The organism is Pseudomonas sp. PD9R (genome assembly GCF_019200975.1).
In the GTDB taxonomy this organism is placed as follows: Bacteria; Pseudomonadota; Gammaproteobacteria; order Pseudomonadales; family Pseudomonadaceae; genus Aquipseudomonas.
The window spans coordinates 343,695-457,236 of record NZ_JAHTMR010000002.1 but is presented as its reverse complement, the minus strand read 5'-3'; the positions used below and the strand labels follow the sequence as shown (position 1 = coordinate 457,236).

Sequence of the window (113,542 nt, the reverse complement as noted above, 5' to 3'; positions counted from 1 at the left end):
GGCGGCAGCACCTTTTACGTCGGCCTGCAAAAGCTCACCGGCGACAGCCCGTGGATGCGCGTCAATGGCACCAGCGGCGGCACCTTGGCCAATGACAGTTACAACTCCAGCTATGACAACGCCCGGGAAAAATCCTGGCAAGTGCGTCACGACTACAACTTCGTCGCCCTCGGCGTGCCCGGCCTGACCCTGATGAACCGCTACATCAGCGGCGACAATGTGCACACCGGCAGCATCACCGACGGCAAGGAATGGGGACGCGAAAGTGAGTTGGGTTACACCGTTCAAAGCGGTGCGCTAAAGGATCTGAACCTGAAATGGCGCAACTCGACCATGCGCCGCGATTACAGCAACAATGAGTTCGACGAAAACCGCTTGATCGTCAGTTATCCGATCAGCCTGCTGTAAACACAAAATAAAAGATCGCAGCCTGCGGCAGTTCCTACACCGATCTATGTAGGAGCTACCGCAGGCTGCGATCTTTTCAAAGCCGTTACCCTATTATTCCCGCGACTCAACCCCCAACTCATCCCACACCGACTCGGCCAGGTGGAACGTTGCGTTAGCCGCCGGGATGCCGCAGTAAATCGCGCTTTGCATGATCACTTCCTTGATCTCGCCACGGCTCACGCCGTTGTTGGCGGCGGCGCGCAGGTGCAGTTTGAGTTCTTCGCTGCGGTTCATGCCGATCAGCATTGAAATGGTGATCAGGCTACGGGTGTGACGTGGCAGGCCCGGGCGGGTCCAGATGTCACCCCAGGCATGGCGGGTGATCATTTCCTGAAACTCCGAGTTGAACTCGGTCAAGGCGGTCAGGCTGCGGTCGACGTGAGCGTCGCCCAGTACTGCGCGACGGACCTTCATGCCCTCGTCGTAACGTTGTTTCTCGTCCACGAAAATCTCCTCACTGAGCCTGCAAAAACGCCAGTACCCGCTCGCTGAATGCATTGCCGGCCTGAACGTTGGACAAGTGCGCCGCGTAGAACTCGGCGTACTCGGCGCCCGGCACGTGCTCCTGAATGAAATGCCCACCGGACGGCGGCGTGACCGCGTCTTCAGCACCGGCAACCACCAGCAGCGGCACTTTGATGGAGGACAACTGATCGCGGAAATCGGCATCGCGCACTGCCGCGCAATTGGCCGCGTAGCCTTCGGGCGATGTGGCCGCGAGCATGTCGGTGATCGTCTTCGCCACTGCCGGGTTGGCCGCCGAGAAGTCCGGGGTGAACCAGCGTGCAATCGATGCATCGCGCAGCGCAACCATGGCTGCCTGACCATCGCGCAAAACAGTTTCGATGCGCGGGTTCCAGATCGATGGATCGCCGATTTTCGCCGCGGTGTTGCATACCACCAGTTTGTTCAGGCGATCACCGGCATTAATCCCCAGCCATTGCCCGATCAAGCCGCCCATGGACAGACCGCAAAAATGCGCCCGCTCGATGTGCAAGGCATCGAGCAGCGCCAGCACGTCGTGGCCCAACTGCTCGATGCTGTACGGCCCTGGCGTCACCAGCGATTTGCCGTGGCCACGGGTGTCGAAACGCAGCACGCGAAAATGCTCGGTGAACGCGGCAATCTGTGCATCCCACATGTGCAGGTCGGTGCCCAATGAGTTGGACAGCACCAGCACCGGCGCATCGGCCGGTCCGTCGAGTTGGTAATTCAGTTCGCCCTCGGCGAGTTGTACGAAAGCCACAGCAATCTCCTTCAGGCAGTCAACGCAGAATGTTCAGCCACCGCCCGCTCGACCCAGGTTCGAGCCTGACCGAGGTAATGGGCGGGGTCCAGCAGATGATCGAGTTCAGCCAACGACAGCTCGGCGGTCACTTGCGGCTCGTCGCCGAGTACTGCACGCAGATGACGCTGTTCGGCCACGGCACGTTTGCAGCATTGCTCCAACAGGTGATGCGCGGTGTCACGGCCGACCCGTTGGGCGAGGACGATGCTTACCGCTTCGGCGAGCACCAGGCCTTGGGTCAAATCGAGGTTGCGCGCCATGCGCTCGGCGTCCACTTCCAGCCCTTGGGCAACCAGCAGCGCTTGCTTCAAACTGCCGGACACCAGGCAGCAAATCTCCGGCAGGGTTTCCCACTCGGCATGCCACAAGCCCAGGCTGCGCTCGTGTTCCTGCGGCATGGCGCTGAACAAGGTCGAGAGCAGACCGGGTATGCGAGTCGCCGCGCCGATCAGCACCGCCGCGCCCACCGGGTTACGTTTGTGCGGCATGGTCGAGGAACCGCCCTTGCCCGGCGCCGACGGTTCGAACACTTCGCCGGCTTCGGTTTGCATCAACAGGCTGATGTCGCGGCCCAGTTTGCCGAGGCTGCCGGCGATCAGTCCAAGTACCGATCCGAACTCCACCAGACGATCACGCTGGGTATGCCAAGGCTGGTCGGGCAAGGTAAGTTGCAGTTCCTCGGCCAGCGCTTGCGCAATCGGCATCGCCTGTTCGCCGAGGGCTGCGAGGGTGCCGGAAGCACCGCCGAATTGCAGCACCAGCAGACGCGGTTTGAGTTCGAGCAGACGCTGGCGGTTGCGGGTCACCGCGCCCAGCCAACCGGCGATTTTCATGCCGAGGGTGACCGGCGTCGCATGTTGCAACCACGTACGCCCAGCCAGCGGTGTAGCGACATAACGCTGGGCCTGGATTGCCAGGATTTGCCCCAGTTGCGCCAGATCACTGTCGATCAACGCCAGCGCGCGGCGCAGTTGCAACACCAGGCCGCTGTCCATCACGTCCTGACTGGTCGCGCCCAAATGCACATAGCGCTCGGCTTCGGCATTGTTCGCAGCGATCTGCTTGCCCAGCGCCTTGACCAACGGAATCGCCGAATTACCCGCCGTGGCAATCGCCTCGCCGAGGGCAGCAAAGTCGTAGTGCCCGGCCTGACACGCCGCTTCGATGGGTGCCACCGCCGTGTGCGGGATCAAACCGATCCGCGCCTCGGCCCGCGCCAGTGCCGCTTCGAAATCGAGCATGGCCTGAACCCGGCCCTGATCGCAGAACACTTCACGCATATCGCGGGCAGTGAAATAGGCATCGAACAATTGATTGCCCGGTCGCTGGTTCATAAACAATCCCTGGAGGTGCGGGCCACTGGGGCCCGCGGGAGAAGATCAAAGGTCGTGGTGCAAATACTTTGCTTGCTTGGGCAGACGCAGGCTGAACAGGAATGCTATTGCCATCATCACGGTCACGTACCAGTAGAAGGAGTTTTCCATGCCCACGGCTTTGAGGCTCAGGGCGACGTATTCCGCCGAGCCGCCAAAGATCGCATTCGCCACCGCATACGCCAGGCCGACGCCCAATGCGCGCACTTCCGGCGGGAACATTTCGGCTTTTACCAGGCCGCTGATCGAGGTGTAGAAACTCACGATCGCCAGCGCCAGGGTAATCAGCACAAAGGCCATGAATGGGCTGCCGACACTTTTCAGGCTCAGTAGAATCGGCACGGTGCACAGCGTGCCCAAGGCACCAAACCACAACATCGAGTTACGTCGACCGATCTTGTCGGCGAGCATGCCGAAAACCGGCTGCATGCACATATAAAGGAACAGCGCGCCGGTCATGATGTAACTGGCGGTCTTGGCAGGCATGCCGGCCGTGTTGACCAGGTATTTCTGCATGTACGTGGTGAAGGTATAGAAAATCAGCGAGCCACCGGCGGTGTAACCCAGCACAGTAATGAACGCCGCTTTGTGATCGCGGAACAGCGCGCGGATGCTGCCGGCGTCCTTGTTTTCGCGCATTTCCTTGCTGCTGGTTTCTTTCAGCGACCGACGCAGGAACAGCGAAATCAACGCCGCCAACGCACCGACCACAAACGGGATCCGCCAGCCATAAGCGCGCAGCTCATCCTCGTTGAGGAATTGTTGCAGGATCACTACCACCAACACCGCCAACAATTGACCGCCAATCAGCGTCACGTACTGAAATGAGGCAAAGAAACCGCGCTGGCCCTTGAGGGCGACTTCACTCATGTAGGTCGCGGTGGTGCCGTACTCGCCACCCACCGACAGCCCTTGAAGCAAGCGAGCGAACAGCAGCAGCACCGGCGCCCAGACACCGATGTCCTTGTAGGTCGGCAGGCAGGCGATGAGCAACGAGCCGAAGCACATCATCAGAATCGAAATCATCATCGAGTTCTTGCGCCCGTGCTTGTCCGCCACACGGCCAAAAATCCAGCCGCCGATGGGCCGCATCAGGAACCCGGCGGCAAACACCCCGGCAGTGTTGACCAATTGCACGGTGGGGTTGTCGGACGGAAAAAAAGCCGCCGCGAAGTAGATTGCACTGAAGGCGTAGACGTAGAAGTCGAACCATTCGACCAGGTTGCCGGACGAGGCGCCGACAATGGCAAAGATCCGCTTGCTGCGTTCTTCACCCGTGTAATGAGCTGTATTAGCTGAAGGGATTGTCATTGTTTTTCACTCAATGGGGACAGTGAGAGTCTAGACACACTTTGCAACAGCCCCGTTCCACATGTACTTGAACATCAAAAGATCGTCCGAACGCGGCCCGATCCTGCGGCAGCTCCTACAGGGACATGCATTCCAATGCAGGAGCTGCCGCAGGCTGCGATATTTTGATCTTAATAATCGAAGAACACCGTCTCGGCATCAGTGCCCTGCAGAATCACATTCCACTGGTAAACACCGGTCGCATCCTGCTTCGCCAGCAAGGTGCTGCGACGCTCAGCCGGCACGCACTCCAGCAGCGGATCCGACACGTTGGCCGCTTCGCCATCGAAGTAAATCCGCGTCAGCAAGTGTTTGACCAACCCGCGAGCAAACACCAGCACCACCAGATGCGGTGCCTGAGTCGAGCCCTTCAGACCTTCGACCGTGCCCGGCTTGATCGTGGTGAAACGGAAACGCCCCTCGGCATCCACCGGCACCCGGCCAAACCCTTCGAAATTCGGGTCCAGAGGTTTGTCCTGGTCGTCTTCCGGATGGTCGTACTTGCCGGCGGCGTTGGCCTGCCAGACTTCCAGCATTGCATCGTTAACAACGTCGCCGTTGCCATCCACCACTTGTCCGGTGATCGCTACGCGCTCGCCCAGGGTTTGTTCGACGGTCAGGTCTTCGCGGTTCAGCCAGGTCAGGCCGATGTGGTAATACGGTCCGACGGTGTGGGACGTGGTCGCAGTCAGCGTCATCTTATTTCTCCATCGGCGTGGCATCGCGGCCGCGCAAAACGATGTCCCAGCGATAACCGAGGGCATAGGAAGGGATGGTTTTTTCCAGGTCGAAACTGGCGATCAAGCGCTCTTTGGCGCTGGTATCGGGCACGCAATTGTAGATCGGGTCGTACGCCAGCAGCGGGTCGCCCGGGAAATACATCTGAGTGACCAGACGCGTCAGAATGCTTGGCCCGAACAGCGAGAAATGGATGTGTGCCGGGCGCCAGGCGTTGTGGTGGTTACCCCACGGATACGCGCCAGGCTTGATGGTCTGGAACTGATACCAGCCATCGGCGTCGGTGACGGCGCGGCCGGTGCCGGTGAAGTTCGGGTCCAGCGGCGCGTCGTGCAGATCACGGGCATGGTTGTAGCGACCGGCGGCGTTGGCCTGCCAGATCTCCACCAGAATCCCCGGGACCGGCAGACCGTTTTCATCCAGTACGCGGCCGTGAACAATGATTCGTTCGCCCTGAGGTTGACCCTCGTGCTGAGCGGTCAAGTCATTGTCCTTCTCATCGATGCGCTCGGCACCGATGGTCGGGCCGGTAATTTCCGACAGCGAATGAGGCAAGAACACCAACGGCTTGGACGGCGAGCGCAGGTTGGTGGATTGGTAGGTCGGATGCAGGTACGCAGGTTGAGTGCCTTCCTGCGGGCGACGGTAACCAGGCTTGTCAGTCATGTTGCTTTCCTCTGTTCTTATTCGTCGACATGGCGTGTCAGACGCGTTCGATCGCCAGTGCCAGACCCTGGCCAACGCCGACGCACATGGTCGCCAGACCTTTCTTGCCACCGGTTTTTTCCAGCTGATGCAACGCGGTCAGCACCAACCGCGCACCGCTCATGCCCAGGGGATGACCCAAGGCAATGGCGCCACCATTCGGGTTGACCTGAGGGGCGTCATCCGCCAACCCCAGCTCACGCAGCACCGCCAGGCCTTGGCTGGCGAACGCTTCGTTGAGTTCGATCACGTCGAAATCGCTGACCGCCAGACCGAGGCGTTCAGTCAGTTTGCGCACTGCAGGCACCGGGCCGATGCCCATTACCCGAGGCGCAACACCGGCGCTGGACATGCCCAGCACTTTGGCGCGAGCCGTCAGACCGTGCTTTTTCACCGCTTCGGCCGAAGCCAGTATCAGTACCGCTGCCCCGTCATTCACACCCGAGGCATTGCCCGCGGTGACCGTTTTGTCCGGACCGTTGACGGGCTTGAGTTTGGCCAGGGTTTCCAGAGTGGTGTCAGCGCGAGGATGTTCGTCCTGGCTGACAACGGTTTCACCTTTCTTGTGGGCAATCCGCACTTCGATGATTTCTTCAGCGAAAAATCCCACAGCTTGCGCGGCAGCAGTACGTTGCTGGCTGCGCAGTGCGAAAGCGTCCTGATCTTCGCGGGAAACTTCGTAATCATCAGCGACGTTGTCCGCGGTCTGCGGCATCGCATCCACACCGTACTGGGCTTTCATCAACGGGTTTATGAAGCGCCAGCCAATGGTGGTGTCTTCCAGCTTCATGTTGCGCGAAAACGCAGCGTCAGCCTTGCCCATCACGAACGGCGCACGGGACATCGACTCGACGCCACCGGCAATCGCCAGCTCCATCTCGCCGCTGGCAATGGCGCGGAACGCCGTGCCGATCGCATCCATGCCCGAAGCGCAGAGCCGATTGAGGGTCACGCCCGGAATCGTTTCCGGCAAACCCGCCAGCAGCAGCGCCATGCGCGCCACGTTGCGGTTGTCTTCGCCGGCCTGGTTGGCGCAGCCGAGAAACACCTCGTCCACCGCCGTCCAGTCCACCGACGGGTTGCGTTCCATCAGCGCCTTGATGGGCACGGCAGCCAGGTCATCGGCACGAACCGCTGACAGGCCGCCGCCGAAACGGCCGATGGGGGTACGAATTGCGTCGCAGATATAAACGTCACGCATCACGCTTCTCCAGGTGCTTGGCCGTGGGCCGCTGCGGTGCGGGCTTCCAGGTCACGCAGTGCGGTCAGTTCGACATCGGTCGGCTCGGCGTTGACTTCAACGTTGTCGGCAAAACGGATGGCCCAACCGGTGGCCGCGACCACTTGCTCGCGAGTCACGCCCGGATGCAGCGAGGTGACCACGAATTCATGGGTGCCTTCTTCCGGTTCCATGGTGCACAGGTCGGTAATGATGCCGACCGGGCCGGCGCCCGGCAGACCGAGACGTTTGCGCGAATCACCGCCCTCGCCATGGCCGACTGAGGTGATGAAATCGAGTTTGTCGACGAAGGAACGCGACGATTGCTTGAGGATGATCAGCACGCTCTTGGCCGAACCGGCAATTTCCGGCGCGCCACCGGCACCCGGCAGACGGACCTTCGGCGAGAAGTAATCGCCAACCACGGTGGTGTTGATGTTACCGAAACGGTCGACCTGCGCAGCGCCGAGGAAACCGACGTCGATACGACCGCCCTGCAACCAGTAGCGAAAAATCTCACCGGTCGGGACTACGGTGTCAGCGGTTTCCGCCAGTTCACCGTCACCAATCGACAGCGGCAGTACGCTCGGCTTGGCACCGATCGGACCCGATTCGTAGATCAGGACTACGTCTGGCGAGGAAGTCAGGCGCGCCAGGTTGGCTGCTTTCGACGGCAGGCCGATGCCGACGAAACACACCGAACCGTTTTTCAGGCGGCGAGCAGCGGCGACGGTCATCATTTCATTAGTGGTGTAAGTCATTTACTTCGCCTCCGAAGCGGCGGCCAGTTTGGCCTGGAACTCGCTGAAGTCAGCGCTGCCGTGGATGTACTCGTTGATCCACGCGGTGAAGGTTTCACGGTCGCGGGCAATCGGGTCCCAGGCCTGGTAGAAGCGGTTATCACGTTCGTTGTAACCGTGAGCGTAGGAAGGATGCGCGCCGCCAGGGACGTGGCAGACCGCGCTCAAGGCCCAGGTCGGCAGTACACAGGAGTTCATCGGTGCATTGAGGTCGTCGACGATTTCTTCCACGGTGACGATGCAACGCTTGGCGGCCAGTGCGGCTTCTTTCTGCACGCCGAGAATGCCCCACAGCAGCACGTTGCCTTTGCGGTCAGCCTTCTGCGCATGAATCACGGTGATGTCCGGACGCACCGATGGCACGGCGGCGAGTACTTCGCCGGTAAACGGGCAGGTTACGGACTTGATCAGCGGGTTGACCTTCGGCAAGTCGGAACCGGCGTAGGCACGCAGTACCGCAAACGGTAGGCCCGAAGCACCGGCGACGTAGGCATTGGCGAGGTCGGCGTGGCTGTGTTCTTCGATTTCCAGCGCATGCGGCCACTGCTTTTCAACGGCATCGCGCAGACGGTGAAGCGAACCGACACCCGGGTTGCCGCCCCAGGAGAAAATCAGCTTGCGAGCACAACCGGCACCGATCAACTGGTCGTAGATCAAGTCAGGGGTCATTCGCACCAAGGTCAGGTCTTTCTTGCCCTGGCGAATGATTTCGTGACCCGCCGCTGTCGGGATCAGGTGAGTAAAGCCTTCGAGCGCGACCGTATCGCCGTCGTTTACGAATTGCTTCACCGCGTCGTGCAGCGAAAGGATTTCAGCCATTGGGGCAGGCTCCCATTTGTTATTAACCGACAGTGGTCGAAAAAGGCGCCGATGCGCAGCGCCGGAATGACTGAAGATTAAGCCTCTGAAAAACACCAAACAATCCGATAATCGACTATGTGTTCGTTTATCGAACACATTGTTGTCTGGCTATCGTTCTGTGTTGCCTGCAAAAGATCGCAGCCTGCGGCAGCTCCTACATTGAAATACACGCTCTGTAGCTGCCGCAGGCTGCGATCTTTCCGACTACACCACTCTCTCAAGCCAGGATCAGGTCGCATCCGCATGACTGACCATGCCCTTGATCAACACCGCCGTGGTCGCCAGGGCTGCCGGTATCACCAGCGCCGTCAGCACTTGTTCGAAGTTCCAGCCCAAGCCCAGCAACGTCGCACCCATCCACGCACCGAGTATCGCGCCGAAGCGGCCTATCCCGAGCATCCATGACACACCGGTAGCACGCCCTTGAGTCGGATAAAACCGTGCGGCCAAAGAAGGCATCGCCGATTGCGCACCGTTGACACACATCCCGGCCACCAGAACCAGAGTCGCCAATATCGTGATGTTGCCCAGGCTCTGCCCTACCGCGTAGGCAAACACCCCGGCCAACAGGTAGAAAGTACCAATGACCTTGTGCGGATTGAACCGGTCCATCGCCCAACCCACGCCAACTGCGCTCAACACCCCGCCAAACTGGAACAGCGCCCCGATGAACGCCGCTTGCTCCATGCTCGCGCCACTGTCACGCATCAGGGTCGGCAGCCAACTGGTCAGCAGATACACGATGACCAGACCCATGAAATAGGTCAGCCACAGCAGCAACGTGCCGACGCTGTAAGTGCCGGAGAAAATCACCGCAAACACGTTGCGTGCCTTCACGGTTTTTTGTTCAGGCACACTGAAGCTGGAGGCCTGGGCAACCACTGTCGGGTCGATCGGTGCCAGCGCCTTGCGTACTTTGTCGGTGCCACGGTTGCGGACTACAAGGTAACGCGCCGATTCCGGCAGCCAGAGCAGCAACACCACGGCAAGGATCAACGGCAGAATCCCACCGATCAGCAGCAAGCTGTGCCAGCCGAAGACCGGAATGAGTTTGGCTGAAATGAATCCGCCACCGGCCATGCCAAGGTTGAAACCACAGAACATGCTGGTCACCAGCAGGGATTTCTTGCGCTCCGGGGTGTATTCCGAGAGCAGCGTCGTGGCGTTCGGCATGCCGGCGCCAAGACCCAGGCCGGTCAGGAAACGCAACACCAGCAATTGATCAACGTTGTTGCTGTAAGCCGACGCCAGACTGAAGGCACCGAACAAAAACACGGCACCCACCAGTACGATTTTTCGTCCAAAGCGGTCAGCCAACGGGCCGGAGCCGAGTGCGCCGAAGACCATACCGATCAGCGCCGCACTCATTACCGGGCCGAGGCTGGCGCGATCGATGCCCCAATCCTGGGACAGTGCTGGCGCAATAAACCCCATGGCCGCGGTGTCGAGGCCATCGAGGAAGACAATCAGGAAACACAGAATCACGACTCGCCATTGGTAGCGCGAAATGGGCTGAGCGTTGATAAAGGACTGCACGTCGAGGCAGTTCCCTACAGCAGACTGAGGCTGGTTCATTATTTTTATTCCGTGGAACGCAGTCGAACGGTTGCCAGCCAACGCTGGCGCAGCCGCGACAGTAATGATCCACAGGAAACAGCGTCAATTCACCAAACACGACTCTGTGCGTTTATCGAACAGCTTAGGTAAACAGCTGGGTGCTGAGGTCGCGGCTGGCACTCAGCAGGCCCGGCAAAAAACGCTGCTCCAGTTCGTTGCGGCTGACTCGTCCGGCGTGGGTACTGACGTTGAGCGCCGCGACCACTTGACCGGAAGCGTCGTACACCGGGACGGCAATCGAGCGTAGTCCCTGCTCCAGTTCCTGATCGACGATGCACCAACCTTGCTGCCGCACCTCTTGCAAGCATTCAAGCAATGCTTCGGGGGTATGGATCGTGCGGCTGGTCTTGGCCTGCAGATCGGCGTGGTCGAGGTATTCACCCAGAGAGGTGTCATCCAGGGCCGCGAGCAGGATCCTGCCCATCGACGTGCAATAGGCCGGCAATCGCCCACCTACCGAGAGATCCACTGAAATCAGTCGCTGGGTGGTTGCCGAGCGGGCGATATACAAGATGTCATCGCCCTCCAGAGTGGCCATGTTGCAAGCTTCATGCAGTTGCTCACTCATGCGGTCCAGATATGGCTGGGCAGAGACCGCCAGCGGTGTCGAGGACACATAGGCATGGCCGAGGGTCAGCACTTTGGGCAGCAACGAATACGTGCGACCGTCGGTGGTGGCGTAGCCGAGTTTGATCAAGGTATGTAGGCAACGTCGCACAGCGGCGCGGGGAATTTCTGTACGGTGGCTGATCTGGGCGATGGTCAGGTGCCGCTTGCGCTCCTGGAACGCTTGCACGACAGCCAGCCCACGCGCCAGCGAAGTCATGAAATCCGGGTCGCCGGTCAGTGCCTGAATCCGTTTGGCTGGCGAAGCGACAATCGGCGGAGCTACTGAAGCGAAGGAGTTGCGCAATTGATCGTTCATTTAAGGTCCTTTTCCCACACGGATCAGCGACTATTACAAGCGGCTATCGGCCTGCGATACAAGCTCGACCAACCAAGATCGGGCGATTATCGAACCATCGACCGATAATCGCAATCAAAGCCCTCTGCGTCCCGTCCTGGGGGAGGCACCTTGGTTCTTAAATGTTTTTGGGTACCTCAAATGCAGACTTAGCGGGTCGATGTAGTTGCCCAAGTTGCTCGACTTAATGGCGCCAGAAAGACATCAAAGAAAAAGCGACATCTTCCAATGCCCTAGTTAGCGATAACAGTTGCCGGCAACAAAACAATCACACATCGAGACCCACTTTTAACTTTTTGGAGATAGTGTTCTGCGAATCGGCCGCTATAATACAAATCGGTAGCCAATCGATGTTTTACTTACCGATCAGGCTACCCGGTGGCGCGATGTTCCATCGCTGCTGCCCCGGCAAGCGCCTTGCGCTGACTGCATTTGCATCGCCAACGCGCTCGCTGAAAAAGGAAACTGATGCTACGTCAGCTGTTTATCTCTGGTGCCGTGGCCGCCTGCAACATGGAAGTATCGATCGCACAGCCGTAAAACGATGCCTTCACGGGCCTCGTCCTTTCAGCGAGCGTGGTCAATACATCGGACGCAGCGCGTTTCACCAGAATTTATCTCAACTCAATCAGGTAGCACTGTGACGAAAGACGAACTGCGCGCGGAACTTGAGCGCCAGGAACAACGTTACAAGGAAGTTTACGGCGGGGAAGTCACCACCTACGCCGCCCAGCCCGAACCGGAACGCAAACCCTGGCGTAAGCGCGCCACCGTTCAGGATCAGGCATTTGTTCAAGAATTGCAGAAGATGGAAAAGGAACTCAAAGCCGAAGAGCCGTGACGGCTTCGGCCTGAATCCTTTCAAGGGTCTGCGTTTGCACCCGTTAAAAGCGGGATGTATTGATGTTGCCTTTTGCGCCCGCTACAAGCGGGCAGCGGCCACCTTGCCCATCGGACGAGGTGAAAGGCTCATATCTGACCTTCTTCTCAGAAATTTCACACAAGCGTTCAAATCTCTCCGCTCAGCGAGAGAAACCCTTGTGCCAGAAGCCTTTTCAAAGAAATTCAATGACTTGCACGCCCCAAAAAAACCTTGGGGTTTTGGGTACCGCTTCAAAATAATTCGTTGAAGAATGTTACCGATGAGCAGCTAGTGCATCGATTGACAGTCTTTTCTGGCATAATCGCGCCCCCTTATGACCGGGTCAGAAAACCTTCATGATCGATTTATTCAGCGGACTGGATGCTTGGGTGCTTGTGAGCCTCTTGCTCGCCCTGGCTTTTGTCCTCGCCTTCGAGTTCATCAATGGATTTCATGACACCGCTAACGCGGTCGCCACTGTTATCTACACCAAAGCGATGCCGCCTCATCTGGCGGTGTTCTTTTCCGGTGTGTTCAATTTCCTCGGCGTCTTGCTGGGCGGTGTTGGCGTGGCGTATGCCATCGTTCACCTGCTGCCGGTGGAACTGCTGATCAATGTGAATACCGGCCACGGCCTGGCGATGGTGTTCTCGTTGCTCGCCGCAGCCATCACCTGGAACCTGGGCACCTGGTATTTCGGTATCCCTGCTTCCAGCTCGCATACGTTGATCGGTTCGATCCTCGGCGTGGGCCTGGCCAACGCCCTGATCAACGATATTCCGTTGGCTGACGGCGTGAACTGGCAGAAAGCGATCGATATCGGCGCATCGCTGGTGTTTTCACCAATGGCCGGTTTCCTGATCGCCGCGTTGATATTGATCGGCCTTAAATGGTGGCGCCCGCTGTCGAAGATGCACAAGACGCCGGAACAGCGTCGCAAGATCGACGACAAGAAGCACCCGCCGTTCTGGAATCGCCTGGTGCTGGTGATCTCGGCCATGGCCGTGAGCTTCGTGCACGGTTCCAACGACGGTCAGAAAGGTATTGGCCTGATCATGCTGGTGCTGATTGGTATCGTGCCGGCGCAGTTCGTTCTTGACCTGAGCAGCACCACCTACCAGATCGAACGCACCCGCGATGCGACCCTGCACCTGAGTCAGTTCTACCAGCGCAACTCCGACACGCTCGGCGAGTTCCTGGCCCTGGGCAAAAGCGTGGAAGGCGATCTGCCGGAAAAATTCCGTTGCAACCCGCAACAGACTGAACCGACCATCACCGCTCTGCTCGGCACCCTCAAGGGTGTAGCCGATTACCACTCGCTGCCGTCGGAGAGCCGCATCGAGGTGCGTCGCTACCTGCTCTGCCTGGACGACACAGCGAAGAAAGTCAGCAAGTTGCCAACCTTGGGAGCTCGCGAAAAGGCTGACCTGGACAAGCTGCGCAAAGACCTCACCACGACCACCGAATACGCGCCGTTCTGGGTGATTCTGGCGGTTGCACTGGCCTTGGGCCTGGGCACCATGGTTGGCTGGAAGCGCGTGGTCCTGACCATCGGCGAGAAGATCGGCAAGCAAGGCATGACGTACTCCCAAGGCATGTCGGCGCAGATCACCACCGCCAGCCTGATCGGCCTGGCCAACATCTTCAGCCTGCCGGTGTCGACCACCCACGTACTGTCCTCGGGCGTGGCCGGCACCATGGTCGCAAACAAAAGCGGCCTGCAAGGCGGCACCGTCAAAACCATCCTGCTGGCCTGGGTTCTGACCCTGCCTGCTACGGTGGCGCTGTCGGCCGGCCTGTTCTGGCTGGCTTCGAAGGCACTCGGCAGCTGATCGGCAGCCGAACGAAAAAGGCGCGCTCCGCAAGGAGCGCGCCTTTTTTATTGCTGCCAGAACAGGCAAAACACCACAAGACCTGTAGGAGCCGAGCTTGCTCGCGATGAGGCCATAACATTCAACATCTATGTTGGCTGCTAGACCGCCATCGCGAGCAAGCTCGGCTCCTACAGTTTTCAGGGTTGATGATAGAAATTGCGCGCAAAAAAAAGGGCAACCGAAGTTGCCCAAAATGCCTTGCGTGCTCATTACATCCAGAAAGACCTACGGTTTTTTCCGCTTGTGCGAATCCTTCCAGATAAAAAGTCCGAACCCGGCAAAAAACACAAACATGAGGCTGACAGTCAGCACTCCGGCGATCACCACGTTATCGAAAAACATGACGCGTCTCCTGCACTTGCCTTGTTGCGATGAGGCTAAGTTAACTAAACGGGCAGGAGAAAATATTGACCGGGATCAATGTCGCCCGAGAAAGGGCGTAAAGGGGGGAGAAAAACTGACCTGCATCAAGCGATGCAGGTGGATTCAACGCTTTTTCGGTTTGTTTTTCGGCTTTTTCTTGGCTTTGCCTAGCGGCATCGCCTGCTCGAATGCCTGGCGCACTTCGTTCAGGCGCTTGTCATTCAGGTCATGGACACGCTTGGCGCGTTCGGCGTTGAGGTCGATCAGCTTGTCGTCTTGGCTCATGGCGTTCAGTGCATCGCTTGAAATGAAATTTCGCTGCCGCATCGTTCGGCAGGATTGCGCCAATAATGCGGTCTGACGACGGCGCTGACCAGCCACCACTTCAAATCTGGATATCGACCCACAAGCCCTGACGCGGCTGGTCGTCTATCAACGGTGCCACCGGCACGGTGTTGTCGGCGTTGAGTTCGTCGCCGGGAATCGCCAGGTGCGCCTCGGGATCATCATCGGCTTCCCGACGCCGCCGCTCGCGCTCCTGCTTGCGCCGTCGCTCCTCGCGCAACAGCAAGGTGGCCTCTTCAGGGTCGCGATTTTTCAGGTCGATGGTGCTGTCGCTGGCACTCTCCTGCGCAGGAACCACGGGCGCGATGTCCGGGCGTGGGCGGATCGGATCATGTTGTGAAGTGATCGGCACGGCACTCAAAGGGAGCATCGGTGGCAGCATATTTATTAGTCTCCTGTCAGCAGGCTGTCGGCTGCGGGGATGGCGACTTGAGCCATCGGTCGCAAACTGTGACCACCCGCACACTGCAGGAGTTGCCGAAGGCTGCAATCTTTTGATCTTCTATACTCTGCAGATCGTCAAAATCAAGATCAAAAGATCGCAGCCTTCGGCAGCTCCTACATGAGTAATCTTTGGCCCTGGGGGCGTGATTCCGTTAAGATAGCCCGCTTTTTCAAGGTGGGAGTCAGGCAGCATGGCGCAGCAGTATCAACCGGGGCAACGCTGGATTAGTGACAGCGAAGCCGAGCTGGGTTTGGGCACCGTTCTGGCACAGGACGGCCGCTTGTTGACCGTGCTCTACCCGGCCACTGGCGACACCCGCCAGTACGCGCTACGGAATGCGCCGCTCACGCGTGTGCGGTTTTCTCCGGGTGACTCCATCACTCATTTCGAAGGCTGGAAACTGACCGTTCGTGAAGTCGACGACGTCGATGGCCTGCTGGTCTATCACGGCCTCAACGCGCAGAACGAAGTGGTCACCCTGCCAGAAACCCAACTGTCGAACTTCATCCAGTTCCGTTTGGCCAGTGACCGTCTGTTCGCCGGGCAGATCGACCCGTTGCCGTGGTTCTCCCTGCGCTACCACACCCTGGAACATACCAGCCGCCAATTGCAGTCTTCCCTCTGGGGCTTGGGTGGCGTGCGTGCGCAACCGATCGCACACCAGCTGCACATTGCCCGCGAAGTCGCCGACCGCATCGCGCCACGGGTTCTGCTGGCGGACGAAGTAGGCCTGGGTAAAACCATTGAAGCCGGCCTGGTGATCCATCGCCAACTGCTGTCGGGCCGCGCCAATCGCGTGCTGATCCTGGTGCCGGAAAACCTTCAGCACCAGTGGCTGGTGGAGATGCGCCGCCGTTTCAACCTTCAGGTCGCGCTGTTCGACGAAGAACGCTTTATCGAAAGCGATGCTTCCAATCCATTCGAAGATACCCAGCTTGCGCTGGTAGCACTGGAATGGCTGGTGGACGACGAGAAAGCCCAGGACGCGCTGTTCGCAGCCGGTTGGGACTTGCTGGTGGTCGACGAAGCTCACCACCTGGTGTGGCACGAAGAACAGGCCAGCCCTGAATACTCGCTGGTCGAACAACTCGCCGAAACCATTCCTGGCGTGCTGTTGCTGACGGCGACACCGGAACAACTGGGCCAGGACAGCCACTTCGCCCGTCTGCGCCTGCTCGACCCGAACCGCTTTCATGACCTGCACGCCTTCCGCGCCGAGAGCGAAAACTATCGCCCGGTGGCCGAGGCCGTTCAGGAACTGCTGGAAAAAGGTCGCCTGTCGCCAGAAGCGCACAAGACCATTCACGGCTTCCTCGGCAACGAAGGCGAAGCCCTGCTGACTGCGGTCAACGATGGCGACACCGAAGCCAGCGCTCGCCTCGTGCGTGAATTGCTGGACCGTCATGGCACTGGCCGCGTGCTGTTCCGTAACACCCGCGCCGCCGTGCAGGGTTTCCCGGAGCGCAAACTGCATCCGTATCCGCTCCCGTGCCCGGACGAATACCTCGAACTGCCGTTGGGCGATCACGCCGAGCTGTACCCGGAAGTCAGCTTCCAGGCCCAGCCGGACGCCAATGAAGAAGAGCGTTGGTGGAAATTCGACCCGCGCGTGGAGTGGCTGATTGATCAGCTGAAAATGCTCAAGCGCACCAAAGTGCTGGTGATCTGCGCCCACGCCGAAACCGCCATGGACCTGGAAGACGCCCTGCGCGTGCGCTCCGGCATTCCGGCCACGGTGTTCCACGAGGGCATGAACATTCTCGAACGTGACCGCGCTGCCGCCTACTTCGCCGACGAAGAGTTTGGCGCGCAAGTGCTGATCTGTTCCGAAATCGGCAGTGAAGGTCGCAACTTCCAGTTCTCCCATCACCTGGTGCTGTTCGATCTGCCGTCCCACCCAGACTTGCTGGAGCAGCGTATCGGTCGTCTGGACCGGATCGGCCAGAAGCACATCATCGAACTGCACGTGCCGTACCTGGAAACCAGCCCGCAAGAGCGCCTGTTCCAGTGGTACCACGAAGCGCTGAACGCGTTCCTCAACACCTGCCCGACCGGCAACGCCTTGCAGCATCAGTTCGGCCCACGCCTGCTGCCGCTGCTGGAAGAAGCCGATGATGGCGAGTGGCAAGCGCTGATCGACGAGGCCCGCACCGAACGCGAGCGTCTGGAAGCCGAGCTGCACACTGGCCGTGACCGCTTGCTGGAACTCAATTCGGGCGGTGCCGGCGAAGGCGATGCGCTGGTCGAGGACATCCTTGAGCAAGACGATCAGTTCGCCCTGCCGATCTACATGGAAACCCTGTTCGACGCCTTCGGCATCGACAGCGAAGACCATTCCGAAAACGCCCTGATCCTCAAACCGAGCGAAAAAATGCTCGACGCCAGCTTCCCGCTGGGTGACGACGAAGGCGTAACCATTACCTACGACCGCAACCAGGCGCTGTCTCGCGAAGACATGCAATTCATCACCTGGGAACACCCGATGGTTCAGGGCGGTATGGACCTGGTGCTGTCCGGCTCCATGGGCAACACCGCCGTGGCACTGATCAAGAACAAAGCCCTGAAACCTGGCACTGTGTTGCTGGAACTGCTCTATGTCAGCGAAGTGGTTGCCCCGCGCTCGCTGCAACTGGGCCGCTACCTGCCGCCAGCCGCCCTGCGTTGCCTGCTTGATACCAACGGCAACGATCTGTCGGCCCGGGTGTCGTTCGAGACCCTGAACGATCAACTGGAAAGCGTGCCCCGCGCCAGCGCCAACAAGTTCATCCAGGCCCAGCGCGATCAGCTGACGCCGCGGATCAACGCCGGCGAAGACAAGATTTACCCGCGGCACGCCGAACGCGTAGCAGAAGCGCAACGTCGACTGGCGGCCGATACCGACGAAGAACTGGCCCGCCTGACTGCGTTGCAAGCGGTCAACCCGACTGTACGCGACAGCGAACTGGTTGCCCTGCGCAAACAGCGCGAGCAAGGTTTGGCCATGCTCGACAAGGCAGCGTTGCGACTGGAAGCGATTCGGGTGTTAGTGGCGGGTTAAGTCCCCTGCCCTACCCTGCTTAAAGAGAAGGCCCGCAGTGATGCGGGCCTTTTTTTAGATCAAAAGATCGCGGCCTGCGGCAGCCCCTACATCGACCGCATGTTATGTAGGAGTTGCCGCAGGCTGCGATCTTTTGAAATTAAGCCGTCGCCACAGAACCCCCCGGCTCAACCACCGCCACCAACCCGTCTTTCATCCGCTGGGCGTCACGGACAAAACACCGCGAAGCCAACACCAAAAACACCATGGTGAAAAACAACGCCACCGGGATCAGGTACATCGCGTCATGCAGACCGACCGCCTTGAACGCCTCGGTCATCTGCTCCGCACCGGCCGACAGCATCGCCGTGTGCGCGAAGTGATCCGACAGCGCACCGACCACTACCGGCCCCAAACCACCACCCAACAAATACAACCCGGCAAAGAACAACGCCATCGCCGTGGCCCGCAAGCGCGGTTCGACCACGTCCTGAATCGCCGTGTAAACGCAGGTGTAGAAGTTATAGGCAAACAACCAGCCCAGACTGAACACCGCCACAAACATACCAATCTCAATTCGTCCTGAATGCAGCGCCCAGGCGGTGCATACGGTCGAGATGATCAGGCTGAACGCGGCAAACAGCAGGCGACCATTGGCCACTCGCTGATGGATTTTGTCCGCGACCCATCCGCCCAGCGTCAGGCCCACTAACCCGGTCACGCCGACAATAACGCCGGTGGCAACCGCCGCCTCCTGCAACGGCATCAGAAAGTAACGCTGCAGCATTGGCACCAGAAACGAGTTGCAGGCATAGGTCGCGAAGTTGAAGCACAGCCCGGCCATCACCAGCCAAAGGAAAGTCGGCACCGCCAGCACCCGACGGATCGGCCGGTCCACGCGCTCTTGCGAGACTTGCACGCTCTCCGCAGCACCGCGCTTTGGCTCTTTGATGAAAAACATGAAGATCGCCAGGATCAGCCCCGGCACAGCGGCGATAAAGAACGGTGCCCGCCAGCTATCAAACGCTTTGACCATCGCACCGATGGTGAAAAATGCCAGTAACAACCCTAATGGCAGCCCGAGCATGAAAATACCCATGGCCCGCGCCCGGCGATGAGCCGGAAACAAATCACCGATCAGCGAGTTGGCCGCCGGCGCGTAACTGGCTTCACCGATGCCGATACCCATGCGCACGATCAGGAAGCTCCAGAAACTGCCCACCATTCCGTTGACCGCTGTAAGCCCGCTCCAGACGGCCAGACCCCAGCCCATCAATTTGCTGCGCGAACCCGTATCGGCCATCCGCCCCAGAGGCAGGCCGGCAATGGCATAGACGATTGTGAAGGCGGTGCCGATGATCCCCAACTGGAAGTCGCTGAGATGCCATTCCATGCGAATCGGCTCAATGATGATGGCCGGAATGGTGCGGTCGAAAAAGTTGAACAGGTTGGCCAGGAACAGCAGGAACAGAATGCGCCAGGCATTCGCCGCTTGGGTCGAGTTCTGCATGGGTCCATCTCTTTTATTGTTATGGGGCTTCACTGCCAGAGCATCCGAGCCCGGAACCTGCAATCTAGTCAGGCCCGCCGGAGCTGTCTGTAATTATTCGTTAAGCTGATACCGCCCCATGGCGGCGGGCGCAGCCTGTGCAACAATTTATTTCCAATCGCTCTAATGTCCATTCCAAAACAGTAGGGATCAATTAGCCACTACCGCTTGCGCTTCATGCACGGCCTCTATACTCCAAGACATTCGCCAGCGTTCATTACGCCGGCCAAGGTGATCACGACGGGGCATGCTATGGAGTGGCTTGGTCTGCATTTTCTTACCGGGCTACCAGAGAGCGGGCAGGTTTTACTCAATTGCATACACGACCCTTTCCTGGTGCTGTTGGCGTATCTGGTCGCCTGTGCTGGCAGCTTTGCCACGCTGGACATGGCCGAACGGGTTGCCCATGCGGAAAACCCTTCCTCCCAACGTCTGTGGCGCTGGGTGGGTGCCGGGTGCCTGGCCGGCGGCATCTGGGCCATGCATTTCATCGGCATGCTGGCGTTCCAGGTGCCGGTCGATGTTCATTTCCAACTGCCCATCACCCTGCTTTCATTGCTGATCGCCCTGCTCACCTCGTGGCTGGCGATGTACACCCTCAGCCGCCCCACCTTGAGTTTTTGGCAATGCTTAAAGGCTTCGGTCTGGATCGGAATGGGCATCGCGACCATGCATTACGTGGGCATGGGGGCCATGCATTCACAGGCGATGGTCTATTACCAACCGACGCTGTTCACGCTCTCAGTGGTCATCGCGATTGGCGCTAGCCTGGCGGCACTGCTATTGGCGAGCTACTTGCGTAACGGCACCGGCATGTTTCATCAGTTGCTCAAGTACGGCGCCAGCCTAGTACTCGGCGCAGGCATCATCAGCATGCATTTCACCGGTATGGCCGCCTTCAATCTGGTGCTACCCAGCGGCACCCTCCTGGCTCAACCGGGCGAACACAACCATCTGCAACTGGGGCTGACGGTCGCAATCATGACCCTGCTGATCATCGGCAGCAGCATCAGCGCCGCACTGGCGGACAAGAAACTGCAAAAAAAGGAGCACGACCTGCAGCGGGTCAACTCGCTGCTCAGCCAACTGGACCAGGCGCGCATGTCCTTGCAGCAGGTGGCGCACTACGACGCGCTGACCAACCTGATCAACCGCCGAGGTTTCAACCAGATCTTCGCCGAAAAGCTCATCGAGAAAAGCCACGGAGGCGGCATGCTCGCCGTCCTGTTTCTCGACATCGACCATTTCAAACGGATCAATGACAGCCTCGGCCACGACGCCGGCGATGAACTGCTCAAAGTGCTCGCCAGCCACATCAAAGGTTCGATACGCAGCCACGAAGATGTGGTGGCGCGCTTCGGTGGCGACGAATTCTGTATCCTCATCGACCTGCACGATCGCGAAGAAGCGCGGCAGATGGCTCAGCGCATCATGCTGAAAATGAAGGAGCCCATCGAGTTGGCCGGGCGACGCATGGTCATGACGACCAGCATCGGCATCAGCCTGTTTCCGCAAGACGGAAAAACGTGTGAAGAGCTGCTGAAAAATGCTGATCTGGCGCTGTATCAATCCAAGGGCAGCGGCCGTAACAGCCTGAACTTCTTCAGTGCCAACCTCAAAGCGCGCGCCATGCTGGAGCTGCAACTGGAAGAAGAACTGCGTCATGCCCTGCGCGAAAACACCGGTCTCATGCTCTATTACCAACCCATCTACGATCTGAAAACCGGCCAGGTCAGTAAGCTTGAAGCACTGATTCGCTGGCAACACCCGACACACGGCCTCCTTGCCCCGGACCGTTTCATTCCCCTCGCCGAAGCCAATGGCCTGATCACCGAACTGGACCACTGGGTACTGCGCAAGGCATGCCAGGACCTGGCCGAGTTGTCGCGCTTGGGCTGCGAAGAACTGAAGATCGCTGTGAATTGCTCGCCCCTGAGCCTGGCGCGCGACGAACTGGCTGGTGAAATCGAGCAGGCATTACTCAGCAACGGGGTTGCCCCGCAAAGGCTTGAGCTGGAGGTCACGGAGAACGCGTTGATGGGTAATATCGCCGACACCCTGGGGTTGCTCTTGCAGATTCGCAGCCTCGGCGTGTCGCTGTCGATCGATGACTTCGGCACCGGTTACTCATCCCTGGCCTACCTCAAACGCTTGCCACTCAATACATTGAAGATTGATCGCTCATTCATTATCGACATCCCCAAGTCGACCCAAGACATGGAGATCGTCCAGGCCATTATCGTAATGGCCCACACCCTGCACCTGGAAGTGGTCACCGAAGGCGTCGAAACCTTCGAGCAGTATCAGTTCCTTGAATGCCATGGTTGCGACTACGTTCAGGGTTACCTGCTCAGTCGCCCGGTGCCGCTGGCTGAATTACGTCCGGTGCTGAACGAAATCAACCAGCGCAAGGATGTGTACACCGTTACGCCGTGGAGTCTGGTTCACGGTACAACTGCACTAATGTAGAAGGGTCCTTTTCCAGGAAACCCTGGCTGCCATGCAGTCGCATCAACTGTGCGGCCAGGCCGCTGATCGGCGTTGCCGAGCCCTGCTCGCGAGAAAACTTCACTGCCGTATCCAGATCCTTGAGCAATGTGCGCACGTGCCATTTGACCGGTTCGAAACGGCTGCCGGCCATTTGCGGGCCGAGGATTTGCAAGGGTTTCGAATCGGCAAAGCCTCCGGCCAGCGCTTCGGCGATCAGGCTGGCATCGACCCCGGATCGCTCCGCCAACGCCACGACTTCGGCAATCACCAACGCATTGCAGGCCACGATCATCTGATTGCATGCCTTGGTCACCTGTCCGGCCCCTACTGCCCCCATGTGTGTCACGCGCTGGCCAAGGCTCAACAGGACGGGTTTGACCCGCTCAAGATCTTGAGCTTCGCCGCCGACCATGATCGCCAGGCTACCAGCCTCGGCGCCGACCACGCCGCCGGACACCGGCGCGTCCAGCCAACCCATGCCGGTTTTACTGGCTAACTCCATCGCCATTTCCCGTGTCGCGGTGGGCTCCAGGCTGGAAAAATCCACCAGCAGCTGGCCACTTTTCGCGCCCTCGACAACCCCAGCAGCGCCAAAAACCACCTCGCGCACCACCGAAGTGTCGGCCAGGCACAACATAACCACTTCGGCGTGTTGGCACAGCTCGGCAGGTGTGGCGACCTGACGGGCACCGGCTTCGACCAGTGGTGCACACTTGGCCGGATTACGGTTCCACACCGTCAGCGGATAGCCCGCTGCGAGCAGGCGCCGGCACATCGGCAACCCCATCAAACCAATCCCGGCGAACCCCAACGAAGGTAGCGTTGACATCATTTGGCCTCTTTTTGATTAAAGATCGCTGAATATTGGCCGATTCATCATGACTAAGGAAAGGATTCCCCCGAGCGACGTTCAGGCCCCGGCTCTGACGCTTGGGCCAAATACGCGCTGATAAATGACGCGAGTTCTCATTCCGTGACGGTTCGACGACAGCGAGTCGCCGAACAACCAGCCCAGGTACATGGCGAACAATGACTTCTAAAAACAACCCGGCCACCGCGCTAACCGACCTGACCTTGAGCCCTGCGGCGAACAGCCCGGCCCCCATGAAGCCATTGCTCCCGTCACGTCCGCTGGCGACCCAGCAATACCTGTACTTCACCGAAACCAATACCGACCGTATCCTCGACAATCTCGACGGCTTGCGCGACATGGTGTTCCCGCGCCCACCGCACCTGGATGGCGACAGCGAACAGCACAGCGATCAGGAGTTCCCGTCGGTGTGCCTGATTGGCCTCGGTCGTTGCGGTTCGAACATCGCACTGGACGTCGCGGAACTGGTGTACAACGCGCGCAAGTTCTACCTCAACGAATTCAACAACGAAGATCGCCTGTCGCCGGACAAACGCTTCGCTGAAAAGGGTTACAGCCCGGCACAGTGGATTCGCAATAACCTGCGCCTGGGGCCGAACAAGGCCACCAAGCCGGTGTTCCTGGTTGAACCGCTGGTGATGCTCGGCGACCTGGACAAAGACATCGCCGGTCGCATCCGCTTCTCACGCAAAGGCGAGAAAAGTGGCTTCCTGCGCGATTACAGCAAAATGAAAATCATGGACTTGTCGGAAGTCCACGCCGGTGGCGCCGGTAACGCGCCGATCCTCGGTCAGTACCTGGCCAAGATCATCCTGAACAAGGACACCCAGCGTTTCTCCAGCCCTGACTGGAAAATGATTCACTCGTACCTGATCGACAGCTGCGGCATCAAGGCCAACCAGTCGCGCCTGTATTTCTCGATTTTCAGTGCCGGCGGCGGTACCGGTTCGGGCATGGCCTCGGAATTCGGCCTGGCCCAGCAGCACTCGTACATGAACAAGACGTTCGACACCAAGCCGATGGATGAGCACGACGGCAAGAGCGGCCACTCGTTCGTTTTCGAGCCGATCTTCACCAGCGGCATCTGCGTGCTGCCGAACATTTCCGATCACCGCAGCGAAATGTCCGAAGCGTTGCACATCAACGCCGGTCGCCTGCTGTGCAAATACCTGTCGGAAGAGTGGGACTTCTCCTACAACTTCGCCAATGAAGACAGCAGCGAAGCCAGCGTCATGGGCCGTATCCGCCCATGGAACGCGATGATGCTGATCTCCAACGACATCATGCGTTACGCCGAAGAGAGCGACGACGGCAACATCCAGAACATTGATGTCAATGCTATGGAAAAGCATGCCAACCAGTACATCTCGCAGCAGATCTTCAACATTCTGACGGCGCAAGCGGTAACCACCGACTACGACCAGAACTATTTCCGTCGCGCCGGCATCGACATCGGCGAAACCATTCGCCTGGACGCCAACGACCTGTTCATGAGTCTGGCCGGCCCGGTGGCGATTGCCTACGCAGAGTCCGTGGTCCCGGAAACCCCGGCGCCGACCAGCGACAAGTTCAAGGTGTTCGAGAAAGAGCCACAGCGCCTGAACATCGATGACCTGTTCTTCCGCTCGATCGACCTGCCGCATTTCAACAAAGTCACCCAGGCCATCGAAGGCATCAGCCTGCTGCCGATCGAATCCAAGCGCTATCGTGCGTCGCTGGAGCAATACAAGAATTCGGGGTATGACGCGGCCGCACTGCACGACCTGCACTTCTTCAAGAACTGCTCGTCGGTGGTGTCGATCGTTTCCTTGCCGAAGGACTACAAACTGTCCTACATGGACCTGAACCGGTTGAAGACCCACCTCAACAGCCTGTTCCCCAACACCACACTCAAGCGCTATGCGCTGGTGATCGGTGCCTCGGCCAACCTGTCGCTGACCACCCTCATCGCCAAGAGCCCGTGCCTGTCGGACGACTTCCTGACGCTGATCGTGGCCTTCATCAAGCGTTGCTTTGCGAAAAACCCGTACCGCTTCGACGAGACGCTGGACAACTCGATCCTCGACTTCATCATCCACGAGGAGTTCGACGAAGACCTGATCGACGACCTGCTCAACGAATTCGAGAACCCGGCGAAAATCCTCGATACCAACTGGTACGCGATCAAGCCGATGTACGAGAAGAAGTACCGCGAGCTGATCAACGACAAGGACAAGTTCGTGTCGATCAACGACATCCGCCTGTCGCGCGATTGCGTGAAGAAAGCGATCAAGTACCTGCGTGAGATTTACCGTCATCGCATTGGCAAGACCAAGGTTATTTCGCTGAATAACCACACCGGCAAGACGGCCTATTAAGGTAGGCCCCAAAAGATCGCAGCCTGCGGCAGCGCCTACATAGATCCCATGTAGGCGCTGCCGCAGGCTGCGATCTTTTGATCTTTCGATCCATATCTCAACATCCAGAAACAATTAAGCAGCCCTCAAGCTGCTCTCTCAACTGTTCCCGTTACGTTTACGTCACCGTGAGGCTGTGGCCTTTCTCTACGGCAACGTGCCATCACGCTACTCGGCTACACACTTTTAGCCGACAAGGGTTCGCACCAAGCAGGTGCGCACACTCAGACCTTTGCTCTTTCCTGGATCATAATCCACGGCGAAACAACCACTGCCCACAGCTCCGGATCGCGTTCAAAAAGATCCAGCGCCCGCGTTTCAGAGAGCTTGGCGACCTTATCGGCAGCCAGCCAGGCAGCCACTTTCTCACCCTCATCAGTGGCCATGGCCTCGGCGGCGGCGATCAAATCCAGATCGGGGTCGACCCACAATAGGGCACCCTTGGCGAAGAACGGCTCCAACTCCTTCCAGGTAATAGATGCAGTTTCACCAAGCAGCTTGGCATAGAGGGTGCTAGGTTCTTGAGTCATGGGTCCTGTCCGGAAAAGAAATCGACGCAATAATAACGTCGGTGGTCCGGCAGAAAAACCCAGATGCAAATTAAGTGACCGAATGAAAAGAGCAGGAATGCCAAGGAATGCACGGAATCTGGCTATAAGCCCTCCAACGCCCCGCCGCAATTCTGTCTTTTTCTTTCAAAAAAGCGACACCTCCAAGTTTTGCCCCCCGCCGCCAGCTTCCCAGGCTGACAATCGGCGCTCTACACTGTACCGGTACAGTTGCCGGGGGGCTTTTCCGGGGCGATGTCGCAGATATCTGACCCGGTTCTATCGCCAACGGCGCCAGGACTATAAAAACTACAACAGTAAGAGTGGAGCACTATGACTAAGGCTACTAAGCAGATTTCCAAACTGTTTGCCGCTATGGTTCTGGCCGGGGTTGCCAGCCATTCGTTCGCAGCTGACACCATCAAGATCGGCATCGCCGGCCCTAAGACCGGTCCTGTAGCCCAATACGGCGACATGCAGTTCAGTGGCGCCAAAATGGCCATCGAACAAATCAACGCCAAGGGCGGCGTAGACGGCAAGAAACTCGAAGCCGTTGAATACGATGACGCCTGTGATCCAAAACAAGCCGTTGCTGTAGCGAACAAAGTCGTCAACGACGGCGTCAAGTTCGTAGTCGGCCACCTGTGCTCCAGCTCCACTCAACCGGCTTCGGACATCTACGAAGACGAAGGCGTGATCATGATCACCCCGGCTGCCACCAGCCCGGACATCACCAACCGTGGTTACAAAATGGTGTTCCGCACCATCGGTCTGGACAGCGCCCAGGGCCCTGCCGCCGGTAACTACATTGCCGATCACGTAAAACCGAAAATCGTTGCTGTTCTGCACGACAAACAGCAATACGGTGAAGGCATCGCCACCGCCGTTAAAACTACTCTTGAGAAGAAAGGCGTGAAAGTCGCCGTATTCGAAGGCATCAACGCCGGCGACAAAGACTTCTCTTCGATCATCTCCAAGCTCAAGCAAGCCAACGTTGACTTCGTCTACTACGGCGGCTACCACCCAGAGCTGGGTCTGATCCTGCGTCAATCCCAGGAAAAAGGCCTGAAAGCCAAGTTCATGGGTCCGGAAGGCGTGGGTAACGACTCCATTTCGCAGATCGCCAAGGACGCTTCCGAAGGCCTGCTGGTAACCCTGCCGAAATCCTTCGACCAGGATCCAGCCAACATCGCCCTGGCTGATGCGTTCAAAGCCAAGAAAGAAGATCCAAGCGGTCCGTTCGTGTTCCCGGCTTACTCGGCTGTTGAAGTGATCGCCGAAGGTATCAAGGCTGCCAAGTCTGAAGACACCGCCAAAGTGGCTGCTGCCATCCACGCAGGTACTTTCAAGACTCCAACTGGCGACCTGAGCTTCGACGCCAAAGGCGACCTGAAAGACTTCAAATTTGTGGTTTACGAGTGGCACTTCGGCAAACCTAAAACTGAAGCTTCGCCTCAGTAAGGCATTGCCTGACTGACTGCCAATAAAGCCCACGGCGTGCCGTGGGCTTTGTTTTACGAACGAATTGGGCCGCGCTGGCGTGATCCGCTAGTCTCCCCACCTGAAAATCTCAAAACCGTCATCAGCGGTTCGCTGGCAAACCTCGAATTCGAAGTGGATGCAGATCCACGGGATCGAGCGGGAAAATGACTCCACCAGTGAAATGCGTATCAGGTTTTTAGGAGCGCTGTAATGCCTGACATCTATCACTTCTTCCAACAGCTGGTTAATGGTCTGACCATTGGCAGTACGTATGCCCTGATCGCCATCGGCTATACGATGGTTTACGGCATCATTGGAATGATCAACTTCGCCCACGGCGAGGTGTACATGATCGGTTCCTACGTGGCGTTCATCGCCATTGCGGGCCTTTCAATGATGGGACTCGACAGCGTTCCGCTGTTGATGACCGCCGCTTTCCTCGCCACCATCGTTGTCACCAGTGCCTACGGCTACAGCATCGAACGGATCGCCTACCGCCCCTTGCGCGGCAGCAACCGTCTGATCCCGCTGATTTCCGCCATTGGCATGTCGATCTTCCTGCAGAACACGGTTCTGCTGGCGCAAGACTCCAAGGACAAATCCATTCCCAACCTGATTCCGGGCAACTTTGCCTTTGGGCCAGGTGGCGCACATGAAGTGCTGATTTCCTACATGCAAATCGTGGTGTTCGTGGTGACCCTGGTTGCCATGCTCGGCCTGACGCTGTTCATCTCCCGCTCTCGCCTGGGTCGCGCCTGCCGCGCCTGTGCCGAAGACATCAAGATGGCCAACCTGCTGGGTATCAACACCAACAACATTATCGCCCTGACCTTCGTCATCGGTGCCGCGCTGGCGGCCATCGCGGCCGTGCTGCTGAGCATGCAATATGGCGTGATCAACCCGAACGCCGGTTTCCTCGTCGGCCTCAAGGCTTTCACCGCTGCTGTCCTGGGCGGTATAGGCAGCATTCCGGGTGCCATGCTCGGCGGGCTGGTATTGGGCGTGGCGGAAGCCTTCGGTGCCGATATTTTTGGCGACCAGTACAAGGACGTCGTGGCGTTCGGCCTATTGGTTCTGGTGTTGTTGTTCCGGCCAACCGGCCTGCTGGGTCGTCCGGAGGTTGAGAAAGTATGACTAGGAATCTTAAACAGGCGCTGTTCAGTGCCTTGCTGGTGTGGGCCGTGGCCTACCCGGTACTCGGTCTGAAACTGACCATTGTCGGCATCAACCTCGAAGTTCACGGCACCAGCAACACCACGTTGATCACCATCGCCGTATGTTCGGTGCTGATGTTCCTGCGCGTGTTGTTTGACCAGCAGATCAGCTCGGCCTGGCGCTCCTCGCCGAGCATGCCGCTGATTCCGGCCAAGGCCAGCAACTTCCTGACCCTGCCGACGACCCAGCGCTGGATCATCATCGCGCTGATCGCCGGTGCACTGATCTGGCCGTTCTTCGGTTCTCGCGGCGCGGTGGATATCGCGACGCTGGTGCTGATCTACGTGATGTTGGGCCTGGGTCTGAACATCGTGGTCGGTCTGGCTGGCCTGCTCGACCTCGGTTACGTTGGTTTCTACGCCGTCGGCGCCTACAGCTACGCGCTGTTGTCGCACTACTACGGTTTGAGCTTCTGGATCTGCCTGCCGATTGCCGGCCTGATGGCTGCCACTTTCGGCTTCCTGCTGGGTTTCCCGGTGCTGCGCCTGCGCGGCGACTACCTGGCGATCGTGACCCTGGGCTTCGGTGAGATCATCCGTCTGTTCCTGCGCAACCTGACCGGTCTCACGGGCGGTCCGAACGGCATCAGCAACATCGAGAAACCGACATTCTTCGGCCTGACCTTCGAACGTAAAGCCGCCGAAGGGATGCAGACATTCCACGAGTACTTCGGCCTGGAATACAACTCGATCAACAAGGTGATCTTCCTTTACCTGGTTGCGTTGTTACTGGCACTGGCGGCGCTGTTCGTCATCAACCGCTTGCTGCGCATGCCCCTGGGCCGTGCCTGGGAAGCGTTACGTGAAGACGAAATCGCCTGCCGTGCATTGGGTCTGAATCCGACCATCATCAAGCTGTCGGCCTTCACCCTGGGTGCGAGCTTCGCCGGTTTCGCCGGTAGCTTCTTCGCGGCCCGTCAGGGGCTGGTGACGCCGGAGTCCTTCACCTTCATCGAGTCGGCGATCATCCTCGCCATTGTGGTACTGGGTGGCATGGGCTCGCAACTGGGCGTGATCCTGGCTGCCGTGGTGATGATCCTGCTACCGGAAATGATGCGTGAGTTCAGTGAGTACCGCATGTTGATGTTCGGTGCCTTGATGGTACTGATGATGATCTGGCGCCCTCAGGGTCTGCTGCCCATGCAACGTCCTCACATGGAGCTGCGCAAATGAGCCGCGAGATCCTCAAAGTAGAAAATCTGAGCATGCGCTTCGGCGGCTTGCTGGCGGTCAACGGCGTAGCCTTGAGCGTGAAAGAGAAACAAGTGGTGGCGCTGATCGGCCCCAACGGCGCTGGCAAGACCACCGTGTTCAACTGCCTGACTGGCTTCTACAAGCCGAGCGGCGGCAGCATCCTGCTCGATGGCGAGCCGATCGAAGGCCTGCCGGGCCACAAGATCGCCCTCAAAGGTGTGGTGCGTACGTTCCAGAACGTGCGGTTGTTCAAGGACATGACTGCGGTCGAGAACCTCTTGATCGCCCAGCACCGTCACCTGAACACCAACTTCCTGGCCGGCCTGTTCAAGACCCCGTCGTTCCGCCGCAGCGAACGCGAGGCCATGGATTTCGCCGAGTACTGGCTGGAAAAGGTCAACCTCAAGGCGTTCGCCAACCGTCCGGCCGGCACGCTGGCCTATGGTCAGCAACGTCGCCTGGAAATCGCTCGCTGCATGATGACCCGCCCGCGGATCCTCATGCTCGACGAACCGGCTGCCGGCCTGAACCCGAAGGAAACCGAAGACCTCAAGGCGTTGATCAGCGTGCTGCGTGAAGAGCACAACGTCACCGTGCTGCTGATCGAACACGACATGAAACTGGTCATGAGCATTTCCGACCACATCGTCGTGATCAACCAGGGCACGCCGCTGGCCGACGGTACGCCGGAACAGATCCGCGACAATCCTGAAGTGATCAAAGCCTACCTGGGGGAAGCGTAAATGCTGCAGTTCGAAAACGTTTCCACCTTCTACGGCAAGATCCAGGCGCTGCACAGCGTCAACGTCGAAGTCCGCCAGGGGGAGATCGTGACCCTGATCGGTGCCAACGGCGCCGGCAAGTCCACGCTACTGATGACCCTGTGCGGTTCGCCCCGGGCTCACAGCGGCAGCATCCGCTACATGGGTGAGGAACTGGTCGGCCAGGATTCTTCGCAGATCATGCGCAAGAGCATCGCCGTGGTTCCTGAAGGTCGCCGGGTGTTTTCCCGCCTGACCGTGGAAGAAAACCTGTCCATGGGCGGCTTCTTCACTGCCAAAGGCGACTATCAGGAACAAATGGACAAGGTCCTCGGACTTTTCCCACGCCTGAAAGAGCGCTTTAACCAACGCGGCGGCACCATGTCCGGCGGCGAACAGCAAATGCTTGCCATCGGCCGCGCGCTGATGAGCAAACCCAAGCTGCTGCTGCTCGACGAGCCATCGCTGGGTCTGGCACCGATCATCATCCAGCAGATCTTCGACATCATCGAACAACTGCGCAAGGACGGTGTGACGGTGTTCCTGGTGGAGCAGAACGCCAACCAGGCGCTGAAAATCGCCGACCGCGCCTACGTGCTGGAAAACGGCCGTGTGGTCATGCAAGGCACTGGTGAATCGCTGCTGACCGACCCGAAAGTGCGCGAAGCGTACCTCGGGGGCTAAACCTTTGCGGTCAACCTAAAACGGCCTTCGGGCCGTTTTTTTATGCCTGCAATCCCCTGTAGGAGCTGCCGAAGGCTGCGATCTTTTGATCTTAAAAAACAAAATCAAAAGATCGCAGCCTTCGGCAGCTCCTTGGGTTGTGTGATTCGCTACAGCCGGTCTAGCGCCTCTCCACTGCGCTTGAACCAGCCAATCAAATAATCCGCCAGCACCTGCGTTCGCTTGGGCAATCCACCCTGGTACGGATGCACCAAATACATCGGCATGCTGCGGGTCTGATAGTCGCGCAGGAGCCAGCGCAAACGTCCGTCAGCCAAATCCGCTGGCAGCAAATAGGACGGCAACCGTGCGATGCCCGCGCCGGCCAAAGCAGCTTTTTTCAGCAGGTTGTAATGGTTGCTGGCGAACGGCCCGGAAACCCGGACACGCAGCAATTCGTGTTGCTGGTGGTATAGCCATTCTTCGCGACCACTGTAATGGCTGTTGAGTAGGCAGCGATGCTCGGCCAGCGCCTGGGGCGTTTGCGGCTCGCCGTACTGTTCGAGATAGGCGGGGCTGGCGCAAGTCATCTCATGCCACGCCAGCAACGGTCGCGCGACAAGGCGCTGGTCATTGGCTACGTCGGATCGAACCGCCAGGTCAAAGCCGTCACGGGACAAATCGCGATAATTGTTGCTGAGGTCCAGTTCGATCTGCACCTCGGGATACTGGCTTGAAAACTCCAGCAACAAGCCATCGAAGAAGGTTTCCCCCAGAGATACCGGGACCGTCATGCGAACCGGGCCGGCCATGTCGTCCTTCAATCGCGCCAGCGCCTGACGCGCCCGTTCGACCTGGGTCACCAACGCCTGCGCTTGCGGCAACAATGCAGCACCCGCCGCCGTCAGGCTCAACCGCCGCGTGGTGCGTTGCAGCAAGACCACGGAAAACTGCGCTTCCAGCAGGCTGATGCGCTTGGACAGTTGCCCCTTGCTGCAACCCAGTTGCTGCGCCGCCAAGGTAAAACTCCCCGCCTCGACCAACACTGCGAAGGCTGCCAGATCATCCATTTCGCTCATGGATTGTTTCCATTTGAAAACCAAAGGTTGCCTATTAGTGCGCTTATCAAGCAAAAAAACCACTCTAAACTGAAGCCTCACCCAACCCATTCGAGGATCAGCCACATGAAAATTCTTTTGATCGGCGCCAACGGCACCATCGGTTCGGCAGTCGACAAGGAGCTGTCCCAGCGCCACGAAATCGTCCGCATTGGCCGCAATAGTGGTGATTTCCAGGTGGATATCAGCGACAGCGCCTCGATTCGCAAACTGTTCGAACAAACCGGCAAGTTCGATGCGCTGATCTGTGCCGCGGGCAACGTCACCTTCGCTCCGCTGGGTGAAATGACTGAAGAGAGTTTTGCCCTGGGCCTCAAAGACAAGCTGATGGGCCAGGTGAACCTGCTGCTGATCGGCCGCGAGTTCGCCAATGACGGCGCGTCGTTCACCTTCACCACCGGCGTACTCAGCCACGACCCGATCTACAGCGGCGCTTCCGCCGCGCTGGTCAACGGTGCACTGGACAGCTTCGTCCGTGCCGCGGCCATCGAGTTGCCGCGCGGTCTGCGCGTGAACTCGATCAGCCCGAATGTGCTGGTTGAAGCCATGGGCAAATACGCACCGTACTTCCGTGGTTTCAAACCGGTTCCAGCGGCGGATGTGGCACTGGCCTACGCCAAAAGTGTCGAAGGCTTGCAGACAGGCCAGACCTTTCACGTGGGCTAATGTACGCGCTGCCGCAGGCTGCGATCTTTTGATGTGGCGTTTTTCAGCAGTTGCTAGAAGATCAAGATCAAAAGATCGCAGCCTGCGGCAGCTCCTACATGAAGCAAGGACGGGGTTGTGATGAACGGTCAGGCTGCGTAACGTGGCGACACTTGTCAGGAGACCCCAAGATGCGTGTTGCCCGTTCCCTAGCCGTTGTTGCCCTGCTCCCGCTGTTCGCCGCTTGCCAGTTTTTCGATGGTCCCCGTGAAAGTGCCTCCCACGTGGGCCAGACCCGCATGCAAGGCCAGTTGAGCGCCGCCGACGGCAAGCTGTTGTTCCAGCCGTGCGGCGAACAACGTCGTTACGTGGTCAACGACACGGGTGGCACCAGCGTCCTGCAACAGGCTGCAACGCTGGCCGATGCCCAAGGCAAGCTGTTCGCCGATGTGCGCGGGCAGATCGTTCCCGGTAGCGGCGATGGCCAACTCGATCTTGAGAAGTTGTATCGCGTCGAGCGCTCAAGCAACGCGTGTGAAGATCCCAATTTCAAACTGTTGATCCTTCGCGCTGCCGGCCACACCCCCGAGTGGAACGTGAAGGTCAGCGGCAAAGGCATGGTCGTCGACCGCGCAGGTCAGCCGCCGTTGGCGGTGCCCTACGTCGAAGAGCAACTGGGCGACGGTCGCTTCAACCTCAGCAGCGAAGCCAATAATCAGCACATCGAACTGTGGGTCGCGCCGCAACGCTGTGTCGACAGCAGCACCGGCAGCATCCAGCACATGACGGCCGAACTGCGCATCGACGGCAAGGTGCAGCGCGGTTGCGGGTATTTCGGCGGATCGCGCGACGACTGATCGTTTAAGCCTCACGGGACGGCACCTTTGGGGCTTATAATCGCCGGCTTCAAACGCCCTGGCGCAGTTGTGCGCCCCGCGAACCGGATCCCGTCATGTTACGAATCACTGAACTCAAGCTGCCGATCGACCATCCCGACGAAGACCTGCGCCCTGCCATCGTGCAGCGCCTGGGCATCAACAGCGATGACCTGCTCGACTTCACCTTGTTCAAGCGCAGCTACGATGCGCGCAAAAAGTCGTCCGAACTGTGCTTCATCTACACCATCGACCTCACCCTTCGCGATGAGGCCTCGGTGCTGCAAAAGTTCGCCGATGACCGTAACGTCAACGTGGCACCGGATGTCAGCTACAAAATGGTCGGCCAGGCGCCAGCCGATCTGAGCGCCCGCCCTATAGTCGTCGGCTTCGGACCGTGCGGCATTTTCGCCGGGCTGCTGCTGGCGCAAATGGGTTTCAAACCGATCATTCTCGAACGCGGCACCGAAGTGCGTCAGCGCACCAAGGACACCTGGGGCCTGTGGCGTAAAAGCGTACTCAACCCTGAATCCAACGTGCAGTTTGGCGAGGGCGGCGCGGGGACATTCTCCGACGGCAAGCTCTACAGCCAGATCAAAGACCCGAAATTCATCGGCCGCAAAGTCCTGCATGAGTTCGTCAAGGCCGGTGCACCGGACGAAATCCTCTACGTCAGCAAACCGCACATCGGTACGTTCCGTCTGACCGGTGTGGTGGAAAACATGCGTGAGCAGATTCGCGCCATGGGCGGCGAAGTGCGCTTCCAGCAACGGGTTACTGACGTGCTGATCGAAGACGGCCAACTGGTCGGTGTCGAGCTTAATGGCGGCGAGCAGATCCATTCCAAACACGTGATTCTGGCCCTCGGCCACAGCGCCCGCGACACCTTCCGCATGCTCCACGGGCGCGGCGTGTTCATGGAAGCCAAGCCGTTTTCGGTGGGTTTCCGTATCGAACACCCGCAGTCGCTGATCGACCGCGCGCGCCTGGGCAAGTACGCCGGCCACCCGAAACTCGGCGCGGCTGACTACAAACTGGTGCACCACGCCAAGAACGGCCGTTCGGTCTACAGCTTCTGCATGTGCCCCGGCGGCACCGTGGTGGCGGCGACGTCCGAGCCTAACCGCGTGGTTACCAACGGCATGAGCCAATACTCGCGTAACGAACGCAACGCCAACTCGGGGATCGTCGTTGGCATCACCCCGGAAGTCGATTACCCGGGCGGCCCACTGGCCGGTATCGAGTTGCAGGAACGCCTGGAATCCCACGCCTTTGTGCTGGGCGGCAGCAACTACGAAGCGCCGGCACAACTGGTCGGCGATTTCATTGCCGGCAAGCCGTCCACCGAATTGGGCAGTGTTGAACCGTCCTACAAGCCGGGCGTGGCTCTGGGTGATTTGGCACTGGCCTTGCCGGCCTTCGCCATCGAGGCGATTCGCGAAGCACTGCCGGCGTTCGAGAAACAGATTCGCGGTTACTCGTTGCACGACGCCGTGTTGACCGGGATCGAAACCCGAACGTCGTCGCCGCTGCGCATTACGCGCAACGAGTCGATGCAGAGCCTGAACGTGAAGGGCTTGTTCCCGGCCGGTGAAGGCGCGGGTTATGCGGGCGGGATTCTGTCGGCGGGTGTGGACGGTATTCGGATTGCCGAAGCCGTAGCGCGCGATATCCTGGGCTTGGAAGCTTAAACCTTGAGATCAAAAGATCGCAGCCTGCGGCAGCTCCTACCGAGGATACATATCCTGTAGGAGCTGCCGCAGTCTGCGATCTTTTGCTTTGTCAGATATTGGCGCGCAACACGCTCACCGGCAGCGGTTCACCGCGCTCTACAACCGCCGTTACCGCGTCAATCAACCCCCTCAACACATAGCCTTGAGCCTTGAGCCAATCCTGATCGTAGTAAGTCGTCGCATAGCGCTCACCGCTATCGCACAAGATCGCCACGATTGACCCCGACTCCCCCGCTGCTTTCATCTGCTGTGCCGCCATCAACGCACCGATCAGGTTGGTCCCGCTCGACCCGCCAACATGCCGCCCCAGGCGCTCGGCGAGGTAATGCATGGCCGCCAGCGACAACGCGTCCGGCACTTTGACCATCGCGTCGATCACCTTGGGCAAGAACGACGCCTCCACCCGTGGACGGCCAATACCTTCAATGCGCGAGCCGTGATCCAGGCGCAGGCTGGCATCGCCGGTCTGGTAGTAATCGAAGAACACCGAACGTTCGGCATCGGCGCACAGCACGCGTGTGCAGTGCTGGCGATAACGCACGTAGCGCCCCAGGGTCGCCGTGGTGCCGCCGGTGCCGGGGCTGGAAATCAGCCAGCTCGGCGTCGGGTGCTGCTCAAACCGCATCTGCTGGAAGATCGACTCGGCGATGTTGTTATTCGCCCGCCAGTCAGTAGCGCGCTCGGCGTAGGTGAATTGGTCGATGAAATGCCCATCGTGCTCACGGGCCAGGCGCTCGGATTCGGCGTAGATCTGCGTCGGGTCATCCACCAAATGGCTCTGGCCACCGTAAAACGCGATCTGGGCGATTTTTTCCCGGGATGTTGTCGCCGGCATCACCGCAATGAACGGCAAGCCCAGCATCCGGGCGAAATACGCCTCGGAAATCGCCGTCGAACCACTGGATGCCTCGATCACTGGCGCACCCGGCTTGAGCCAGCCATTACACAACGCGTAGAGAAACAGCGAGCGCGCCAGGCGGTGCTTCAGGCTGCCGGTGGGATGGCTGGATTCATCCTTGAAATACAACTCGATGCCCGGAAAACCCGGCAGCGGCAAAGGGATCAGGTGGGTGTCGGCGCTGCGCTGGAAGTCGGCTTCGATGATCCGGATGGCTTCGCGGGCCCACTGTCGGTTGTCGCTCATGGTGGTTTTCTCGTTGAATCGGGCAGGTGTTGGCCTGGTGACAAGGCTCAATCATCAAGCTTAGGAAAAAACCTACATCCCGCACAGGTACAGCTGGGCTTCAATACGCCGGGCAACTGCTAGGCTCAGGTCCGTACGGGAAAAAGCTGTTGTAACGACATATAACAAAAAAGAATATAACTTTTGTTTTAACAACTAACGGTACGGGTTAGGGTGTCCCACCTTTTGAATTCATCGATGGAGAGCGACCTTGCCTCTGCGTAGCACTTTCACGCGTTTCTTTCAGTTGGAAGCTGCCAGCGGTCTGTTATTGATCGCCGCGGCTGTCCTCGCTTTGATCATCAACAATTCCCCGCTGTCGTGGCTCTATAACGGCTTGCTGGAGACCCCGGTAGTGGCCCAGGTTGGCGCATTGCAAATCGCCAAACCGCTGCTGCTGTGGATCAATGACGGCCTGATGGCGATGTTCTTCCTGCTGATCGGCCTGGAGGTGAAGCGCGAAGTCCTCGACGGCCAACTGTCCAAGCCATCGCAGATCGTCCTGCCTGGCGCGGCTGCCATTGGCGGCATGGTGGTGCCGGCGCTGATCTACTGGTTCCTCAACCGTGACAATCCACCTGCCCTGGACGGCTGGGCAATTCCGACCGCCACCGACATCGCCTTCGCGCTAGGTGTGCTGGCGTTGCTGGGAAAACGGGTTCCGGCGTCGCTCAAATTGTTCCTGATGACGCTCGCCATCATTGATGACCTTGGCGCGATCATCATCATTGCGATCTTCTATTCCGGCGCACTCTCTACCTTGTCCCTGGCACTGGCCGCGGCTTGTATCGCAGCACTGATCGGGATGAATCGGCTTGGCGTGGTCAAGCTTGGGCCGTACATGATCATCGGTTTGATCCTCTGGGTTTGTGTACTGAAGAGCGGCGTGCACGCCACACTGGCCGGTGTAACCCTGGCCTTCTGCATTCCCCTGCGGACGAAAAACGCCGAACCATCGCCACTGCTGGCACTGGAGCACGCGCTGCATCCGTGGGTGGCCTTCGGCATCCTGCCGCTGTTCGCCTTTGCCAACGCCGGCCTGTCCTTGAGCGGTGTCACCGTCGAGAGCTTCACCCATCACGTGCCAATGGGCATCGCCGTCGGCCTGCTGCTGGGCAAAACTGTCGGTGTATTCGGCCTGACCTGGCTGGCGGTGAAAATCGGCATCGCCGCCCTGCCCCAAGGTGCGAATTGGGGTCAGGTGCTGGGGGTGGCGATTCTCTGCGGCATCGGTTTCACCATGAGTCTGTTCGTCGGTTCCCTGGCCTTTGTACCGGGCGCCAGTGAATACGCCGGGATGGACCGCATGGGGATTTTGACCGGCTCTATCCTGGCGGCGTTGATCGGTTATGCGGTGACGGCGGCGGCGAGTCGCAAGAACGCTGCGCTGCCGTCCTGAAAATCAGAGACAACTCTTAGGAGCATCAAAGACTCGTCCTACAGCCACACCCGGTCCCGTTCGTTAACGTCGTGCAGCCCTTTTCAAGGGCTGCCGATGGACGAACACACAAGGACAGTCAGTGGCTGGCAACAAGCACATCCCCCAGGTGAAAAACCCGCCGCAAGGTGACGGGCATCACGTCACCTACCGGCTCATGAGCGCCACCGAACTGGCAGAGCGCGACGCCAGACAGGCAGCCTACGAAGCCATGCTCGCCAGGCAAGAGGCCTTCGAACGCGGCCGTCAGATCGTCGCGGCACCCACTTCACCCGTTCGAGCCGGATGCGTCTTCGCCAAGTCCTGCAACCTGCCGGACGCGATCATCGATTACGCCAATCCTTCGGGAATGGTGCGCACCGATAGCCTTGAAGACTACGGCGAAATCGCCTGGCTGGGTGCGCGTGAGGTAGGCGATGGGGGTCTGCTGAACCTCGAAACAATTAGCGGCTCTACCCTTGCGCTGGGCATCGGGCGTCTGGCATTAACCGCGCCGGCTCTCGTCGCACCCGGGATAGGTGCCGCTGCGGTAATCGGGGCAGTTGGAACCGCCGTGTTGGCCGGCGTAGTCGCATTGTTCTGGACGCCCAGCCTGGGCGACAGCGCTCTTTACACAGAAGATCAATTACGCGCGCTCAAACAGGCCCGCACTCGCGTCCGCCTCACGGTGGAACAGCAGTCCGACGGCAGCCTCAAGGGTTATGGGTTTTACACCGGCAAAAATCGTGACTGGGAAATGGTCGATGTCGTGCAAATCACATCGCGCGACAGCCAATACGTCGCCGACCTCGGCGAAGGCATCGAACTGATCTGGACCCCAGCCGCCGACGCTTCGGACGTCCTCGGCATCCCCAAACTGGAAGCCGCCCCACAAGCGCCACATATCTGGGTTTACCCACCGACGAAACAGGCTGACGGCATCATCGTCAATCCGGTTTATCCGCCGGATTACAAGGATTTCATTCTTGTGTTTCCGGCGGGGTCGTTGGTGAAGCCGGTTTATATTGTGATGAGTATTCGCGGCAAAGGTACCGCCGAAGCTGGTCATACCTATCACCCGGCTCCTGAGACAGAAGACATCACCGCATTTCCTGACCTGAAAAGAGCAAAAAAGAAAACCCCGTATAAGGGAGGCCTCCGAGATCGCTGGATTGATGCAAAAGGTAGAACAATTTACGAATGGGACTTTCTCCACGGTGAACTTGAGGCTTATCGCTCAAGCGATGGTAGTCACCTCGGGTCGTTCGACCATAGAACCGGCGAGCAAATCGATCCCCCAAAAAAGAACCGCAGCATCAAAAAATATTTATGAGACGACTATGGGACTGAGAATAAGGCTTGAGTGGTATGACAAGAACACAGAACTGGGCGAAGGAGAGGAATTGTCGAAAGATTTTGGAGATGACGGTTACGTAATTGAAGAGCTCGGAATGCGAGTTGAAAACAACATCAACAATGGTGGGTTTGATGTTATTTCCAGCTGGATCAGTGTGCTTCAGCCGCATTTCCACCATGCCTTAGACTTATATTCTTACGACTACCAAGTAGCATTCGTCTATCGCGACAAATGGTAGACGCCCAATAAAAATCAAAAACCCCGACCAGTCACCTGATCGGGGTTTTCATTTTTTACCCGTGCCCGCTTAGTGCGAAACGCGACTCGTCCCGCCCACAGTGGAAATCCGCACGCGCTCACCCACACGGAATACTTCGTTTGGCTGAACTTCCTGGACGTAGGCGCGCATGCTGCCGTCGTCTTCGCGGACGGTGACTTCAACGCCTTGGGTGCGAGTCAGGCCTTCTTCAGCGGCTGAACCCACCAGGCCGCCGGCGACTGCGCCGATGACTGCTGCGACGATGCTACCTTTACCGCCGCCGATGGCGCTGCCGCCAACGCCGCCGACGGCTGCACCGGCGATACCGCCGATCGGGGTTTTGGTGCCTTCGATTTTCACCGGACGCAGCGATTCGATGGTGCCCATGCGAACGGTCTGCACGCGACGCGCTTCGTCACGGGAGTAGGAGTCACCGGTCAGGCTCGATTGGCAGCCGGTAAGCAACATCGCCATCGTGGAAAAGGAAGCAACCAGCAGAACAGACTTACGCATAGCATCAACTCCAAAGGACAGGTAAGCATTTAACTCCGCAGCTTGACGCCTGTCACGGCATCGCCGGGGTAAAATTGGTTTGATTCAGGCCTTGTACAGGCACTTTCACGAAATCACCACACGGTAGCGGCAAATTCGTCGATCTGCGCTACTGAAACAGGATTTTCATGGATTACTTTATCATTATCGTCACTACCGCTGCTGGCCTGTACTTCCACGGGTGGCTGTACGTGCGGGTCAAACGCTGGATGGACCGCGACCTGGCGTTAGCGCTGGCTGGCAAGGACGAACGAAAAAAAGCGTTCATGCTCCAGCAACTGGCGAACGCTCAAAGGCAAAAAATCAAGCGTCGAGACCTGCCGCAATGGCTGGAGGCCACTGCGGCAGGCTATCCCGAGCGGTAGACTGCTTAGGGTGCCAGACGTTCAAGAATCCAGTCGGCACCCTGCAAACGATAGTTGAGGCGGTCGTGCAGGCGGCTCGGACGGCCCTGCCAGAACTCAATGCGTTCGGGCAGCAGGCGATAGCCGCCCCAATGTTCCGGGCAGTGAGGCTGAGTGTCGCTGAAACGTTGTTCAGTGTTCTTGAGCAACCCTTCCAGTTCGGCGCGATCAGCGATCACTCGGCTCTGAGGTGAAGCCCAGGCACCGAGACGGCTGCCCAGCGGACGAACCTGATAATAAGCATCGGACTCTTCGGACGTGACCTTTACCACCCGCCCTTCGATGCGCACCTGGCGCTCCAGGGTTGGCCAGAAAAAAGTCATGGCCGCGAATGGATTCGCGGCCATGTGTTGACCTTTGGCACTGTCGTAGTTGGTGAAAAAGGTAAAGCCCTGCGCATCCAGGCCCTTGAGAAGCAGGATGCGGCAATGCGGTCGACCCTCCTGATCGACAGTGGCCAAGGTCATGGCGTTCGCCTCCACCGGCACCTGTTCGGTTTTCACCGCGTCAGCGAACCATTGGTGAAACAGCGCAAACGGCTCGACCGGAGCTTGCGCCTCGGTCAGGCCATCACGGGTGTAGTCGCGGCGCATATCAGCCAGGGCCTTGGTCATGGCGCATTCCTTTTGGTTAACGAATCACTGCTTTGTGGTATCGGCGGCGACGGCTTTCTTTGGATCGACAGCGGCTTTGGCCGGTGCCGTCTTTTTCGCCGGGGTTGCAGTTTTAGCCGGTGCCTTTTTGGCAGCGGTTTTCTTGGCCGGTGCTTTTTTCGCCGAAGGCACATCTGCTTTCTTCGCGGCTGGCGCCGGAACAACAGGTTTGGCGACAGGCTTGACGTCTTGTACGGCAACCATAGTCACTGGCGCCGGGGCCGGCATGTTGTACTTGCTCAGCAACGCAACCATGGTGTTTTGCGGCGTCACCATCAGTTCCACGCGACGGTTCAGGGCACGACCTTCGACGCTGTCGTTGGCGGCACGCGGGGCTTCACCGCCCATACCGCGCAGCATCAAGCGATCACGCTGCAAACCACTGAGACGGAAAATCGCCGCTACAGCCTGGGCACGTTCCTGGCTCAACTTGACGTTGGCCGGTGCGGCGCCCGACGTATCACTGTGGCCAAGTACCAGCACGGCGGTCTTCGGATCGACTTCGAGGATTTTCGCAACACGGGTGAACGGGCCGAGGGTTACCGGCAGCAGCATGGCCGGACGGTCCGGGTTGAACGAGCCTTCGACCGGCGCGATCACCACCAGCACGTTTTCACGGCGTTCCAGTTTCAGGTTGCTGTCCTTGATCGCATCACGCAAGCGTGGCTCGTAGTCATCAAGCCAGGCCTGGGTAACTTTCGGATCAGGCATCGGCACGGCTTTGGCCGTGCTCTGTTCTTTGCCGCCGAACGGCCACCACCACTTGCTGCCGGTATCGGCATCAGCCTTGGCGATAACGGCAGGTTTGGCTTCAGGTTTCACTTCCGGTTTTACTGCGACTTTGTCGGCCGGCTTGTTGGTGTCGTCATCAGAGCCAAACGGCCAGTACCAGTGGCTGCTGCTTTCAGTCTTGGTGACAGGAGCGCTGACGGCTGGCTTCAAGGGCGCCGGGGCCGGCTCTTTGGCCGCGACTTTGTCGGATGAACCGAACGGCCACCAGCTACCGCCGTCTGCATCATTTTTAGGAGTCTGTGCGCAACCGGTAATTGCGAAGCACAGTGCCAAGGCGAGGGTTGGTTTGGATGACATTGGATATCCACAAAAATGAAGTCAAAAAAATCAGGCCGGATTGGCCTGCATAAACAGACGGTTGGAAACTGAAAAGGCTTTCGGGTTCCAGCTCCGGCACCCTTGAGCGTGATTTACAGACAAGTGGCCAGTACCCGCACAAGTTTTTGTGCGCGCGGATCCATCAAGACGTACGGCCCCAGTGTATTTGTCACAAAACCGAAAGCGACATCGTGCTCCGGGTCAGCAAAACCAATAGAGCCGCCAGCGCCCGGATGACCGAAAGCACGCGGGCCAAGGCCATAGGTTGCATTGGGCACGTCCGGCTGATCGAGCATGCAACCCAGACCGAAACGGGTCCGGGTCAGTAAAGTCTTGTCTTCGCCGAGGCTGTGCTCGCGGGTCAGCTCATCGAGCATTTCGCCTTCCAGCAGGCTGCCATCGAGCAAACCGGCGTAGAAGCCGGCCAGGCTGCGGGCATTGCCGTGGCCATTAGCCGCCGGTTGCTGCATGCGTCGCCATTCCGGCTTGTTGGTGCTGGTCATGATCGACGGCGGGTTAGTAAACGCACGGGTGGTCATGGCGGTTGGCTCGCGCATGGTTACTTGCAGCAGGCGTTGGGCCGCCGCATCGCCGACGTTGCCCTTGCCACGGGCAATGTGCGCCACGCGATCAAATTCTTCATCCGCCAGGCCGACATGGAAATCCAGGCCCAAAGGCTTGGCGATCCGTGCCACGATGGACTCACCCGGCCCGCGACCGTCGGCACGGCGCAACAATTCACCCACCAGCCAGCCATAGGTGATCGCCGCATACCCGTGGCCCTCGCCCGGCGTCCACCATGGCGCTTCGGCGGCCAGAGCGTCGACCATGGTTTGCCAGTCGTAAAGGGCTTCGGGGGCCAGCAACTCGCGGAGCGCCGGCAGACCGGCCTGATGGCAGAGCAGTTGGCGCAGGGTCACGGATGCTTTGCCGGCGGCAGCAAACTCCGGCCAGTAGCGAGCAACCGGGGCATCCAGTTGCAGTTTGCCTTCGGCGACCAGTTGCAGGGCAGTGACGGCGGTGAAGGTTTTGGTGCAGGAGAACAGGTTGGCGATGGTGTCGCTGTGCCAGGCTTGCGCGCCATCCTTGTCGGCGGTGCCCGCCCAGAGGTCGACGACGGTTTCGCCACCGATCTGGATGCACAACGCTGCGCCACGTTCCTGAGGATCGTCGAACAGCGCCGCGAACGCCTCGCGTACCGCTTCGAACTTAAGCTCGTAAAAACCCTGAATCTGCACCCGCAACTCCCCGGATAAGCTCTACAAAGTGGCCCGCATTGTTCCAGCCCTTGAGGGATTTGGGAACAGGGTCGGGCCGGGCGGTCAATTGAAGATCAAGATCAAAAGATCGCGGCCCGCGCAGCTCCTACATGAAAATGCTGCCGCAGACTGCGAACTTTGCTTCAGCCTTAATGGCCATTGCCAGAATGGCCACCGGTACCCTTGCCAGGGCCTCTGCCGGCCTCGGCCTTGCGGCCGCCCTCGGTGTTGTGACTGGCCTTGTCGGCCTCGGCGCTGGCCTTCTGCGCTTCTTTGCCCAACTGATCGACAGCCGCCAGATTGCTCTTGCGCACGCTGTCGACAAAGCCCTGGAATGGCAGATCGGTAATACCCACCAGACCAAAGTGACCGTTTTCGCCATCCAGCAGGCGCCCGGTCACGGGTTGATCCAGGTATTGGAACCAGTGCACACCCACAATCGACGGTTCGCTCAGCGCCTGTTTGAGGAAGTTCGCGTAGGCCGGGCCACGGTCTTCTTCCTTCGCCAATTGCGTCACGCCGCCCCAGAACGGGCCACGGTCGGTCGAGCCGAAGTTGAACTCGGTGATCAGTACTGGTTTGTCGAGGCTGCGCAGTTTGGCGAAGTCGTATCCGTCCTGCGGTTGCAGGGTGTACATGTTGAAACTCAACACGTCGCAATACTGCGCGCAGGACTCAACAGCTTCCGGGGTGCTGATTGCAAAGCGGCCACCGAGCAACAACTGGTTCGGCGCGTGCCACTTGAGTGAATCGGAGATGGTCTTGAAGTAAGTGTCGGCGAAGACCTTCTGGAAGTATTTGAAGTCGGCCTCGATTTCCGGGTGTTCGGCGCTTGGCAGTGGCGGCACGAAACCGGGGTCTTCCATCAATTCCCAGGCTGGCAAATCAATGCCCCAGGCTTTCGACAGGCCCGCCTGGTTGCGGTATTTGTCGCGCAGTTGCTTGAGGAACGCACGTTTGGCCGGCACGTCGGTGGTCATTTTCAAGGTGCCGTAGGCCAGGGCGTAGCGCGCCTTTGGATCATCGCCAGGACCGGCCCAGGCCAGTTCATTGTCGGCGTAGTACCCGATCAGCCATGGGTCGTCGCGATGATCGCGCGCGGCGATGGCCACGGCGCGCTCGGTGGCCATGGCGAAACGTGGGTCGAACGGATCAGGCATGCCGCCCCACCAATCGGTCCCGGTGCTGATACTGGCGTAATCACCGACGATCGACAGCGGCAAGGTGTACGGCACGCGGTCAGCGTCGCCCAGTGCTGGCGCACTCCAGTTGCCGAGGGTGTTGAAGCCCCAGGCTTGCAGACGGTCAAGGGTATGGCCCGTCCAGCGATGTTCATCGAAAGTCGCTTTGCAGGGCTCGGCCGTTTTTTGCTCCACCGCTTTCGCCACCGACGCTTCAGCGGCGTCAGTCTTGGCCGCTTCGGCGACACCGGATTCGGCGGTCGCAGGTACGACGGGTTGCTCGGCAGCCTTCTCGGCCCTTGCCTCTACCGCGTCGGCCTTGGCCGCTGCGGCAACACCGGCCTTGGTATCGCTGCCCAGCGCACAAGGGGCGCCATACAGACGCTGCAAGTTGGCGCCATAGAAGTCGTACCAGCGCCCGAAATTAAAGCCCCGCCCCTGATCGACACCATTGCCACCACGGTTGTCGCCTTCGCCAAAGTGACTGGCCAGCGGCTCGTCAGCCTTGGGCAGCGATTCGAACATGGCTTCGCGACCGGCGACGTAGGTCTGGTTGACGTCCGGGGCAACGGTGTTGACGCCCAACGAATAGAACGGATGCCCCTCCGGCGTCACCAGATACCAGCGGCCGTCACGTTTCTCCGTGCGGAAAAAGCCGCTGCTCTTGAAGGCGGGGCCTTGGGTCCAGCCACCGAATTTGTCCAGGGACGATTTCTCGCGTTCCGCCAGCCAGGTTTTCAGTTGTTGCTGTTCCTTGGCGGCGGCGCTTTTCAGTTGTTCATCGCTGCTGACTTTCTCTGGCCATTTGGCCCGGGTCGATTGACCGTAAGCATCCACCAGACCGCCATACACGGCTTGGGTCACCGACTCGGCGTCCTGCACGCCGAAGCGCTCCAGCAGAATGCTCTGGGCCACTTTCGGTTGATCCATCGACACACTTACCGATACGACCTGACCACGGTCCAATTCACCTGCGCTGCTGGCGAGCAAGATGCGCTGACCGTCGACCGTCATCGGCATCGGCGGCCCTGCCTTCAAGCCCTGGCTCAGCGGTGACGTCGCTTGCAAAGGCACCAGCAGGGTTTGCGCCGGGCCGGCCGGCAAGTCGACGCGACTGACCAGCGTCTTGCCGTCGTTACTTTGAATGGTCACATAGAGAGTCACCGCCCAGTTCATGGCGCTCTGGATTCGCAGGCTCATCACACCTGACTGCGACCAGTCCCAGGCCCCGGTCTGCGGGGTCAGGCGCAGGGTCGGCCGGGCGACCGGGTTGAACGTCACCCGGCGCAGCACTTCACCTTCGGCGGTTTGCTCGGCGTTGGATTGCGGCAGGCTGGCGTCCTGAGTCGCCACCTGGACCACATCAGCGGGGCGCACAAAGTTGAACAATGTCTGCTGGCCCGCGGGCGCAGCCAGCAAGGGCGTTGCGAACGACAGGGCTAAAACGGCAGGTAACGAACAGCGCAGCGAACGGCGAATCATGAGAACGAAATTCTCCCTAACGACCTCGGTGGGCCAATGGAAAAGCGATGGCAGAGAGGTAGACAACGCGGTGGGCAGATTTGCCCACCGGTGTATCAGGAAATTTCACGTCGAAATGGCGGCAACGCGTTGAGGATCGCCTTGCCATAGCGCTGGGTGACCAGGCGTCGGTCAAGCAGGGTGATGGTGCCGCGATCTTCTTCGGTGCGCAGCAAGCGACCGCAAGCCTGGACCAGTTTCAGAGAGGCATCCGGCACGGAGATTTCCATGAACGGATTGCCGCCCCGCGCTTCGATCCACTCGGCCAGCGCCGCTTCGACCGGATCATCGGGCACCGAGAACGGAATCTTGGCGATCACCACGTGTTCGCAATACGCGCCGGGCAAGTCGACCCCTTCGGCAAAACTCGCCAGCCCGAACAGCACGCTGGAATCGCCGCCATCGACCCGCGCCTTGTGCTTGTTCAGGGTTTCCTGTTTAGACAGGTTGCCTTGAATGAACACTTGCTTGCGCCAGTCACGGTCCAGGCCATCAAACACGTCCTGCATCTGTTTGCGCGAAGAGAACAACACCAGGGTGCCCCGCGAGCCTTCGACCAGATCCGGCAGATCGCGGATGATTGCGGCGGTGTGGGCCGCCGCATCACGGGGATCGGCGTTCAGGTTTGGCACCCGCAACACGCCGGCGTCGGCGTGATGGAACGGGCTCGGCACTACGGCGGTCACGGCTTTTTTCGGCAGGCCCGCACGCATGCGAAAGCGGTCGAACGTACCAAGAGCAGTTAATGTCGCCGAGGTCACCAGACAGCCGTACGCCACGTTCCAGAGGTTGCGACGGAGCATTTCCGCCGCGAGGATCGGGCTTGCGTTGACCTCGATGTCAAACAGCGAACCGCTTTCGGCCAGTGTCAGCCAGCGTGCCATCGGCGGATTGTCTTCCGGGTCTTCAACAGTGAACGCGGTCCACAACTCCCAGTTGCCCGAAGAGCGCGACAACAGGCTGCCGAACAGCGGATACCACTCTTCCGCCTGATTGCTGGCGATGCCGATGTTGACCTCGCCGTCCATGCCTTCCTTGAGCAGATCGGTGAGACGGGTGAACAGGTCGGTCAGGCGCGCGAAGCCCTTCTTCAATTCGATGCCCATTTCGCGCATGTGCTCGGGAATCACCCCGCCGACAAAGCGGTGACGTGGCCGCTCGCGGCCTTCGACGTCTTCACCGGGTTTGAAATCGGCGGCCTGCTCACACGCGGTGAACATGAACTGTTGCTGGGTCTTGATCTCCCGCGCCAGTTCCGGCACCTGCTCGATCAGCTTGCCCAGATCACCGGGCAACGGATGTTGCGCCAGCAGTTTGGTGAGGTTCTTGGCGGTGGTTTCCAGCCAGTCGGCGGTGGAACGCAGGCGCGTGTAATGGGCGAAGTGGCCGATAGCCTTGTCCGGCAGATGATGGCCTTCGTCGAATACGTAGATGGTGTCACGCGGGTCCGGCAGCACCGCGCCGCCGCCCAGCGCCAGGTCGGCCAGCACCATGTCGTGGTTGGTGACAATCACGTCGACCTTGCCCATGCCTTCGCGGGCCTTGTAGAAGGCGCATTGGCCGAAGTTAGGGCAATGACGGTTGGTGCACTGGCTGTGATCGGTGGTCAGGCGCGCCCAGTCGGCGTCTTCCAGAGCGGTGGACCAGCTGTCGCGGTCGCCGTCCCATTTATTGCCGGCGAGTTTTTCGATCATGCTGGTGAACAGCTTCTGACTGGCCTCGTCGACCTCGATCTTGAAACCTTCTTCTTCGAACAACTGTGCGGTGGCGGTTTGCGCGTGGCCTTCCTGAAGCAACATATCGAGCTTGGACAGGCACATGTAGCGCCCGCGGCCCTTGGCCAGGGAAAACGTGAAGTTCAACCCGCTGTTGCGCATCAGGTCGGGCAAGTCCTTGTAGACGATCTGTTCTTGCAGGGCGACGGTGGCCGTGGCGATTACCAGGCGTTTGCCAGCGGCCTTGGCGGTGGGGATGGCCGCCAGGCTGTAGGCCACGGTCTTGCCAGTACCGGTGCCGGCTTCCACCGCGACTATCGCGGGGTCGCCACTGCGCCGGCCTTCGTCGTCGGTGTCGATATCCCCGAGGACTTTGGCAACTTCGGCGATCATCAGGCGTTGGCCGTAGCGCGGTTTGAGGCTCTTGGCTTCAAGAAAACGCGAATAGGCGCCCTGGATCGTGGTTTTGAGTTCGGTGCTGATCATGGATTGTCGGGCGCAAAAAACGCTGGATAAATTTTCAGTGGTTCGGTTCGGCCGCTATCATACCCCGCTAATTAATCCCGCGCAGAACGGAGTACCTCAATGACCGCTTTTAGCCTTGTTTATAGCCTGCATGTCCTCGCCGCACTGGTCTGGGTGGGTGGCATGTTTTTCGCCTGGATGGTCTTGCGCCCCGCGGCCGTGAAGGCACTCGAAGGCCCCGCCCGGCTGAAGCTGTGGGTAGAAGTGTTTCAAGGTTTTTTTCGCTGGGTATGGGTGGCGGTGGTGCTGTTGCCGATCAGTGGCGTGGGCATGCTTCATCTGCACTTCAACGGTTTTGAAACCGCACCGCGCTATGTGCAGGTGATGATGGGGCTGTATGTGGTGATGACCGCGCTGTTTATCCGGATTCAGGCGCTGATGCTGCCGGAACTGCGCACGGCGGTCACCGCGCAGGACTGGCCGGCGGGGGCTGCGGTGCTGGGGCGGATTCGGCGGTTGGTCGGGATTAATCTGATTGTTGGATTGGTGCTGGTGGCGATCGCTGCGGCTCGGCCGATGTTCTAGGCAATTCCCTCTGTAGAAGCTGACGCAGGCTGCGATCTTTTGATGTTGCCTTTAAGAAACAAGATCAAAAGATCGCAGCCTGCGACAGCTCCTACACGGAAACCGTCGTTCAAGAAACAGTTTACAACCGCTGCACAATCACCGAACCCGGCGCGCCAGCAGGCCCCGCCTGGCCGTCGACGCCCGGCTTGCCGCTCTTGCCGCCATCGGCCTTGTAGACGAAGCAACCCTTGGCTTTACCACCCGCCCCCGGTTTGCCACCAGGCCCGGCCAGGCCACCGGCACCGCCAGCTACCTGAACCTTGATCTGCTCGGCCGGGAAATCGTGCGGCACGGCCAGTTTCACTAATGCGCCCGGCGCGCCGGGTTGACCGTTACTGCCATCGCTGCCATCGGCACCGCGACCCGCCTGGCCCCACGTGCAGCCGGGCGCCTGACCATTGGCACCGTCGAGGCCGACAAATCCTGGCGCACCCGCACCACCGCGAGCATCTACCAGCAATTGCGGCGCGTTCAATGTCTTGATCTGCAAATTCAGATTGCGCCCGGAACGAGCTGCCCTCTGGTAAGTCCCGGGCGCCCCGCGCGCGGTGATCTGGCTGCCCTCGGACAATTGGGCACGGCTGACCTTCAGCTCCAGCGCCTGCTCGCCGGGCACGATCGCGATCCGCGCGTCACGGCCCAGATGCAGCTCGCCGACGGAGACTTCGGTGATGTTCGAGGGAATCAGCAAGGTGCCGTAATCGGCCACTTCCAGACGTTCCAGTTGCAAGGTGCTGGCGGTGTTGGGCAAACGCATCAATGAGTTGGTTTCGACACTTACCACCTGAGCGCAGGCCAATGGACTGATAAATACGGCGAGCAGACAGAGTTTACGCATGGGAAGCCTTCGGTGCGGTCGGAGCCGGAATGGTTTGCAGGTGGAAAACGCCGAAAAAGACAATCTTCAGGCGATCGAGCCAAGGGTGGGCACGACCTCGGAGGCTGCGATAGCAAAACAGCGCTTCAAGAAGATGGAGGGTTGCCAACAAGCTGCCGGCCAGGTTGACCAACACGTGCAGCGGATAGATGAATGGCGTGAGCAGATTGACCAGCACCACCAGCCAGAACAGCAGGGTCAACAGCTTCCCCAGCCCCCATAACAGCTTCATACACGCCCCCGATGAGAATTATTGTTTGCGCGCACAGTAACGACTTCCACGCGGGATAAGCCAGAGGGCAACCGAAAATTCTTCATGAAGATCGCCGAACGGCCGCCGCAACGATGCTCATCATCGCCCGACGGCTCTACTGCGCGGTTCAGCGATTGATATGCAACTCCACGCGACGGTTTTTCGCGCGCCCTTCATCTGTTTCGTTATCGGCCACCGGCTGACTTTCACCCTTGCCTTCGCTGGTGATTTTGTTCGGCGCCACACCCTGGCTCAGCAGATACTCGGCGACGCTGCTGGCGCGACGTTCCGAGAGCGCCTGATTGTAGGCATCCGAGCCAACACTGTCGGTATGGCCGACCACCTTGATGCTCACTACGTCGGCGTCCTGCAATTTGCCCATGATCGAATCCAGCTTGCTCTTCGCGGTGGGCGTCAGCTCCGACCGGTTGAAGGCAAACAGTACGTCGCCGGCATCGCTCAAGGTGATGACTTCAGATTGCACAGGTTCGGCAGGTTTCACGCTGGCCGGGTATTGCGGCAGCGGGCAACCGCGATGATCGACCGGCGTATTGGCGGGGGTGTCAGGACAACGGTCACGGCGGTCGAACACGCCGTCGCCATCTTCGTCGCCATCCTGCGCATAGCAAATCAAACCACCGGTCAAAATACCGAGGGCCGCTCCACCGGCCGCCCAACCGCCACTTTCGATAGCGCCCAGGCCTCCGCCGACCAGTCCGCCAATGACGCTGCAGATGGGCCAGGTTCGTTGATTGAGGGGGGCAGTGCCATCGCTGTGAGTAGCGCAACCGGTCAACAGGCTGCCAAGCAGCAGAACCGGCAAGACGGTCCGTGTGAGGTTGGTCATTTTGAAAGCTCCTGTGTCACCGGCCAATGCCGGTTACACAGGAGTAAAGACCCGCATCCGCGACTGCACAAGCCGCGGATGCAAGGGATCTAACGGTTGATTTTGATTTCCGTACGACGGTTTTGTGCACGGCCGTCGGCGGTTTTGTTATCGGCAACCGGCTGGCTTTCACCGGCACCGGTAACAGACACAAAGTTACTGCGCGGCACGCCTTCATGGATGAGGTACTCAACCACCGAGTGGGCGCGTTTATCCGACAGTTTCTGGTTGTAAGTATCGCTGCCCACGCTGTCGGTATGGCCGGTAACGGTCAAACGAGCAGTAGGTGCTTCGGCTTTCAAACGAGTGGCGATTTTATCGAGCACTTGTTTGTCAGACTCAGTGAGGGTTGCTTTGTCGAACTGGAAGTGAACATCGCGGATGACGATCGTTTCTTCCTTGACCACCACGGCCTCTTCAACCACTGGAGCAGGTGCTGGTGGAGGGCAACCATCGGCATCGACTTTCACGCCATGAGGCGTGCCCGGGCACTTGTCGCGGCTATCCGGCACACCATCGCCGTCTTCGTCGCCATCACCGTGAACCCAGCAATAAGCCGCCGCCGTACCGCCGACAATCAGCGCGCCATAACCAGCCCAGGACGAACTCTCGGTTGCACCGAGACCCGCACCTACGACACCACCAACGGCCGCACAGGTCGGCCAGTCGGTTTTCTGCAAACCTGCGCAACCAGTCAACACACTGGTTAGCAGAACCAGGGGTAATGCTGTCCGAACTATGCTCATCTAGTTTTCTCCTGAAGGATCGGCTTAGAACCGATTCAGGGAGTAAAGACCGGAGTTTTAATCTCCGCCAGCAATAGGCCATTGCTGTTTTGTCCCGTGTTCACGACTGATCGTCATTTTTACGTAAAACCCGCTCTAGGCTCGAACTGGCGGGCAGGCTAGTCTTGGCACATCTGATTGAGGATCTTTGATGATTGCAGGTATTTCTTCGCGCACGCCGCAACAGGCGTTGGCCGCTTTGCTGGACCGTTATGCCCCGCCGCGCCTGCTGTTGATTGGTGCCAGCGAGTTCCCCGCGCTCGAAGCGTTCAAGCTCGCGCACCCGGACAGCTGTGTGGCCCACGCGGCACCCGGGGCATTGCCGGCAGAGTTGGCAGCGCGCCGGTTTGATCTGGCACTGGTGGTCGATTGCCTCGAACACCTGCCCAAGCGCGACGGTTTGAATTTGCTCGGTGGTATCCGCAACCTCAATGCCAGTCGCATCGCGGTGCTGGCGGACTTGCCGGCCAGCGGCTGGCAGGAAACGGATTTTTTCTCCCTGGCCCTGCAAGCCAGCGAACGTTTCCAGCGCGACGATCAAGTGCTGACCTTGTTCACCTATGATCTGCTTGACTACAAACAAGTACCCGACTGGCTCAATTCGCGGTTCTGGGCCAATCCGGAAAACTTCGGGAAATATTGGTGGTAACGCAATGAGTACATCCATTTGCCCTTGCGGCAGCGGCACCCTCCTTGATGCCTGCTGCGGCCATTACCATGCCGGTCACCCGGCGCCGTGCGCCGAAGCCCTGATGCGCTCGCGCTACAGCGCCTATGTGCTTGGCCTGATCGATTATCTGGTGGCGACCACCCTGCCCGCCCAGCAGACAGGTCTCGATCGGCAATCGATCAGCGACTGGAGTGCCCAGAGCACCTGGCTGGGTCTTGAAGTAGAAAGTTCCGAAGTCCTTGGCGGTCAACCGGAGCATGCTTTCGTAACCTTTACCGCGCGCTGGCACGATGGCAGCGGCGAGCACAGTCACCGCGAGCGCTCGTCGTTCGTGCAGAACGCCGGACGTTGGTACTTCATCGATCCTACCGTGCCACTCGACATTGGACGCAATGACGCCTGCCCTTGCGCCAGCGGGCAGAAATTCAAGAAGTGTTGTTCGGGGTATTTCGGCAGTTAAGGTCAAAAGACCGCAGCCGTCGGCAGCTCCTACACAAGATCGCGCAAACCTGTAGGAGCTGCCGAAGGCTGCGATCTTTTAGGGCTAGACTGGGTTTCAAGGGAGAAACTCGCCATGACCCGCCAACGACACGCTTTACAGACCCTCGCCTTGCTCCTGTTACTGGGACTCAGCGGTTGTGCGTCGTGGTTCAGCGACGATGAGCCCGACCCCGAAGTGCATCTGGTCAGGGTTGAAGTCGTGCGAGCCAAGCTGCTGGAGCAAAAGTTTGTGCTGCACTTTCGCATTGATAATCCCAACGACAGCGACCTGACAGTGCGCGGCCTGGAATATCGTATTCATCTTGGGGATATTCTGCTGGCCGAAGGCGAACATGAACACTGGATGACCGTGGGTCCCAAGCGCAGCGGTTTGTACAAAGTGCCGATCCGTACCAACCTGTGGCCCAAGGTCAGGGATCTCGTCAAACAACTGAAATCCGCCGAGCAGCGCATCCCTTATCGTCTGGAAGGTGAAATGGAAACCGGTTTATTCATCGCCCACTACGTGCACCTGGCGCGTAATGGCGTGATAATCCCCGCCGATCTAATTCCGGAGTAACCCCGATGACCCAGCAACCCCATGTCCATGGCCCTGACTGCAACCACGATCATGACCATCATGATCACGACCACGGCCATGTCCACGGCCCGAACTGCGGCCACGCCCACCAGGAACCGGTGCGCAACGCCTTGAAAGACGTCGGCCGCAACGATCCTTGCCCATGCGGCAACGGCAAGAAATTCAAGAAGTGCCACGGCGCTTGATGCTTCGGGCGAAGAATTTCTTCGCCCGTTGAATCGCCTTTGCGAGCAAGCCAGTTTCCTGCAGGAGCGAGGCTTGCCCGCGAAGATGGCAGAACATTCAACATCGATGGACTTGAAAATTCGCTTTCGTGGGCAAGCCTCGCGCCTACAGGCGTTCAATCTTCCGCCAGAATCTGCGCAGCGCTGACCACCGTCGCATACTCCCCATGCAAATTCCCCAACGACATCGCATGCACCTCTTCGGCTGAACGGGCATTGCCGAAAAAATCCGTCTTGTCGAAGGTAAAGCACGCATCCTCCACAACCCACGTGTCAAACCCCAGATTGCCCGCCGATCGCGCCGTGGACTCCACCGAGTTGTGGGTCGCCACGCCCACGATGATCAACTGCCCAACCCCCGCCGCACGCAATCGTGCTTCCAGCCCCGTCGCACAAAACGCGTCCGGCACCTGTTTTTGAATCAGTTGTTCGCCAGGCAATGGCACAAACCGCTCCTGAAACTCCACCCCAGACTGCTGCGGCCAGAACACCGAGTTTTCGGAACGGGACAAGTGCTGCACGTGGATCACCGGCCGCTCGCTGTAGCGCCAGTGGCTCAACAGGGCGAGCATGCGTTCCTCGGCGTGGGGGTTGTTGCGCCGGCCGAGTTTGGGGTGAAGGATGCCTTTTTGTTGATCGATGATGATCAGTGCTGCGTTTGACTTGAGCTCCATGCTGACCTTTCCTCCCGGTACATTGGATGAGCCGCACTTCAGCATTCGCCGTTGCAACTGGCAAGAAGATCAAAAGATCGCAGCCTGCGGCAGCTCCTACAGTGAAATGTGATGCCCTGTGGAAGCTGCCGCAGGCTGCGATCTTTTCGGTTTATCCGACAAATCCTGAAATAACTTTGTACCCCGCTTGCGCGGCCATCGCCTGCTCACTAACGTAGCGGCTTTATCGCGCCATTACCCCCGCAGGAGCTTTGCCATGGCCTCGCCAGCCCTTACACATTTTCTTCCCCGGTTCGGCGTTGCCGCAGCAGTTGCGGGTGTTTTGAGCCTGACCGGTTGTCAGAACTTCAATGCCCAGGACACCCTTGCGCCGACTTCCGGGGTTCAGCCGCTCAAGGGCCTGGCGCAGAACGTTTCGGTGCGACGCAACGCCATGGGTATGCCGTTGATCGAAAGCAGCACCTTCCACGATGCGCTGTTCACCCTCGGTTATGTGCACGCCAGCGACCGCATCACACAAATGGTCACCCTGCGCTTGCTGGCCCAAGGCCGTTTGGCCGAAATGCACGGTTCGGACTTGCTGGACGCCGACCGCTACATGCGTGCGGTCAATCTGAAGAAAAGCGCTGGCGAGCTGTACAAGGCGTCTTCGCCGCGCCTCAAGCGCTTTTTTGAAGTCTATGCCCGCGGGGTGAACGCTTACTTGTTCCGTTTCCGCGACAAGCTGCCGGCCGACCTGGTCGCGACTGGCTACAAGCCTGAATACTGGCAACCGGAAGATTCGGCGCTGATTTTCTGCCTGCTCAACTTCAGCCAGTCCGCCAACCTGCCTGAAGAAATTTCCGCGTTGGTGCTGGCCCAAACGGTGACCCCCGACAAACTGCCGTGGTTGACCCCCTCCGCGCCCGACGAAAAACTACCGTTGGCCGAAAGTGAAAAGCTGCAAGGCATCAAGCTCAACGGGCAAGTGCCGGGGCTGGCGGAAATCAACAAAGCCACCAATCAGCTCTCTGACATGAACCTGTTGGGCGCCACCTCATCGAATAACTGGGCCATCTCCCCGCAACGCAGCCGCAGTGGCAAAAGCCTGCTGGCCAGCGACAGCCATGGCCCGATGGGCGTGCCGTCGCTGTTCAGTTACGTGCAGATTCGCGCACCGAAGTATCAGGCCTCCGGCGTGACCATCGCCGGTTTGCCGATGGTGCTCGGCGGGTTCAACGGCAAAGTGGCGTGGAGCACGACCAGCGTCATGGGCGATAACCAGGACCTGTTCCTGGAGAAAATCAAACGCCAGGGCAATGGCCTGGCCTACGAAACCGGCGGCAAATGGCAGCCGGCGATCGTGCGCAACGAAACGTACTTCGTCAAAGGCCAGCGGCCGATTCGCGAGGCCGTCTATGAAACCCGTCACGGCCCGCTGCTTAATAGCGCTCAAGGTTTGGCGCAGGGCAACGGTTTCGGCCTGGCCCTGCAGACACCGAGTTTCACCGACGACAAATCTCTGGACGCGTTTTTCGACCTTTCCCGTGCACAGAACGTCGAGCGGGCATCGGACGCCAGCCGCGAAATCCGCGCCATCGCGCTGAACCTGGTGTTTGCCGATGCCAGCAACATTGGCTGGCAAGTCACCGGCCGCTACCCGAACCGCCGTGAAGGCGAAGGCCTGTTGCCGTCGCCGGGTTGGGAAGGTCGTTACGATTGGGACGGTTACGCCGACCCGATGCTGCACCCGTACGATCAGGACCCGGCCCAAGGCTGGCTCGGCACCGCCAACCAGCGGGTCATTCCCCATGGCTATGGCATGCAACTGTCCAATTCGTGGTCGGCTCCGGAACGTGGCGAACGCATGGCCGAACTGGCCGGCGTGGGCAAACATGACACCCGCAGCCTGATCGCCATGCAGTACGACCAGACCACCACCTTCGCCGCCAAACTGAAAAAAATGTTTGAAGCACCGGGCATGTCCCAGCCGCTCAAGCAGGCCATTGAGGCGCTGCCCGTGGCGGATCGCGACAAGGCGCGCGAGGCGCTGACCCGTTTGATGGCGTTCGACGGCAAACTCAGCCCGACCTCCGCTGACGCAGCGATCTACGAACTGTTCCTGCAGGAAAGCACCCAGCAGATTTTCCTCGACGAACTGGGTCCGGAAAGCAGCCCGGCATGGAAAGCCTTCATTGCCAACGGCAAGTTGTCCTACGCCGCACAGGCCGATCACCTGCTGGGCCGTGAAGACAGCCCGTTCTGGGATGACGTGCGCACCGCGCAGAAAGAAGACAAACCGGCGATCCTCGCTCGCAGCCTGGCCGCGGCGATCAGCGCCGGGGACAGACTGTTGGGCGGCGATCACAAAGCCTGGCAGTGGGGCAAACTGCACCGCTATGAATGGAAGAACAGCAGTGGCCAGACGGTTCGCGGGCCATTGCCAGCTGGCGGCGATCACACCACGCTCAATACTGCCGCGTTCGCCTGGGGTCAGGACTTCAACACTACGCTGGTGCCGGCCATGCGCTTTATCGTCGACTTCGGCCAGTCCGAACCGCTGATGGGCCAGAACGCCACCGGGCAGTCCGGCAACCCGGCCAGCCCGAACTACCTGAACAGCATCGAGCCGTGGCTGAAGGGTCAGTACATGAGTTTGCCAATGCAGCCGGAGAACTTCGACAAGGTGTATGGCAAAACGCGTTTGACCCTGACACCGGGCAAGTAACTCAAAAGGCAAGATCAACAGATCGCAGCTTGCGGCAGCACCTACAGTGGACATGCGTTCAACCCGTAGGCGCTGCCGCAGGCTGCGATCTTTTAGCTTTTATCCCTTAAAAACAGATAGAACTTCCCGCCCCACGCCAACCTCCTAGCTAACAAGCCCCGCCACTTGGTTAGCAACGTGGATCTCGTGATCGCGCGTCCCGAAGGTTTGTACTGCCCCGCCGGCGATTTCTACATCGACCCGTGGCGGCCGGTCGAGCGTTCAGTCATCACTCATGCCCATGGCGACCATGCGCGCACCGGCAATCAACATTATCTGGCGGCGGCGCCCGGCGAAGGAATTCTGCGGGCACGACTGGGTCAGGACATCAACCTGCAAACGCTTGCGTATGGCCAGCGATTGTTGCATCACGGCGTGACCCTGAGCTTTCACCCCGCCGGCCATGTGCTGGGCTCGGCCCAGGTGCGCCTGGAATACGGTGGCGAAGTCTGGGTCGCCTCCGGTGACTACAAAATCGAACCCGATGGCACCTGCGCGCCGTTCGAGCCGGTGCGCTGCCACACCTTCATCACCGAATCGACCTTCGGCCTGCCGATCTATCGCTGGCAACCCCAGGCACAGGTGTTTGCCGAGATCAATCAGTGGTGGCAAGCCAACGCCGCCGAAGACAAGGCCAGCGTGTTGTTCTGCTACTCGTTCGGCAAGGCCCAACGCATCCTGCACGGCATCGACTCAAGCCTCGGCCCGATCCTGGCCCATGGTGCGGTCGAGCCGCTGAACCGCGTTTACCGCGAGGCCGGTGTTTACATACCTCCCACGATCTACGCTGGCGACATCAACAAGAACGACCCGCTGCTGCGTAAGGCCTTGGTCATTGCGCCGCCATCGGCCGGCGGCAGTACCTGGATGCGCCGCTTCGGAGACTACAGCGACGGGTTTGCCAGCGGCTGGATGCGCCTGCGCGGTACACGCCGGCGACGTGGCGTGGATCGCGGCTTCGTGTTGTCCGATCACGCCGACTGGCCGGGGCTGCTCTGGGCCATCGAACAGACGGGCGCCGAACGGGTGATGGTCACTCACGGTTCTGTCGCGGTGTTGGTGCGGCACCTGCGCGAGCAAGGTCTCGATGCGCAGGGCTTCAGTACCGAGTACGGGGACGATGAGGAAGAAAGCGCCGCCATCAGCACCGAGACGCCCTCATGAAAGCGTTCGCCGAGTTGTACGCACAACTCGACGCCACCACGTCGAGCAATGCAAAACTGGCCGCCATGCAAGATTACTTCTCTCGCGCCGCCGCGGAAGATGCCGCATGGGCGGTGTACTTTTTGTCGGGTGGGCGACCCCGGCAGTTGGTGCCAGTGCGCGTCCTGCGTGAACTGGCAGTGGCGTATTCCGGGCTGTCACCGTGGTTGTTCGAAGAGAGTTATCAGGCGGTGGGTGATCTGGCGGAAACCATTTCGCTGGTGTTGCCCGAAACGCCCCACCGTTCAGTCGACGGACTGGCGGTGTGGATCGAAGACAAACTGCTGCCATTGCGTGGCGAATCCCCTGAAGTGCTTGCCGAACGACTGCCCATGCTCTGGGCGCAACTGGACCGTTCCAGCCTGATGCTCTGTATCAAATTGATCACTGGCAGTTTCCGCGTCGGGGTCTCCAAGCTCCTGGTGACACGGGCACTGGCAGCCATGGCGCACCTGGACAGCAAACGCGTGGCCCAGCGCCTGGTGGGCTATACCGACCTGTCCAATCGCCCGAGCGCAGCCAGTTACTTGAAGCTGATCGCCCCTGAATCCGGCGACGAACATGCGCAGCGCGGCGGTCAGCCGTATCCGTTTTTCCTCGCTCATGCCCTGGCGCAACCGGTCGAACAATTCGAAACTTTGCTCGGCCCCGCCAGCGATTGGCAAATCGAGTGGAAGTGGGATGGCATCCGCGCCCAAGTGGTCAAACGCGACGGGCGACTGTGGATCTGGTCGCGGGGTGAAGAACTGGTCACCGAACGTTTTCCCGAGCTTGAGAGCCTTGTGCACTGCCTGCCGGACGGCACGGTGATTGATGGGGAAATCGTTGCCTGGAAAGCATCGCCGCCGGAAACCGAAGATGCCTTCAATCCCCAAGCGCCGGCCGCCCCCGCCGTACAACCTTTCGCTTTGTTGCAGCAGCGGATTGGCCGCAAAACCCTCAGCAAAAAAATCCTGACTGACGTGCCCGTGGTGATCCTCGCCTACGACTTGCTGGAATGGGCAGGCGAAGACTGGCGCAGTCAGCCCCAAACCCGGCGTCGCGCTCAACTGGAACAGGTCATCGCTGACGCCGGCAACCCTGTGTTACTCGCTTCGCCATTGCTGACCGGCGCGGACTGGTTCGACCTCGCCCGACAGCGGGAGGCCTCCCGCAGTCTTGGCGTCGAAGGCATGATGCTCAAGGCCCGAGAGGCACTGTATGGCGTCGGTCGCACCAAGGACATGGGCGTCTGGTGGAAATGGAAAGTCGACCCGTTCAGCGTCGACGCCGTGCTCATTTATGCACAACGCGGCCATGGACGCCGGGCCAGTCTCTACAGCGATTACACGTTTGCGGTGTGGGACGCTCCAGTTGACGCCCGCGAACGCGCACTGGTGCCGTTCGCCAAGGCGTACTCGGGGCTGACCGATGAAGAAATGCGCCAGGTCGACAGTATTGTGCGAAAAACCACCGTGGAAAAATTCGGCCCGGTGATCAGCGTGAAACCGAGCCTGGTGTTTGAATTGGGGTTTGAAGGGATAGCCTTGTCCAAGCGCCATAAAAGTGGCATCGCGGTGCGGTTTCCGCGGATGCTGCGCTGGCGCCAGGACAAGTCCGTCGAAGAGGCCGATCATCTCGGCACGCTGCAGGACTTACTTAGATAACCTTTCCCCTGTGGCGAGGGAGCTTGCTCCCGTTGGGCAGCGAAGCGGCCCTAAAAGTCTCAACACACGATGCCTCAGTCAAACTTCATTGGTGGCGTTTACGAGTGCTTCGCAGCCGGACGGGAGCAAGCTCCCTCACCACAGGAAGTCGTATCGACCCGATCCAAAGCAGTGCGGGCTTTTCACGCCGCCCGTTTTCGTGCACTAATCGCATCCGGCAATTTCCTGAACACCTTTTAAAACGCTTGTTCGGCACTCTGGTTCGGAAATTGCTACTTTCATTAGGACTTACGCTTACCAGTAACAATAATTCTGCGCCACAAGCGCTCATATTGGTTCTTAGGGATTGAATAATGAAAAAAGCATTGCTGACCCTTTCTGCACTGGCATTGTGCGTAGCTGCTGGCTCTGCGCTGGCAAAGGAATATAAAGAACTGCGTTTTGGCGTTGACCCTTCCTACGCACCGTTCGAGTCGAAAGCGGCCGACGGTAGCCTGGTGGGCTTCGACATCGATCTGGGGAACGCAATCTGCGCCGAGCTGAAAGTTAAGTGCAAATGGGTTGAAAGTGATTTCGACGGTATGATTCCTGGCCTCAAAGCCAATAAATTCGACGGTGTAATCTCTTCGATGACCGTCACCCCGGCCCGCGAAAAAGTCATCGACTTCTCCAGCGAGCTGTTCTCCGGCCCGACTTCCTTCGTGTTCAAGAAAGGTTCCGGCATTACTGCCGACACCGCTTCGCTGAAGGGTAAAAAGGTCGGTTACGAGCAGGGCACTATCCAGGAAGCTTATGCCAAGGCCGTATTGGACAAGGCTGGCGTGACCACTCAGGCCTACGCCAACCAGGACCAGGTCTATGCTGACCTGACTTCCGGTCGTCTGGACGCTTCGATTCAGGACATGCTGCAAGCTGAACTGGGCTTTTTGAAGTCGCCACAAGGTGCCGATTACGAAGTCAGCAAGCCAGTGGATGATCCTCTGCTGCCAGCCAAAACGGCTGTCGGTATCTCGAAAGGTAACAAAGAGCTGAAAGCACTTTTGGATAAAGGTATCAAAGCGTTACACGATGATGGCACCTACGCCACCATTCAGAAGAAACACTTTGGCGATCTGAATCTGTTCAGCGGCAAATAATGCCCGGCGCCCATCTCGCGATGGGCGCTTTTTTCATCCGATCAGGTTGCTGATTTATGTTCGAAAACCTATTACAAAATCTGGGGCTCTCAGCCTTCAGCTTGAAGGGCTTCGGTCCGCTGCTGATGGAAGGCACCTGGATGACCATCAAATTATCGGCGTTGTCGCTGCTGGTGGCCGTATTGCTCGGTCTGCTTGGTGCCAGTGCCAAACTGTCAAAAGTCAAACTGATGCGCGTGCCTGCCCAGCTCTACACCACGCTGATTCGCGGCGTGCCGGACCTGGTGCTGATGCTGCTGATTTTCTACAGCCTGCAAACCTGGTTGACGTCGTTCACCGACTTCATGGAATGGGAATACATCGAGATCAACCCGTTCAGCGCCGGGGTCATCACCCTGGGCTTCATTTATGGTGCGTATTTCACCGAAACCTTCCGCGGCGCGATCCTCGCGGTACCACGGGGTCAGGTCGAAGCCGCTACCGCGTATGGCCTCAAACGCGGCCAGCGCTTCTGGATCGTGGTGTTCCCGCAGATGATGCGTTTCGCCCTGCCGGGTATCGGTAACAACTGGATGGTGATGCTCAAGGCCACCGCACTGGTGTCGATCATCGGCCTAGCCGACCTGGTCAAGGCAGCCCAGGACGCCGGCAAAAGCAGCTATCAACTGTTCTACTTCCTGGTGCTTGCCGCTGTGATCTACCTGCTGATCACCAGCGCATCCAACTTCGTCCTGCGCTGGCTTGAACGCCGCTACGCCGCCGGTTCCCGGGAGGCCGTACGATGATCGAGCTCTTGCAGGAATACTGGAAACCGTTCCTCTACACCGACGGCTACCACATCACCGGCCTGGCCATGACCCTGTGGTTGCTCAGTGCGTCGATTTTCTTCGGTTTTGTGGTGTCGATCCCGCTGTCGATTGCCCGGGTGTCACCGCACTTCTACATTCGCTGGCCAGTGCAGTTCTACACCTACCTGTTCCGCGGCACGCCTCTCTATATCCAACTGCTGATCTGCTACACCGGGATCTACAGCCTGGCCGCCGTGCGTGCGCAACCGTTGCTCGACAGTTTCTTCCGCGACGCCATGAACTGCACCATCCTCGCGTTCGCCCTGAACACCTGCGCCTACACCACGGAAATTTTTGCCGGGGCGATTCGCAGCATGAATCACGGCGAAGTCGAAGCGGCCAAGGCTTATGGCCTGACAGGCTGGAAGCTGTATGCCTACGTGATCATGCCTTCGGCGCTGCGTCGCTCGTTGCCGTACTACAGCAACGAAGTGATTCTGATGCTGCACTCGACCACCGTGGCCTTCACCGCGACCATCCCGGATATTCTCAAAGTTGCTCGGGACGCCAACTCGGCAACCTTCCTGACCTTCCAGTCGTTCGGCATCGCCGCGCTGATTTACCTGACCGTCACCTTTGCGCTGGTCGGCCTGTTCCGCCTCGCCGAACGCCGATGGCTGGCCTTCCTCGGGCCGACCCACTAGGACCTTTTGCACATGCGCCACCAGAAACATGACCTGCTGGCCCCGCTGCCGGGGACCGCACGACAGGTCCACAGTTTTCACTTCGGCCCGCAGCCGGCCAACGGAAAAATCTACATTCAGGCGTCGCTCCATGCCGATGAAATGCCCGGCATGCTAGTGGCCTGGCATCTCAAGCAACGCCTGGCGGAGCTCGAAGCTGCCGGCCGCTTGCGCAGCGAAATCGTTCTGGTGCCGGTGGCCAATCCCATCGGCCTGGAACAAGTAGTGATGGATGTACCGCTGGGCCGATACGAGCTGGAAAGCGGTCAGAACTTCAACCGCTGGTTCGTCGATTTGAGCGAAGAGGTCGGTAACGAGATCGAAGGCCAGCTCGGCGACGATCCGCAACGCAACCTCGAACTGATCCGCAGCAGCCTGCGCCATGCACTGGCGCGGCAGACCGCCAGCACCCAGTTGCAATCCCAGCGCCTGACCCTGCAACGACTGGCTTGCGATGCCGACATGGTGCTGGACCTGCATTGCGATTTCGAAGCCGTCGCGCACCTGTACACCACGCCCGATGCCTGGCCGCAGGTCGAACCGCTGGCCCGCTACATCGGCTCAGAAGCCAGTCTGCTGGCCACCGATTCTGGCGGGCAGTCGTTCGACGAATGCTTCACCCTGCTCTGGTGGCAGTTGAAAGAACGCTTCGGCGAGCTTTTCGATATTCCTCCAGGCAGTTTTTCAGTCACCGTCGAACTGCGCGGTCAGGGCGACGTCAATCACCCGCTGGCCAGTCTCGACTGCCAGGCACTGATTGACTACCTGATCCACTTTGGCGCGATTGCCGGCGAACCGGCACCACTGCCCGAACTGCCCTACCCGGCCACACCGCTGGCCGGCGTCGAACCGGTGGCCACGCCGGTCGGCGGGCTGCTGGTGTTCACCGCGCTGCCGGGGGAATACCTGGAAGCCGGGCAACTGGTCGCCGAAATCATCGACCCGATCAGTGATCGCGTCACCCCTGTCCATTGCACCGCCGCCGGCTTGATGTACGCACGTTCGCTGCGCCGCATGGCCACTGCCGGCATGGTGATCGCCCACGTCGCGGGCACCGAAGCCTATCGCAGCGGCTACCTACTTTCGCCTTGAGGATGCATGCTCCATGTACAAACTGACCATTGAAGGCCTGCACAAAAGCTATGGCGATCATGAGGTGCTCAAAGGCGTTTCGCTCAAGGCCAACACCGGCGACGTCATCAGCCTGATCGGCGCCAGCGGCTCGGGCAAAAGTACCTTTTTGCGCTGCATCAACTTTCTCGAACAACCCAACGACGGCGCCATGAGCCTCGATGGCCAGGCGATCCGCATGATCAAGGATCGCCACGGCATGCACGTGGCCGACGCCGATGAACTGCAGCGCATCCGCACCCGTCTGGCCATGGTGTTTCAACACTTCAACCTGTGGAGCCACATGACGGTGCTGGAGAACATCACCATGGCCCCGCGCCGGGTGTTGGGTTGCAGCAAGCAGGAAGCCGAAGACCGTGCCCGGCGCTACCTCGACAAGGTCGGTCTGGCCGCGCGCGTGGCGGACCAGTACCCGGCATTCCTGTCCGGCGGACAGCAACAACGGGTAGCCATTGCCCGCGCGCTGGCCATGGAACCGGAAGTCATGCTGTTTGACGAACCGACCTCGGCGCTTGACCCGGAACTGGTGGGTGAAGTGCTCAGAGTGATCCAGGGCCTGGCCGAAGAAGGCCGGACCATGATCATGGTTACCCACGAAATGAGCTTCGCCCGCAAGGTGTCGAACCAGGTGCTGTTTCTGCATCAGGGCCTTGTCGAGGAAGAAGGCGCGCCGGAGGACGTACTGGGCAATCCGAAGAGCGAACGTCTGAAACAGTTCCTCAGCGGCAACCTGAAATAACCCTGTAGGAGCTGCCGCAGGCTGCGATCTTTTGATCTTGTTTAAAAAGTCAAAAGATCGCAGCCTGCGGCAGCTCCTACATGAGTCAGGCGCTCGCGTCGTGCTCCAGCCTGAAGCTGCCGTTGCTCACTTCCAGGCCGTCGGCATCTGTCCCGCTAAAGCGGCCCGCAAACTGCGCATCCCCGCCCACCGTCAACTCCAACCGGCCTCGGTACAACTCCGCCTCGGAGCTGCCTGTGACATGGATGATCATTGGCGAGCGCTCACTTAATCCCAGACTGAAACGACCACTCTCAACGCCTACCGGCAAATTGACGTAGAACTCTTTCCCTTGCCCGTCATTGGCCTCTATGCAATGAAGGCCTGGCCTGTCGTAACAAAAAAGCCCTTGTGTCACGCGAAACTCCAATAAGCCGTCGTCCGTGATCACATCGGCAGTTAAACGGCCCGATCGATTTGTACTCATCTCAACTTCCTGTTTCCTATTCATGGATAACTGCCCGGCGCTGGCCTTTGCAAAGGTCGCAGGTCGTGCACGCCGCGATAAAAACACGGCCCGTCCGCCGATAGGTTTCAACGGCAAACACAGTTATTTCCGAATATGAGAAGTCCTCGCCAACCTGGTTAAACCTTTGCTGTACCGACGCGGTCACTGAAAGAAGACGATCAGAGCGCGCACCGCCGGCATGGGAATCTCCCGCGATTTCGCAAAACAATGGTTCACCGCTCGCGGCTGGAAACCGTTCGCCTTTCAAAAGCAGGTGTGGGCGGCGGTGAAACAAGGACACTCAGGATTGCTGCACGCCAGCACCGGTGCCGGTAAAACCTACGCGGTATGGTTTGGCGCACTCAATCGCTTCGCACACTCTTCACCGACCGTTGAAATACCACGCAAACGCAAACCCGTGGCCGAGCCCTTGACCGTGCTGTGGATAACCCCGATGCGTGCCTTGGCCGCCGACACGGCACGCGCACTGGAAGCGCCACTGCACGACTTGCAGATTCCCTGGAGTGTCGGCCTGCGCACCGGCGACACCAGCAGCAGCGAACGGGCACGACAGAGCCGGCGTCTGCCGACTACTCTGATCACCACCCCGGAAAGCCTGACTTTGATGCTCGCCCGTGCCGATGCACTCACCGCGTTATCCACGTTGCGCATGGTGGTGGTCGATGAATGGCACGAGCTGCTCGGCAACAAGCGAGGTGTGCAATTACAGCTGGCCCTCGCCCGCTTGCGTCGCTGGCGGCCCGAGCTGATGGTCTGGGGCGTTTCCGCGACGCTGGGTAATCAGGCCCACGCCGAGGAGGTCTTGATCCCACAAGGCGGCGGCATCAGCGTTCAGGGACAGTTGGACAAACAGCTGCAAATCGACACGCTAATACCACCGCAGATCGAACGATTTCCATGGGCCGGGCATATCGGTCTGAAGATGTTGCCGCAGGTTGCCGCCGAGCTTGAGTCCAGTGCCAGCAGCCTGGTGTTCACCAATACTCGCGCCCAATCGGAAATCTGGTATCAGGCGTTGCTTGAGGCCCGACCGGATTGGGCCGGACGGATTGCGTTGCATCACAGTTCGTTGTCCCGTGATACCCGTGACTGGGTCGAACGCGCACTCAAAGAAGGCCAACTCAAAGCAGTGGTCTGCACTTCCAGCCTCGACCTGGGTGTGGATTTTTTACCGGTGGAACGGGTACTGCAAATCGGCTCGGCCAAAGGCGTGGCGCGGCTGATGCAGCGCGCCGGCCGCTCGGGCCACGCGCCGGGACGAGTGTCGCGGGTCACCCTGGTACCGACCCACAGCCTCGAATTGATCGAGGCAGCCGCGGCACGGGATGCGGTAGCTCAACGCCGCATCGAACCGCGCGTGTCCCCCAACAAACCGCTGGATGTGTTGGTGCAGCACTTGGTCAGCATGGCGCTCGGCGGTGGTTTTAGACCCGATGAGTTGTACGAAGAAGTACGCACAGCCTGGGCTTATCGTGAACTTAGCGTGAGCGAATGGATTTGGGCGCTTGCTTTCGTACGCCACGGCGGCCTCTCCCTGACAGCCTATCCGGATTACCGCCGTGTCGAACCCGATGAATTCGGCGTGTGGCGCGTCCCGGATGCACGACTGGCCCGCCGACATCGGATGAGTATCGGCACCATCGTCAGCGATGCGAGTATTCAGTTGAAGTTCTGGAGCAAGGGTGGCGGTGGCAAGCAACTGGGCAGTGTTGAGGAAGGCTTCATCGCGCGCCTTAGGCCTGGCGACGGCTTTCTGTTCGCGGGCCGCTTGCTGGAACTGGTTCGCGTGGAAAACATGACTGCCTACGTCAAGCGCAGCAACGTAAAAAAAGCAGCGGTGCCACGCTGGAATGGCGGGCGCATGCCCCTGTCGAATGAGTTGGCCAACGCGGTGGTTGCGCGGTTCAACGCGGCGGCGCAAGGCGAGTACATCGGCCCGGAAATGCAAGCATTGCGCCCGCTGCTGGAGTTGCAACAAAAGTGGTCCGGACTGCCAACGGAAAAAAGCCTGCTGGCCGAGACATTAAAATCCCGTGAAGGCTGGCATCTTTTCCTCTATCCCTTCGCCGGACGCCAGGTCCATCTTGGGTTGGCCAGCCTGTTGGCATGGCGAGTCAGCCAACGGCAATCGGTGACATTTTCCATCGCCGTCAATGATTACGGCCTGGAATTACTCAGTGCCACCCGCGTGGACTGGCACGATCAATTCAATACTGATCTGTTTAATTCTGAGCATCTGCTAACCGATGTGCTCGCCAGCCTGAATGCCGGCGAGCTGGCACTACGGCGTTTTCGAGAGATTGCGCGAATCGCCGGCCTGGTATTCGCCGGGTATCCGGGCGCACCCAAAAGTACGCGCCAGGTCCAGGCCTCAAGCGGATTGTTTTTCGAAGTATTCAAACAGTACGACGCCCAGAACCTGCTGCTGGCGCAGGCAGGGGAAGAAGTCCTACGCGAAGAACTGGATATTCATCGACTGGAGCAGACGCTGGAGCGGATCAATCGACTCAGACTTGACCTGCACCCGATCAAACGTCCCGCGCCACTGGGTTTTCCGCTGCTGGTAGAACGCTTCCGGGAAAGCATGAGTTCGGAAAAACTCGCAGACCGTATCCGACGCATGGTCAGCGACCTGGAGAAAACCGCCGAATCCGGAAAAGCCCGATGACTACGCCCTATCCAGTAAGACTGGCAGGTGAAGAGCTCTGGCTACTGCCGGAAAAAGGCATCTATTGGCCGGCACAACAAGCGTTGTTGATCGCCGATGTGCATTTCGGCAAGGCTGCCGCTTATCGAAGCCTTGGCCAACCGGTGCCTCAAGGCACTACCGGGCAAAATATTGCCGCGCTGGACGCCCTGCTCACCGCCCTGCCCTGCCGGCAGTTGCTATTCCTCGGCGACTTTCTCCATGGCCCCGGGTCTCACGCACTTGCAACGGTACAGGCATTGGCTAAATGGCGAGCGCGGCACTGCAATATGCCCATGACGCTAATCCGCGGAAACCACGACAAACGCGCTGGCGACCCGCCAGCCTCTTTGAACATTCGTGTGGTGAACGAACCCCTGTTGCTGGGGCCGTTTGCCTTGCAACATGAACCCGATCCGCATCCAGGCCGACACGTGTTGGCCGGCCATGTACATCCGGTCTATCGGTTGAGTGGTCGCGGTCGGCAAAGTTTGCGACTGGCGTGTTTCAAACTCGGAGTCGACGTCAGCCTGCTACCCGCGTTTGGCGCGTTTACGGGTGGCTATCCAGTCGAAAACGATGAAAGTTGCAGGATTTTTGTCATCGGCGACGACGAAATATGGCCAGTCAGCTGACTGGCCATTCATCTATCTATGTCAGAAATCAGGCAACCGGGGCAGGAGGCGGCTCATCCGGCAGCGTGGGCTCGCCAGGCTCGGTGGGTTGTTCGTTGGGGGTGTCGGGATCAGGCTGGCCGGGGATGCCACCGGCCATGCTGATTGGCGGGTGTGCCAGCAACGACCAGGCCAAAACGCCAATCTGATTGGGCTCAAGCCTTGCCAGTTCGGCACTTATACGCGGGTCGATTTTCATATAGCACTCCTGAGCGATGGCCCGATCCGCCTTGCGCGAATCGGAGCAGTACACTCCATAGAGTGTACGCTCGCTCAAGAATTCCCACGGTTCGTCAGACGGCTGACTCAGGTCCGCGGCAGGGTCACGCCACGCTGGCCCTGGTACTTGCCGCCACGGTCCTTGTAGGACACTTCACATTCTTCGTCAGACTCAAGGAACAGCATCTGTGCCACGCCTTCGTTTGCGTAGATTTTCGCCGGCAGATTGGTGGTATTGGAAAATTCCAGGGTCACATGACCTTCCCACTCAGGCTCAAGCGGCGTGACATTGACGATGATGCCGCAGCGCGCGTAAGTGCTTTTACCCAGGCAAATGGTCAATACGTTGCGCGGAATGCGGAAGTATTCGACCGTGCTGGCCAGGGCGAAGGAGTTCGGCGGGATGATGCACACATCGCTGTGGATGTCGACGAAGCTGCCGGCATCGAAATTTTTCGGGTCGACGATCGCCGAATTGATGTTGGTGAACACCTTGAAATGATTCGTGCAACGCACATCGTAGCCATAACTCGACACGCCGTAGGAGATCACACGGCTATCGTGACTGCCGCGCACCTGGCGCTCGACGAAAGGTTCGATCATGCCGTGCTCTTGCGCCATGCGGCGAATCCACTTGTCCGATTTGATGCTCATGGCGGGTGTCCTGAATAGCGAGGTGGAAAATTCTGTCCGGCATCTTACCGGGGCGCGCCGCCGGGTTCAAAGACCGGGTCACAATTCTCGACGATCGCCCGAAATTTACGGGCCGTCGAAACAATACGGTGCACCGTCGATCACGAAAACAGAGAAACCTTCGCAAGAAGCATTGGCACGTTCCGGAAAAAGGGTTAAGGTGGCGTCACTGTGCTGCTTGTGTCACTGAGAATCTCTACACGATATGTTGAATTTCGATCCAACCATCTACAAGAATTTTTCCTGCTCTTTGCACTCAGTCTCGGCCAGGGTTCTTCCTGAGTCGCAGTTATCTTTGTTCAAGGAGTTACACCATGTCTAATCGCCAAACCGGTACCGTTAAGTGGTTCAACGATGAAAAAGGCTTCGGCTTCATCACTCCACAATCCGGTGACGACCTGTTCGTTCACTTCAAAGCTATCCAATCCGACGGCTTCAAAAGCCTGAAAGAAGGCCAACAGGTTTCTTTCATCGCTACCCGCGGTCAGAAAGGCATGCAAGCTGAAGAAGTTCAAGTTATCTAACTTGTACTTGCTTTAGTAAAAAGCCCCGCCCTCAAAAGCGGGGCTTTTTTGTGGCTGTATGTTTTTACCAGGCAAAAAAGATCGCAGCCTTCGGCAGCTCCACACGGATAAATGTAGGAGCCGCCGAAGGCTGCGATCTTTTGATCTTGCGTCGTTTTACCAGGTCACGCCAAATCCTGCCGTATAACGAGTCTTGCTCAAGTCAGCCTCATCAGAACCGCTGACGATATCCCGCTCGGCCTTCAGATTCAGCGAAGCCCAGTCTGTCACCTTGTAGCGCAGGCCCATCTCGGCATCCAGCGCGTAGTCGGCCACGCCCGACAATGGCTTGCTCACCTCGCCATTGGTGAAGAACTCTACCTTCTTGCCGATCAGGTAACGGTTGTAGTCCCACTTCATCGCCAGGGAATAGAAGTTCTGCTTACTTCCATCGGTAAACTCGTAGTCCGTCCGGTTGACCAGTGAGCCGAGCGAGAACGCTCCGAGCTCGTCGTCCCAGAACTGATAACCGGGACCGGTACCGACCGTGCGCTGTCGGGACAGGTCTTCAACCTTGTCGCGCTTGTAGACCAAGCGACCTTGCCAGAACCATTTATCAGTCAGGAAACGGTCAAGGGAGTACTCGGCGCGCCAGTTATCAGTTGTGACCACGTCATCCTGGAATTCACGGTTGTACTCCCCTTCAGCGATGTGCCGCCAGCGACCATGACGCGCCGTGGTCTTGAAATCGATGTCGTAGTCATCCGTATCTTTGTCGGCGCGCTGATAATCCAGCGCCGCGTCGATGTTGCCCTTCCACACCAGATCTTCGATCACCGGCTTGGGTTTGAGGATTTGCTGAACGCTCGCCAGCTCCACAGTCTTGGGTGCCTCACCATTGGCCAGGGTGACCTTGCCGTCGTCAGCTGCTTTCAGCGACTTGGCTTTTTCACCGGTGTAGGCATCTTGCTTGACCAACAACTCCTGATCACTGTCCAGAGTCTTGACTTGCTTCCAGTCGATCGGAACCGCACCGGCGTATTCGGTCTGGATCAACAGCTTGCCACCATCGAACAGGATGATCTTGCCACTCAACTTGTCGCCGTTCTTCAACCAAACAGTATCAGCGAGCAAGGGAGTGGAAGCACTGACGACGGCGAGGCACAACAGGGTTCTGGACAACATAAGCAAATACAGGCTCAGGTATGCGAAAAAAGTCGGCATCATCCGTAGGAATAAGGCCCTAGCAAGGACTGACCTGACTATTTCTATTGAGTTCATTTCTCAATACGCGATCCAGGATTTACCCTACAAACGGTACCGCGAACTTTTTCAGGAACTCCAGACGTGATCGAGCCAACCGCCGAACCCGACAGTGCTGCACAAATCCGACGCACGGCGCTCTACCTGACACTCGCGCAAGTGCCCGAAGGTAAAGTGGTGAGTTACGGCCAATTAGCTGAATTCGCCGGGCTGGGTCGTGCCGCTCGCTGGGTTGGACGAACACTGAGTCAATTGCCCGGCGACAGCAAATTGCCCTGGCATCGAGTACTGGGTGCCGGCGGTCGCATCAGCCTGCCTGTCGGCAGCCCATCCGGGGACGAGCAACGCGCACGATTACGCATGGAGGGCATCAGTATCCTGAATAATCGTGTTGATATTCAGCGCCATGGCTGGCGTCCGGTAGAGCACAGCGGTTAGAGTGCGCGCTTTGTTTCCGTATTTGTTGAGGCAGACTCCAGCCCATGCCCCGTAAAACCTGGCGCGCCGCGCTCGCCGCTTATGCCAGCCCCTCGACGCTTGTACTGTTGCTGCTTGGTTTCGCCGCCGGCCTGCCCTACATGTTGGTGTTCTCGACCCTCTCGGTCTGGCTCCGTGAAGCTGGCGTGGCCCGCGAAACCATTGGCTATGCAAGCCTCATCGGCCTGGCCTACGCCTTTAAATGGGTCTGGTCACCACTACTTGACCAATGGCGCCTGCCGTTACTGGGCAAGCTCGGTCGACGACGCTCCTGGCTTGTATTGTCGCAAGCACTGGTCATCCTCGGCCTGATCGGGATGGGTTTCTGCGACCCGCAAAAGCACTTGTCCTGGCTGATCGCCATCGCCGTTATCGTCGCCTTCGCCTCGGCAACGCAAGATATTGCAGTTGACGCTTATCGCCTGGAAATCGCCGAAGACAGTCGTCAAGCCGCATTGGCTGCCAGCTACATGTCCGGCTATCGGATTGCAGCATTGCTGGCCACGGCCGGCGCACTGTTCTTCGCCGAGGGCTTTGGCTCCACCGGTTTCAACTACCAGCATTCAGCCTGGGCCGGCACTTACGTGCTGTTCGGTGCAATGATGATACCGGCGCTATTGACCTCTCTATTCATGCGCGAGCCGCCGGTGCCGCTGCGCACGCAACTGCAGGCCGGGCGATACAGTTTCGCGCATCAGCTGGCTTCGGTGTTCGTCCTGATCGTGTTGCTGGTGTCCGTGCCAGCCATGTTCACCCAGCTCTATAACACCGACTTTGCCAGCGTGCTGTTCAACGGCGTGAGTCTGCTTGACCTGCTGCTCGAAGACCGCGCATTCCTGCGAGCAATTCTTTACACCACGCTCACCGCCCTGTGCCTGTCGACCATGGGGCGCCGTGGCCTGGCACCGGTGCTGACACCGGTCAACGACTTCATTTTGCGTTACCGCTGGCAAGCTCTGCTGTTGCTCGGGCTGATTGCGACCTATCGGATGTCCGATACGGTCATGGGGGTGATGGCCAACGTCTTCTACATCGACCAGGGCTTTACCAAGGATCAGATCGCCAGCGTCAGCAAAATCTTCGGCCTGATCATGACGCTGGTCGGCGCCGGCATGGGCGGCTTGCTGATCGTACGCTTCGGCATCCTGCCGATCCTGTTCATCGGCGGCGTAGCATCGGCGGCCACCAACCTGCTGTTCCTGATGCTCGCCGACATGGGGCCGAACCTGAACATGCTGATCGTGACCATCTCCCTGGACAACTTCAGCTCAGGCCTGGCCACCTCGGCATTCGTCGCCTACCTGTCGAGCCTGACCAACCTCAAATTCTCCGCCACCCAATACGCCCTGCTCAGCTCGATCATGCTCCTGCTGCCACGCCTGATCGGTGGTTACTCCGGGGTCATGGTGGAGAAATTCGGTTACCACAACTTCTTCCTGATCACCGCCTTGCTGGGTGTTCCGACATTGCTATTGATCGCCCTGCACTGGTTCCAGGAGAGCCGCCGCGCAGGTCCGACACCAAAGCCGGAACCCGTTCCAACACAGGTAGCAGAAGAGTCGTAGGGAACATCTGTAGGAATTTTTGCAGAGGGCCGAGTGAATCCTGCCCTCCTGCCACGCCACCGACCGCACGCCTGTACGCCAGCGGATCTCGCCCGTACAATGCTCCGTCATTTCTCGTCATCAGCATTCGATAACGGCCAACCATGCGCACCAGTCAATTTTTGCTCGCCACACAGAAAGAAACGCCTTCCGACGCGGTCGTGATCAGCCATCAGCTGATGCTGCGCGCCGGTATGATCCGCAAACTCGCCTCGGGCCTGTACACCTGGCTGCCGATGGGCCTGCGGGTAATGCGCAAGGTCGAAGCCGTCGTTCGTGAAGAAATGAACGCCGCCGGCTCGCTCGAAGTGTTGATGCCGAGCACGCAACCGGCTGAGCTGTGGCAGGAATCCGGGCGCTGGGAAGAGTACGGTCCGGAACTGCTGCGCTTCAAGGATCGCCATGGCCGCGACTTCTGCGCCGGCCCGACCCACGAAGAAGTCATCACTGACCTGATGCGCAACGAGTTGAGCAGCTACAAACAGCTGCCGATCAACCTCTACCAGATCCAGACCAAATTCCGCGATGAAATCCGCCCACGCTTCGGTTTGATGCGCGGCCGCGAGTTCATCATGAAGGACGCCTACTCGTTCCACGCGGACCAGCCATCGCTGCAGGCCACTTACGACCGCATGCACACGGCGTACTGCAACGTGTTCACCCGCCTGGGCCTGAAATTCCGCCCGGTTGAAGCCGACAACGGCTCGATCGGCGGTGCCGGCTCCCACGAATTCCACGTACTGGCCGAGTCCGGCGAAGACGATATCGTCTTCAGCAACGGTTCCGACTACGCAGCGAATATCGAGAAAGCCGAAGCCGTTCCACGCGAAACCTTGCGCCCGGCCCCGGCCGAAGAGTTGCGCCTGGTCGACACGCCGAACGCGAAGACCATCGCGCAACTGGTCGAAGGCTTTAACCTGCCGATTGAGAAGACCATCAAGACCCTGGTCGTGCACGCGGAAGAAGAAGGCAAGCTGATTGCCCTGATCATCCGTGGCGACCACGAGCTGAACGAAATCAAGGCCGCCAACCAGCCTGGCGTTGCCAGCCCGCTGGTCATGGCGTCCGAAGCCGAACTGCGCGATGCCATTGGCGCCGGTGCCGGCTCCCTCGGTCCGTTGAACCTGCCACTGCCAATCATCATCGACCGCTCCGTCGAGCTGATGAGCGACTTCGGCATCGGTGCCAACATCGACGACAAGCACTATTTCGGCGTGAACTGGGAGCGCGACCTGCCAGTTCCGACCGTTGCCGACCTGCGTAACGTCGTCAGCGGCGACCCAAGTCCGGATGGCAAGGGCACCCTGGAAATCAAGCGCGGCATCGAAGTCGGGCACATCTTCCAGCTGGGCAACAAGTACAGCAAAGCGATGAAGTGCGAAGTGCTGGGCGAGAACGGCAAGCCGGTCACCCTGGAAATGGGCTGCTACGGCATCGGCGTTTCCCGCGTGGTTGCCGCTGCCATCGAGCAGAACAACGACGAGAAAGGCATCATCTGGAGCGACACCCTGGCACCATTCCAGATCGCTCTGGTGCCGCTGCGCTACGAAACCGAACTGGTTCGCGAAGCCACCGACAAGCTGTATGCAGAACTGACTGCTGCCGGCTTTGAAGTACTGCTGGACGATCGCGACAAGAAAACCAGCCCGGGCATCAAGTTCGCGGACATGGAGCTGATCGGCATTCCTCACCGGATCGTGGTCAGTGACCGTGGCCTCGCCGATGGCAACCTGGAATACAAGAGCCGTACCGAGGCCGAGCCGCAAGCGCTGCCGGTTGCTGACGTACTGTCTTTCCTTCAGGCCCGTATCCGCCGCTGAAACCAGATAGAGACGTCATGTTCAAGCGAAACACCTTAGGCCTCTGTGGTGCCGCCCTGTGCGGCACCCTGCTGGTCAGCGGCTGTGCCAATCACATGTCACAACGCAGCGAGCACGAGGAACGCGTCGAGCGCAAACTGCTCGATCACAGCCTGCAGATTGATGTCGGTGAGCCCAAGGTGCTTGAGCTTCCGCAACGCCGGGTGAAGATTCACGAACAGAAGACTTTCGAAGTCACCGAGTTCGAAGTCACCCGCCATTACGATCGCTACACGCCTTACCAACCCTGGCGGGAGATCTACGAGATCCCGCTGGGCGCGGTTGCCGTGGTGGCCGGCGTGGGTGCCAACGTGGCCAACGTGTTCGCTCTCGGTAATTTGCCCGATAGCATGACCAAGGACTGGTTCAGCTACGGTTTCGCCGGGCTCAACCCGTTCATGAACGTGCAGTCTCATGGGCGTGCGCAACAGAACCTGGCCGGCATCGACGAAGTCCAGCGCGACAAGCGCACGGAATACTCGAGCCTGCCGTGGAGCGAGCGTCCAGTGGAGGTCAAGGCCGGCAAGGAAACCTTCGAGCTGAGCACCGACAAAAACGGCGTACTGCGCCTGAACCTGTTGGACAGCCCGTTCGCCGAACACGACCTCAATCATCTGGGCAAGCTGCAGATCAGTGTTGAAGATGCCCAGGACGACGTGCATACCGACTCGTCCCTGGCGCTCAGCAACACCTTGCGCGGCAAGCTGCTCGAAGCGCATGGCCTGATTTACGACGACCTCGAAGACGACGAAGTGAGCCAGTGGGTACACCGGGTCAAACGGCTGTCGGAATTGGGCCTGGAAGAAGAAGCCAGCGAGCTGGAACAGAGCCTGATCGAACTGACACGTAACGATCCTGAGCTGCAGACCGAATTCCTCAAGTCTCTGACCAAGGATGCCGGGCGACTGGTGGCAGATCCGGGACCGAATTAAGCCCGTCTAAAAGATCGCGGCCTGCGGCAACTCCTACACAGGAACCCTGTAGGAGCTGCCGCAGGCTGCGATCTTTGCTTTTGGAAGCTTATCGCTCAAACAATTCCATCTGCTCAAACCCGCCCCGCAAATCCTCCAGCCTCACCCCCACGCCCAATAACCGTACCGGTTTACCACCGCGATTGAACGCCTGCGTCAGCATCAGCTGATAACTGCCTAGATCCCGCCCTGCCCCAGCCTGTTCCAACGTGGTCTGGGTAAAGTCATGGAACTTCACTTTGACGAACGGCTTGCCTGGCCGATAGCTGTTGTCGATTCGTTCCATCCGGGTTTTGAGGGTTTCCAGTAGTTCCGGCAGTTTATCCAGGCAGCTGCGCAGATCAGGCAGGTCGACATCGTAGGTGTTTTCCACACTGATCGACTGACGACGGCTGTCGTTATGCACCAGACGATCATCAATCCCACGGGCCAGACTCCAAAGCCGCTCGCCAAAACTGCCGAATTCACGCACCAGCGCCAATTTGTCCCAGTCGCGCAAATGCAGACAGTCAGTGATCCCGAATTTGCCGAGTTTGTCGGCAGTGACTTTACCGACGCCATGCAGCTTGCTCACTGGCAGGCCACTGACAAAGTCCTCGACCTGATCCGGCGTGATGACAAACAAGCCGTTGGGTTTTTTCCAGTCGCTGGCGATCTTGGCCAGAAACTTGTTGGGTGCCACGCCTGCGGAGACGGTGATATGCAACTGATTGGAGACGCGCCGGCGGATGTCCTGGGCAATCCGCGTGGCGCTGCCGCCGAAATGCGCGCTGTCCGACACATCGAGATAGGCCTCATCCAGGGAAAGCGGCTCAATGAGGTCGGTGTAATCGCGAAAGATCGTATGTATTTCCCTGGATGCTTCTCTATAGGCGTCCATTCGCGGCTTGACGATGGTCAGGTCCGGACACAACTTCAACGCGTGCCCGGACGACATCGCCGAGCGCACACCATAGGCGCGCGCTTCGTAATTGCAGGTGGCGATTACCCCTCGCCGATCCGCCGAGCCGCCCACCGCCAAGGGTTTGCCGGCGAGGCGCGGGTCGTCACGCATCTCGATAGCGGCGTAAAAGCAGTCACAATCGACGTGGATGATTTTTCGCTGGGTCATGGCAACGCGGAATTCATGGTGGAGAAAAGGCGTCTTACGGTGTCGGAAAAGCAGTATCTCATTCACACCTGTATATAGCACCAGTACTCTGAATGTTCTTTTTCAACTGTAGGAAAAGCCGCTGGTAAATTTATTTTCTTAATCGAAAAGCCCCATCCAATAGAGCTGAAAGCCTTGCCACATCTACCTCTCAGACCCATCGAGCCCCCCCTTCGCCAAGCTAACCAATTGAACAGAAACGGATTTTATTGAAGTTGATGATTGACACCCCGGCGATTCTCTATAGAATGCCGATCCACAGACGCGGGATGGAGCAGTCTGGTAGCTCGTCGGGCTCATAACCCGAAGGTCGTCGGTTCAAATCCGGCTCCCGCAACCAAACATCAAAAAAGGCTACTCGAAAGAGTGGCCTTTTTTGTGCGCGTCTGTTTCTTACACAGCAGCGCCGAAATGAAACAAAGCAAAATAGTCATACAGAATTCAGAAATCGTTCTGATTCCGAAACTTAAGCCATCCCGGCGACCGTTTGACGCTCTTCTACGTTTATTTGACCCGGTTCAGGATTAACGGTTGACACTCCGGCGTTTCTCTATAGAATGCCGCCACACAGACGCGGGATGGAGCAGTCTGGTAGCTCGTCGGGCTCATAACCCGAAGGTCGTCGGTTCAAATCCGGCTCCCGCAACCAAACATCAAAAAAGGCTACTCGAAAGAGTGGCCTTTTTTGTATCTGCTGAAAAAGTCCTTTCGCAACAATGATCTGTCATGGTGTAGCGAGTCGTCCGGGGTCACCCATGCGCCGAGTTAAGGCTATGCTCATTCGCACACTGAATGCTCTACGACTGATGACGTGCCGTCGCCGTAACCCGGTGATAGGCGTTAATATTTGTGATTATTTTTTTCTACAGGGATTGGTAACTTGGCTGGATACCCCCATCCTGTCGCGCACAATCCAAGAGGTGATTGATGCGCGCCAACTCGTCTGATCCACAAGACACTGTCACAGCGACACAACCGATCAAGGCGGAGCGTTTGCGCTTGCTGGATATGGTCAGCAAATATCGTCAGCCCATCGGCCTGGCGGTCACGCTGCTGTTGTTCGCGATCGCGCTGATTGCCTGTCGTCACTTGTTGAGCGAACTCGATCTGGACGCTCTGCACGATTCCATTCTCGACGTTCCCAAACCGGCACTGCTGGGCGCCTTCGGCGCGACAGTAGCGGGCTTCATCATTTTGCTGGGTTACGAGTGGTCGGCCAGTCGCTATGCCGGCGTGAGCCTGGCGCCGCGAACCCTGGCACTGGGAGGCTTCACGGCTTTCGCCATCGGCAATGCCATTGGTCTTTCGATGCTGTCGGGTGGCTCGGTTCGCTACCGACTATATGCACGTCATGGACTGGGGGCCTCTGAAGTCGCCCACATGACGCTGTTCGCCAGTCTCTCGCTAGGCACCGCCCTGCCCCCGCTCGCCGCGCTGGCGACGCTCAGCAACCTGCCTGCGGCGTCTGCCGCACTGGGTCTCTCCGAAGCTCTGCTGGGAACGATAGCCACTGCCGTGCTGTTGCTTTTTTCGGTACTGGCCATCGGTATCTACCGTCGCCGGCTGCCAGAGCAACCCTACATAGACAACCTTCTGGTCAAGGTTGGCCGTCGGACCTTGCGTCTGCCGGGACGCCGCCTGACCTTCCTGCAATTGGTGATTACCGCCCTGGACGTGGCCGCCGCCGCCACCGTGCTCTACCTGTTGCTACCAGAGGCACCGCCCTTTGGCGCGTTCTTGCTGGTCTACCTGCTAGCCCTGGCTGCCGGTGTTCTCAGCCACGTGCCGGGCGGTGTCGGCGTTTTCGAAGCGATTTTGCTCGCCGCGTTCTCCGACACGCTTGGCGCCGCGCCACTGGCTGCCGCGCTGCTGCTCTATCGCTTGATCTACGTCGTGACCCCGATGCTGGTGGCCTGCCTGTTGCTGCTGATCAACGAAGGTCAGCGTGTGTTCCAGACTCGCCAGTCCTTGCGCGCAGCATCCGGCCTGGCTGCACCGATATTGTCAGTCCTGGTGTTCCTGTCCGGGGTAGTACTGCTGTTTTCCGGGGCAACACCGGAAATCGACACCCGCCTGGAACACATCGGCTTTCTGATTCCTCACCGACTGGTCGACGCCTCGCACTTTGGCGCCAGCCTGATCGGCGTGCTGTGTCTGCTGCTGGCCCAGGGCCTGCGTCGACGCCTCTCTGCCGCGTGGATGTTGACCACCATTCTGTTGCTGGTCGGTGCCCTGCTCTCGCTGCTCAAGGGTTTCGATTGGGAAGAAGCCTGCCTGATGACCCTCACCGCGAGCCTGCTGGGGGTTTTCCGCCGCTCGTTCTATCGCCCCAGCCGCCTGACCGAGCTACCGTTCTCGCCGCTGTATCTGGTGGCCAGCCTGTGCGTGCTCGGCGCCTCGATGTGGCTGCTGCTGTTCGCCTATCAGGACGTCCCCTACAGCCATCAACTCTGGTGGCAGTTCACCCTCGACGCCGATGCTCCCCGTGGCTTGCGCTCTTTGCTCGGCGCCGCCGTGCTGCTGGTGGTGGTGTCCCTGACCTGGTTGCTGCGCACCGCCCGACCGGTGATTCACCTGCCGACACCCGATGAACTGGAGCGCGCGAGCAAGATCCTGATGGCTTCGGCTCAACCGGATGGCGGCCTCGCCCTGACCGGTGACAAGGCGCTGCTGTTTCACCCCAACGATGAGGCGTTCCTGATGTACGCCCGCCGTGGTCGCAGCCTGGTGGCGCTATATGACCCGATCGGGCCGGGCCAGCAACGGGCGGAAATGATCTGGCAGTTCCGCGACCTGTGCGACATTCACCACGCCCGCCCGGTGTTCTATCAAGTGCGTGCGGAGAACCTGCCGTACTACATGGACATCGGCCTGACCGCGATCAAGCTCGGCGAAGAAGCCCGGGTCGATCTGCAGCGTTTTGATCTCGAAGCCAAGGGCAAAGAGATGAAAGACCTGCGCTACACCTGGAACCGTGGCACCCGCGATGGTCTGTCGCTGGAAATCCATGAACCAGGCCAGGCGCCGATGGATGAGCTCAAGGTGATTTCCGATGCCTGGCTGACCGGCAAGAACGTGCGCGAGAAAGGCTTCTCCCTCGGCCGTTTCAGTGATGACTACCTCAAGCACTTCCGCATTGCGGTGATCCGTTTCGAAGGACGCCCGGTGGCGTTCGCCAACCTGCTCGAGACGTACGGCCACGACCTGGCCAGCCTCGACCTGATGCGCGCGCACCCGGACGCCCCCAAGCTGACCATGGAGTTCATGATGGTCGGCCTGATTCAACATTATAAAAATCATGGATACGCGCGTTTCAGCCTGGGTATGGTGCCGTTGTCGGGGTTACAACCCCGCCGCGGCGCACCACTGACCCAGCGCTTGGGCTCGATGGTTTTCCGCCGTGGTGAGCAGCTCTACAACTTCCAAGGCTTGCGCCGCTTCAAAGACAAATTCCAGCCTGACTGGGAACCTCGTTATATGGCCGTGCCTGCCGGACTCGATCCGCTGGTTGCCTTGGCCGATACTGCTGCCCTGATCGCGGGCGGCTTGACTGGATTGGTGAAACGCTGATGATTCAACGCTCCTTGAAGTACATCCTGGCCGCACTGATTGTGCTGGCTGTGATCCTCGGCGGCGGTTACTGGTACCTGAAACGCCCGGCACCGGAACCGACCCTCGAACAGCTGACTCCGGCCGATGGCGCCGCAATGACCCGGGTCATCCCCGGCAACACCCCACGCGCCCAGGTGCTGGTGGCGGTCACTGAAGAACAGAAACTCAGCGACAAACAATTGATGACCCTGAGCCGTAGCGCCTCTGCGCAAATTGTTCAGGTGATCTTGCCCAAGGACTGCCTGCTGCAAAGCCGCGCACTGCAATCGGGCCTGAGAGAACTCAAAGGCCCGGCGACGCTGGTCAGCGGTATCGGCCCTGGCGCAGTACTGGCCTGGCGCTGGTTGTCCGAGCAGAAAAACGACAAGGCCCAAGCCGTCTCGGTGGACTTGGCCCTGGAAAAACCCGGCTGCACTCACCTGCTGCCGAAAAGCGCCGCCCACGGTCACTGGCTGGTGGCATGGAACGACAACCCGGACGACACCAGTGCCGGCTTCGTGCGTGACCAAACCAACGCCGAAACCAGCATCAGCGACTACGACATCAACCTGCCGCAAGTGCTGAACAACGAATTGCGCAAGATCCTTGTCGGCGGCGACAAAGCCGCTGGCGGCCTGCAGATTCCAGTGGTCGAAGTGCCGGCCGGTCAAGCCAAGGACACCGTGACCCTGTTCCTGTCCGGTGATGGCGGCTGGCGCGACCTTGACCGCGACGTGGCGGGCGAGATGGCGAAGATCGGCTATCCGGTAGTTGGCATCGACACCCTGCGCTACTACTGGCAGCACAAGAGCCCTGAGCAAAGCGCCCTGGACCTCGCCGAACTGATGCAGCATTACCGGCAGAAATGGGGCACCAAACGCTTCATCCTGACCGGTTACTCGTTCGGCGCCGACGTTCTGCCAGCGATCTATAACCGCCTGGCAGAGTCCGAGCAACAGCGCGTTGACGCGATCATCCTGCTGGCCTTCGCCCGCACCGGCAGCTTCGAAATCGAAGTCGAAGGCTGGCTGGGCAACGCCGGCAAAGAAGCCGCCACCGGCCCGGAAATGGCCAAGCTACCACCGGAGAAAGTGGTGTGCATCTTCGGCGAGGAAGAAATCGACGAGAGCGGTTGCACCGACAAAACCGCCGTGGGCGAAGCCATCAAACTGCCTGGCGGCCACCACTTCGACGAAAACTACCCGGCCCTGGCCAAGCGGCTGGTGGATGTGATCGAGAAGCGTCAAGCCAAGGAAGCGGCCGCTCAGGAATGATCTGAGCCGCGCCACAAAAAAGCCCCCGCAGCCTGATGGTTGCGGGGGCTTTTTTGTGTTTGAACTTGCCTTGTAGGAGCTGCCGAAGGCTGCGATCTTTTGATCTTGATCTTGAAACCTTACAGAAGATCAAAATCAAAAGATCGCAGCCTTCGGCAGCTCCTACAGGTGCGCTTACATCTCTACCTGTGTCCCCAACTCAATCACCCGGTTCAGCGGCAGATTGAAGAAGCGCAGGTTGCCATTAGCGTTCTGCAACATGAAGGCGAACAGCGCCTCGCGCCAGCGGGACATGCCTTCGAGCTTGGAGGCGATGACCGTCTCGCGGCTTAGGAAGTAGGTGGTGCGCATCGGGCTGAAGTCCAGTTCATCGAGATGACAGAGTTTCAGCGCCTGCGGCACGTCCGGCTCGTCGGTGAAACCGAAATGCAGGATCACCCGGAAGAACCCTTCGCCGTAGGAATCCACCTCGAAGCGCCGGTTCGGCGGCACCCGCGGGATGTCTTCGTACACCACCGTCAGCAATACCACTTGCTCGTGCAGCACCTGGTTATGCAGCAGGTTGTGCAACAGCGCATGAGGCACCGCGTCCGGTCGCGCGGTCAGGAACACCGCGGTACCCTGGACGCGATGCGGTGGTTGCACGGCGATGCTGCTGATGAAAATCGGCAGCGGCAGCCCGCCCTCGTCGATTCGATCGACCAGCAATTGCTTGCCGCGCTTCCAGGTGGTCATCAGCACAAACAGCGCAAGACCGGCAATCACCGGGAATGCCCCGCCCTGCACAATTTTCGGTACGTTGGCGGCGAAGTACAGACCATCTACCAACAGGAAACCGAGCAAGACCGGCACCGCCAGCAGCGGTGGCCACTTCCACAACAGCAGCATCACTGCCGACACCAGAATCGTGGTCATCAGCATTGTGCCTGTCACCGCCACGCCGTAGGCCGAGGCCAAGGCATTGGAGGATTCGAAGCCGATCACCAACAGGATCACGCCAACCATCAATGCCCAGTTCACCGCACCAATGTAAATCTGGCCCTGCTCGGCGCTGGAAGTGTGCCGAATGTGCATGCGCGGGATGTAACCGAGCTGAATTGCCTGACGAGTCAGGGAGAAGGCACCGGAAATCACTGCCTGGGAAGCAATCACCGTGGCCAGGGTCGACAAGCCGACCAGCGGAATCAACGCCCAATTCGGAGCCAGCAGGTAGAACGGGTTGCGCGCGGCTTCAGGATCACCGAGCAGCAACGCGCCCTGGCCGAAGTAGTTCAGCACCAGCGCTGGCAAAACGAGGATGAACCAGGCACGGGCAATCGGCTTGCGGCCAAAGTGCCCCATGTCGGCGTACAGCGCCTCAGCACCGGTCAACGCCAGCACCACTGCGCCGAGGATCGCCACCCCCATGCCCGGATGCACGACGAAGAAGCGCACGCCCCATACCGGGTTCATCGCCTTCAACACTTCCGGATGTTGAACGATGCCATAAACGCCCAATGCGCCCAGCACCAAAAACCAGGTGACCATGATCGGTCCGAACAGAATGCCTATCCGCGCGGTGCCGTGGCTCTGAATCAGGAACAGCGCTACCAGCACCACCAGTGACAGTGGCACCACCCAATGGTCGATGCCATCGAATGCCAACCCCAGGCCTTCGATCGCCGAAAGCACGGAAATCGCCGGGGTGATCATGCTGTCGCCATAGAACAGCGCCGCCCCGATCAGCCCACAGACCACCAGCAATGTGCGCAATTTGGCACGCCCTGCTGCCGCCCGCCGGGCCAGCGCAGTCAAGGCCATGATCCCGCCTTCGCCCTGGTTGTCGGCGCGCAAGACGAACATCATGTACTTGATCGACACGACCCAGATCAGCGACCAGAAGATCAGCGCCAGAATCCCCAACACGCCGTCATGGTTGACCGGCACGCCATAACCACCGGAGAACACTTCCTTGAGGGTGTACAACGGGCTCGTGCCGATATCGCCATAAACTACCCCGACCGCCGCGACCAGCATGCCGATCGGCTTCGCTGTCGAATGCTCGGCGCCCGCAGCCTGACTACTTGCATGACCCATCCACCACTCCTACTACCCAGATCCGGGCTTCTTTGAAGAAGCACTATGCTTTGTCATTCCAGCATGCGCTGTTTTACTTACTGATACAGACGTTTTATTGACTGTAAAAATTCGGTAAAGCCTAACGGCGCGAAGCATAGCGCAGCACTCGTCGTATTTCCCTGCATAAAGCTGGTCAACTGAACGACTCATCGCTAGAATTGCGCACTTTTTGATCAGAGGCGCAGAAAAGCGCCCGTTTGTCGCCTTGCCGACTCGGCTGGAGGCGTCACAAATACCGAGGTTAGACATGTCCACCACTCCTGCGCCGGCCAATCCAAAGGTTGGCTTCGTATCCCTGGGTTGCCCGAAAGCACTGGTCGACTCCGAGCGCATCCTTACCCAGTTGCGTATGGAAGGCTATGACGTCGTGTCCACTTATCAGGACGCCGATGTCGTGGTGGTCAACACCTGTGGATTCATCGATTCGGCCAAGGCGGAATCCCTGGAAGTGATCGGCGAAGCCATCAAGGAAAACGGCAAGGTCATCGTGACCGGCTGCATGGGCGTCGAAGAAGGCAACATTCGCAAGGTGCACCCAAGCGTGCTGGCCGTCACCGGTCCGCAGCAGTACGAGCAAGTGGTCAACGCCGTGCATGAAGTCGTGCCGCCGCGTAAGGACCACAATCCGCTGATCGACCTGGTGCCGCCGCAAGGGATCAAACTGACCCCGCGTCACTACGCCTATCTGAAGATTTCCGAAGGCTGCAACCACAGCTGCAGCTTCTGCATCATCCCGTCGATGCGCGGCAAACTGGTCAGCCGTCCGGTGGGCGATGTGCTCGACGAGGCTCAGCGCCTGTTCAAATCCGGCGTCAAAGAGCTGTTGGTAATCTCGCAAGACACCAGCGCCTACGGCGTTGACGTGAAATACCGCACCGGTTTCTGGAACGGCGCCCCCGTCAAAACCCGCATGACCGAACTCTGCGAAGCCCTGAGCACCCTCGGCGTCTGGGTTCGTCTGCACTACGTTTACCCGTACCCGCACGTCGACGAGCTGATCCCGCTGATGGCCGCCGGCAAGATCCTGCCGTATCTGGACATCCCGTTCCAGCACGCCAGCCCTAAAGTGCTGAAGTCCATGAAACGCCCGGCGTTCGAAGACAAGACCCTGGCGCGGATCAAGAACTGGCGCGAGATCTGCCCGGACCTGATCATCCGTTCGACCTTCATCGTCGGCTTCCCTGGCGAAACCGAAGAAGACTTCCAATACCTGCTGAACTGGCTGACCGAAGCCCAGCTCGACCGCGTTGGTTGCTTCCAGTACTCGCCGGTTGAAGGCGCTCCGGCTAACGACCTGGACCTGGAAGTTGTACCGGACGACGTCAAGCAAGACCGCTGGGACCGCTTCATGGCGCACCAGCAGGCCATCAGCTCGGCGCGCCTGCAAATGCGCATTGGCCGTGAAATCGAAGTGCTGGTCGATGAAGTCGACGAGCAAGGCGCGGTCGGCCGCTGCTTCTTCGACGCCCCGGAAATCGACGGCAACGTGTTCATCGACAACGGCAGCAACCTCAAGCCAGGCGACAAGGTCTGGTGCAAAGTGACCGATGCCGACGAGTACGACCTGTGGGCTGAACAGATCTAAACGCAAAAAATACGAAAAGCCCCGCTCTCTTGACGAGATGCGGGGCTTTTTTACGGCTATCGTTTTGTGAGGAACGGATAACAACACAAGGGGCAGCGGGCATGCGCCAACATTCGGTCGTCCACACACCGAAACTGAGCGACTACGAAGAACTTACACGGGTCTGGGAAGCGTCAGTGCGCGCCACGCATGACTTTCTGCCAGAGAGCTACATCGAGCTCCTGAAGAATCTGGTGCTGACCCGTTACCTCGACGCGGTGATGCTGGTCTGCACCAAAGACTCGCGCCAGCACATCACCGGGTTCGCCGGGGTGGCGGCAGGCAAGATCGAAATGCTCTTCATCGACCCGGCCCACCGCGGTCAGGGCCTGGGCAAGCAGTTGTTGCGCTATGCCATGGAACACCTGAATGCCGATGAGCTGGACGTCAACGAGCAGAACCCGCAAGCGCTGGGGTTTTACTTCAAACAGGGATTCGAGGTGATAGGCCGTTCGGAAGTGGATGGCATGGGCCAGCCGTATCCGCTGTTGCACATGCGTTTGCGCCAGAACCAGCAACGTTCACAGCAAGGCTGACCCAACACCGATACCTGTGCAGGAGCTGCCGAAGGCTGCGATCTTTGCTCGTAAAGATCAAAAGATCGCAGCCTTCGGCAGCTCCGACAAATGGAACCGGGCTTAACCGGCGTCAGGCAGGTACAATGCCCACCCCTTTTTTGTTACGGCCCTGTCATGACTGACCCGATTCGACTCTCCAAACGCCTCATCGAACTCGTCGGCTGTTCCCGTCGGGAGGCTGAGCTGTTCATCGAGGGCGGCTGGGTCACCGTCGACGGCGAAGTGATCGACGAGCCGCAGTTCAAGGTCGGCGACCAGAAAGTCGAACTCGACAAGGACGCCAAAGCCACTGCGCCAGAGCCAGTGACCATCCTGTTCAACGTGCCCGCCGGCATGGACGCGGATACCGCCATGGCGTCCATCAGCGCCGAGACCCTGAGTGAAGAACACCGCTACGGCAAGCGCCCGCTCAAGGGTCACTTCCTGCGCCTGACCGCCAGCACTGACCTGCAAGCCAATGCCAGCGGCCTGCTGGTATTCACCCAGGACTGGAAGATCCTGCGCAAGCTCACCGCCGATTCGAGCAAGATCGAGCAGGAATACGTGGTCGAGGTCGAAGGCAACATGGTCGAGCACGGCCTCAATCGCTTGCAGCACGGCCTGACCTACAAGGGCAAGGAACTGCCGCCGGTCAAAGCCAGTTGGCAGAACGAGAACCGTCTGCGCTTCGCCATGAAAAACCCGCAACCGGGCATTCTCGCTCTGTTCTGCCAGGCCGTCGGCCTGAAGGTCGTGGGCATCCGCCGTATCCGCATCGGCGGCGTGTCCATCGGCAAAGTGCCCTTGGGGCAATGGCGCTACCTGACCGGCAAAGAGAAGTTCTAAAGCTTCTCAAGCCGCCACACATTTCGGCGCTGCGCTCTGCCGCGACGCCCACAGCTGAATATCAGGATTGCACACCATGATTCATAACGACGTACTGCGCAGCGTGCGCTACATGCTCGACATCAGCGACAAGAAAGTCATCGAGATCATCAAACTCGGCGGCATGGACGTGACCCTGCCAGACCTGTTGACTTACCTCGACAAGAAAGAGGAAGACGAGGAAGGCTTCGTACGCTGCCCGGACGAGGTCATGGCGCATTTCCTCGACGGCCTGGTCATCTTCAAGCGTGGCAAGGACGAAAGCCGTCCACCGCAGCCAATCGAAGTGCCGGTGACCAACAACATCATCCTGAAAAAGCTGCGTGTGGCTTTCGAGTTGAAAGAAGACGACATGCACGCGATCCTCAAGGCTGCCGAGTTCCCGGTGTCCAAGCCTGAGCTGAGCGCGCTGTTCCGCAAGTTCGGCCACACCAACTACCGCCCATGCGGTGACCAGTTGCTGCGTAATTTCCTCAAGGGCCTGACCCTGCGCGTACGCCCGCAGTAAATTGCACGGCTCCCTGTAGGATCTGCCGCAGGCTGCGATCTTTTGACTTTGGTTTTTTCAAGATCCAGATCAAAAGATCGCAGCCTGCGGCAGCGCCTACAGGGGACCATAGTGGTTGAGTGCCGGGCCGTATGACCGCACATTCCGCGAAAAAATAGTGGCTCCGCTTCCGGCGGCTGACGACTAGGGTGTAATGACCCTCAGTTCTCAGGACTCGCCATGCACCCCTACTTTTCCCTGCAAGGCCGCACCGCTCTGGTGACCGGCGGCACCCGTGGTATCGGCAAAATGATTGCCAAGGCTTACGTCGAGGCCGGCGCTACCGTGTACGTCTGCGCCCGCGATGCAGAAGCCTGCCAGCAAACGGCTGATGAACTTGGCGCGCTTGGGCGCTGCCATGGCGTCGCCGCCAACCTGGCCACAGAAGAAGGCGTGTTGAAGTTGGCCACACGGTTGGGCGAGCAGATCGGTCATCTCGACATTCTGGTCAACAACGCCGGCACGACGTGGGGCGCGCCACTGGAGAGCTACCCGATCAAGGGTTGGGAGAAAGTCATGCAGCTTAACGTCACGTCAGTCTTCAACTGCATCCAGCAGTTCCTGCCACTGCTGCGCAAGGCCGGCTCGGAGGCGAATCCGGCCCGGATCATCAACATCGGCTCGGTGGCGGGGATTTCGTCCTTCGGCGAACAGGCTTATGCCTACGGCCCGAGTAAAGCCGCCCTACATCAACTGTCGCGAATTCTGGCGCGGGAACTGGTAAACCAGCACATCAACGTTAACGTGATTGCGCCGGGGCGTTTTCCGAGCAAGATGACTCAGCACATTGGCAACGATGAGCAGGCGCTGGCTGAAGACACAGCACTGATACCGATGAAGCGCTGGGGCCGGGAGGAAGAGATGGCGGCGCTGGCGATCAGTCTGGCGAGTACGGCCGGGGCGTACATGACCGGGAATATCATTCCGCTGGATGGTGGGTTTAGCCTCTAAAGATCGCAGCCTTCGGCAGCTCCTACATTGTTTCGCATTAACCTGTAGGAGCTGCCGAAGGCTGCGATCTTTTGATCTTTAAGGCATCATTCCCAGCCTATCCCGCTTCGACCGCCAACCATGACCTACAGCGTTTCCCCTATCGGCTTTGTGCGCTCCTGCTTCAAGGAGAAATTCGCCATCCCGCGCCAACCGCAACTGGCCCCGGCTGCGCGCGGTGTTCTGGAACTGGTGACGCCGTTCGATCAGGGCGATGCCGTGCAGGGACTGGAGCAGGTCAGCCATGTCTGGCTGTTATTTCTGTTCCACCAAGCCCTGGAAGAAAAGCCACGATTGAAAGTCCGCCCTCCTCGCCTGGGCGGCAACAAATCCATGGGCGTATTCGCTACCCGTGCTACCCATCGCCCTAATGGCATCGGCCAGTCCGTGGTCAAACTGGACAAGGTCGAAGCCAATCGCTTGTGGATATCCGGCATTGACCTGCTGGATGGCACGCCGGTTCTGGACATCAAACCCTACGTGCCTTACGCCGACATCATCGACATAGCCTCCAACAGCATCGCCAGCGCTGCGCCGCAGCTGATTCCCGTGGAGTGGACAGATTCAGCACTGCAACAGGCTCATGGGCACGCTCAGCGCCTTGAAGAGCCGTTGATTGAGTTGATCGAGCAGTGTTTGGCGCAAGATCCACGCCCGGCCTATCAAACGCCCACGCCCGAGCGGGAGTACGGCGCGCAGTTCTGGGATCTGGACGTGCGCTGGCATTACCCTGAGTCGGGGCTGATTCGCGTCCTCGAAGTCATTCCGGCAAAGGTGTAAACGCCAGAAACGCAAAAACCCGCGCTGCCTTGGGTGGCAACGCGGGCTTTTGATCGTGTAGGAGCGAGCTTGCTCGCGATGGTCTAGAGTACGCCGCGTTTAACCCGTTAAGCGCGCGTTATCGTTAACGACCATCGCGAGCAAGCTCGCTCCTACAGGTGACCTTCGGTCACTTCTCGACGAACGCACGCTCGATCAGGTAGTCACCCGGCTCGCGCATCCGCGGCGAAACTTTCAGGCCGAAGCTGTTCAACACTTCGCTGGTCTCGTCGAGCATGCTCGGGCTGCCGCACAGCATGGCGCGGTCGTCCTGCGGGTTGATCGGTGGCAGGCCGATGTCGCTGAACAACTTGCCGCTGCGCATCAGGTCGGTCAGGCGACCTTCGTTCTCGAACGGCTCGCGGGTCACGGTCGGGTAGTAGATCAACTTGTCACGCAGGGCATCGCCGAAGAATTCGTTCTGCGGCAAGTGCTCGGTGATGAACTCGCGGTAGGCGACTTCGTTGACGTAACGTACGCCGTGGCACAGGATCACTTTTTCGAAACGCTCGTAGGTTTCCGGGTCCTGGATGACGCTCATAAACGGCGCCAGACCGGTACCGGTACTGAGCAGGTACAAATGTTTACCAGGCTTCAAGTCATCTAGCACCAGCGTGCCTGTAGGCTTCTTGCTGATGATGATCTCGTCGCCTTCCTTCAGATGCTGCAACTGGGAAGTCAGCGGGCCATCAGGCACCTTGATGCTGAAGAATTCGAGATGCTCTTCCCAATTCGGGCTGGCAATCGAGTAAGCGCGCATAAGCGGGCGGCCGTTGGGCTGTTGCAGGCCGATCATCACGAACTGACCGTTCTCGAAGCGCAGGCCCGGATCACGGGTGCACTTGAAGCTGAACAGAGTGTCGTTCCAGTGATGAACACTGAGGACACGCTCGTGGTTCATGTTGCTCATGTACGGGGACTCCTGGGGATTTGTCTGCGCCTGCTTTTCAAAAGAGAGCTCTTGTGCGCAATTGCATCGCATTCTAATAGCAGTAACAATATCTGTTAAATGGATTATTAAGATAAGGGTTATCGGTTATATCGATATGCGATTTACTCTCCGTCAACTTCAAGTATTCGTCGCCGTCGCCCAGCAGGAAAGCGTGTCCCGTGCTGCGGGCCTGCTTAACCTCTCGCAATCGGCGGCGAGCACCTCGATCACCGAACTGGAACGCCAGTCGAGCTGCCAGCTCTTCGATCGCGCCGGTAAACGGCTAAGCCTCAATGCCCTCGGCAAACAGTTGCTGCCACAAGCGGTGGCGATGCTCGATCAGGCCAAGGAAATCGAAGACCTGCTCAACGGCAAGTCCGGTTTCGGCTCATTGGCGGTCGGCGCGACCCTGACCATCGGCAATTACCTGGCGACCCTGCTGATCGGCGGTTTCATGCAGCGTCACCCGGAAAGCCAGGTAAAACTGCACGTGCAGAACACTGCCAACATTGTGCAACAGGTCGCCCACTATGAAATTGATCTGGGTCTAATCGAAGGTGATTGCAGCCACCCGGATATTGAAGTACAGAGCTGGGTCGAGGATGAACTGGTGGTGTTTTGCGCACCGCAACATCCATTGGCCCAACGCGGCAGCGCGACCATCGATGAATTGGGCCACGAAGCCTGGATTTTGCGCGAACAAGGTTCGGGCACGCGACTGACCTTCGATCAGGCCATGCGTCATCACCGAAGCTCATTAAACATCCGCCTGGAACTGGAGCACACCGAAGCGATCAAGCGTGCGGTGGAATCCGGTCTGGGGATTGGCTGTATTTCGCGACTGGCGTTACGGGATGCGTTCCGCCGCGGTAGCCTGGTGCCGGTGGAGACACCGGACCTGGACCTGGCGCGGCAGTTCTACTTCATCTGGCACAAGCAGAAATACCAGACGTCGGCGATGCGCGAATTCCTCGATCTGTGCCGCGCCTTCACCGCCGGGGTGCAGCGCAGCGACGAGATCGTGCTGCCGACAATCGCTTAAAGCAGAATCACTGCCCACACCAGCGCGATCATGGTCAACGCCACGAACTGCGCGGCACTGCCCATGTCCTTGGCGTTCTTTGACAACGGGTGCAATTCGAGGGAGATGCGGTCGATGGCCGCTTCTACTGCCGAGTTAAGCAACTCGACGATCAAGGCCAACAGGCAGACCGCAATCAGCAGCGCCTGTTCGACACGACTGACATTCAGGAAGAACGACAGCGGGATAAGGATGACGTTGAGCAATACCAGCTGGCGAAAAGCCGCTTCACCGGTGAAGGCTGCGCGCAGGCCGTCTAGCGAATAACCGGAGGCGTTGAGGATACGTTTCAGGCCGGTCTGGCCTTTGAAAGGTGACATAGAGTATGCAACTGACCAAAAAGGAGTGGGGAAACTAGATTAACCAAAGTCAAAAAAGCGTGAAGACGCCAATCCTTAGTGGCTCGAAATTGACTCAAGTTGTTGCAACAGCAGCGCTGCCTGGGTCCGGGTGCGCACGTTCAGCTTACGGAAGATCGCGGTCACGTGGGCCTTGATCGTCGCTTCGGAAACGCTCAGTTCGTAGGCGATCTGCTTGTTCAGCAAACCTTCGCAAACCATGGTCAACACGCGAAACTGCTGCGGCGTCAGACTCGCAAGGCCTTCGCTGGCCGCCTTGGCCTCATCGGAAACGCTGACCGCTTCGAATGCCTGGGGTGGCCAGAATACATCACCATCGAGCACCGCACGCACGGCCTTCTGGATCACGCTCAGGTCGCTGGACTTGGGAATGAAGCCACTGGCTCCGAATTCACGGGATTTGACCATGATCGAGGCCTCTTCCTGCGCCGAAACCATCACCACCGGAATCTGCGGGTACTGACCGCGCAACAACACCAGCCCGGAAAAGCCGTACGCACCCGGCATGTTCAGATCCAGCAGCACCAGATCCCAATCGGCCTTTTCAGTCAGGCGCGTTTCCAGCTCGGCAATGCTCGCCACTTCCACCAGACGGACATCCGGGCCAAGGCCCAGGGTCAACGCTTGATGCAGGGCGGAACGAAAAAGCGGGTGGTCATCGGCAATCAGGATTTCGTATGTGGCCATTTTTCAAATGATCCTGTTTTTCATGGGACGCCCGATGCATTCGGGCCTCGCCAAAACAACTCGAAGTACAGCCACGGAGCTGCACCAACAGGGCACGTTCAACACCAATCAAACGGCGTTTCAAACTCCGGCCGCACCCTAATCGGCGCCAAGCATGCCCAGCACAGCCGGGGTGGTCAAGCTGCATGGCCGATCCATGCATTGCAGTATGGGCGATGCTCAGCTCAATGGCGTGTCTACACTCGGCACGAACGGCCTCAACTCAGCGTGTGCAGGTGTTTCAACATTCATCTCAAGCTGACGCTTGGCATCAAGATAATGCTGGCTGAACACGTCGAAATAAGCCTCCAGTGCCGATGCCGCTTGCACATCACCCGCCAGATCGAGGCATAGCGCTGCAACTTCCGCAGTACACAAATGTTCGCTTCGTGTAGAGCGGCGCAACTGATACCGGGAGAGTTTTTCGGGCAGCAGACTGAGAATCGGCAGCGAGTCAAAATAAGGACTTTTACGGAAAATCTTGCGGGCTTCGGTCCAGGTTGCATCGAGCAAGATGAACAGCGGCCGCTTGCTGCTATCGACTGCTACGGTATTGGTTACGCGCTTGGGCTCGACATACTCACCCGGAAATACCAGGTAAGGCTGCCATTGCGGGTCGGACAACAACGCCAGCAACTGAGGGTCAGGCTCGGTACGCGACCAGATGAACGCATGGTTGTCGCGCACCACATCGGCGATCAGCCAGCCGGTGTTGCTCGGTTTGAACACTTCCTTGCTGGTCATGATCAGGCAAACCCCGGCGCGAGTCTCGACCTGTGGACGCCAGGCGCACAGGCAGTGACTCTCGATCACGCGACAGGCTCGGCAGCGGGTTGCGCGCCAGCCGCGAGCCTGAATGGGCTTGATGCCTTCGTCTTCTCGCTGATCACGCAAGCGGGCTACAGCGTTGGGGGCATGGCTCATCGCAGGCTACGCCGACATAACGGGGAAATTGACACGAACAGCACTCGGCAAGGCATTAAAGGCCGACAGTTTACCAGAGCGGTGGGCGCAAACCTGTACCGTCCAGGCCACCTCCCCTATAATTCGCCGCCACTGAACGCACAGTCACGTGACTGGTCGAACCACCAGTCACTGAACCAGGAGAGTTTCATGCTGCGCCTTATCGTTCCCACCGCTGCCATTCTGCTGGCGTCGTCCTTCAGCGCCCAAGCAGCGTCATTGAGTGAGCAGAACCTGAACAGAGAGCTGCAAAACGTCGCCGCGCAAAGCAGTGTTGGTACTCCACGGGCAATCAATGAAGACATTCTTGATCAGGGCTATTCCGTTGAAGGTACGGTACTGATCAACCACTTGAGCGTACAAAGCAGCCACGCCAACAAGATGCGCGCCGATCCAAAAGCCGTGTATTTCCAGCTGGGTGCCTCGGTATGCAACAACCCGTCATTCCGTAAGTTGATGGCCAAGGGCGCGACCATGCGTTACGACTTCACCGAGGTGAAGAGCAATCGCGCAATCGGCTCAGCCAGCTACAAGGAATCGGATTGCCCGAAAGCGCCCCAGAAGAAAAAGTAATCAATGGGACTTGGCGCGCCGCTGCTCATCCTCGGCGCGCAGTTCTGCCAGCAACGCCTGCAAATAACGTGACCGCCGGTCCGCGCCCATAAGGCGACGGCAGCACTCTTCTTCGAGACTCAAATGGTTGGTCTCGGCTGATGACTTCAGCAATCGATACAGTTGCGTATCGACCTCTATCTCCAGAATGACTCTGGTCATGGCTTCCCGCCTCCCTGCACTTCACTCGTATTGAGCGAGAAATCCTTCAACCGCTTGTCCCGTGCGCCTTACCCTTGACGCAAAGTTGTCGTGTGACGCCTGTAACTTAGTAAATCAGAGTGCAGAACTCGCGGTGTGCGTTCAGACGAGCGGTGAAAGCACCTTGCAAATCGTCAATAAGCGGTTGCCAGGAAAGACTTTACGGCGCAATGATCAAAGCAGCGCAAATCACCGCAAGGGTCTAGATTTCAAGTATCCACGTTCATTCTTCAGGGCAGGAAAAGGGCCGCCCATTACGCTTTGTGCTTTGCGAACGTTTCTTTCATCCAAGGGAAAAACAGAGCCTGTATGGATGACCCGCCAACCATTCGGGTCAAATGAATCGCCCAGGCATGGGCCGGGGCAGACAGCGACACAAGATGTGTCGTGGCGTCGATGATTGGTGTGTTGGCGCCGAGGGTTCTGTGCAGAAGGAGAAGTTGAATGCCTTACCAACCGAATGACCTCCTGAGCCGCCATTTTGCAGACAGCGGCCACGACCTCATCAGCAAGGTCGAAGAGCAACTCAACCTTGTTTCACCCAACAGCCCGAATATTCCGATCTATCGCGACATGATCCTGACCGTGCTGCGCATGGCCCAGGAAGACCACAACCGCTGGAATGCCAAAATCACCCTGCAAGCCCTGCGCGAACTTGAGCAAGCCTTCCGCGTACTGGAGCAGTTCAAGGGTCGACGCAAAGTCACTGTTTTCGGCTCGGCGCGCACGCCGATAGAACATCCGCTATATGGTATGGCCCGCGAGCTTGGCGCCGCGCTGGCGCGCTCGGACCTGATGGTCATTACGGGTGCAGGCGGCGGCATCATGGCCGCAGCTCACGAAGGTGCCGGCCTGGCACATAGCCTGGGGTTCAATATCACCCTGCCTTTCGAACAACACGCCAACCCCACTGTTCAGGGCACGACCAACCTGCTGCCGTTCCACTTCTTCTTTACGCGCAAGTTGTTCTTCGTCAAGGAAGCCGATGCGCTAGTGCTTTGCCCAGGCGGTTTCGGCACCCTGGATGAAGCGCTGGAAGTGCTGACGCTGATCCAGACCGGCAAAAGCCCACTGGTGCCCGTGGTACTGCTGGACGCTCCGGGCGGCAAGTTCTGGCAAGGAGCGCTGGAGTTCATACACCAGCAACTGGAAGAAAATCGCTACATCCTGCCTACGGACATGAAGCTGGTTAAACTGGTCTACAGCGCCGAGGAAGCCGTGGAACAGATCAACCAGTTCTACAGCAACTACCACTCCAGCCGCTGGCTCAAGCATCAATTCGTGATCCGCATGAACCACAAACTCAGCGATCGGGCACTCGAACACATGCAAAAAGCATTCGCCGACCTGTGCCTCAGCGATCAATTTCATCAGCACGCCTACAGCGGCGAGGAACACGACGAAGCGCAGTTCAGTCATCTGGCGCGACTGGCCTTCACCTTCAACGCCCGTGACCATGGCCGGCTACGAGAGCTGGTGGATTACATCAACCTGCCAGAAAACTGGGCGCAACCCCAACCACAGGCACAACAGCGCACGCGGGAGACATCAAAGGTTACGTGACGCATAAAAAACGGCCCGCTATCGAAATAGCGAGCCGTTTCAGTCAATCATCCATCCCTCGACCGCTGAACAAGCGGTTGATCATTTCCATCGAATATCCCCGATATGCCAGGAACCGGCCTTGCTTGGCACGCTCCCGAACGTCTATCGGTAAATGCCCGGAGAACTTGCGCCGCCAGGTGTCTGACAACTGCTCCTGCCAGTCGATACCGCTCTCGCGCAAGGCAAGTTCGATATCACTGCGCTGCAGGCCACGCTGGCTCAACTCTTCGCGAATACGCAAAGGGCCATAACCGGACCGAGCACGGTAGGAAACAAAACTTTCGAGGTAACGGGATTCGGAGAGCAAGCCCTCTTCCGTCAATCGGTCGAGTGCGGTTTCGATCATTTCAGGGAGAGCGCCGCGCTGACGCAGCTTACGCATCAGCTCGACTCGACCGTGCTCGCGGCGTGCGAGCAGGTCCATTGCGGTTCGCCGCACCGCGACGAGGGTATCGAGTACGGCGGTCATCGGATCTATCAGATATCAGCGTCAGCCAGATCATCCGCAGTCTCTTTGACTGGCGAAGCCTTCACGTCCGGAGCTGGGGTTAGCAGTTTGTCACGCAGTTGCTTCTCAAGGGTTGCGGCAATTTCCGGGTTATCTGCCAGAAATTTGGCCGAGTTGGCTTTACCCTGACCGATCTTGGTGCCGTTGTAGGCATACCAGGCACCGGACTTCTCAACGAAACCGTGCAGAACACCCAGGTCGATCATCTCGCCATTGAGGTAGATGCCTTTGCCGTAAAGAATCTGGAACTCGGCCTGACGGAACGGCGAAGCCACTTTGTTCTTCACAACCTTGACGCGGGTTTCACTACCGACGACTTCATCACCTTCTTTCACCGCGCCAGTACGGCGGATGTCCAGACGAACCGAAGCGTAGAACTTCAGCGCGTTACCACCAGTGGTGGTTTCCGGGCTGCCGAACATCACGCCGATTTTCATACGGATCTGGTTGATGAAGATAACCAAGCAGTTGGCGTTCTTGATGTTACCGGTGATCTTACGCAGCGCCTGGGACATCAGACGGGCTTGCAGGCCCACGTGCATGTCGCCCATTTCGCCTTCGATTTCTGCTTTTGGTACCAGTGCCGCCACGGAGTCGACGATGATCACGTCAACCGCGTTGGAACGCACCAGCATGTCGGTGATTTCCAGGGCTTGCTCGCCGGTGTCCGGCTGGGAAACCAGTAGGTCGTCGACGTTGACGCCCAGCTTGCCAGCGTATTCAGGATCGAGGGCGTGTTCAGCATCGACAAATGCGCAGGTCGCGCCGGCTTTTTGAGCCTGGGCGATCACGGACAATGTCAGTGTGGTTTTACCGGAGGATTCAGGACCGTAGATTTCAACAATACGGCCTTTTGGCAGACCGCCAATGCCCAATGCGATGTCCAGACCCAGAGAGCCAGTGGAGATGGATGGGATCGCCTGACGGTCCTGATCGCCCATACGCATTACGGCACCCTTGCCGAATTGACGTTCGATCTGACCCAGGGCCGCAGCCAAGGCTTTCTTCTTGTTGTCGTCCATTAAAGTCCTCACGTAATCAATAAGGCCTGACGGCCAACACCTGTATAAGTAGCCAGTATTATTCCACAGCGATTCCGGATCGCCTACCCCTGATTTGAGATTTCTGCCGCGGCATGCCGCAGCAGCCCCTCTAGCGCGGCCTTCACCGTTTGTCGGCGGACTTCATCGCGGTTACCGGGGAAGTGCTGCACCTCACAAAACACCTGCTCGCCGACGCCCCAGGCCAGCCAGACAGTGCCCACCGGTTTGCTCGGTGAACCGCCGTCCGGCCCGGCAACGCCGCTGACCGCTACGGCAAAATGCGCCTGGCTTTTTTCCTGCGCCCCACGAACCATGGCCTCGACGACCTCGCGACTGACCGCCCCCACCGTTGAAAACAACTCGACCGGGACATTCAATTGCCGGGTTTTCTGACGGTTGGAGTAAGTGACATAACCAGCCTCGAACCAGGCCGAACTGCCAGGAATCCGGGTAATCGCCTCGGATATTCCACCGCCCGTACAGGACTCGGCGGCAGTGACGTGGGCATTGAGAACCTGCAAGCGCCTGCCAAGCTCGGCGGCCAGCTGAGTGATTTCTTTCACAGTCATCTCCTGATCGGGCGGAATGAGACCTACCGTACACGAGCAATCCGCGCTTGCAAGGCGCAGGGTTGATCAAAATGTGAGTAAGGCAGCGCTCTGCAAAAGTCACGACGAGCAATCAATTCTCCGCATCGTCAGGCCGCCCGCCCGCCACACCAATCTGCTTGGTGACCCAGCGTTCATATAAGCCGATAACAACGTCCGTACCGGCCATCGCCGTGAGGCACCCACCCGCGCAGGCGACCCAGACGGAAACACCGGCGGCGTGCAGCAGCATGATGGCCGAGGCGCCGCAGATCATGCTGGAGCCAGAGCGTAACGCGAGTCGCCGAAATAGCGACCAACCGCGAACGCCCTCCTTGTCGGCCCGCCACATTTCACCCGCAACGCCGCCGAGCAGAATCAGGACAGTAACCATCCAAAGGGGTATCTCCAACCAAACGGGTTGCTCGATAGTCATTACACGCCTCCCGAGGATGATTACTGAATGTATGCACACAGCTTCTACCGAAAGCGCTTGGGCCATGTGCTGAGCATTTTTTGTGATTCGACAGAGACACAAGAGTATGCATTTACGCATACATAATCAATGCGTAAATGCATTATATCTGGATTTCACTTATGCAATAACGCATATAAATAACCCTGATTCGATAGCCAATGGCTTTCTTCAGGCAAAAAAAAACCCGCTGATTGCGAGTTTTTAGTGACAAACCCTAGGCTATCGGGCGTACATACCCCACCAAAAAACATGACCGAGGATGACGATCTGCTCTTCCTGGATTGCCGCAAAGGTGTAGTCCTCGTCCGGATGCTCGTCACGATTGAAGCTGCGCAGGCGGATTCCGGTGGGCAGGCGATAAAGCTGTTTCACCCGCAACTGGCCGTTGTGGTTGATTGCATAAAGGTCGCCATCAATGATGTCGCCAATCCCGCACTTGCCGGCATTGACCCCGACCGTCGCTCCGTCGCGCAGCACCGGCAGCATGCTGTTGCCGCGTACCGTCACGCATTTGGCCTGGTCGAACTGTACACCGTTATGGCGCAAGCTGCGCTTTCCAAAGCGCAGGCTAGAGCGCTCACTCTCTTCGATGACGAATCGCCCTGATCCCGCAGCCAATTCAACCTCGCGAAGAAAGGGAACCGACACCTCGTCGTCATCGACTGGCGTATCGTCGTCCCACAGACTTATATCCTTGAGTTCCGAATGCAACTCATCGCGTCCGGTACTGGTAGCCGGCACAACATCCGCGCGGCCGCGCAACTGATCGGTGCTCACGGCGAAGTATTCGGCGATCTTCGAAATATGCTTATCCGAAGGGTCGACGATCTTCGCGCTGAGAATCCGCGAGAGCGTGGATTGAGGCACGCCGGTGCGACGGTGAAGCTCCGTGGGGGAGATCCCGTGCTGATCGAGCAGTGCTCTTAAGACGGTTGAAACATTGCGTTTTTGCATAACGCGCATATTGCTTGTTCTTCACACAGAAGACAAATGCCGATTTGCATAACAAATGCATAAACCAGCTGAAACAGACCGCGTAGCGTTCGTGCCTGCGTCCGACTGACCGGCCATGTTAATCTTGCGCCCATTGCGGAAAAGCCGGGCGCAAACCCCACTTTTGCCCTACACCTTTCAACGAGCTTTCCAGATCTCCAATGAATAAAGCCCTCTCCGACCTGTCCTCCCACACGCCGATGATGCAGCAGTACTGGCGTCTGAAAAACCAGCACCCAGATCAGTTGATGTTCTACCGCATGGGTGACTTCTACGAGATCTTCTACGAAGACGCGAAGAAGGCCGCCAAGCTGCTGGACATCACCCTGACCGCCCGTGGGCAGTCGGCAGGTCAGGCAATCCCGATGTGTGGGATTCCTTACCATGCCGCTGAAGGTTATCTGGCGAAACTGGTGAAGCTCGGTGAGTCGGTGGTGATCTGTGAGCAGGTTGGCGATCCGGCCACCAGCAAAGGACCGGTTGATCGTCAGGTCGTACGGATCATCACGCCGGGTACAGTGAGTGATGAGGCCTTGCTGGATGAGCGCCGGGACAACTTGATCGCCGCCGTGTTGGGCGACGAGCGCCTGTTCGGCCTGGCAGTGCTGGACATCACCAGCGGCAACTTCAGCGTGCTGGAAATCAAGGGTTGGGAAAATCTGCTGGCGGAACTGGAGCGGGTCAACCCGGTGGAGCTTTTGATCCCGGATGACTGGCCAAAGGATCTACCGGCGGAAAAACGCCGTGGGGTCCGTCGCCGTGCGCCGTGGGATTTTGAGCGCGACTCGGCGCTGAAGAGTCTTTGCCAACAATTCTCCACCCAGGACCTGAAAGGTTTCGGTTGTGAGAACCTGACCCTGGCCATCGGTGCCGCCGGATGCCTGCTGGCCTATGCGAAAGAAACCCAGCGCACCGCCCTGCCGCATCTGCGCAGCCTGCGCCACGAACGCCTGGACGACACCGTGGTGCTGGACGGCGCCAGCCGCCGCAATCTGGAACTCGACACCAACCTGGCCGGCGGTCGCGATAACACGCTGCAATCGGTGGTCGATCGTTGCCAGACGGCCATGGGCAGTCGCTTGCTGACCCGCTGGCTAAACCGCCCGCTGCGTGATCTGAAGGTACTGCTGGCACGCCAGACGTCGATCACCTGCCTGCTTGACGGCTATCGATTCGAGAAGCTGCAACCGCAACTCAAGGAAATCGGCGATATCGAGCGGATTCTTGCGCGGATCGGCCTGCGCAATGCGCGCCCGCGTGACCTTGCGCGCTTGCGCGATGCACTCGGCGCACTGCCGCAGTTGCAAGAAGCAATGACCGAGCTTGAAGCACCGCACCTCAATCAACTGGCAACCACCACCAGCACCTATCCGGAACTCGCGGCGCTGCTGGAAAAGGCCATCATCGACAACCCGCCAGCGGTGATCCGCGACGGCGGCGTCTTGAAGACCGGTTACGACATCGAACTCGATGATCTGCAATCACTCAGCGAGAACGCCGGGCAATTCCTGATCGACCTCGAAGCCCGCGAAAAAGCTCGCACCGGCCTGTCGCACCTGAAGGTCGGTTACAACCGCATTCACGGTTACTTCATCGAACTGCCAAGCAAACAAGCCGAATCGGCACCGGCTGATTACATCCGCCGACAAACGCTCAAGGGTGCCGAGCGTTTTATTACGCCGGAACTGAAAGCCTTCGAGGACAAGGCGCTGTCAGCCAAGAGCCGTGCCCTGGCTCGTGAAAAGATGCTTTACGAAGCCTTGCTTGAAGACCTGATCTCCCAGTTGCCACCACTGCAGGATACCGCTGCCGCACTGGCTGAGCTGGACGTTTTGAGCAACCTGGCCGAACGAGCACTGAACCTCGACCTCAACTGCCCGCGCTTCGTCAGCGAGCCATGCATGCGCATCACCCAGGGCCGTCACCCGGTGGTTGAGCAAGTGCTGACCACGCCTTTCGTGGCCAACGACCTGAGTCTTGATGACAACACGCGCATGCTGGTGATCACGGGGCCGAACATGGGCGGTAAATCCACCTACATGCGTCAAACCGCCTTGATCGTGCTATTGGCACACATCGGCAGCTTTGTGCCCGCCGCCAGTTGCGAATTGTCGCTGGTCGACCGGATCTTCACCCGGATCGGATCCAGCGATGACCTGGCCGGTGGACGCTCGACCTTCATGGTCGAAATGAGCGAAACCGCGAACATCCTGCATAACGCCACCGAGCGCAGTCTGGTGCTGATGGACGAAGTCGGACGAGGCACCAGCACCTTCGACGGCCTGTCCCTGGCGTGGGCCGCGGCGGAGCGCCTGGCGCATCTGCGGGCCTACACACTATTCGCCACACACTACTTTGAACTGACGGTCCTGCCGGAGGCTCAACCGCTGGTGGCCAACGTGCACCTCAATGCCACCGAGCACAACGAGCGCATCGTGTTCTTGCACCACGTGCTGCCTGGGCCTGCCAGCCAAAGCTACGGCCTGGCGGTTGCACAGCTGGCCGGCGTACCAAGCGAAGTGATCGTGCGCGCCCGAGAGCATTTGAGCCGACTGGAAGACACCGCCCTGCCGCATGAAGCGCCAAAGCCAGTCAAAGGCAAACCGGCCGCCCCACAGCAGAGCGACATGTTCGCCAGTCTGCCGCATCCGGTGCTGGATGAACTGACCAAACTGGACCTGGACGATATGACACCGCGCCGTGCACTCGAAATGCTCTATACACTAAAGACACGGATCTAACGCATAAGCTTGCAAGCTGTTAGAATCTCGCGCGGTTTGGGATGCTGCAGGTTATAGCCTGGCCTGCAGACTATCGCTCCCAAACCTTGCGACCCCTACGTGAAGGGGCGCAGCAAGCCGCGCCTGAGGAGAAAATTAGAAATGACCTTCGTCGTCACCGACAACTGCATCAAGTGCAAGTACACCGACTGCGTAGAAGTCTGTCCGGTGGACTGCTTTTACGAAGGCCCGAATTTCCTGGTGATTCACCCGGATGAGTGCATCGACTGCGCACTGTGCGAACCAGAATGCCCTGCCGTGGCCATCTTCTCCGAAGATGAAGTCCCGGAAGACATGCAGGAATTCATTCAGCTCAACGTTGATCTTGCTGAAATCTGGCCGAACATCACCGAGAAGAAAGATTCGTTGCCTGATGCAGAAGCGTTTGATCGCGTGCTTAACAAATCTGTAGGCAGCAAGCTCAAAGATCTCGAACGCTGATTACCCCCGCGTTCCCAAAAAAGGCCCCACAAGGGCCTTTTTGCTTTTTTAAGGGCAAAAAAAGGGGCGGTTTGACCCGCCCACATTTTTTCCCTATTCCCTGTATTCCTTTTCATCGTCCTGATGAATCGCTTCCTGCGATGTCCGTTCCCCTCATCCTTGAAGGGCGTGTCGGTCCGTCGACACAACCCAGATACTAATGCGTTCCCCGGCAAGAGCAATCGGCATTCAGCGACAAAAATGCTTGTCACATGCCGAAAGCTTGTAAAAATTCACTTATTTTTCAGATAGATAATGGCGCTAACCGTGAATAACGACGGCCTGCCACAGTGTAAAAATAACGAACACTTACGCAAGGAGTAAGCGATGACTTACAACGCGAGACCACAAACCTGAGGTGATGTTGGCAGATACGCCCCCCTATTTCCAGGCAACAAAAAGCCCCGAACGAGTCGAGGCTTTTGTTAACTATCAGGCGAAATGCTTATTGAAACAGCGATTCGCTAGACAGGCCATTCTTCTCCAGGATCTCCCGAAGACGCTTCAAGCCTTCAACCTGAATCTGTCTGACCCGCTCCCGGGTCAGGCCAATTTCCAGGCCCACGTCTTCAAGCGTGCTGCTCTCGTGGCCGCGCAGGCCGAAGCGGCGGATAACCACTTCGCGTTGCTTGTCGGTCAACTCCGAGAGCCATTGATCGATGCTCTGGGACAGGTCGTCGTCTTGCAACAGTTCGCACGGATCGGTGGGACGATCGTCGGTAAGGGTGTCCAGCAGGGTTTTATCCGAATCCGGACCCAGCGAGACGTCGACCGAAGAAACCCGCTCGTTAAGGCCCAGCATGCGCTTGACCTCACCTACCGGTTTTTCCAGCAGGTTGGCAATTTCTTCGGGTGAGGGTTCATGGTCGAGTTTTTGCGTCAGCTCCCGTGCGGCCCGCAGGTACACGTTGAGCTCTTTGACCACATGGATCGGCAACCGGATGGTCCGGGTCTGATTCATGATCGCGCGCTCGATGGTCTGACGAATCCACCAGGTCGCATAGGTCGAAAAGCGGAAGCCGCGCTCGGGGTCAAACTTCTCCACCGCCCGGATCAGCCCGAGGTTGCCCTCTTCGATCAGGTCGAGCAGCGACAGGCCACGATTGACGTAACGCCGGGCGATTTTCACCACCAGCCGCAGGTTACTTTCGATCATGCGTTTGCGCCCGGCCGGATCGCCACTTTGCGACAGGCGCGCAAAATGAACTTCTTCTTCGGGAGACAACAGAGGGGAGAAACCGATTTCATTGAGATACAACTGCGTGGCATCAAGTGCCCGCGTGTAGTCGATGTATTTGTGTTGCTTTAGCGAAGCGGAGTGTTTGGATTTGGCACGAACGGAAGGTGGAGCCGCCCCTTCATCATTCGACATCGAATCCGTACCGATGCCGGTCTCCATCAGGAGAACCTCATCGTCGATGTCAAACTCCGGCACTTCTTTACTGAGAGCCATTGTTATAGTCCTTTGGTGAGTTCGACCTCAAGCTCAAGCGGCGCCTTTATCCTTGGCAACGCTGGAGCCTGTCCCCTCTACGATGGAACAGGCTGGTAAGCGATCAACGACGTGGCAGGAATTGCAGCGGATCTACAGGTTTACCTTGGCGGCGAATCTCAAAATGCAGCTTCACCCGGTCTGTACCCGTTGACCCCATTTCGGCAATTGTCTGTCCGACCTTGACCTGCTGCCCCTCCCGAACCAACAGCCTGCGGTTATGTCCGTAGGCACTAACGTAGGTTTCACTGTGTTTGATGATCACTAATTCGCCGTAGCCCCTTAAGCCACTCCCGGCGTATACCACCGTCCCATCAGACGCAGCTAAAACAGGCTGTCCCAAATCCCCGGCGATATCAATTCCTTTATTCAAACTACCGTTTGAAGAGAATTTTCCAATCAAAATGCCATTAGAAGGCCATCCCCAGCCGGTCGGGGCCGGGCCTGCTGGAGGCATTGGAGCGGGTGCCGGCTTGTTGGCGACGGACGGTACAACCACCGGTGTGGTCGTGGTGCCACCGTCTACCGGACGACGAATGACCGTGGTTTTACTCGAGGACGAAGGCGACGAACTGGACGAACTGACCACCGCTGTCGACGTTGAACCGGTGCGTCCATCGAAGCGAATCGTCTGACCCGGGTGGATCGTGTAAGGCTCAGGAATGTTGTTGCGTGCCGCCAGCGCCTTGTAGTCCCAGCCGTAACGAAAGGCGATGGAGAACAGGGTGTCTTTGGGGCGAACCACGTACTGCCCGGTCGTCACTACCGGACGCTGAGGGGCGACATTGTTGCGATCGACTACGCGTACATCGCTGGATTTATTGCTGGAACATCCGACCAGCAAGGTGCTCAAGACAAGGCCAGTCACCAGGCGCTGAAAGCTCGTTTTACCCATACGCTGCGCAATGACTGTGAGACTCACCCGCCGCTCCCTTTGTGGTGGCTGAAAATGTGATTTGCCGTGTGCCGGCATGAAATGTCGCAAGTATAACGGGCCATGCACGCTTTACCCTTAATGAAGCGAAATGGCTTCGCGCACACGTTTGCTGCCTGACAAAACAACCCGTTTAACCAATCAACGCCGCTGTAAGACAGAGGCAATCGAAGAGAATTCAGCGCGCTGAAACAAATGCTCAGGCCAGTGGCCCATTGAGCAATGGGACGAAGCGCACAGCCCCCAGAACACGCCTGGAGAAACCCTGTTCTTCGCGAATGATCAGCATCAATTGCTGAACCTCACCCGAGCCGACCGGGATCACCAGGCGCCCACCAGGCGCCAATTGATCGAGCAACGCCTGAGGGACGTCGGTGGCCACTGCGGTCACGATAATGCCGTTGTACGGCGCCAGCGCCGGCCAGCCCTCCCAGCCATCGCCCCAGCGAAACACCACATTGCGCAGGTTCAACTCGACCAGGCGTTCCTTGGCCCGATCCTGTAAAACCTTGATGCGCTCGACGGAAAACACCCGTTCGACCAGTTGCGACAGTACCGCCGTCTGATAGCCCGACCCGGTACCAATTTCCAGCACCTTATCCAATGGCCCTGCTTCCAGCAGCAGCTCGCTCATGCGCGCCACCATATAAGGCTGGGAGATGGTCTGGTTATGCCCGATCGGTAGCGCGGTGTCTTCGTAGGCGCGGTGTGCCAGCGCCTCGTCGACAAACAGGTGACGCGGTGTACGGCGGATGACTTCCAGCACCTTGGCGTTGGACAGCCCTTCCTCGTACAGACGCTGAATCAGGCGCTCGCGGGTCCGTTGCGAAGTCATCCCGATGCCGCGACGCAGCATATCGTCGTGCTCACGAGACATCAGCGCAGTCCCTCCAGCCAGCCATCGAGACTTCTGAAGGCGTCATTGAAGGTACGATCCAGTTGCAACGGCGTGATGGAAACATAACCCTGCATCAGCGCATGGAAATCAGTGCCCGGGCCGCCGTCTTCGGCATCACCCGCCGCAGCAATCCAGTAACCGGCCTTGCCGCGCGGGTCGACCACTTTCATCGGTGCCGCCGCGCGGGCGCGATGGCCAAGTCGGGTCAACTGAATTCCGCGGATATGATCCAGCGGCAAATTGGGAATGTTCACGTTCAATACCGTGCGTGGCGGCAGTTCGAGGTCAGCATGAGCCTCGACCAGTTTGCGCGCAAAGTAGGCCGCTGTAGGAAGGTTCTCGACTTGTCGTGAGGCCAACGAAAAGGCAAACGAAGGGCGCGCCAGGAAACGCCCCTCGAGCGCCGCCGCCACGGTTCCGGAATACAGGACATCGTCCCCCAGGTTGGCGCCCAGATTGATCCCGGAAACCACCATGTCCGCTTCGCGTTCCAGCAAGCCGTTGAGGCCCAGGTGCACGCAATCGGTCGGTGTACCGTTAACGCTGATAAAACCGTTGGCCAGCGTCTGCGGGTGCAACGGACGGTCGAGCGTCAGCGAGCTGCTGGCGCCGCTTTTGTCCTGGTCCGGGGCGATAACCACGCATTCGGTGTAATCCGCCAGCGCAGCATAAAGCGCGGCGAGACCGGGTGCGGCTACCCCATCATCATTTGAAATCAGAATACGCATGGGCTGTCCGTCTGCCCCACCGGCACCAGATCAACAAGCTCGCGCACCAAAACAGTGGCAAAGCATCCGGCCGGCAGGACGAATTCCAGTTGCAGAATGTCAGGCTCGGGATAATGCCACGTCAACCCGGCAATGGGCAGCCGGAGGATGCGACGTTCATGGCTCATTCCGGCGTTAATCAACCAATCGCGAAGGTCGGCTTCGCGCGCGGCGATTGCCTGCTCCAGTTCATGGACAGCGCCCGTGGTCGGCGAGTCACCTTCGCCCCACTGCGGACCGGTCGGATGCAGGTCGAGAATCGCCAGCCGCGGGTCGCTGCACTCGGCTTCGCCTGCCGGAAAAAAGCTGCGGCTATCGGTGAATGCCAGCAGATCGCCGACCTGTGCACGCTGCCAGGTGCCATCGGCGACACGTGCAGCCAACACCTGATTAAACAGAAAGCTACGCGCCGTCGACAGCAGCCGCGAACGCACATTGCGCTGTTCCGGCAAGGCCTTGCGCGCCGCCCAGCCTCGAGCATCGACCACGTTACCGCCGTCAAACCCAAAACGCTGGGTGCCGAAATAGTTGGGGATGCCCTGGTTCGCAATCAGTTGCAGCCGCTCTTCGATCGCGGCCTTGTCGCCAGCAAATTGCGTCAGGCGCAACGTGAAACCGTTGGCCGAGTGAGCGCCCCGTTGCAGCTTGCGTTTGTGTCGGCTGGTCTTGAGGATTTTCAACGTATCGTTTTCTGCCGCCGACAGATCCGGATCGGCTTTGCCCGGCAACTGCACGCTGAACCACTGACGCGTCAGTGCCTGACGATCCTTGAGTCCGGCATAGCTGACCGTGCGCAATGGCACGCCAGCGGCCTTGGCGATTCGCCGTGCTGCTTCTTCAGTATTAAGACCGCGTTTTTCCGCCCAAATCCACAGGTGTTCGCCGTCGCCACTCAGGGGAATATCGAGGACTTCATCGACCTGGAAATCTTCAGCAGTAGCTTTCAGTACTGCTGTGCCGAGGGCTTCGCCATAAGCTCGCGGGCCGAGCAATTGGAGTTCGTTCATGCGCGCAGCAACAAGGCAACGGAATGCACCGCAATGCCTTCTTCGCGACCGACAAAGCCGAGCTTTTCGGTGGTGGTAGCTTTTACGTTCACTTGATCCAACTCAACTTGAAGATCTGCGGCAATCAGCGCACGCATTGATTCGATATGCGGAGCCATTTTTGGCGACTGGGCGACGATGGTGTTATCGACGTTGCCGACCTTCCAGCCTTTGGCATGGATCAGTGCGACGACATGACGCAACAGCGCACGGCTGTCGGCGCCTTTGAATTGCGGGTCGGTATCCGGGAAATGTTTGCCGATATCACCCAACGCCGCAGCGCCGAGCAAGGCATCGCTCAAGGCGTGCAGAAGGACGTCACCGTCGGAGTGGGCGAGCAGCCCGAAGCTATGTGCAATGCGCACGCCGCCCAGAGTAATGAAATCGCCTTCAGCGAAACGGTGCACATCATAGCCGTGGCCAATACGCATAAAAAAACGCCCCGAATTTTATCAGGGCGTGATTCTACCTGCATTAGACGCCTAGGGCGCGCCCGTGATGCTGCAAGTGATCGTCGATGAAGCTGGCGATGAAGAAATAGCTGTGATCGTAGCCGGGTTGCAGGCGCAACGTCAGCGGATAACCCGCCAGTTTGGTCGCCTGCTGCAAGGCTTCAGGCTTGAGTTGGGTGGCCAGGAAATCATCGCGATCACCTTGGTCGACCAGCAGCGGCAGTTTCTCGCGGGCCTCGGCAATCAATGCGCAGGCATCCCACTCGCGCCATTTCGAACGGTCCTCCCCCAGGTAACGGGAAAAGGCTTTCTGACCCCATGGGCAGTCCATAGGATTGTTGATCGGCGAGAACGCCGACACCGACAAATAGCGGCCCGGATTGCGCAACGCACAAACCAATGCGCCGTGACCACCCATGGAGTGACCGCTGATGCCGCGTTTGTCCGACGCCGGGAAATGCGCTTCGACCAATGCCGGCAATTCCTGCACAACATAGTCATGCATCCGATAGTGCCGCGACCACGGTTCCTGGGTGGCATTCAGATAAAACCCGGCACCGAGGCCGAAGTCCCAGGCGCCATCTGGATCACCCGGCACATCGGGGCCACGTGGACTGGTATCCGGCGCGACGATGATCATCCCCAGTTCGGCGGCCATGCGCATGGCGCCGGCTTTCTGCATAAAGTTCTCGTCGGTGCAGGTCAGGCCGGATAACCAGTACAGCACCGGCAACTTCCCGCCCTGCTCCGCTTGTGGCGGCAAAAACACGGCAAACACCATGTCGCAGCCGAGTACGTCGGAGCGATGGCGGTAGCGTTTGTGCCAGCCGCCGAAGCTTTTCTGGCAGGAAATATTTTCAAGGCTCATATGAATTTCAGCTGCAAGCTGCAAGCTTCAAGCTGCAAGAGAGCGGTGAGCCCGCTTGCAGCTTATGGCCCGAAACTTTTCGCTGCTCCTTAGAAATGGATAACGGAACGGATGCTTTTCCCTTCATGCATCAGATCGAATGCCTTGTTGATATCTTCCAGGCCCATGGTGTGGGTGATGAAGGTGTCCAGCGGGATTTCGCCGGTTTCGGCCATTTCCACGTAGCTCGGCAATTCGGTACGACCACGCACACCACCGAACGCAGAACCGCGCCAGACGCGACCGGTGACCAACTGGAACGGACGGGTCGAAATTTCCTGACCGGCACCGGCGACGCCGATGATGACCGACTCACCCCAACCCTTGTGGCAGCACTCAAGTGCGGCACGCATCAGCTGGACATTGCCAATGCACTCGAAGGAAAAATCGACGCCGCCGTCGGTCATGTCGACGATGACTTCCTGGATCGGACGATCGAAGTCTTTCGGGTTTACACAATCGGTGGCACCCAGTTGTTTAGCGATCTCGAATTTGGCCGGATTGATGTCGATGGCGATGATGCGCGCAGCCTTGGCTTTGACCGCGCCGATGACCGCCGACAGACCGATGCCGCCGAGGCCGAAAATGGCCACGGTATCACCTGGTTTCACCTTGGCAGTATTGAGCACGGCACCGATGCCGGTGGTGACACCGCAACCCAGCAGACAGACTTTTTCCAGTGGCGCTTCTTTAGCAATCTTGGCCACGGAAATTTCCGGCAGCACGGTGTATTCGGAAAATGTCGACGTACCCATGTAGTGGAAAATCGGCTGGCCCTTGTAGGAAAAACGCGAAGTGCCATCCGGCATCAAGCCTTTACCCTGGGTCGCGCGGATTGCCTGGCAGAGGTTGGTTTTACCCGACAGGCAGAATTTGCACTGGCGACATTCCGGGGTGTACAGCGGGATCACATGGTCGCCTACAGCAACGGATGTCACGCCCTCGCCGATCGCTTCAACGATCGCGCCGCCTTCGTGACCGAGGATCGACGGGAAGATGCCTTCCGGGTCAGCGCCCGACAGGGTGTAGGCATCGGTATGGCAGACACCGGAGGCCACTACGCGCAGCAACACTTCACCGGCCTTGGGCATGGCGACATCGACTTCAACGATCTCGAGGGGTTTCTTCGCCTCGAAGGCAACGGCGGCGCGCGACTTGATCATGGTGATTCTCCAGTGAATAAAAACGAGACAGGGAGTGTAATACACCGCCGCAAGATGAATAATCGGAGCAAATGCAAAATATTATTGCTGTACAGGGATAATCCGCCATGTCCGATAGCCGTTGGGAAGGGATCGATGAGTTCGTCGCAGTCGCCGAATGCAGCCAATTCACTGCTGCCGCCGAACGCCTTGGCGTTTCTTCCTCCCATATCAGTCGACAAATCGCACGCCTCGAAGAGCGCTTGCAAACCCGCCTGCTCTACCGCAGTACGCGTCGGGTCGCGCTGACCGAGGCCGGGCAAACTTTTCTGCAACATTGCCAGCGCTTACAAGATGGCCGCGAGGAAGCATTGCGAGCGGTCGGTGACCTGACCAGCGAACCCAAGGGCATGTTGCGCATGACCTGCGCCGTGGCCTACGGCGAACGCTTTATCGTGCCACTGGTAACGCGATTCATGGGGCTTTATCCACAATTGCGGATCGACATTGAACTGAGCAACCGTCAACTCGATTTGGTGCATGAGGGCCTGGACCTGGCGATCCGTCTGGGTCGATTGCAGGACTCGCGTCTGGTCGCTACTCGCCTCGCCCCCCGCAGGATGTTTCTTTGCGCGTCGCCTTCCTACCTGGAACGGTATGGCCGCCCACACAGTTTGTCGGAATTGAGCCGCCACAACTGCCTGATTGGCAGTTCCGATCTCTGGCAACTGGAACAGAACGGGCGGGAATTTTCGCAGAGGGTTCAGGGAAACTGGCGCTGCAACAGCGGGCAAGCGGTACTTGATGCGGCGCTACAGGGCGTCGGGTTGTGCCAGTTACCGGACTATTACGTACTGGAGCATTTGAAGAGCGGCGTGTTGATTTCGTTGCTGGAAGCGCATCAACCACCCAACACCGCCGTTTGGGCGCTGTATCCACAGCAAAGGCATCTGTCGCCGAAGGTGCGCAAGTTGGTGGATTATTTGAAGGAAGGATTGGCTCAGCAGCCGGAGTATCAGGTTTAGACGTTGGAGATCAAAAGATCGCAGCCTGCGGCAGCTCCAGTTGAAACGCGATCCCCTGTAGGAGCTGCCGCAGGCTGCGGTCTTTTAGCGGCGATTAGCCCAGCGCTGGCGCAACCATTCCAGGTCTTCCGGGCGAGTGACCTTGAGGTTGTCGGATCGACCTTCGATCAGGCGTGGCGCCATGCCCGCCCACTCCATGGCTGAAGCTTCATCGGTGATGACAACGTCGGCCACCAGACTGTCCGCCAACGCCCGATGCAATGAGCCAAGACGAAACATCTGCGGCGTGTAGGCCTGCCAGATAACACTGCGGTCCACGGTTTCCACGACGCGCCCCAGTTTGTCGACTCGTTTGAGCGTGTCCCGCGCCGGAACCGCCAGCAGCCCACCCACCGGATCATCAGCCAGCTCAGCCAACAAGTTATCCAGATCGTCACGGCTGAGATTCGGCCGCGCTGCATCGTGAACCAGGACCCAGTCCTCATCGCCGGCACCTAGTGTGTGCAAATGCAACAACGCATTGAGTACCGACCCGGAACGCTCGGCACCACCCTCGACCCGCGATATTCGCGAATCGCTTGCGCACGCCAGGTTCGGCCAGAAAGGATCATCAACAGCAAGACTGACCACCAGCCCCTTGAGGGATGGATGATCAAGGAAACAGCCGAGGCTGTGTTCGAGAATAGTGCGCCCGCCCAGTTGCAAGTATTGCTTGGGACGGTCTGCGGCCATACGAGCACCAACGCCCGCGGCAGGAACCACGGCCCAGAAGGCCGGTAAAGACAGATTCATTGTGCCAACTGGTAAAGGGTTTCACCGTCCTTGACCATGCCCAACTCATGGCGAGCCCGCTCTTCAACGGTCTCCATGCCCTTTTTCAACTCGCTGACTTCAGCGTCCATCACCCGGTTGCGCTCCAGCAACGTCTCGTTCTCAGCATGCTGGTCCGCGATCTGCTGAGTCAGCTCGGCCACTTGCGCCAGACTGCCATTACCCACCCACAGGCGATACTGCAGGCCAGCCAGCAACAGGAGCAAGACGAGGAACAACCAATTGGGACTGCGCATCGAATATCAGGTATCCAGTGAAAAAAGACAGCCATACCAAAACATGAAGCTACTGATAGCACGAAGCCTGGAAAAACCAGGCTTGTGCTTATAAGGCATCAGATTAGTGGCAAAAACGTCGCTGTAGCGATTTTTCCGACACAATCCGGTGTCTTTTTTACCATGTACTTACTCAGCCGCGGAATTCGCTGCGGCCGTTGTACTTGGCTTTACCGTTCAATTGCTCTTCGATACGCAGCAGTTGGTTGTACTTGGAAACGCGATCGGAACGGCACAGGGAACCGGTCTTGATCTGGCCAGCCGCGGTACCCACGGCCAGGTCGGCGATGGTCGAATCTTCGGTTTCGCCGGAGCGGTGC

109 protein-coding genes and 2 tRNA genes (2 of these 111 only partly in view) are annotated in these 113,542 nt (G+C 58.8%); 54 read left to right on the top strand and 57 right to left on the bottom strand.

What is annotated here, in order from left to right; all coding sequences use genetic code 11:
* Positions 1-408, top strand: the 3' portion of a protein-coding gene (locus KUF73_RS06550; protein ID WP_218437231.1) for an OprD family porin. Its footprint begins 852 nt before the window's first position; 408 of the gene's 1,260 nt are visible here — the last part of the coding sequence; its start codon lies beyond the left edge, outside the window; the stop codon is at positions 406-408.
* A gap of 93 nt (positions 409-501) precedes the next feature.
* Here KUF73_RS06550 and pcaC read toward each other — a convergent pair whose 3' ends face one another.
* The 11 genes from pcaC to pcaR all read right to left on the bottom strand — a co-directional run bounded on the left by pcaC (position 502) and on the right by pcaR (position 11,326).
* Entirely contained in the window at positions 502-894 is a 393-nt protein-coding gene (pcaC, locus tag KUF73_RS06545; protein ID WP_218437230.1) for a 4-carboxymuconolactone decarboxylase, read from the bottom strand.
* A gap of 10 nt (positions 895-904) precedes the next feature.
* The gene (gene pcaD / locus KUF73_RS06540) at positions 905-1,696 is read right to left on the bottom strand and encodes a 3-oxoadipate enol-lactonase (RefSeq protein ID WP_218437229.1); all 792 of its coding nucleotides are present in this window, start codon (positions 1,694-1,696) and stop codon (positions 905-907) included.
* An 11-nt stretch (positions 1,697-1,707) separates the two neighbouring features.
* Positions 1,708-3,072, bottom strand: a complete 1,365-nt coding sequence (locus KUF73_RS06535; RefSeq protein WP_218437228.1) for a 3-carboxy-cis,cis-muconate cycloisomerase — start codon at positions 3,070-3,072, stop codon at positions 1,708-1,710.
* Positions 3,073-3,117: 45 nt separating this feature from the next.
* Entirely contained in the window at positions 3,118-4,422 is a 1,305-nt protein-coding gene (locus KUF73_RS06530; protein WP_218437227.1) for an MFS family transporter, read from the bottom strand.
* A gap of 170 nt (positions 4,423-4,592) precedes the next feature.
* Complete coding sequence (gene pcaG, locus KUF73_RS06525; protein WP_218437226.1) at positions 4,593-5,159, bottom strand: protocatechuate 3,4-dioxygenase subunit alpha; 567 nt, start codon at positions 5,157-5,159, stop codon at positions 4,593-4,595.
* A gap of 1 nt (position 5,160) precedes the next feature.
* Complete coding sequence (gene pcaH / locus KUF73_RS06520) at positions 5,161-5,865, bottom strand: protocatechuate 3,4-dioxygenase subunit beta (RefSeq protein WP_218437225.1); 705 nt, start codon at positions 5,863-5,865, stop codon at positions 5,161-5,163.
* Positions 5,866-5,902: 37 nt separating this feature from the next.
* The gene (gene pcaF, locus KUF73_RS06515) at positions 5,903-7,108 is read right to left on the bottom strand and encodes a 3-oxoadipyl-CoA thiolase (RefSeq protein WP_218437224.1); all 1,206 of its coding nucleotides are present in this window, start codon (positions 7,106-7,108) and stop codon (positions 5,903-5,905) included.
* Positions 7,105-7,884 carry a CoA-transferase subunit beta gene (locus tag KUF73_RS06510; RefSeq protein WP_218437223.1) on the bottom strand — a complete coding sequence of 260 codons (780 nt, stop codon included), beginning with the start codon at positions 7,882-7,884 and terminating at the stop codon, positions 7,105-7,107. The genes pcaF and KUF73_RS06510 overlap by 4 nt, the downstream gene beginning before the upstream one ends.
* Positions 7,885-8,742 (bottom strand): CoA transferase subunit A, encoded by an 858-nt coding sequence (locus KUF73_RS06505; RefSeq protein ID WP_008054173.1) that lies wholly within the window; start codon positions 8,740-8,742, stop codon positions 7,885-7,887.
* 270 nt (positions 8,743-9,012) lie between these two features.
* Entirely contained in the window at positions 9,013-10,359 is a 1,347-nt protein-coding gene (locus KUF73_RS06500) for an MFS transporter (protein ID WP_218437222.1), read from the bottom strand.
* A gap of 124 nt (positions 10,360-10,483) precedes the next feature.
* Complete coding sequence (pcaR, locus tag KUF73_RS06495; protein ID WP_218437221.1) at positions 10,484-11,326, bottom strand: pca regulon transcriptional regulator PcaR; 843 nt, start codon at positions 11,324-11,326, stop codon at positions 10,484-10,486.
* Between the two features lie 679 nt (positions 11,327-12,005).
* Here pcaR and KUF73_RS06490 point away from each other — a divergent pair.
* Both KUF73_RS06490 and KUF73_RS06485 read left to right on the top strand, forming a co-directional pair.
* Positions 12,006-12,206 carry a hypothetical protein gene (locus KUF73_RS06490; RefSeq protein WP_218437220.1) on the top strand — a complete coding sequence of 67 codons (201 nt, stop codon included), beginning with the start codon at positions 12,006-12,008 and terminating at the stop codon, positions 12,204-12,206.
* A 377-nt stretch (positions 12,207-12,583) separates the two neighbouring features.
* The gene (locus KUF73_RS06485) at positions 12,584-14,059 is read left to right on the top strand and encodes an inorganic phosphate transporter (RefSeq protein WP_218437219.1); all 1,476 of its coding nucleotides are present in this window, start codon (positions 12,584-12,586) and stop codon (positions 14,057-14,059) included.
* A gap of 267 nt (positions 14,060-14,326) precedes the next feature.
* On the opposite strand, the gene ccoM is transcribed toward KUF73_RS06485, so the two are convergent.
* The 3 genes from ccoM to KUF73_RS06475 all read right to left on the bottom strand — a co-directional run bounded on the left by ccoM (position 14,327) and on the right by KUF73_RS06475 (position 15,191).
* Entirely contained in the window at positions 14,327-14,443 is a 117-nt protein-coding gene (ccoM, locus tag KUF73_RS31540) for a cytochrome c oxidase subunit CcoM (protein WP_046816669.1), read from the bottom strand.
* A 144-nt stretch (positions 14,444-14,587) separates the two neighbouring features.
* Positions 14,588-14,749: a hypothetical protein gene (locus tag KUF73_RS06480; RefSeq protein WP_008016476.1), complete on the bottom strand. Its 162-nt coding sequence runs from the start codon at positions 14,747-14,749 to the stop codon at positions 14,588-14,590.
* A gap of 100 nt (positions 14,750-14,849) precedes the next feature.
* Positions 14,850-15,191 (bottom strand): aspartate-semialdehyde dehydrogenase, encoded by a 342-nt coding sequence (locus KUF73_RS06475; RefSeq protein ID WP_218437218.1) that lies wholly within the window; start codon positions 15,189-15,191, stop codon positions 14,850-14,852.
* Between the two features lie 253 nt (positions 15,192-15,444).
* Between KUF73_RS06475 and rapA the strand changes: the two genes are divergently transcribed.
* Complete coding sequence (gene rapA, locus KUF73_RS06470; protein ID WP_218437217.1) at positions 15,445-18,291, top strand: RNA polymerase-associated protein RapA; 2,847 nt, start codon at positions 15,445-15,447, stop codon at positions 18,289-18,291.
* Positions 18,292-18,430: 139 nt separating this feature from the next.
* Here rapA and KUF73_RS06465 read toward each other — a convergent pair whose 3' ends face one another.
* Positions 18,431-19,780: an MFS transporter gene (locus tag KUF73_RS06465; RefSeq protein ID WP_218437216.1), complete on the bottom strand. Its 1,350-nt coding sequence runs from the start codon at positions 19,778-19,780 to the stop codon at positions 18,431-18,433.
* Between the two features lie 291 nt (positions 19,781-20,071).
* On the opposite strand from KUF73_RS06465, the gene KUF73_RS06460 reads away from it, so the two are divergent.
* A complete protein-coding gene (locus tag KUF73_RS06460; protein ID WP_218437215.1) occupies positions 20,072-22,288 on the top strand; it encodes a bifunctional diguanylate cyclase/phosphodiesterase in 2,217 nt (738 codons plus the stop codon).
* Here the strand turns inward: KUF73_RS06460 and KUF73_RS06455 are convergent.
* Complete coding sequence (locus tag KUF73_RS06455; protein ID WP_218437214.1) at positions 22,245-23,141, bottom strand: NAD(P)-dependent oxidoreductase; 897 nt, start codon at positions 23,139-23,141, stop codon at positions 22,245-22,247. The genes KUF73_RS06460 and KUF73_RS06455 overlap by 44 nt on opposite strands.
* A gap of 197 nt (positions 23,142-23,338) precedes the next feature.
* Here KUF73_RS06455 and KUF73_RS06450 point away from each other — a divergent pair, with 197 nt between their 5' ends.
* Positions 23,339-25,537, top strand: coding sequence for a hypothetical protein (locus tag KUF73_RS06450; RefSeq protein WP_218437213.1), 2,199 nt, complete (start codon positions 23,339-23,341; stop codon positions 25,535-25,537).
* 263 nt (positions 25,538-25,800) lie between these two features.
* Here KUF73_RS06450 and KUF73_RS06445 read toward each other — a convergent pair whose 3' ends face one another.
* On the bottom strand, positions 25,801-26,106 hold the full coding sequence (locus tag KUF73_RS06445) for a DUF2288 domain-containing protein (RefSeq protein ID WP_218437212.1): 306 nt from the start codon (positions 26,104-26,106) through the stop codon (positions 25,801-25,803).
* Between the two features lie 351 nt (positions 26,107-26,457).
* Between KUF73_RS06445 and KUF73_RS06440 the strand changes: the two genes are divergently transcribed.
* The 5 genes from KUF73_RS06440 to KUF73_RS06420 all read left to right on the top strand — a co-directional run bounded on the left by KUF73_RS06440 (position 26,458) and on the right by KUF73_RS06420 (position 31,459).
* Positions 26,458-27,585, top strand: a complete 1,128-nt coding sequence (locus KUF73_RS06440; protein WP_218437211.1) for a branched-chain amino acid ABC transporter substrate-binding protein — start codon at positions 26,458-26,460, stop codon at positions 27,583-27,585.
* Between the two features lie 231 nt (positions 27,586-27,816).
* Positions 27,817-28,740: a high-affinity branched-chain amino acid ABC transporter permease LivH gene (gene livH, locus KUF73_RS06435; RefSeq protein ID WP_218437210.1), complete on the top strand. Its 924-nt coding sequence runs from the start codon at positions 27,817-27,819 to the stop codon at positions 28,738-28,740.
* Positions 28,737-29,993, top strand: coding sequence for a high-affinity branched-chain amino acid ABC transporter permease LivM (locus KUF73_RS06430; RefSeq protein ID WP_218437209.1), 1,257 nt, complete (start codon positions 28,737-28,739; stop codon positions 29,991-29,993). The genes livH and KUF73_RS06430 overlap by 4 nt, the downstream gene beginning before the upstream one ends.
* Complete coding sequence (gene livG, locus KUF73_RS06425) at positions 29,990-30,757, top strand: high-affinity branched-chain amino acid ABC transporter ATP-binding protein LivG (protein ID WP_218437208.1); 768 nt, start codon at positions 29,990-29,992, stop codon at positions 30,755-30,757. The genes KUF73_RS06430 and livG overlap by 4 nt, the downstream gene beginning before the upstream one ends.
* Positions 30,758-31,459 carry an ABC transporter ATP-binding protein gene (locus KUF73_RS06420; protein WP_110966754.1) on the top strand — a complete coding sequence of 234 codons (702 nt, stop codon included), beginning with the start codon at positions 30,758-30,760 and terminating at the stop codon, positions 31,457-31,459.
* Positions 31,460-31,608: 149 nt separating this feature from the next.
* Here the strand turns inward: KUF73_RS06420 and KUF73_RS06415 are convergent, their stop codons facing one another.
* The gene (locus KUF73_RS06415; RefSeq protein ID WP_218437207.1) at positions 31,609-32,517 is read right to left on the bottom strand and encodes a LysR family transcriptional regulator; all 909 of its coding nucleotides are present in this window, start codon (positions 32,515-32,517) and stop codon (positions 31,609-31,611) included.
* A 105-nt stretch (positions 32,518-32,622) separates the two neighbouring features.
* Here KUF73_RS06415 and KUF73_RS06410 point away from each other — a divergent pair, with 105 nt between their 5' ends.
* The 3 genes from KUF73_RS06410 to KUF73_RS06400 all read left to right on the top strand — a co-directional run bounded on the left by KUF73_RS06410 (position 32,623) and on the right by KUF73_RS06400 (position 35,767).
* A complete protein-coding gene (locus tag KUF73_RS06410) occupies positions 32,623-33,222 on the top strand; it encodes a short chain dehydrogenase (protein ID WP_218437206.1) in 600 nt (199 codons plus the stop codon).
* Positions 33,223-33,392: 170 nt separating this feature from the next.
* Complete coding sequence (locus tag KUF73_RS06405; protein ID WP_218437205.1) at positions 33,393-34,058, top strand: COG3650 family protein; 666 nt, start codon at positions 33,393-33,395, stop codon at positions 34,056-34,058.
* Between the two features lie 95 nt (positions 34,059-34,153).
* Positions 34,154-35,767 carry an NAD(P)/FAD-dependent oxidoreductase gene (locus KUF73_RS06400; RefSeq protein WP_218437204.1) on the top strand — a complete coding sequence of 538 codons (1,614 nt, stop codon included), beginning with the start codon at positions 34,154-34,156 and terminating at the stop codon, positions 35,765-35,767.
* A gap of 91 nt (positions 35,768-35,858) precedes the next feature.
* Here KUF73_RS06400 and KUF73_RS06395 read toward each other — a convergent pair whose 3' ends face one another.
* Complete coding sequence (locus KUF73_RS06395) at positions 35,859-36,953, bottom strand: PLP-dependent cysteine synthase family protein (RefSeq protein WP_218437203.1); 1,095 nt, start codon at positions 36,951-36,953, stop codon at positions 35,859-35,861.
* Between the two features lie 250 nt (positions 36,954-37,203).
* Between KUF73_RS06395 and nhaA the strand changes: the two genes are divergently transcribed.
* From nhaA to KUF73_RS06380, 3 genes are all read left to right on the top strand, one after another.
* On the top strand, positions 37,204-38,391 hold the full coding sequence (gene nhaA / locus KUF73_RS06390; RefSeq protein ID WP_218437202.1) for a Na+/H+ antiporter NhaA: 1,188 nt from the start codon (positions 37,204-37,206) through the stop codon (positions 38,389-38,391).
* 121 nt (positions 38,392-38,512) lie between these two features.
* Complete coding sequence (locus tag KUF73_RS06385; RefSeq protein ID WP_218437201.1) at positions 38,513-39,742, top strand: colicin E3/pyocin S6 family cytotoxin; 1,230 nt, start codon at positions 38,513-38,515, stop codon at positions 39,740-39,742.
* A gap of 7 nt (positions 39,743-39,749) precedes the next feature.
* Positions 39,750-40,004 carry a colicin E3-like toxin immunity protein gene (locus KUF73_RS06380; RefSeq protein ID WP_218437200.1) on the top strand — a complete coding sequence of 85 codons (255 nt, stop codon included), beginning with the start codon at positions 39,750-39,752 and terminating at the stop codon, positions 40,002-40,004.
* A gap of 69 nt (positions 40,005-40,073) precedes the next feature.
* Here the strand turns inward: KUF73_RS06380 and KUF73_RS06375 are convergent, their stop codons facing one another.
* Complete coding sequence (locus KUF73_RS06375; protein WP_218437199.1) at positions 40,074-40,538, bottom strand: glycine zipper 2TM domain-containing protein; 465 nt, start codon at positions 40,536-40,538, stop codon at positions 40,074-40,076.
* Between the two features lie 167 nt (positions 40,539-40,705).
* Between KUF73_RS06375 and KUF73_RS06370 the strand changes: the two genes are divergently transcribed.
* Positions 40,706-40,942, top strand: coding sequence for a hypothetical protein (locus tag KUF73_RS06370; RefSeq protein ID WP_218437198.1), 237 nt, complete (start codon positions 40,706-40,708; stop codon positions 40,940-40,942).
* 5 nt (positions 40,943-40,947) lie between these two features.
* On the opposite strand, the gene pdxH is transcribed toward KUF73_RS06370, so the two are convergent.
* The 5 genes from pdxH to dinG form a co-directional block, all read right to left on the bottom strand.
* Entirely contained in the window at positions 40,948-41,595 is a 648-nt protein-coding gene (pdxH, locus tag KUF73_RS06365) for a pyridoxamine 5'-phosphate oxidase (protein WP_218437197.1), read from the bottom strand.
* 24 nt (positions 41,596-41,619) lie between these two features.
* Positions 41,620-42,723, bottom strand: a complete 1,104-nt coding sequence (locus KUF73_RS06360; protein ID WP_218437196.1) for an OmpA family protein — start codon at positions 42,721-42,723, stop codon at positions 41,620-41,622.
* A 113-nt stretch (positions 42,724-42,836) separates the two neighbouring features.
* The gene (locus tag KUF73_RS06355; RefSeq protein WP_218437195.1) at positions 42,837-43,982 is read right to left on the bottom strand and encodes a serine hydrolase domain-containing protein; all 1,146 of its coding nucleotides are present in this window, start codon (positions 43,980-43,982) and stop codon (positions 42,837-42,839) included.
* Positions 43,983-44,152: 170 nt separating this feature from the next.
* Positions 44,153-46,666, bottom strand: a complete 2,514-nt coding sequence (locus tag KUF73_RS06350) for a beta-galactosidase (RefSeq protein ID WP_218437194.1) — start codon at positions 46,664-46,666, stop codon at positions 44,153-44,155.
* 95 nt (positions 46,667-46,761) lie between these two features.
* On the bottom strand, positions 46,762-48,906 hold the full coding sequence (gene dinG, locus KUF73_RS06345) for an ATP-dependent DNA helicase DinG (protein WP_218437193.1): 2,145 nt from the start codon (positions 48,904-48,906) through the stop codon (positions 46,762-46,764).
* Positions 48,907-49,005: 99 nt separating this feature from the next.
* Here dinG and KUF73_RS06340 point away from each other — a divergent pair, with 99 nt between their 5' ends.
* On the top strand, positions 49,006-49,470 hold the full coding sequence (locus KUF73_RS06340; protein WP_218437192.1) for a CopD family protein: 465 nt from the start codon (positions 49,006-49,008) through the stop codon (positions 49,468-49,470).
* Between the two features lie 121 nt (positions 49,471-49,591).
* Here KUF73_RS06340 and KUF73_RS06335 read toward each other — a convergent pair whose 3' ends face one another.
* From KUF73_RS06335 to KUF73_RS06320, 4 genes are all read right to left on the bottom strand, one after another.
* Positions 49,592-50,350, bottom strand: a complete 759-nt coding sequence (locus tag KUF73_RS06335) for a collagen-like protein (protein ID WP_218437191.1) — start codon at positions 50,348-50,350, stop codon at positions 49,592-49,594.
* Positions 50,343-50,621 (bottom strand): DUF1145 domain-containing protein, encoded by a 279-nt coding sequence (locus KUF73_RS06330; RefSeq protein WP_218437190.1) that lies wholly within the window; start codon positions 50,619-50,621, stop codon positions 50,343-50,345. The genes KUF73_RS06335 and KUF73_RS06330 overlap by 8 nt, the downstream gene beginning before the upstream one ends.
* 148 nt (positions 50,622-50,769) lie before the next feature.
* Entirely contained in the window at positions 50,770-51,489 is a 720-nt protein-coding gene (locus KUF73_RS06325; RefSeq protein ID WP_218437189.1) for an OmpA family protein, read from the bottom strand.
* Positions 51,490-51,578: 89 nt separating this feature from the next.
* Positions 51,579-52,274: an OmpA family protein gene (locus tag KUF73_RS06320; RefSeq protein WP_218437188.1), complete on the bottom strand. Its 696-nt coding sequence runs from the start codon at positions 52,272-52,274 to the stop codon at positions 51,579-51,581.
* Positions 52,275-52,464: 190 nt separating this feature from the next.
* On the opposite strand from KUF73_RS06320, the gene KUF73_RS06315 reads away from it, so the two are divergent.
* The 4 genes from KUF73_RS06315 (at position 52,465) to KUF73_RS06300 (ending at position 54,249) form a co-directional block, all read left to right on the top strand.
* The gene (locus KUF73_RS06315; protein ID WP_218437187.1) at positions 52,465-52,962 is read left to right on the top strand and encodes a DUF6231 family protein; all 498 of its coding nucleotides are present in this window, start codon (positions 52,465-52,467) and stop codon (positions 52,960-52,962) included.
* A gap of 4 nt (positions 52,963-52,966) precedes the next feature.
* Positions 52,967-53,443, top strand: a complete 477-nt coding sequence (locus KUF73_RS06310; protein ID WP_218437186.1) for a YchJ family protein — start codon at positions 52,967-52,969, stop codon at positions 53,441-53,443.
* Positions 53,444-53,557: 114 nt separating this feature from the next.
* A complete protein-coding gene (locus KUF73_RS06305) occupies positions 53,558-54,043 on the top strand; it encodes an LEA type 2 family protein (RefSeq protein ID WP_218437185.1) in 486 nt (161 codons plus the stop codon).
* 5 nt (positions 54,044-54,048) lie between these two features.
* Complete coding sequence (locus KUF73_RS06300; protein WP_034146774.1) at positions 54,049-54,249, top strand: SEC-C metal-binding domain-containing protein; 201 nt, start codon at positions 54,049-54,051, stop codon at positions 54,247-54,249.
* A 155-nt stretch (positions 54,250-54,404) separates the two neighbouring features.
* Here KUF73_RS06300 and KUF73_RS06295 read toward each other — a convergent pair whose 3' ends face one another.
* Positions 54,405-54,962 (bottom strand): cysteine hydrolase family protein, encoded by a 558-nt coding sequence (locus KUF73_RS06295; RefSeq protein WP_218437184.1) that lies wholly within the window; start codon positions 54,960-54,962, stop codon positions 54,405-54,407.
* A gap of 256 nt (positions 54,963-55,218) precedes the next feature.
* Here KUF73_RS06295 and KUF73_RS06290 point away from each other — a divergent pair, with 256 nt between their 5' ends.
* The 8 genes from KUF73_RS06290 to KUF73_RS06255 all read left to right on the top strand — a co-directional run bounded on the left by KUF73_RS06290 (position 55,219) and on the right by KUF73_RS06255 (position 65,094).
* Positions 55,219-57,669, top strand: a complete 2,451-nt coding sequence (locus KUF73_RS06290) for a penicillin acylase family protein (RefSeq protein ID WP_218437183.1) — start codon at positions 55,219-55,221, stop codon at positions 57,667-57,669.
* Between the two features lie 177 nt (positions 57,670-57,846).
* Positions 57,847-58,872, top strand: coding sequence for a ligase-associated DNA damage response exonuclease (locus tag KUF73_RS06285; protein ID WP_218437182.1), 1,026 nt, complete (start codon positions 57,847-57,849; stop codon positions 58,870-58,872).
* On the top strand, positions 58,869-60,557 hold the full coding sequence (locus KUF73_RS06280; RefSeq protein WP_218437181.1) for an ATP-dependent DNA ligase: 1,689 nt from the start codon (positions 58,869-58,871) through the stop codon (positions 60,555-60,557). The genes KUF73_RS06285 and KUF73_RS06280 overlap by 4 nt, the downstream gene beginning before the upstream one ends.
* A 353-nt stretch (positions 60,558-60,910) precedes the next feature.
* Positions 60,911-61,693: a transporter substrate-binding domain-containing protein gene (locus KUF73_RS06275; protein WP_218437180.1), complete on the top strand. Its 783-nt coding sequence runs from the start codon at positions 60,911-60,913 to the stop codon at positions 61,691-61,693.
* A gap of 56 nt (positions 61,694-61,749) precedes the next feature.
* Complete coding sequence (locus tag KUF73_RS06270; RefSeq protein WP_218437179.1) at positions 61,750-62,478, top strand: ABC transporter permease; 729 nt, start codon at positions 61,750-61,752, stop codon at positions 62,476-62,478.
* Positions 62,475-63,185 (top strand): ABC transporter permease, encoded by a 711-nt coding sequence (locus KUF73_RS06265; protein WP_218437178.1) that lies wholly within the window; start codon positions 62,475-62,477, stop codon positions 63,183-63,185. The genes KUF73_RS06270 and KUF73_RS06265 overlap by 4 nt, the downstream gene beginning before the upstream one ends.
* A 12-nt stretch (positions 63,186-63,197) precedes the next feature.
* A complete protein-coding gene (locus KUF73_RS06260) occupies positions 63,198-64,316 on the top strand; it encodes a succinylglutamate desuccinylase/aspartoacylase family protein (RefSeq protein WP_218437177.1) in 1,119 nt (372 codons plus the stop codon).
* A 13-nt stretch (positions 64,317-64,329) separates the two neighbouring features.
* On the top strand, positions 64,330-65,094 hold the full coding sequence (locus tag KUF73_RS06255) for an ABC transporter ATP-binding protein (RefSeq protein ID WP_218437176.1): 765 nt from the start codon (positions 64,330-64,332) through the stop codon (positions 65,092-65,094).
* 85 nt (positions 65,095-65,179) lie between these two features.
* Here KUF73_RS06255 and KUF73_RS06250 read toward each other — a convergent pair whose 3' ends face one another.
* Positions 65,180-65,560: a hypothetical protein gene (locus tag KUF73_RS06250; protein ID WP_256345426.1), complete on the bottom strand. Its 381-nt coding sequence runs from the start codon at positions 65,558-65,560 to the stop codon at positions 65,180-65,182.
* A gap of 220 nt (positions 65,561-65,780) precedes the next feature.
* Here KUF73_RS06250 and KUF73_RS06245 point away from each other — a divergent pair, with 220 nt between their 5' ends.
* Together KUF73_RS06245 and pdeM are read left to right on the top strand one after the other, a co-directional pair.
* Positions 65,781-68,270, top strand: a complete 2,490-nt coding sequence (locus tag KUF73_RS06245; protein ID WP_218437174.1) for a ligase-associated DNA damage response DEXH box helicase — start codon at positions 65,781-65,783, stop codon at positions 68,268-68,270.
* Positions 68,267-68,923, top strand: coding sequence for a ligase-associated DNA damage response endonuclease PdeM (gene pdeM / locus KUF73_RS06240; protein WP_218437173.1), 657 nt, complete (start codon positions 68,267-68,269; stop codon positions 68,921-68,923). The genes KUF73_RS06245 and pdeM overlap by 4 nt, the downstream gene beginning before the upstream one ends.
* Before the next feature lie 28 nt (positions 68,924-68,951).
* Here pdeM and KUF73_RS06235 read toward each other — a convergent pair whose 3' ends face one another.
* Both KUF73_RS06235 and dcd read right to left on the bottom strand, forming a co-directional pair.
* The gene (locus KUF73_RS06235; RefSeq protein WP_201195411.1) at positions 68,952-69,161 is read right to left on the bottom strand and encodes a hypothetical protein; all 210 of its coding nucleotides are present in this window, start codon (positions 69,159-69,161) and stop codon (positions 68,952-68,954) included.
* Positions 69,162-69,268: 107 nt separating this feature from the next.
* Positions 69,269-69,835: a dCTP deaminase gene (dcd, locus tag KUF73_RS06230; RefSeq protein WP_218437172.1), complete on the bottom strand. Its 567-nt coding sequence runs from the start codon at positions 69,833-69,835 to the stop codon at positions 69,269-69,271.
* A gap of 353 nt (positions 69,836-70,188) precedes the next feature.
* Here dcd and KUF73_RS06225 point away from each other — a divergent pair, with 353 nt between their 5' ends.
* Complete coding sequence (locus KUF73_RS06225) at positions 70,189-70,398, top strand: cold-shock protein (RefSeq protein ID WP_002554837.1); 210 nt, start codon at positions 70,189-70,191, stop codon at positions 70,396-70,398.
* A 156-nt stretch (positions 70,399-70,554) separates the two neighbouring features.
* Here KUF73_RS06225 and KUF73_RS06220 read toward each other — a convergent pair whose 3' ends face one another.
* Positions 70,555-71,562 (bottom strand): DUF481 domain-containing protein, encoded by a 1,008-nt coding sequence (locus KUF73_RS06220; RefSeq protein WP_218437171.1) that lies wholly within the window; start codon positions 71,560-71,562, stop codon positions 70,555-70,557.
* A 162-nt stretch (positions 71,563-71,724) separates the two neighbouring features.
* On the opposite strand from KUF73_RS06220, the gene KUF73_RS06215 reads away from it, so the two are divergent.
* The 4 genes from KUF73_RS06215 to KUF73_RS06200 all read left to right on the top strand — a co-directional run bounded on the left by KUF73_RS06215 (position 71,725) and on the right by KUF73_RS06200 (position 76,512).
* Entirely contained in the window at positions 71,725-72,078 is a 354-nt protein-coding gene (locus KUF73_RS06215; protein ID WP_218437170.1) for an MGMT family protein, read from the top strand.
* A 44-nt stretch (positions 72,079-72,122) separates the two neighbouring features.
* Positions 72,123-73,682 (top strand): AmpG family muropeptide MFS transporter, encoded by a 1,560-nt coding sequence (locus KUF73_RS06210; protein ID WP_218437169.1) that lies wholly within the window; start codon positions 72,123-72,125, stop codon positions 73,680-73,682.
* 143 nt (positions 73,683-73,825) lie between these two features.
* Complete coding sequence (locus KUF73_RS06205; protein WP_218437168.1) at positions 73,826-75,541, top strand: proline--tRNA ligase; 1,716 nt, start codon at positions 73,826-73,828, stop codon at positions 75,539-75,541.
* Between the two features lie 17 nt (positions 75,542-75,558).
* Positions 75,559-76,512: a hypothetical protein gene (locus KUF73_RS06200; RefSeq protein WP_218437167.1), complete on the top strand. Its 954-nt coding sequence runs from the start codon at positions 75,559-75,561 to the stop codon at positions 76,510-76,512.
* Between the two features lie 88 nt (positions 76,513-76,600).
* On the opposite strand, the gene dinB is transcribed toward KUF73_RS06200, so the two are convergent.
* Positions 76,601-77,662 carry a DNA polymerase IV gene (dinB, locus tag KUF73_RS06195; protein WP_218437166.1) on the bottom strand — a complete coding sequence of 354 codons (1,062 nt, stop codon included), beginning with the start codon at positions 77,660-77,662 and terminating at the stop codon, positions 76,601-76,603.
* A gap of 302 nt (positions 77,663-77,964) precedes the next feature.
* On the opposite strand from dinB, the gene KUF73_RS06190 reads away from it, so the two are divergent.
* The 4 genes from KUF73_RS06190 to KUF73_RS06175 all read left to right on the top strand — a co-directional run bounded on the left by KUF73_RS06190 (position 77,965) and on the right by KUF73_RS06175 (position 82,566).
* A tRNA-Met gene (locus KUF73_RS06190) sits at positions 77,965-78,041 on the top strand.
* A gap of 232 nt (positions 78,042-78,273) precedes the next feature.
* Positions 78,274-78,350, top strand: a tRNA-Met gene (locus KUF73_RS06185).
* A gap of 359 nt (positions 78,351-78,709) precedes the next feature.
* A complete protein-coding gene (mprF, locus tag KUF73_RS06180; RefSeq protein WP_371135421.1) occupies positions 78,710-81,271 on the top strand; it encodes a bifunctional lysylphosphatidylglycerol flippase/synthetase MprF in 2,562 nt (853 codons plus the stop codon).
* Entirely contained in the window at positions 81,271-82,566 is a 1,296-nt protein-coding gene (locus tag KUF73_RS06175) for a virulence factor family protein (RefSeq protein WP_218437164.1), read from the top strand. The genes mprF and KUF73_RS06175 overlap by 1 nt, the downstream gene beginning before the upstream one ends.
* A 174-nt stretch (positions 82,567-82,740) precedes the next feature.
* Here the strand turns inward: KUF73_RS06175 and KUF73_RS06170 are convergent, their stop codons facing one another.
* Complete coding sequence (locus KUF73_RS06170; protein ID WP_218437163.1) at positions 82,741-84,642, bottom strand: potassium transporter Kup; 1,902 nt, start codon at positions 84,640-84,642, stop codon at positions 82,741-82,743.
* A gap of 289 nt (positions 84,643-84,931) precedes the next feature.
* Between KUF73_RS06170 and rimO the strand changes: the two genes are divergently transcribed.
* From rimO to tsaA, 6 genes are all read left to right on the top strand, one after another.
* Positions 84,932-86,269 (top strand): 30S ribosomal protein S12 methylthiotransferase RimO, encoded by a 1,338-nt coding sequence (rimO, locus tag KUF73_RS06165; protein WP_218437162.1) that lies wholly within the window; start codon positions 84,932-84,934, stop codon positions 86,267-86,269.
* A gap of 101 nt (positions 86,270-86,370) precedes the next feature.
* Positions 86,371-86,844, top strand: coding sequence for a GNAT family N-acetyltransferase (locus KUF73_RS06160; RefSeq protein ID WP_218437161.1), 474 nt, complete (start codon positions 86,371-86,373; stop codon positions 86,842-86,844).
* A gap of 156 nt (positions 86,845-87,000) precedes the next feature.
* Positions 87,001-87,711, top strand: coding sequence for an rRNA pseudouridine synthase (locus tag KUF73_RS06155; RefSeq protein WP_218437160.1), 711 nt, complete (start codon positions 87,001-87,003; stop codon positions 87,709-87,711).
* Positions 87,712-87,787: 76 nt separating this feature from the next.
* The gene (locus KUF73_RS06150; RefSeq protein WP_046816549.1) at positions 87,788-88,258 is read left to right on the top strand and encodes a DUF1456 family protein; all 471 of its coding nucleotides are present in this window, start codon (positions 87,788-87,790) and stop codon (positions 88,256-88,258) included.
* 219 nt (positions 88,259-88,477) lie between these two features.
* Positions 88,478-89,248, top strand: a complete 771-nt coding sequence (locus tag KUF73_RS06145; protein WP_218437159.1) for an SDR family oxidoreductase — start codon at positions 88,478-88,480, stop codon at positions 89,246-89,248.
* Positions 89,249-89,368: 120 nt separating this feature from the next.
* Positions 89,369-90,067, top strand: coding sequence for a tRNA (N6-threonylcarbamoyladenosine(37)-N6)-methyltransferase TrmO (gene tsaA / locus KUF73_RS06140; protein ID WP_218437158.1), 699 nt, complete (start codon positions 89,369-89,371; stop codon positions 90,065-90,067).
* Positions 90,068-90,236: 169 nt separating this feature from the next.
* On the opposite strand, the gene fpr is transcribed toward tsaA, so the two are convergent.
* Positions 90,237-91,016 carry a ferredoxin-NADP reductase gene (gene fpr / locus KUF73_RS06135; RefSeq protein WP_008054100.1) on the bottom strand — a complete coding sequence of 260 codons (780 nt, stop codon included), beginning with the start codon at positions 91,014-91,016 and terminating at the stop codon, positions 90,237-90,239.
* Positions 91,017-91,152: 136 nt separating this feature from the next.
* On the opposite strand from fpr, the gene KUF73_RS06130 reads away from it, so the two are divergent.
* Complete coding sequence (locus KUF73_RS06130) at positions 91,153-92,079, top strand: LysR family transcriptional regulator (protein ID WP_218437157.1); 927 nt, start codon at positions 91,153-91,155, stop codon at positions 92,077-92,079.
* Here KUF73_RS06130 and KUF73_RS06125 read toward each other — a convergent pair.
* From KUF73_RS06125 to KUF73_RS06115, 3 genes are all read right to left on the bottom strand, one after another.
* A complete protein-coding gene (locus KUF73_RS06125) occupies positions 92,076-92,438 on the bottom strand; it encodes a diacylglycerol kinase (RefSeq protein ID WP_034149863.1) in 363 nt (120 codons plus the stop codon). The two genes, KUF73_RS06130 and KUF73_RS06125, sit on opposite strands and share 4 nt — an antisense overlap.
* Positions 92,439-92,513: 75 nt before the next feature.
* Entirely contained in the window at positions 92,514-93,164 is a 651-nt protein-coding gene (gene erdR, locus KUF73_RS06120) for a response regulator transcription factor ErdR (RefSeq protein ID WP_105340327.1), read from the bottom strand.
* Positions 93,165-93,383: 219 nt separating this feature from the next.
* Positions 93,384-94,127, bottom strand: a complete 744-nt coding sequence (locus tag KUF73_RS06115; RefSeq protein WP_218437156.1) for a tRNA-uridine aminocarboxypropyltransferase — start codon at positions 94,125-94,127, stop codon at positions 93,384-93,386.
* Between the two features lie 189 nt (positions 94,128-94,316).
* On the opposite strand from KUF73_RS06115, the gene KUF73_RS06110 reads away from it, so the two are divergent.
* The gene (locus KUF73_RS06110) at positions 94,317-94,739 is read left to right on the top strand and encodes a PA3611 family quorum-sensing-regulated virulence factor (protein WP_218437155.1); all 423 of its coding nucleotides are present in this window, start codon (positions 94,317-94,319) and stop codon (positions 94,737-94,739) included.
* Here KUF73_RS06110 and KUF73_RS06105 read toward each other — a convergent pair whose 3' ends face one another.
* Entirely contained in the window at positions 94,740-94,940 is a 201-nt protein-coding gene (locus KUF73_RS06105; protein WP_218437154.1) for a hypothetical protein, read from the bottom strand. It lies immediately after the preceding gene.
* A gap of 483 nt (positions 94,941-95,423) precedes the next feature.
* Between KUF73_RS06105 and KUF73_RS06100 the strand changes: the two genes are divergently transcribed.
* Positions 95,424-96,542 (top strand): TIGR00730 family Rossman fold protein, encoded by a 1,119-nt coding sequence (locus KUF73_RS06100; protein ID WP_218437153.1) that lies wholly within the window; start codon positions 95,424-95,426, stop codon positions 96,540-96,542.
* Between the two features lie 43 nt (positions 96,543-96,585).
* On the opposite strand, the gene recX is transcribed toward KUF73_RS06100, so the two are convergent.
* The 5 genes from recX to KUF73_RS06075 form a co-directional block, all read right to left on the bottom strand.
* Positions 96,586-97,053 (bottom strand): recombination regulator RecX, encoded by a 468-nt coding sequence (gene recX, locus KUF73_RS06095; protein WP_218437152.1) that lies wholly within the window; start codon positions 97,051-97,053, stop codon positions 96,586-96,588.
* An 8-nt stretch (positions 97,054-97,061) separates the two neighbouring features.
* The gene (recA, locus tag KUF73_RS06090; RefSeq protein WP_218437151.1) at positions 97,062-98,114 is read right to left on the bottom strand and encodes a recombinase RecA; all 1,053 of its coding nucleotides are present in this window, start codon (positions 98,112-98,114) and stop codon (positions 97,062-97,064) included.
* Positions 98,115-98,197: 83 nt separating this feature from the next.
* Positions 98,198-98,698 (bottom strand): CinA family protein, encoded by a 501-nt coding sequence (locus KUF73_RS06085; RefSeq protein ID WP_218437150.1) that lies wholly within the window; start codon positions 98,696-98,698, stop codon positions 98,198-98,200.
* A 118-nt stretch (positions 98,699-98,816) separates the two neighbouring features.
* Complete coding sequence (locus KUF73_RS06080) at positions 98,817-99,158, bottom strand: phage holin family protein (RefSeq protein ID WP_218437149.1); 342 nt, start codon at positions 99,156-99,158, stop codon at positions 98,817-98,819.
* 261 nt (positions 99,159-99,419) lie between these two features.
* Positions 99,420-100,154, bottom strand: coding sequence for a S24 family peptidase (locus KUF73_RS06075; RefSeq protein WP_218437443.1), 735 nt, complete (start codon positions 100,152-100,154; stop codon positions 99,420-99,422).
* A 200-nt stretch (positions 100,155-100,354) separates the two neighbouring features.
* On the opposite strand from KUF73_RS06075, the gene mutS reads away from it, so the two are divergent.
* Both mutS and fdxA read left to right on the top strand, forming a co-directional pair.
* Positions 100,355-102,934, top strand: coding sequence for a DNA mismatch repair protein MutS (gene mutS / locus KUF73_RS06070; protein WP_218437148.1), 2,580 nt, complete (start codon positions 100,355-100,357; stop codon positions 102,932-102,934).
* Positions 102,935-103,075: 141 nt separating this feature from the next.
* Positions 103,076-103,414 (top strand): ferredoxin FdxA, encoded by a 339-nt coding sequence (gene fdxA, locus KUF73_RS06065; RefSeq protein WP_218437147.1) that lies wholly within the window; start codon positions 103,076-103,078, stop codon positions 103,412-103,414.
* A 484-nt stretch (positions 103,415-103,898) separates the two neighbouring features.
* Here fdxA and rpoS read toward each other — a convergent pair whose 3' ends face one another.
* The 8 genes from rpoS to KUF73_RS06025 all read right to left on the bottom strand — a co-directional run bounded on the left by rpoS (position 103,899) and on the right by KUF73_RS06025 (position 111,112).
* Positions 103,899-104,906, bottom strand: coding sequence for an RNA polymerase sigma factor RpoS (gene rpoS / locus KUF73_RS06060; protein WP_008154012.1), 1,008 nt, complete (start codon positions 104,904-104,906; stop codon positions 103,899-103,901).
* A gap of 103 nt (positions 104,907-105,009) precedes the next feature.
* The gene (locus tag KUF73_RS06055) at positions 105,010-105,867 is read right to left on the bottom strand and encodes a peptidoglycan DD-metalloendopeptidase family protein (protein WP_218437146.1); all 858 of its coding nucleotides are present in this window, start codon (positions 105,865-105,867) and stop codon (positions 105,010-105,012) included.
* A 211-nt stretch (positions 105,868-106,078) separates the two neighbouring features.
* Entirely contained in the window at positions 106,079-106,714 is a 636-nt protein-coding gene (locus KUF73_RS06050) for a protein-L-isoaspartate(D-aspartate) O-methyltransferase (RefSeq protein ID WP_218437442.1), read from the bottom strand.
* A gap of 41 nt (positions 106,715-106,755) precedes the next feature.
* On the bottom strand, positions 106,756-107,505 hold the full coding sequence (gene surE / locus KUF73_RS06045; protein WP_218437145.1) for a 5'/3'-nucleotidase SurE: 750 nt from the start codon (positions 107,503-107,505) through the stop codon (positions 106,756-106,758).
* Positions 107,493-108,551, bottom strand: coding sequence for a tRNA pseudouridine(13) synthase TruD (gene truD / locus KUF73_RS06040; protein WP_218437144.1), 1,059 nt, complete (start codon positions 108,549-108,551; stop codon positions 107,493-107,495). Before truD ends, surE begins: the two co-directional genes overlap by 13 nt.
* Positions 108,548-109,021: a 2-C-methyl-D-erythritol 2,4-cyclodiphosphate synthase gene (gene ispF / locus KUF73_RS06035; RefSeq protein WP_218437143.1), complete on the bottom strand. Its 474-nt coding sequence runs from the start codon at positions 109,019-109,021 to the stop codon at positions 108,548-108,550. The genes truD and ispF overlap by 4 nt, the downstream gene beginning before the upstream one ends.
* A 43-nt stretch (positions 109,022-109,064) precedes the next feature.
* Positions 109,065-109,910: an S-formylglutathione hydrolase gene (gene fghA, locus KUF73_RS06030; RefSeq protein ID WP_371135405.1), complete on the bottom strand. Its 846-nt coding sequence runs from the start codon at positions 109,908-109,910 to the stop codon at positions 109,065-109,067.
* A gap of 89 nt (positions 109,911-109,999) precedes the next feature.
* Positions 110,000-111,112, bottom strand: a complete 1,113-nt coding sequence (locus tag KUF73_RS06025; RefSeq protein WP_008054058.1) for an S-(hydroxymethyl)glutathione dehydrogenase/class III alcohol dehydrogenase — start codon at positions 111,110-111,112, stop codon at positions 110,000-110,002.
* A gap of 107 nt (positions 111,113-111,219) precedes the next feature.
* Between KUF73_RS06025 and KUF73_RS06020 the strand changes: the two genes are divergently transcribed.
* On the top strand, positions 111,220-112,116 hold the full coding sequence (locus tag KUF73_RS06020) for a LysR substrate-binding domain-containing protein (RefSeq protein ID WP_218437142.1): 897 nt from the start codon (positions 111,220-111,222) through the stop codon (positions 112,114-112,116).
* An 84-nt stretch (positions 112,117-112,200) separates the two neighbouring features.
* Here KUF73_RS06020 and ispD read toward each other — a convergent pair whose 3' ends face one another.
* The 3 genes from ispD to eno all read right to left on the bottom strand — a co-directional run.
* Complete coding sequence (gene ispD, locus KUF73_RS06015) at positions 112,201-112,908, bottom strand: 2-C-methyl-D-erythritol 4-phosphate cytidylyltransferase (RefSeq protein WP_218437141.1); 708 nt, start codon at positions 112,906-112,908, stop codon at positions 112,201-112,203.
* On the bottom strand, positions 112,905-113,183 hold the full coding sequence (gene ftsB, locus KUF73_RS06010; protein ID WP_218437140.1) for a cell division protein FtsB: 279 nt from the start codon (positions 113,181-113,183) through the stop codon (positions 112,905-112,907). The genes ispD and ftsB overlap by 4 nt, the downstream gene beginning before the upstream one ends.
* A gap of 172 nt (positions 113,184-113,355) precedes the next feature.
* Positions 113,356-113,542: the 3' end of a phosphopyruvate hydratase gene (gene eno / locus KUF73_RS06005; protein ID WP_131059171.1), read on the bottom strand. The gene runs 1,103 nt beyond the window's last position; 187 of the gene's 1,290 nt are visible here — the last part of the coding sequence; the start codon falls outside the window, past its right edge — the gene reads right to left on this strand; the stop codon is at positions 113,356-113,358.

Bases quoted from the DNA above. Each gene is read 5' to 3' on its own strand.
- KUF73_RS06315 (WP_218437187.1), top strand. From the start codon at position 52,465: ATGATTGCAGGTATTTCTTCGCGCACGCCGCAACAGGCGTTGGCCGCT.
- livH (WP_218437210.1), top strand. From the start codon at position 27,817: ATGCCTGACATCTATCACTTCTTCCAACAGCTGGTTAATGGTCTGACC.
- KUF73_RS06115 (WP_218437156.1), bottom strand. From the start codon at position 94,127: ATGAGCCATGCCCCCAACGCTGTAGCCCGCTTGCGTGATCAGCGAGAA.
- KUF73_RS06510 (WP_218437223.1), bottom strand. From the start codon at position 7,884: ATGACTTACACCACTAATGAAATGATGACCGTCGCCGCTGCTCGCCGC.
- KUF73_RS06535 (WP_218437228.1), bottom strand. From the start codon at position 3,072: ATGAACCAGCGACCGGGCAATCAATTGTTCGATGCCTATTTCACTGCC.
- KUF73_RS06325 (WP_218437189.1), bottom strand. From the start codon at position 51,489: ATGACCAACCTCACACGGACCGTCTTGCCGGTTCTGCTGCTTGGCAGC.
- pcaG (WP_218437226.1), bottom strand. From the start codon at position 5,159: ATGACGCTGACTGCGACCACGTCCCACACCGTCGGACCGTATTACCAC.
- KUF73_RS06500 (WP_218437222.1), bottom strand. From the start codon at position 10,359: ATGAACCAGCCTCAGTCTGCTGTAGGGAACTGCCTCGACGTGCAGTCC.
- KUF73_RS06270 (WP_218437179.1), top strand. From the start codon at position 61,750: ATGTTCGAAAACCTATTACAAAATCTGGGGCTCTCAGCCTTCAGCTTG.
- KUF73_RS06025 (WP_008054058.1), bottom strand. From the start codon at position 111,112: ATGATCAAGTCGCGCGCCGCCGTTGCCTTCGAGGCGAAGAAACCCCTC.
- KUF73_RS06450 (WP_218437213.1), top strand. From the start codon at position 23,339: ATGACTTCTAAAAACAACCCGGCCACCGCGCTAACCGACCTGACCTTG.
- KUF73_RS06050 (WP_218437442.1), bottom strand. From the start codon at position 106,714: ATGACTTCGCAACGGACCCGCGAGCGCCTGATTCAGCGTCTGTACGAG.
- KUF73_RS06380 (WP_218437200.1), top strand. From the start codon at position 39,750: ATGGGACTGAGAATAAGGCTTGAGTGGTATGACAAGAACACAGAACTG.
- recX (WP_218437152.1), bottom strand. From the start codon at position 97,053: ATGACCGCCGTACTCGATACCCTCGTCGCGGTGCGGCGAACCGCAATG.
- KUF73_RS06420 (WP_110966754.1), top strand. From the start codon at position 30,758: ATGCTGCAGTTCGAAAACGTTTCCACCTTCTACGGCAAGATCCAGGCG.
- KUF73_RS06335 (WP_218437191.1), bottom strand. From the start codon at position 50,350: ATGCGTAAACTCTGTCTGCTCGCCGTATTTATCAGTCCATTGGCCTGC.
- KUF73_RS06375 (WP_218437199.1), bottom strand. From the start codon at position 40,538: ATGCGTAAGTCTGTTCTGCTGGTTGCTTCCTTTTCCACGATGGCGATG.
- KUF73_RS06290 (WP_218437183.1), top strand. From the start codon at position 55,219: ATGGCCTCGCCAGCCCTTACACATTTTCTTCCCCGGTTCGGCGTTGCC.
- KUF73_RS06440 (WP_218437211.1), top strand. From the start codon at position 26,458: ATGACTAAGGCTACTAAGCAGATTTCCAAACTGTTTGCCGCTATGGTT.
- KUF73_RS06405 (WP_218437205.1), top strand. From the start codon at position 33,393: ATGCGTGTTGCCCGTTCCCTAGCCGTTGTTGCCCTGCTCCCGCTGTTC.
- pcaH (WP_218437225.1), bottom strand. From the start codon at position 5,865: ATGACTGACAAGCCTGGTTACCGTCGCCCGCAGGAAGGCACTCAACCT.
- KUF73_RS06265 (WP_218437178.1), top strand. From the start codon at position 62,475: ATGATCGAGCTCTTGCAGGAATACTGGAAACCGTTCCTCTACACCGAC.
- KUF73_RS06330 (WP_218437190.1), bottom strand. From the start codon at position 50,621: ATGAAGCTGTTATGGGGGCTGGGGAAGCTGTTGACCCTGCTGTTCTGG.
- KUF73_RS06310 (WP_218437186.1), top strand. From the start codon at position 52,967: ATGAGTACATCCATTTGCCCTTGCGGCAGCGGCACCCTCCTTGATGCC.
- KUF73_RS06505 (WP_008054173.1), bottom strand. From the start codon at position 8,742: ATGGCTGAAATCCTTTCGCTGCACGACGCGGTGAAGCAATTCGTAAAC.
- KUF73_RS06220 (WP_218437171.1), bottom strand. From the start codon at position 71,562: ATGTTGTCCAGAACCCTGTTGTGCCTCGCCGTCGTCAGTGCTTCCACT.
- KUF73_RS06475 (WP_218437218.1), bottom strand. From the start codon at position 15,191: ATGCTGCCACCGATGCTCCCTTTGAGTGCCGTGCCGATCACTTCACAA.
- fpr (WP_008054100.1), bottom strand. From the start codon at position 91,016: ATGAGCAACATGAACCACGAGCGTGTCCTCAGTGTTCATCACTGGAAC.
- KUF73_RS06305 (WP_218437185.1), top strand. From the start codon at position 53,558: ATGACCCGCCAACGACACGCTTTACAGACCCTCGCCTTGCTCCTGTTA.
- dcd (WP_218437172.1), bottom strand. From the start codon at position 69,835: ATGAGCATCAAATCGGACAAGTGGATTCGCCGCATGGCGCAAGAGCAC.
- pdxH (WP_218437197.1), bottom strand. From the start codon at position 41,595: ATGACCAAGGCCCTGGCTGATATGCGCCGCGACTACACCCGTGATGGC.
- KUF73_RS06320 (WP_218437188.1), bottom strand. From the start codon at position 52,274: ATGAGCATAGTTCGGACAGCATTACCCCTGGTTCTGCTAACCAGTGTG.
- KUF73_RS06480 (WP_008016476.1), bottom strand. From the start codon at position 14,749: ATGAGCCAAGACGACAAGCTGATCGACCTCAACGCCGAACGCGCCAAG.
- KUF73_RS06175 (WP_218437164.1), top strand. From the start codon at position 81,271: ATGATTCAACGCTCCTTGAAGTACATCCTGGCCGCACTGATTGTGCTG.
- KUF73_RS06080 (WP_218437149.1), bottom strand. From the start codon at position 99,158: ATGACTATCGAGCAACCCGTTTGGTTGGAGATACCCCTTTGGATGGTT.
- KUF73_RS06255 (WP_218437176.1), top strand. From the start codon at position 64,330: ATGTACAAACTGACCATTGAAGGCCTGCACAAAAGCTATGGCGATCAT.
- KUF73_RS06370 (WP_218437198.1), top strand. From the start codon at position 40,706: ATGGATTACTTTATCATTATCGTCACTACCGCTGCTGGCCTGTACTTC.
- KUF73_RS06245 (WP_218437174.1), top strand. From the start codon at position 65,781: ATGGGAATCTCCCGCGATTTCGCAAAACAATGGTTCACCGCTCGCGGC.
- ispF (WP_218437143.1), bottom strand. From the start codon at position 109,021: ATGCGTATTGGCCACGGCTATGATGTGCACCGTTTCGCTGAAGGCGAT.
- KUF73_RS06295 (WP_218437184.1), bottom strand. From the start codon at position 54,962: ATGGAGCTCAAGTCAAACGCAGCACTGATCATCATCGATCAACAAAAA.
- tsaA (WP_218437158.1), top strand. From the start codon at position 89,369: ATGACCTACAGCGTTTCCCCTATCGGCTTTGTGCGCTCCTGCTTCAAG.
- KUF73_RS06110 (WP_218437155.1), top strand. From the start codon at position 94,317: ATGCTGCGCCTTATCGTTCCCACCGCTGCCATTCTGCTGGCGTCGTCC.
- KUF73_RS06260 (WP_218437177.1), top strand. From the start codon at position 63,198: ATGCGCCACCAGAAACATGACCTGCTGGCCCCGCTGCCGGGGACCGCA.
- fghA (WP_371135405.1), bottom strand. From the start codon at position 109,910: ATGAGCCTTGAAAATATTTCCTGCCAGAAAAGCTTCGGCGGCTGGCAC.
- KUF73_RS06205 (WP_218437168.1), top strand. From the start codon at position 73,826: ATGCGCACCAGTCAATTTTTGCTCGCCACACAGAAAGAAACGCCTTCC.
- KUF73_RS06275 (WP_218437180.1), top strand. From the start codon at position 60,911: ATGAAAAAAGCATTGCTGACCCTTTCTGCACTGGCATTGTGCGTAGCT.
- KUF73_RS06235 (WP_201195411.1), bottom strand. From the start codon at position 69,161: ATGAAAATCGACCCGCGTATAAGTGCCGAACTGGCAAGGCTTGAGCCC.
- KUF73_RS06150 (WP_046816549.1), top strand. From the start codon at position 87,788: ATGATTCATAACGACGTACTGCGCAGCGTGCGCTACATGCTCGACATC.
- ccoM (WP_046816669.1), bottom strand. From the start codon at position 14,443: ATGTTTTTCGATAACGTGGTGATCGCCGGAGTGCTGACTGTCAGCCTC.
- KUF73_RS06530 (WP_218437227.1), bottom strand. From the start codon at position 4,422: ATGACAATCCCTTCAGCTAATACAGCTCATTACACGGGTGAAGAACGC.
- KUF73_RS06210 (WP_218437169.1), top strand. From the start codon at position 72,123: ATGCCCCGTAAAACCTGGCGCGCCGCGCTCGCCGCTTATGCCAGCCCC.
- dinB (WP_218437166.1), bottom strand. From the start codon at position 77,662: ATGACCCAGCGAAAAATCATCCACGTCGATTGTGACTGCTTTTACGCC.
- ispD (WP_218437141.1), bottom strand. From the start codon at position 112,908: ATGAATCTGTCTTTACCGGCCTTCTGGGCCGTGGTTCCTGCCGCGGGC.
- KUF73_RS06145 (WP_218437159.1), top strand. From the start codon at position 88,478: ATGCACCCCTACTTTTCCCTGCAAGGCCGCACCGCTCTGGTGACCGGC.
- KUF73_RS06465 (WP_218437216.1), bottom strand. From the start codon at position 19,780: ATGCAGAACTCGACCCAAGCGGCGAATGCCTGGCGCATTCTGTTCCTG.
- surE (WP_218437145.1), bottom strand. From the start codon at position 107,505: ATGCGTATTCTGATTTCAAATGATGATGGGGTAGCCGCACCCGGTCTC.
- recA (WP_218437151.1), bottom strand. From the start codon at position 98,114: ATGGACGACAACAAGAAGAAAGCCTTGGCTGCGGCCCTGGGTCAGATC.
- KUF73_RS06445 (WP_218437212.1), bottom strand. From the start codon at position 26,106: ATGACTCAAGAACCTAGCACCCTCTATGCCAAGCTGCTTGGTGAAACT.
- KUF73_RS06300 (WP_034146774.1), top strand. From the start codon at position 54,049: ATGACCCAGCAACCCCATGTCCATGGCCCTGACTGCAACCACGATCAT.
- ftsB (WP_218437140.1), bottom strand. From the start codon at position 113,183: ATGCGCAGTCCCAATTGGTTGTTCCTCGTCTTGCTCCTGTTGCTGGCT.
- KUF73_RS06250 (WP_256345426.1), bottom strand. From the start codon at position 65,560: ATGAGTACAAATCGATCGGGCCGTTTAACTGCCGATGTGATCACGGAC.
- KUF73_RS06415 (WP_218437207.1), bottom strand. From the start codon at position 32,517: ATGAGCGAAATGGATGATCTGGCAGCCTTCGCAGTGTTGGTCGAGGCG.
- livG (WP_218437208.1), top strand. From the start codon at position 29,990: ATGAGCCGCGAGATCCTCAAAGTAGAAAATCTGAGCATGCGCTTCGGC.
- erdR (WP_105340327.1), bottom strand. From the start codon at position 93,164: ATGGCCACATACGAAATCCTGATTGCCGATGACCACCCGCTTTTTCGT.
- KUF73_RS06075 (WP_218437443.1), bottom strand. From the start codon at position 100,154: ATGCAAAAACGCAATGTTTCAACCGTCTTAAGAGCACTGCTCGATCAG.
- KUF73_RS06455 (WP_218437214.1), bottom strand. From the start codon at position 23,141: ATGATGTCAACGCTACCTTCGTTGGGGTTCGCCGGGATTGGTTTGATG.
- dinG (WP_218437193.1), bottom strand. From the start codon at position 48,906: ATGATCAGCACCGAACTCAAAACCACGATCCAGGGCGCCTATTCGCGT.
- fdxA (WP_218437147.1), top strand. From the start codon at position 103,076: ATGACCTTCGTCGTCACCGACAACTGCATCAAGTGCAAGTACACCGAC.
- KUF73_RS06100 (WP_218437153.1), top strand. From the start codon at position 95,424: ATGCCTTACCAACCGAATGACCTCCTGAGCCGCCATTTTGCAGACAGC.
- KUF73_RS06200 (WP_218437167.1), top strand. From the start codon at position 75,559: ATGTTCAAGCGAAACACCTTAGGCCTCTGTGGTGCCGCCCTGTGCGGC.
- mprF (WP_371135421.1), top strand. From the start codon at position 78,710: ATGGTCAGCAAATATCGTCAGCCCATCGGCCTGGCGGTCACGCTGCTG.
- KUF73_RS06485 (WP_218437219.1), top strand. From the start codon at position 12,584: ATGATCGATTTATTCAGCGGACTGGATGCTTGGGTGCTTGTGAGCCTC.
- truD (WP_218437144.1), bottom strand. From the start codon at position 108,551: ATGAACGAACTCCAATTGCTCGGCCCGCGAGCTTATGGCGAAGCCCTC.
- KUF73_RS06340 (WP_218437192.1), top strand. From the start codon at position 49,006: ATGACCGCTTTTAGCCTTGTTTATAGCCTGCATGTCCTCGCCGCACTG.
- mutS (WP_218437148.1), top strand. From the start codon at position 100,355: ATGAATAAAGCCCTCTCCGACCTGTCCTCCCACACGCCGATGATGCAG.
- KUF73_RS06410 (WP_218437206.1), top strand. From the start codon at position 32,623: ATGAAAATTCTTTTGATCGGCGCCAACGGCACCATCGGTTCGGCAGTC.
- KUF73_RS06130 (WP_218437157.1), top strand. From the start codon at position 91,153: ATGCGATTTACTCTCCGTCAACTTCAAGTATTCGTCGCCGTCGCCCAG.
- KUF73_RS06430 (WP_218437209.1), top strand. From the start codon at position 28,737: ATGACTAGGAATCTTAAACAGGCGCTGTTCAGTGCCTTGCTGGTGTGG.
- rpoS (WP_008154012.1), bottom strand. From the start codon at position 104,906: ATGGCTCTCAGTAAAGAAGTGCCGGAGTTTGACATCGACGATGAGGTT.
- KUF73_RS06395 (WP_218437203.1), bottom strand. From the start codon at position 36,953: ATGAGCGACAACCGACAGTGGGCCCGCGAAGCCATCCGGATCATCGAA.
- rimO (WP_218437162.1), top strand. From the start codon at position 84,932: ATGTCCACCACTCCTGCGCCGGCCAATCCAAAGGTTGGCTTCGTATCC.
- KUF73_RS06105 (WP_218437154.1), bottom strand. From the start codon at position 94,940: ATGACCAGAGTCATTCTGGAGATAGAGGTCGATACGCAACTGTATCGA.
- KUF73_RS06460 (WP_218437215.1), top strand. From the start codon at position 20,072: ATGGAGTGGCTTGGTCTGCATTTTCTTACCGGGCTACCAGAGAGCGGG.
- KUF73_RS06155 (WP_218437160.1), top strand. From the start codon at position 87,001: ATGACTGACCCGATTCGACTCTCCAAACGCCTCATCGAACTCGTCGGC.
- pcaR (WP_218437221.1), bottom strand. From the start codon at position 11,326: ATGAACGATCAATTGCGCAACTCCTTCGCTTCAGTAGCTCCGCCGATT.
- KUF73_RS06020 (WP_218437142.1), top strand. From the start codon at position 111,220: ATGTCCGATAGCCGTTGGGAAGGGATCGATGAGTTCGTCGCAGTCGCC.
- KUF73_RS06360 (WP_218437196.1), bottom strand. From the start codon at position 42,723: ATGTCATCCAAACCAACCCTCGCCTTGGCACTGTGCTTCGCAATTACC.
- KUF73_RS06280 (WP_218437181.1), top strand. From the start codon at position 58,869: ATGAAAGCGTTCGCCGAGTTGTACGCACAACTCGACGCCACCACGTCG.
- KUF73_RS06350 (WP_218437194.1), bottom strand. From the start codon at position 46,666: ATGATTCGCCGTTCGCTGCGCTGTTCGTTACCTGCCGTTTTAGCCCTG.
- KUF73_RS06125 (WP_034149863.1), bottom strand. From the start codon at position 92,438: ATGTCACCTTTCAAAGGCCAGACCGGCCTGAAACGTATCCTCAACGCC.
- KUF73_RS06400 (WP_218437204.1), top strand. From the start codon at position 34,154: ATGTTACGAATCACTGAACTCAAGCTGCCGATCGACCATCCCGACGAA.
- KUF73_RS06225 (WP_002554837.1), top strand. From the start codon at position 70,189: ATGTCTAATCGCCAAACCGGTACCGTTAAGTGGTTCAACGATGAAAAA.
- pdeM (WP_218437173.1), top strand. From the start codon at position 68,267: ATGACTACGCCCTATCCAGTAAGACTGGCAGGTGAAGAGCTCTGGCTA.
- KUF73_RS06170 (WP_218437163.1), bottom strand. From the start codon at position 84,642: ATGGGTCATGCAAGTAGTCAGGCTGCGGGCGCCGAGCATTCGACAGCG.
- KUF73_RS06160 (WP_218437161.1), top strand. From the start codon at position 86,371: ATGCGCCAACATTCGGTCGTCCACACACCGAAACTGAGCGACTACGAA.
- rapA (WP_218437217.1), top strand. From the start codon at position 15,445: ATGGCGCAGCAGTATCAACCGGGGCAACGCTGGATTAGTGACAGCGAA.